Annotated in this window: 119 protein-coding genes, 1 tRNA gene and 4 pseudogenes (2 of these 124 cut by a window edge); 63 read left to right on the top strand and 61 right to left on the bottom strand. The window is 62.1% G+C overall.

Features of this window, described 5'->3' with window-relative positions; genetic code table 11:
• The 10 genes in view from FQ668_RS18445 to FQ668_RS18400 are tightly spaced (at most 59 nt apart) and all read left to right on the top strand, a layout consistent with a single transcriptional unit that may run on beyond the window.
• On the top strand, nt 1-206 hold the end of the coding sequence (locus tag FQ668_RS18445; RefSeq protein WP_144180470.1) for a transposase. It extends 265 nt beyond the left edge of the window; 206 of the gene's 471 nt are visible here — the last part of the coding sequence; its start codon lies off the left edge, out of view; it ends in the stop codon at nt 204-206.
• Entirely contained in the window at nt 203-682 is a 480-nt protein-coding gene (locus tag FQ668_RS18440; RefSeq protein WP_144180468.1) for a DUF1833 family protein, read from the top strand. Before FQ668_RS18445 ends, FQ668_RS18440 begins: the two co-directional genes overlap by 4 nt.
• Before the next feature lie 2 nt (nt 683-684).
• Nucleotides 685-1,089 carry a hypothetical protein gene (locus FQ668_RS18435; RefSeq protein WP_144180466.1) on the top strand — a complete coding sequence of 135 codons (405 nt, stop codon included), beginning with the start codon at nt 685-687 and terminating at the stop codon, nt 1,087-1,089.
• On the top strand, nt 1,058-4,111 hold the full coding sequence (locus tag FQ668_RS18430; protein WP_144180464.1) for a host specificity factor TipJ family phage tail protein: 3,054 nt from the start codon (nt 1,058-1,060) through the stop codon (nt 4,109-4,111). Before FQ668_RS18435 ends, FQ668_RS18430 begins: the two co-directional genes overlap by 32 nt.
• Nucleotides 4,112-4,166: 55 nt before the next feature.
• Complete coding sequence (locus tag FQ668_RS28585; RefSeq protein WP_178095710.1) at nt 4,167-5,867, top strand: SGNH/GDSL hydrolase family protein; 1,701 nt, start codon at nt 4,167-4,169, stop codon at nt 5,865-5,867.
• 12 nt (nt 5,868-5,879) lie between these two features.
• Nucleotides 5,880-6,644 (top strand): hypothetical protein, encoded by a 765-nt coding sequence (locus FQ668_RS18420; RefSeq protein ID WP_144180462.1) that lies wholly within the window; start codon nt 5,880-5,882, stop codon nt 6,642-6,644.
• A gap of 15 nt (nt 6,645-6,659) precedes the next feature.
• Nucleotides 6,660-7,019, top strand: a complete 360-nt coding sequence (locus tag FQ668_RS18415) for a hypothetical protein (protein ID WP_144180461.1) — start codon at nt 6,660-6,662, stop codon at nt 7,017-7,019.
• On the top strand, nt 7,012-7,275 hold the full coding sequence (locus FQ668_RS18410; protein WP_144180459.1) for a hypothetical protein: 264 nt from the start codon (nt 7,012-7,014) through the stop codon (nt 7,273-7,275). Before FQ668_RS18415 ends, FQ668_RS18410 begins: the two co-directional genes overlap by 8 nt.
• Nucleotides 7,276-7,334: 59 nt before the next feature.
• Nucleotides 7,335-7,823 (top strand): glycoside hydrolase family protein, encoded by a 489-nt coding sequence (locus FQ668_RS18405; protein WP_144180457.1) that lies wholly within the window; start codon nt 7,335-7,337, stop codon nt 7,821-7,823.
• Entirely contained in the window at nt 7,820-8,359 is a 540-nt protein-coding gene (locus FQ668_RS18400; protein ID WP_144180456.1) for a DUF2514 family protein, read from the top strand. Before FQ668_RS18405 ends, FQ668_RS18400 begins: the two co-directional genes overlap by 4 nt.
• Before the next feature lie 36 nt (nt 8,360-8,395).
• Here FQ668_RS18400 and FQ668_RS18395 read toward each other — a convergent pair whose 3' ends face one another.
• Nucleotides 8,396-8,920, bottom strand: a complete 525-nt coding sequence (locus tag FQ668_RS18395) for a hypothetical protein (RefSeq protein ID WP_144180454.1) — start codon at nt 8,918-8,920, stop codon at nt 8,396-8,398.
• Between the two features lie 46 nt (nt 8,921-8,966).
• Here FQ668_RS18395 and FQ668_RS18390 point away from each other — a divergent pair, with 46 nt between their 5' ends.
• From FQ668_RS18390 to FQ668_RS18380, 3 genes are all read left to right on the top strand, one after another.
• Nucleotides 8,967-9,191 (top strand): hypothetical protein, encoded by a 225-nt coding sequence (locus tag FQ668_RS18390; RefSeq protein WP_144180452.1) that lies wholly within the window; start codon nt 8,967-8,969, stop codon nt 9,189-9,191.
• Between the two features lie 73 nt (nt 9,192-9,264).
• The gene (locus FQ668_RS18385; RefSeq protein ID WP_060495488.1) at nt 9,265-9,558 is read left to right on the top strand and encodes a hypothetical protein; all 294 of its coding nucleotides are present in this window, start codon (nt 9,265-9,267) and stop codon (nt 9,556-9,558) included.
• Entirely contained in the window at nt 9,555-9,761 is a 207-nt protein-coding gene (locus tag FQ668_RS18380; RefSeq protein WP_144180450.1) for a hypothetical protein, read from the top strand. The genes FQ668_RS18385 and FQ668_RS18380 overlap by 4 nt, the downstream gene beginning before the upstream one ends.
• A 306-nt stretch (nt 9,762-10,067) precedes the next feature.
• On the opposite strand, the pseudogene FQ668_RS18375 reads toward FQ668_RS18380, so the two are convergent.
• Nucleotides 10,068-10,220 (bottom strand): annotated as a pseudogene (locus tag FQ668_RS18375) (integrase); the annotation flags it as partial.
• A gap of 141 nt (nt 10,221-10,361) precedes the next feature.
• On the opposite strand from FQ668_RS18375, the gene FQ668_RS18370 reads away from it, so the two are divergent.
• The 3 genes and pseudogenes from FQ668_RS18370 to FQ668_RS18360 all read left to right on the top strand — a co-directional run bounded on the left by FQ668_RS18370 (nt 10,362) and on the right by FQ668_RS18360 (nt 12,849).
• Entirely contained in the window at nt 10,362-10,790 is a 429-nt protein-coding gene (locus FQ668_RS18370; RefSeq protein ID WP_026031923.1) for a LexA family transcriptional regulator, read from the top strand.
• Nucleotides 10,780-11,549, top strand: a pseudogene (locus tag FQ668_RS18365) (Y-family DNA polymerase); the annotation flags it as partial. The gene FQ668_RS18370 and the pseudogene FQ668_RS18365, both read left to right, overlap by 11 nt.
• Before the next feature lie 43 nt (nt 11,550-11,592).
• A complete protein-coding gene (locus tag FQ668_RS18360; RefSeq protein WP_230678111.1) occupies nt 11,593-12,849 on the top strand; it encodes an outer membrane protein transport protein in 1,257 nt (418 codons plus the stop codon).
• A 227-nt stretch (nt 12,850-13,076) separates the two neighbouring features.
• Here the strand turns inward: FQ668_RS18360 and FQ668_RS18355 are convergent, their stop codons facing one another.
• Nucleotides 13,077-13,550, bottom strand: coding sequence for an isoprenylcysteine carboxylmethyltransferase family protein (locus FQ668_RS18355; protein ID WP_014590431.1), 474 nt, complete (start codon nt 13,548-13,550; stop codon nt 13,077-13,079).
• 21 nt (nt 13,551-13,571) lie between these two features.
• Nucleotides 13,572-14,465, bottom strand: a complete 894-nt coding sequence (locus FQ668_RS18350; RefSeq protein ID WP_019438752.1) for an NAD(P)/FAD-dependent oxidoreductase — start codon at nt 14,463-14,465, stop codon at nt 13,572-13,574.
• A gap of 111 nt (nt 14,466-14,576) precedes the next feature.
• On the opposite strand from FQ668_RS18350, the gene FQ668_RS18345 reads away from it, so the two are divergent.
• Complete coding sequence (locus FQ668_RS18345) at nt 14,577-15,227, top strand: TetR/AcrR family transcriptional regulator (RefSeq protein WP_019438753.1); 651 nt, start codon at nt 14,577-14,579, stop codon at nt 15,225-15,227.
• Between the two features lie 30 nt (nt 15,228-15,257).
• Here FQ668_RS18345 and FQ668_RS18340 read toward each other — a convergent pair.
• Nucleotides 15,258-15,349 (bottom strand): annotated as a pseudogene (locus tag FQ668_RS18340) (IS5/IS1182 family transposase); the annotation flags it as partial.
• Nucleotides 15,350-16,089: 740 nt separating this feature from the next.
• On the opposite strand from FQ668_RS18340, the gene FQ668_RS29045 reads away from it, so the two are divergent.
• Nucleotides 16,090-16,389: a hypothetical protein gene (locus FQ668_RS29045; RefSeq protein WP_019438755.1), complete on the top strand. Its 300-nt coding sequence runs from the start codon at nt 16,090-16,092 to the stop codon at nt 16,387-16,389.
• A 125-nt stretch (nt 16,390-16,514) separates the two neighbouring features.
• Here FQ668_RS29045 and FQ668_RS18325 read toward each other — a convergent pair whose 3' ends face one another.
• The gene (locus tag FQ668_RS18325; RefSeq protein ID WP_144180448.1) at nt 16,515-17,612 is read right to left on the bottom strand and encodes an SDR family oxidoreductase; all 1,098 of its coding nucleotides are present in this window, start codon (nt 17,610-17,612) and stop codon (nt 16,515-16,517) included.
• A gap of 72 nt (nt 17,613-17,684) precedes the next feature.
• Between FQ668_RS18325 and FQ668_RS18320 the strand changes: the two genes are divergently transcribed.
• The gene (locus FQ668_RS18320) at nt 17,685-18,056 is read left to right on the top strand and encodes a MerR family transcriptional regulator (protein ID WP_019438756.1); all 372 of its coding nucleotides are present in this window, start codon (nt 17,685-17,687) and stop codon (nt 18,054-18,056) included.
• A 31-nt stretch (nt 18,057-18,087) separates the two neighbouring features.
• Here FQ668_RS18320 and FQ668_RS18315 read toward each other — a convergent pair whose 3' ends face one another.
• From FQ668_RS18315 to FQ668_RS18300, 4 genes are all read right to left on the bottom strand, one after another.
• Complete coding sequence (locus tag FQ668_RS18315) at nt 18,088-18,324, bottom strand: hypothetical protein (protein ID WP_019438757.1); 237 nt, start codon at nt 18,322-18,324, stop codon at nt 18,088-18,090.
• Nucleotides 18,325-18,601: 277 nt separating this feature from the next.
• Nucleotides 18,602-18,808 carry a DUF6434 domain-containing protein gene (locus tag FQ668_RS18310; protein ID WP_019438758.1) on the bottom strand — a complete coding sequence of 69 codons (207 nt, stop codon included), beginning with the start codon at nt 18,806-18,808 and terminating at the stop codon, nt 18,602-18,604.
• Between the two features lie 91 nt (nt 18,809-18,899).
• Nucleotides 18,900-19,910: an alcohol dehydrogenase AdhP gene (adhP, locus tag FQ668_RS18305; RefSeq protein WP_019438759.1), complete on the bottom strand. Its 1,011-nt coding sequence runs from the start codon at nt 19,908-19,910 to the stop codon at nt 18,900-18,902.
• Nucleotides 19,911-20,322: 412 nt separating this feature from the next.
• A complete protein-coding gene (locus FQ668_RS18300) occupies nt 20,323-21,192 on the bottom strand; it encodes a LysR family transcriptional regulator (protein WP_019438760.1) in 870 nt (289 codons plus the stop codon).
• Between the two features lie 148 nt (nt 21,193-21,340).
• Between FQ668_RS18300 and FQ668_RS18295 the strand changes: the two genes are divergently transcribed.
• Nucleotides 21,341-22,513 (top strand): multidrug effflux MFS transporter, encoded by a 1,173-nt coding sequence (locus tag FQ668_RS18295; protein ID WP_014590439.1) that lies wholly within the window; start codon nt 21,341-21,343, stop codon nt 22,511-22,513.
• 371 nt (nt 22,514-22,884) lie between these two features.
• On the opposite strand, the pseudogene FQ668_RS29040 reads toward FQ668_RS18295, so the two are convergent.
• A pseudogene (locus FQ668_RS29040) lies at nt 22,885-23,074 on the bottom strand (hypothetical protein); the annotation flags it as partial.
• A 260-nt stretch (nt 23,075-23,334) separates the two neighbouring features.
• Here FQ668_RS29040 and FQ668_RS18285 point away from each other — a divergent pair.
• On the top strand, nt 23,335-23,529 hold the full coding sequence (locus tag FQ668_RS18285) for a hypothetical protein (RefSeq protein ID WP_019438762.1): 195 nt from the start codon (nt 23,335-23,337) through the stop codon (nt 23,527-23,529).
• 1 nt (nt 23,530) lies between these two features.
• Here the strand turns inward: FQ668_RS18285 and FQ668_RS18280 are convergent, their stop codons facing one another.
• Both FQ668_RS18280 and FQ668_RS18275 read right to left on the bottom strand, forming a co-directional pair.
• Complete coding sequence (locus FQ668_RS18280) at nt 23,531-23,944, bottom strand: DoxX family protein (protein WP_019438763.1); 414 nt, start codon at nt 23,942-23,944, stop codon at nt 23,531-23,533.
• A 104-nt stretch (nt 23,945-24,048) separates the two neighbouring features.
• A tRNA-Leu gene (locus FQ668_RS18275) sits at nt 24,049-24,133 on the bottom strand.
• A gap of 199 nt (nt 24,134-24,332) precedes the next feature.
• Here FQ668_RS18275 and FQ668_RS18270 point away from each other — a divergent pair.
• The 4 genes from FQ668_RS18270 to FQ668_RS18255 all read left to right on the top strand — a co-directional run bounded on the left by FQ668_RS18270 (nt 24,333) and on the right by FQ668_RS18255 (nt 27,669).
• Complete coding sequence (locus FQ668_RS18270) at nt 24,333-24,608, top strand: hypothetical protein (protein WP_014590473.1); 276 nt, start codon at nt 24,333-24,335, stop codon at nt 24,606-24,608.
• Nucleotides 24,609-24,692: 84 nt separating this feature from the next.
• Nucleotides 24,693-25,853 (top strand): nitrogen regulation protein NR(II), encoded by a 1,161-nt coding sequence (locus tag FQ668_RS18265; RefSeq protein ID WP_019438764.1) that lies wholly within the window; start codon nt 24,693-24,695, stop codon nt 25,851-25,853.
• A 5-nt stretch (nt 25,854-25,858) separates the two neighbouring features.
• Entirely contained in the window at nt 25,859-27,304 is a 1,446-nt protein-coding gene (locus tag FQ668_RS18260; RefSeq protein ID WP_019438765.1) for an ATPase domain-containing protein, read from the top strand.
• Nucleotides 27,305-27,315: 11 nt separating this feature from the next.
• Nucleotides 27,316-27,669, top strand: coding sequence for a response regulator (locus FQ668_RS18255; RefSeq protein WP_010954660.1), 354 nt, complete (start codon nt 27,316-27,318; stop codon nt 27,667-27,669).
• A gap of 39 nt (nt 27,670-27,708) precedes the next feature.
• Here the strand turns inward: FQ668_RS18255 and csrA are convergent, their stop codons facing one another.
• From csrA to FQ668_RS18220, 8 genes are all read right to left on the bottom strand, one after another.
• Nucleotides 27,709-27,906, bottom strand: coding sequence for a carbon storage regulator CsrA (gene csrA, locus FQ668_RS18250; protein ID WP_012051904.1), 198 nt, complete (start codon nt 27,904-27,906; stop codon nt 27,709-27,711).
• A 253-nt stretch (nt 27,907-28,159) separates the two neighbouring features.
• Nucleotides 28,160-29,182 carry a DNA topoisomerase IB gene (locus FQ668_RS18245; protein ID WP_019438767.1) on the bottom strand — a complete coding sequence of 341 codons (1,023 nt, stop codon included), beginning with the start codon at nt 29,180-29,182 and terminating at the stop codon, nt 28,160-28,162.
• Nucleotides 29,183-29,239: 57 nt separating this feature from the next.
• Entirely contained in the window at nt 29,240-30,331 is a 1,092-nt protein-coding gene (gene modC / locus FQ668_RS18240; protein WP_014590477.1) for a molybdenum ABC transporter ATP-binding protein, read from the bottom strand.
• A 1-nt stretch (nt 30,332) separates the two neighbouring features.
• Entirely contained in the window at nt 30,333-31,013 is a 681-nt protein-coding gene (modB, locus tag FQ668_RS18235) for a molybdate ABC transporter permease subunit (RefSeq protein WP_019438768.1), read from the bottom strand.
• Entirely contained in the window at nt 31,013-31,771 is a 759-nt protein-coding gene (gene modA / locus FQ668_RS18230) for a molybdate ABC transporter substrate-binding protein (RefSeq protein WP_019438769.1), read from the bottom strand. Before modA ends, modB begins: the two co-directional genes overlap by 1 nt.
• An 82-nt stretch (nt 31,772-31,853) precedes the next feature.
• Entirely contained in the window at nt 31,854-32,939 is a 1,086-nt protein-coding gene (locus FQ668_RS18225; protein WP_019438770.1) for a nitronate monooxygenase family protein, read from the bottom strand.
• 51 nt (nt 32,940-32,990) lie between these two features.
• Complete coding sequence (locus tag FQ668_RS28580) at nt 32,991-33,161, bottom strand: hypothetical protein (RefSeq protein WP_012051910.1); 171 nt, start codon at nt 33,159-33,161, stop codon at nt 32,991-32,993.
• A gap of 7 nt (nt 33,162-33,168) precedes the next feature.
• Entirely contained in the window at nt 33,169-33,471 is a 303-nt protein-coding gene (locus FQ668_RS18220; RefSeq protein WP_003250918.1) for a DUF1883 domain-containing protein, read from the bottom strand.
• 159 nt (nt 33,472-33,630) lie between these two features.
• Here FQ668_RS18220 and FQ668_RS18215 point away from each other — a divergent pair, with 159 nt between their 5' ends.
• The 5 genes from FQ668_RS18215 to gorA all read left to right on the top strand — a co-directional run bounded on the left by FQ668_RS18215 (nt 33,631) and on the right by gorA (nt 38,158).
• Nucleotides 33,631-33,990: a hypothetical protein gene (locus FQ668_RS18215; RefSeq protein WP_019438771.1), complete on the top strand. Its 360-nt coding sequence runs from the start codon at nt 33,631-33,633 to the stop codon at nt 33,988-33,990.
• 77 nt (nt 33,991-34,067) lie between these two features.
• Entirely contained in the window at nt 34,068-34,718 is a 651-nt protein-coding gene (locus FQ668_RS18210; protein WP_019438772.1) for a cytochrome c, read from the top strand.
• The gene (locus tag FQ668_RS18205; protein ID WP_014590483.1) at nt 34,715-35,629 is read left to right on the top strand and encodes a c-type cytochrome; all 915 of its coding nucleotides are present in this window, start codon (nt 34,715-34,717) and stop codon (nt 35,627-35,629) included. Before FQ668_RS18210 ends, FQ668_RS18205 begins: the two co-directional genes overlap by 4 nt.
• Nucleotides 35,630-35,865: 236 nt before the next feature.
• Entirely contained in the window at nt 35,866-36,705 is an 840-nt protein-coding gene (galU, locus tag FQ668_RS18200) for a UTP--glucose-1-phosphate uridylyltransferase GalU (protein ID WP_014590484.1), read from the top strand.
• 97 nt (nt 36,706-36,802) lie between these two features.
• Complete coding sequence (gene gorA / locus FQ668_RS18195; protein ID WP_014590485.1) at nt 36,803-38,158, top strand: glutathione-disulfide reductase; 1,356 nt, start codon at nt 36,803-36,805, stop codon at nt 38,156-38,158.
• Nucleotides 38,159-38,291: 133 nt separating this feature from the next.
• Here gorA and FQ668_RS18190 read toward each other — a convergent pair whose 3' ends face one another.
• The 6 genes from FQ668_RS18190 to ribBA form a co-directional block, all read right to left on the bottom strand.
• Nucleotides 38,292-39,599, bottom strand: a complete 1,308-nt coding sequence (locus FQ668_RS18190; RefSeq protein WP_019438773.1) for a substrate-binding domain-containing protein — start codon at nt 39,597-39,599, stop codon at nt 38,292-38,294.
• A gap of 155 nt (nt 39,600-39,754) precedes the next feature.
• Nucleotides 39,755-40,903: an ABC transporter ATP-binding protein gene (locus FQ668_RS18185; protein WP_014590487.1), complete on the bottom strand. Its 1,149-nt coding sequence runs from the start codon at nt 40,901-40,903 to the stop codon at nt 39,755-39,757.
• A gap of 17 nt (nt 40,904-40,920) precedes the next feature.
• Nucleotides 40,921-41,727, bottom strand: a complete 807-nt coding sequence (locus FQ668_RS18180; RefSeq protein ID WP_003256236.1) for an ABC transporter permease — start codon at nt 41,725-41,727, stop codon at nt 40,921-40,923.
• Between the two features lie 6 nt (nt 41,728-41,733).
• On the bottom strand, nt 41,734-42,651 hold the full coding sequence (locus FQ668_RS18175; protein ID WP_014590488.1) for an ABC transporter permease: 918 nt from the start codon (nt 42,649-42,651) through the stop codon (nt 41,734-41,736).
• Nucleotides 42,648-43,673, bottom strand: a complete 1,026-nt coding sequence (locus FQ668_RS18170) for an ABC transporter substrate-binding protein (RefSeq protein WP_004576593.1) — start codon at nt 43,671-43,673, stop codon at nt 42,648-42,650. Before FQ668_RS18170 ends, FQ668_RS18175 begins: the two co-directional genes overlap by 4 nt.
• 329 nt (nt 43,674-44,002) lie before the next feature.
• On the bottom strand, nt 44,003-45,124 hold the full coding sequence (ribBA, locus tag FQ668_RS18165) for a bifunctional 3,4-dihydroxy-2-butanone-4-phosphate synthase/GTP cyclohydrolase II (RefSeq protein WP_014590489.1): 1,122 nt from the start codon (nt 45,122-45,124) through the stop codon (nt 44,003-44,005).
• A gap of 78 nt (nt 45,125-45,202) precedes the next feature.
• On the opposite strand from ribBA, the gene FQ668_RS18160 reads away from it, so the two are divergent.
• On the top strand, nt 45,203-45,496 hold the full coding sequence (locus tag FQ668_RS18160; RefSeq protein WP_014590490.1) for a DUF1330 domain-containing protein: 294 nt from the start codon (nt 45,203-45,205) through the stop codon (nt 45,494-45,496).
• A 109-nt stretch (nt 45,497-45,605) separates the two neighbouring features.
• On the opposite strand, the gene FQ668_RS18155 is transcribed toward FQ668_RS18160, so the two are convergent.
• Nucleotides 45,606-46,625, bottom strand: coding sequence for an alpha/beta hydrolase (locus FQ668_RS18155; protein WP_019436714.1), 1,020 nt, complete (start codon nt 46,623-46,625; stop codon nt 45,606-45,608).
• A gap of 146 nt (nt 46,626-46,771) precedes the next feature.
• Here FQ668_RS18155 and FQ668_RS18150 point away from each other — a divergent pair, with 146 nt between their 5' ends.
• The 6 genes from FQ668_RS18150 (at nt 46,772) to FQ668_RS18125 (ending at nt 50,844) form a co-directional block, all read left to right on the top strand.
• Complete coding sequence (locus FQ668_RS18150; protein WP_010954640.1) at nt 46,772-47,656, top strand: LysR family transcriptional regulator; 885 nt, start codon at nt 46,772-46,774, stop codon at nt 47,654-47,656.
• 26 nt (nt 47,657-47,682) lie between these two features.
• Nucleotides 47,683-48,084, top strand: a complete 402-nt coding sequence (locus FQ668_RS18145) for a hypothetical protein (protein ID WP_010954639.1) — start codon at nt 47,683-47,685, stop codon at nt 48,082-48,084.
• A 134-nt stretch (nt 48,085-48,218) separates the two neighbouring features.
• Nucleotides 48,219-48,440 carry an MbtH family protein gene (locus FQ668_RS18140; RefSeq protein ID WP_003256222.1) on the top strand — a complete coding sequence of 74 codons (222 nt, stop codon included), beginning with the start codon at nt 48,219-48,221 and terminating at the stop codon, nt 48,438-48,440.
• Nucleotides 48,437-49,156, top strand: a complete 720-nt coding sequence (locus FQ668_RS18135) for a thioesterase II family protein (RefSeq protein ID WP_019436716.1) — start codon at nt 48,437-48,439, stop codon at nt 49,154-49,156. The genes FQ668_RS18140 and FQ668_RS18135 overlap by 4 nt, the downstream gene beginning before the upstream one ends.
• Nucleotides 49,157-49,213: 57 nt before the next feature.
• Nucleotides 49,214-49,765 carry a hydrolase gene (locus FQ668_RS18130; protein ID WP_019436717.1) on the top strand — a complete coding sequence of 184 codons (552 nt, stop codon included), beginning with the start codon at nt 49,214-49,216 and terminating at the stop codon, nt 49,763-49,765.
• 26 nt (nt 49,766-49,791) lie between these two features.
• Entirely contained in the window at nt 49,792-50,844 is a 1,053-nt protein-coding gene (locus tag FQ668_RS18125; protein WP_014590496.1) for a DUF1615 domain-containing protein, read from the top strand.
• A 166-nt stretch (nt 50,845-51,010) separates the two neighbouring features.
• Here FQ668_RS18125 and FQ668_RS18120 read toward each other — a convergent pair whose 3' ends face one another.
• The 9 genes from FQ668_RS18120 to FQ668_RS18080 form a co-directional block, all read right to left on the bottom strand.
• Nucleotides 51,011-51,874: a metal ABC transporter solute-binding protein, Zn/Mn family gene (locus FQ668_RS18120; protein WP_014590498.1), complete on the bottom strand. Its 864-nt coding sequence runs from the start codon at nt 51,872-51,874 to the stop codon at nt 51,011-51,013.
• A complete protein-coding gene (locus tag FQ668_RS18115; protein WP_019436718.1) occupies nt 51,871-52,770 on the bottom strand; it encodes a metal ABC transporter permease in 900 nt (299 codons plus the stop codon). The genes FQ668_RS18120 and FQ668_RS18115 overlap by 4 nt, the downstream gene beginning before the upstream one ends.
• Nucleotides 52,770-53,516, bottom strand: a complete 747-nt coding sequence (locus tag FQ668_RS18110; protein WP_014590500.1) for a metal ABC transporter ATP-binding protein — start codon at nt 53,514-53,516, stop codon at nt 52,770-52,772. Before FQ668_RS18110 ends, FQ668_RS18115 begins: the two co-directional genes overlap by 1 nt.
• Nucleotides 53,513-54,415: a metal ABC transporter substrate-binding protein gene (locus tag FQ668_RS18105; protein WP_019436719.1), complete on the bottom strand. Its 903-nt coding sequence runs from the start codon at nt 54,413-54,415 to the stop codon at nt 53,513-53,515. The genes FQ668_RS18110 and FQ668_RS18105 overlap by 4 nt, the downstream gene beginning before the upstream one ends.
• Before the next feature lie 16 nt (nt 54,416-54,431).
• Entirely contained in the window at nt 54,432-55,001 is a 570-nt protein-coding gene (locus tag FQ668_RS18100) for a DUF6162 family protein (RefSeq protein WP_014590502.1), read from the bottom strand.
• Nucleotides 54,998-55,318 (bottom strand): hypothetical protein, encoded by a 321-nt coding sequence (locus FQ668_RS18095; RefSeq protein ID WP_014590503.1) that lies wholly within the window; start codon nt 55,316-55,318, stop codon nt 54,998-55,000. The genes FQ668_RS18100 and FQ668_RS18095 overlap by 4 nt, the downstream gene beginning before the upstream one ends.
• Complete coding sequence (locus tag FQ668_RS18090; protein ID WP_019436720.1) at nt 55,315-55,848, bottom strand: hypothetical protein; 534 nt, start codon at nt 55,846-55,848, stop codon at nt 55,315-55,317. The genes FQ668_RS18095 and FQ668_RS18090 overlap by 4 nt, the downstream gene beginning before the upstream one ends.
• Nucleotides 55,845-57,038, bottom strand: coding sequence for a PepSY domain-containing protein (locus FQ668_RS18085; RefSeq protein WP_014590505.1), 1,194 nt, complete (start codon nt 57,036-57,038; stop codon nt 55,845-55,847). Before FQ668_RS18085 ends, FQ668_RS18090 begins: the two co-directional genes overlap by 4 nt.
• Nucleotides 57,039-57,213: 175 nt before the next feature.
• Nucleotides 57,214-58,548, bottom strand: a complete 1,335-nt coding sequence (locus tag FQ668_RS18080) for a lysine N(6)-hydroxylase/L-ornithine N(5)-oxygenase family protein (RefSeq protein WP_014590506.1) — start codon at nt 58,546-58,548, stop codon at nt 57,214-57,216.
• Nucleotides 58,549-58,722: 174 nt separating this feature from the next.
• Here FQ668_RS18080 and FQ668_RS18075 point away from each other — a divergent pair, with 174 nt between their 5' ends.
• Nucleotides 58,723-59,169: a hypothetical protein gene (locus tag FQ668_RS18075; protein WP_019436721.1), complete on the top strand. Its 447-nt coding sequence runs from the start codon at nt 58,723-58,725 to the stop codon at nt 59,167-59,169.
• Between the two features lie 332 nt (nt 59,170-59,501).
• Here the strand turns inward: FQ668_RS18075 and pbpG are convergent, their stop codons facing one another.
• Both pbpG and FQ668_RS18065 read right to left on the bottom strand, forming a co-directional pair.
• The gene (gene pbpG, locus FQ668_RS18070) at nt 59,502-60,428 is read right to left on the bottom strand and encodes a D-alanyl-D-alanine endopeptidase (protein WP_019438360.1); all 927 of its coding nucleotides are present in this window, start codon (nt 60,426-60,428) and stop codon (nt 59,502-59,504) included.
• Between the two features lie 265 nt (nt 60,429-60,693).
• A complete protein-coding gene (locus FQ668_RS18065; protein WP_014590509.1) occupies nt 60,694-61,368 on the bottom strand; it encodes a polysaccharide lyase family 7 protein in 675 nt (224 codons plus the stop codon).
• Nucleotides 61,369-61,604: 236 nt separating this feature from the next.
• Between FQ668_RS18065 and FQ668_RS18060 the strand changes: the two genes are divergently transcribed.
• Nucleotides 61,605-61,928: a DUF1654 domain-containing protein gene (locus FQ668_RS18060; protein ID WP_019438359.1), complete on the top strand. Its 324-nt coding sequence runs from the start codon at nt 61,605-61,607 to the stop codon at nt 61,926-61,928.
• Nucleotides 61,929-61,966: 38 nt separating this feature from the next.
• Here the strand turns inward: FQ668_RS18060 and FQ668_RS18055 are convergent, their stop codons facing one another.
• Complete coding sequence (locus FQ668_RS18055; protein ID WP_019438358.1) at nt 61,967-62,791, bottom strand: S24 family peptidase; 825 nt, start codon at nt 62,789-62,791, stop codon at nt 61,967-61,969.
• 164 nt (nt 62,792-62,955) lie between these two features.
• Between FQ668_RS18055 and FQ668_RS18050 the strand changes: the two genes are divergently transcribed.
• Nucleotides 62,956-63,270 (top strand): hypothetical protein, encoded by a 315-nt coding sequence (locus FQ668_RS18050; protein WP_019438357.1) that lies wholly within the window; start codon nt 62,956-62,958, stop codon nt 63,268-63,270.
• An 89-nt stretch (nt 63,271-63,359) separates the two neighbouring features.
• Here FQ668_RS18050 and FQ668_RS18045 read toward each other — a convergent pair whose 3' ends face one another.
• Both FQ668_RS18045 and FQ668_RS18040 read right to left on the bottom strand, forming a co-directional pair.
• Complete coding sequence (locus tag FQ668_RS18045; RefSeq protein ID WP_014590513.1) at nt 63,360-63,542, bottom strand: hypothetical protein; 183 nt, start codon at nt 63,540-63,542, stop codon at nt 63,360-63,362.
• A 94-nt stretch (nt 63,543-63,636) separates the two neighbouring features.
• Nucleotides 63,637-63,987: a hypothetical protein gene (locus FQ668_RS18040; RefSeq protein ID WP_014590514.1), complete on the bottom strand. Its 351-nt coding sequence runs from the start codon at nt 63,985-63,987 to the stop codon at nt 63,637-63,639.
• Between the two features lie 161 nt (nt 63,988-64,148).
• Here FQ668_RS18040 and FQ668_RS18035 point away from each other — a divergent pair, with 161 nt between their 5' ends.
• Nucleotides 64,149-64,970, top strand: coding sequence for a shikimate 5-dehydrogenase (locus FQ668_RS18035; protein ID WP_014590515.1), 822 nt, complete (start codon nt 64,149-64,151; stop codon nt 64,968-64,970).
• A 56-nt stretch (nt 64,971-65,026) separates the two neighbouring features.
• Here the strand turns inward: FQ668_RS18035 and FQ668_RS18030 are convergent, their stop codons facing one another.
• From FQ668_RS18030 to FQ668_RS18020, 3 genes are all read right to left on the bottom strand, one after another.
• Complete coding sequence (locus FQ668_RS18030) at nt 65,027-65,269, bottom strand: hypothetical protein (protein WP_019438356.1); 243 nt, start codon at nt 65,267-65,269, stop codon at nt 65,027-65,029.
• Nucleotides 65,270-65,366: 97 nt separating this feature from the next.
• Nucleotides 65,367-65,894, bottom strand: coding sequence for a lactoylglutathione lyase (gloA, locus tag FQ668_RS18025; protein ID WP_014590517.1), 528 nt, complete (start codon nt 65,892-65,894; stop codon nt 65,367-65,369).
• Nucleotides 65,895-66,118: 224 nt separating this feature from the next.
• Nucleotides 66,119-66,478: a histone-like nucleoid-structuring protein, MvaT/MvaU family gene (locus FQ668_RS18020; protein ID WP_014590518.1), complete on the bottom strand. Its 360-nt coding sequence runs from the start codon at nt 66,476-66,478 to the stop codon at nt 66,119-66,121.
• A 361-nt stretch (nt 66,479-66,839) separates the two neighbouring features.
• Here FQ668_RS18020 and FQ668_RS18015 point away from each other — a divergent pair, with 361 nt between their 5' ends.
• Together FQ668_RS18015 and cobF are read left to right on the top strand one after the other, a co-directional pair.
• Nucleotides 66,840-68,129 (top strand): OprD family porin, encoded by a 1,290-nt coding sequence (locus FQ668_RS18015; RefSeq protein WP_019438355.1) that lies wholly within the window; start codon nt 66,840-66,842, stop codon nt 68,127-68,129.
• 67 nt (nt 68,130-68,196) lie between these two features.
• Nucleotides 68,197-68,946 (top strand): precorrin-6A synthase (deacetylating), encoded by a 750-nt coding sequence (gene cobF, locus FQ668_RS18010; RefSeq protein ID WP_019438354.1) that lies wholly within the window; start codon nt 68,197-68,199, stop codon nt 68,944-68,946.
• A 69-nt stretch (nt 68,947-69,015) separates the two neighbouring features.
• Here cobF and FQ668_RS18005 read toward each other — a convergent pair whose 3' ends face one another.
• The gene (locus FQ668_RS18005) at nt 69,016-69,366 is read right to left on the bottom strand and encodes a response regulator (protein WP_019438353.1); all 351 of its coding nucleotides are present in this window, start codon (nt 69,364-69,366) and stop codon (nt 69,016-69,018) included.
• Between the two features lie 248 nt (nt 69,367-69,614).
• Between FQ668_RS18005 and FQ668_RS18000 the strand changes: the two genes are divergently transcribed.
• The 5 genes from FQ668_RS18000 to FQ668_RS17980 are packed head-to-tail and all read left to right on the top strand — an operon-like array spanning nt 69,615 to nt 76,114.
• Nucleotides 69,615-73,082, top strand: a complete 3,468-nt coding sequence (locus tag FQ668_RS18000) for a response regulator (RefSeq protein ID WP_023389376.1) — start codon at nt 69,615-69,617, stop codon at nt 73,080-73,082.
• Nucleotides 73,079-73,900, top strand: a complete 822-nt coding sequence (locus tag FQ668_RS17995) for a protein-glutamate O-methyltransferase CheR (protein ID WP_010954591.1) — start codon at nt 73,079-73,081, stop codon at nt 73,898-73,900. Before FQ668_RS18000 ends, FQ668_RS17995 begins: the two co-directional genes overlap by 4 nt.
• Complete coding sequence (locus FQ668_RS17990; RefSeq protein WP_014590523.1) at nt 73,897-74,472, top strand: chemotaxis protein CheB; 576 nt, start codon at nt 73,897-73,899, stop codon at nt 74,470-74,472. The genes FQ668_RS17995 and FQ668_RS17990 overlap by 4 nt, the downstream gene beginning before the upstream one ends.
• A complete protein-coding gene (locus tag FQ668_RS17985; RefSeq protein ID WP_010954589.1) occupies nt 74,466-75,692 on the top strand; it encodes a hybrid sensor histidine kinase/response regulator in 1,227 nt (408 codons plus the stop codon). Before FQ668_RS17990 ends, FQ668_RS17985 begins: the two co-directional genes overlap by 7 nt.
• A gap of 44 nt (nt 75,693-75,736) precedes the next feature.
• Nucleotides 75,737-76,114, top strand: coding sequence for a response regulator (locus FQ668_RS17980; RefSeq protein ID WP_003256176.1), 378 nt, complete (start codon nt 75,737-75,739; stop codon nt 76,112-76,114).
• Nucleotides 76,115-76,162: 48 nt separating this feature from the next.
• On the opposite strand, the gene FQ668_RS17975 is transcribed toward FQ668_RS17980, so the two are convergent.
• Genes FQ668_RS17975 through FQ668_RS17965 form a run of 3 tightly spaced genes read right to left on the bottom strand, consistent with a single transcriptional unit; the run spans nt 76,163 to nt 78,803 of the window.
• A complete protein-coding gene (locus tag FQ668_RS17975; RefSeq protein ID WP_010954588.1) occupies nt 76,163-76,744 on the bottom strand; it encodes a TetR/AcrR family transcriptional regulator in 582 nt (193 codons plus the stop codon).
• A 12-nt stretch (nt 76,745-76,756) separates the two neighbouring features.
• The gene (locus FQ668_RS17970; protein WP_014590524.1) at nt 76,757-77,605 is read right to left on the bottom strand and encodes a 3-hydroxybutyryl-CoA dehydrogenase; all 849 of its coding nucleotides are present in this window, start codon (nt 77,603-77,605) and stop codon (nt 76,757-76,759) included.
• Between the two features lie 13 nt (nt 77,606-77,618).
• A complete protein-coding gene (locus FQ668_RS17965; RefSeq protein WP_003256172.1) occupies nt 77,619-78,803 on the bottom strand; it encodes an acetyl-CoA C-acyltransferase family protein in 1,185 nt (394 codons plus the stop codon).
• A 168-nt stretch (nt 78,804-78,971) separates the two neighbouring features.
• On the opposite strand from FQ668_RS17965, the gene FQ668_RS17960 reads away from it, so the two are divergent.
• Nucleotides 78,972-80,060 (top strand): AraC family transcriptional regulator, encoded by a 1,089-nt coding sequence (locus tag FQ668_RS17960; protein WP_144180446.1) that lies wholly within the window; start codon nt 78,972-78,974, stop codon nt 80,058-80,060.
• Nucleotides 80,061-80,139: 79 nt separating this feature from the next.
• On the opposite strand, the gene FQ668_RS17955 is transcribed toward FQ668_RS17960, so the two are convergent.
• On the bottom strand, nt 80,140-80,577 hold the full coding sequence (locus FQ668_RS17955; protein ID WP_144180444.1) for a carboxymuconolactone decarboxylase family protein: 438 nt from the start codon (nt 80,575-80,577) through the stop codon (nt 80,140-80,142).
• A 200-nt stretch (nt 80,578-80,777) separates the two neighbouring features.
• On the opposite strand from FQ668_RS17955, the gene FQ668_RS17950 reads away from it, so the two are divergent.
• On the top strand, nt 80,778-81,974 hold the full coding sequence (locus tag FQ668_RS17950) for a CynX/NimT family MFS transporter (RefSeq protein WP_144180442.1): 1,197 nt from the start codon (nt 80,778-80,780) through the stop codon (nt 81,972-81,974).
• On the opposite strand, the gene FQ668_RS17945 is transcribed toward FQ668_RS17950, so the two are convergent.
• The 6 genes from FQ668_RS17945 to glcD form a co-directional block, all read right to left on the bottom strand.
• Entirely contained in the window at nt 81,967-83,400 is a 1,434-nt protein-coding gene (locus FQ668_RS17945; protein WP_076402907.1) for a PLP-dependent aminotransferase family protein, read from the bottom strand. The genes FQ668_RS17950 and FQ668_RS17945 overlap by 8 nt on opposite strands.
• Before the next feature lie 91 nt (nt 83,401-83,491).
• Nucleotides 83,492-83,830 (bottom strand): hypothetical protein, encoded by a 339-nt coding sequence (locus FQ668_RS17940; protein ID WP_012051955.1) that lies wholly within the window; start codon nt 83,828-83,830, stop codon nt 83,492-83,494.
• A 139-nt stretch (nt 83,831-83,969) separates the two neighbouring features.
• Nucleotides 83,970-84,368 (bottom strand): heme-binding protein, encoded by a 399-nt coding sequence (locus tag FQ668_RS17935; RefSeq protein ID WP_014590529.1) that lies wholly within the window; start codon nt 84,366-84,368, stop codon nt 83,970-83,972.
• On the bottom strand, nt 84,361-85,596 hold the full coding sequence (gene glcF, locus FQ668_RS17930; RefSeq protein WP_014590530.1) for a glycolate oxidase subunit GlcF: 1,236 nt from the start codon (nt 85,594-85,596) through the stop codon (nt 84,361-84,363). The genes FQ668_RS17935 and glcF overlap by 8 nt, the downstream gene beginning before the upstream one ends.
• Nucleotides 85,597-85,605: 9 nt before the next feature.
• Nucleotides 85,606-86,658 (bottom strand): glycolate oxidase subunit GlcE, encoded by a 1,053-nt coding sequence (gene glcE, locus FQ668_RS17925; RefSeq protein ID WP_014590531.1) that lies wholly within the window; start codon nt 86,656-86,658, stop codon nt 85,606-85,608.
• Nucleotides 86,658-88,157 (bottom strand): glycolate oxidase subunit GlcD, encoded by a 1,500-nt coding sequence (gene glcD / locus FQ668_RS17920; RefSeq protein WP_019438348.1) that lies wholly within the window; start codon nt 88,155-88,157, stop codon nt 86,658-86,660. Before glcD ends, glcE begins: the two co-directional genes overlap by 1 nt.
• Nucleotides 88,158-88,352: 195 nt before the next feature.
• Here glcD and glcC point away from each other — a divergent pair, with 195 nt between their 5' ends.
• Entirely contained in the window at nt 88,353-89,117 is a 765-nt protein-coding gene (gene glcC / locus FQ668_RS17915) for a transcriptional regulator GlcC (protein ID WP_144180440.1), read from the top strand.
• A 60-nt stretch (nt 89,118-89,177) separates the two neighbouring features.
• Here the strand turns inward: glcC and FQ668_RS17910 are convergent, their stop codons facing one another.
• Nucleotides 89,178-89,495, bottom strand: coding sequence for a DUF2388 domain-containing protein (locus tag FQ668_RS17910; RefSeq protein ID WP_014590534.1), 318 nt, complete (start codon nt 89,493-89,495; stop codon nt 89,178-89,180).
• 281 nt (nt 89,496-89,776) lie between these two features.
• Here FQ668_RS17910 and FQ668_RS17905 point away from each other — a divergent pair, with 281 nt between their 5' ends.
• Nucleotides 89,777-90,403: a glutathione S-transferase family protein gene (locus FQ668_RS17905; RefSeq protein ID WP_019438347.1), complete on the top strand. Its 627-nt coding sequence runs from the start codon at nt 89,777-89,779 to the stop codon at nt 90,401-90,403.
• A gap of 42 nt (nt 90,404-90,445) precedes the next feature.
• Here FQ668_RS17905 and mrdA read toward each other — a convergent pair whose 3' ends face one another.
• Complete coding sequence (gene mrdA, locus FQ668_RS17900) at nt 90,446-92,341, bottom strand: penicillin-binding protein 2 (RefSeq protein WP_014590536.1); 1,896 nt, start codon at nt 92,339-92,341, stop codon at nt 90,446-90,448.
• A gap of 560 nt (nt 92,342-92,901) precedes the next feature.
• Between mrdA and FQ668_RS17895 the strand changes: the two genes are divergently transcribed.
• The 3 genes from FQ668_RS17895 (at nt 92,902) to FQ668_RS17880 (ending at nt 96,588) form a co-directional block, all read left to right on the top strand.
• Nucleotides 92,902-94,242: an MFS transporter gene (locus FQ668_RS17895; protein WP_144180438.1), complete on the top strand. Its 1,341-nt coding sequence runs from the start codon at nt 92,902-92,904 to the stop codon at nt 94,240-94,242.
• 102 nt (nt 94,243-94,344) lie between these two features.
• A complete protein-coding gene (locus FQ668_RS17890) occupies nt 94,345-95,598 on the top strand; it encodes an OprD family porin (RefSeq protein ID WP_144180436.1) in 1,254 nt (417 codons plus the stop codon).
• 276 nt (nt 95,599-95,874) lie between these two features.
• Nucleotides 95,875-96,588, top strand: a complete 714-nt coding sequence (locus FQ668_RS17880; RefSeq protein WP_003256147.1) for a GntR family transcriptional regulator — start codon at nt 95,875-95,877, stop codon at nt 96,586-96,588.
• Nucleotides 96,589-96,594: 6 nt separating this feature from the next.
• Here the strand turns inward: FQ668_RS17880 and FQ668_RS17875 are convergent, their stop codons facing one another.
• Both FQ668_RS17875 and FQ668_RS17870 read right to left on the bottom strand, forming a co-directional pair.
• Nucleotides 96,595-97,545, bottom strand: a complete 951-nt coding sequence (locus FQ668_RS17875; protein WP_014590539.1) for a PDR/VanB family oxidoreductase — start codon at nt 97,543-97,545, stop codon at nt 96,595-96,597.
• 12 nt (nt 97,546-97,557) lie between these two features.
• Complete coding sequence (locus tag FQ668_RS17870; protein WP_019438345.1) at nt 97,558-98,625, bottom strand: aromatic ring-hydroxylating dioxygenase subunit alpha; 1,068 nt, start codon at nt 98,623-98,625, stop codon at nt 97,558-97,560.
• A gap of 280 nt (nt 98,626-98,905) precedes the next feature.
• Here FQ668_RS17870 and FQ668_RS17865 point away from each other — a divergent pair, with 280 nt between their 5' ends.
• The 3 genes from FQ668_RS17865 to FQ668_RS17855 are packed head-to-tail and all read left to right on the top strand — an operon-like array spanning nt 98,906 to nt 103,075.
• Nucleotides 98,906-99,571 carry an ABC transporter ATP-binding protein gene (locus FQ668_RS17865; RefSeq protein ID WP_041166917.1) on the top strand — a complete coding sequence of 222 codons (666 nt, stop codon included), beginning with the start codon at nt 98,906-98,908 and terminating at the stop codon, nt 99,569-99,571.
• A complete protein-coding gene (locus FQ668_RS17860) occupies nt 99,571-102,030 on the top strand; it encodes an ABC transporter permease (protein WP_144180432.1) in 2,460 nt (819 codons plus the stop codon). The genes FQ668_RS17865 and FQ668_RS17860 overlap by 1 nt, the downstream gene beginning before the upstream one ends.
• Nucleotides 102,020-103,075, top strand: coding sequence for a lipocalin-like domain-containing protein (locus FQ668_RS17855; RefSeq protein ID WP_076402913.1), 1,056 nt, complete (start codon nt 102,020-102,022; stop codon nt 103,073-103,075). The genes FQ668_RS17860 and FQ668_RS17855 overlap by 11 nt, the downstream gene beginning before the upstream one ends.
• 53 nt (nt 103,076-103,128) lie before the next feature.
• Here FQ668_RS17855 and FQ668_RS17850 read toward each other — a convergent pair whose 3' ends face one another.
• A complete protein-coding gene (locus FQ668_RS17850) occupies nt 103,129-103,875 on the bottom strand; it encodes an enoyl-CoA hydratase-related protein (protein ID WP_019438342.1) in 747 nt (248 codons plus the stop codon).
• 116 nt (nt 103,876-103,991) lie between these two features.
• Here FQ668_RS17850 and FQ668_RS17845 point away from each other — a divergent pair, with 116 nt between their 5' ends.
• From FQ668_RS17845 to FQ668_RS17825, 5 genes are all read left to right on the top strand, one after another.
• Nucleotides 103,992-104,636: a TetR family transcriptional regulator C-terminal domain-containing protein gene (locus FQ668_RS17845; protein WP_014590545.1), complete on the top strand. Its 645-nt coding sequence runs from the start codon at nt 103,992-103,994 to the stop codon at nt 104,634-104,636.
• 74 nt (nt 104,637-104,710) lie between these two features.
• The gene (locus FQ668_RS17840) at nt 104,711-105,427 is read left to right on the top strand and encodes a response regulator (RefSeq protein WP_014590546.1); all 717 of its coding nucleotides are present in this window, start codon (nt 104,711-104,713) and stop codon (nt 105,425-105,427) included.
• Complete coding sequence (locus FQ668_RS17835; RefSeq protein ID WP_014590547.1) at nt 105,424-106,206, top strand: ABC transporter substrate-binding protein; 783 nt, start codon at nt 105,424-105,426, stop codon at nt 106,204-106,206. The genes FQ668_RS17840 and FQ668_RS17835 overlap by 4 nt, the downstream gene beginning before the upstream one ends.
• On the top strand, nt 106,203-108,455 hold the full coding sequence (locus tag FQ668_RS17830; RefSeq protein WP_019438341.1) for a hybrid sensor histidine kinase/response regulator: 2,253 nt from the start codon (nt 106,203-106,205) through the stop codon (nt 108,453-108,455). The genes FQ668_RS17835 and FQ668_RS17830 overlap by 4 nt, the downstream gene beginning before the upstream one ends.
• A 196-nt stretch (nt 108,456-108,651) precedes the next feature.
• Nucleotides 108,652-109,099, top strand: the start of a protein-coding gene (locus FQ668_RS17825; RefSeq protein ID WP_014590549.1) for an amino acid permease. The gene runs 959 nt beyond the window's last position; the window shows 448 of its 1,407 coding nt (coding positions 1-448); the start codon lies at nt 108,652-108,654; the stop codon falls past the right edge of the window.

The raw sequence follows: 109,099 nt of genomic DNA, 5'->3' as shown, positions 1-109,099 counted from the left end.
ACCTGGTGCACTTCAAAGGTATGTATACCGGCGGTGAACTTGCTCAGATCAAGCGCTGGCGGTTCTCTGCTCGCTTGGAGTTCAAGAAACGGCCGGTCTACACCGAGGACCAGTACCTCGGCGCCTACCTGGGCATGCCGCTCGACCAGTTCAACGACGGCCTGCAATCCATCCTTGAGAAGTGGCACACGGAGTACTTCGGATGAGTCTGATCGAAGAGTGTTACGCCTCGGGGCGCGGTGAGCTTGTCGACACGATCGAGGCGCGGAAGGAGGGCGGTACAGTCTCGCACTGCTACTGCTCTGGCTGGGAAGACCGGGTGTGCACCACCGAGGATGGCCGGACGCTGACCTTCGTCGCAATGGCCATGGACCTGGCCCTGCCCAAGAACGACAACAGCGCGTTCCAGAACCTGGTGCTGGGCCTGGACAACGTCACGGGCGAGGTGCAGGAGGTCGTTGAGGAAGCCAAGGCTGCCGATGACCGCTTCATCATCACCTTTCGGCGCTACCTGGCCGAAGACCTGACGTTCCCGCAAGAGCGGTACCGCATGACGCTGCTCAGCCGGGAATATGAAGACGACGTGGCCAAGCTCACCGCCGGCTTCTTCGACCTGCTCAACACCAACGGTCTGCGCACCGTGCTGACCACTACCCTGGCACCTGGCCTGAAGTACCTCTGACCATGATCGAAAAATTCATGCGCGCCCCGTATCGCGAGGGTGCACGGGGGCCTATTGCCTTTGATTGCTGGGGGATGTGCATCGCGGTGCGCCACGAGGTATTCGGCCTGCCGCTGCTGCCCAGCCTCGGCGCCGTGGGCAAGAACAAGCTCAGGGCCAACACCGAGGCCTATCACGATCTGCGCCAGGGTATGGAGGAATGCGCCCCAGAGCCTGGCGCCATTGCCGCGGTGTTCCGCGGCGCGCTGTGCTTGCACGTCGGCGTGGTCGTGGAAAGCGAAGGCCGGCTGAAGGTGCTGGACACAAATCCCGGCGGCGCATGCCTCCGGACAACTGGCGAGTTTGAAGCCGCTCACCCCAAGGTGGTCTATTACCGTGATCGAGTTCTATCCGAACAAGCTGAGTGACACGGCGCCGCTCGGTACCTGGAAGACTGACCGCCGCATGTCGATTGAGGAGTGGCTGAAGTCCCTGGCCCCGTCCTATGAGCGCCGGGAAAGTCCGCCAATCAGCGTTGCCCTCAATGATGAGGTGATCGAGCAGCACCTGTGGCACAAGGTGAAGTTCAAGCCTTCGGACCTTCTGCAGATCTACCGCGAGCCGAAGGGCACCGACCCGTTTTCCATCACCTTCGCGCTGTTCAAAGGCGCCAAGGCGGTGCTGAAGTCGATCATGCCCAAGATGCCCGGCATGCCATCCAGCGCCGGCACCCAGCAGGGCGATCCACTCACCGAGGCCAGCGCCAAGGGCAACAAGGTCAAGTTGGGTGACCCGGTGCGCCAGATCGCCGGGCACCAGCGGGTCTATCCGTCGTACCTGACCCAGCCTCGCCGGGCGCATATCGCACCGCGTGACCAGCGCGTGGAAATGCTGCTGTACATCGGCGAAGGCGAGTACGAGGTACCGCTGGCCAAGGTCAAGGTTGGCGAAACCCCGCTGATCTCCCTGGGATCCGATGCGACGTTCACGATTTACCCGCCAGGCGCCGATCTGTCGGGCGACCCGGCCCACATCAACTGGTTCAACGTGCCCGAGGTAGGGGCAAGCTCCAGCGGCTCGGCCGGCCTGGAACTGACCATGGCTACCGACCTCACCAGATCGGCCACGGCTTCGGCGTACCAGTTCGTGAGCGATACGATCAGCGTGCCGTCCGGCTCTGGCCAGTTCCCGGCCGACTGGTCGAACGGCATCATCGTCCGTGTACTTGCGCCTTACACCTACACGGTGATCGACGGTGGCGCAGGCCGCGACATCATCCGTGGCCCGCTGGAGATGCTGAATCCCACGGCTGGGATGCTCATCGAGGTGGCCGGGGCGAACGCTGGCCTATACGTGGTCAACAGCTACACGCCATACAGCCCTGGCGTACCGGCCAACCCCGGCACCGCGTCGACGCTGACCGGCTCGGCCGCGCCCAGCAGGTACGACTTCGACGTCACGCCGCTGAACTTTAGCTTGGCACGGGGCGCGTCCACCTATCCGGTGACACTGAACACAGCCGCGACCGACCTCACCGGTCTGGTATCTGCGCTGAATACCATGCTCAGCGGGACGCCATTCCAGGCCCAGCAGAGCAGCGGACTTCTGCGCTTCGTTGAGCTGACCCCGTTTGCGGGCCAGGCCATCACGACCACCGGCGCATCGACCATTCTGGGGTCGTCTCCTGTCGGCGTTACCGGCACAGCAACGACCAGCGCTATTCCCGAGCAGCCAGCGGAAATGACTCTGGACTACGACGGCGGGTCGCCTGTGGTAGGTCTGGCACTGGGCCAGGGCCTGGCCACCATAGGCCCGCGCGGGCTGCGGTACCGGATCACGGCCTTCAGCACGAGCCTGCTCGAGGTGGAGCGTCTGACCTCTTCCGGCTCGACCGATGCGGGATGGCCGGGCTTCAACAGCATGCAGACGGTGAACGGCCTGATCACGCTTGACGCCTCGAACCTGCAAGGCGGCTACCGCGGGCCGTTTGCACTGTGCCCAGAGGGAGAACTGGTAACCGATATCGAATGGACAGTTACCTATGCGAACGGTCTGTGTGGAATCGGGCGAGAAGGGCAAATCTATGAGATCCCTGCTTACCATGCCTTCGAGTACAGGGACATGAATACAGCTGGTGAATGGACGGTAATCGAGAAGGAGCATTGGGGCGGATCGCTTGACGCTCAGGGATTCACGAACAGGACGACGGCCCCGTACCCTATGCGTCCAGAAGGGAGGATCAGGAAGCTTTACGTAGACAGGCCAGGACGGATCAACGATGAGGCGCGAGATGACGCCACATGGACGGACCTGCGTGGTCGCCTCCAGAACTCGCCCACCAGCTATCCAGGCCTCACTGTGATGACCTGCAATATCCGGGGTGGTGACCGGCTATCAGCGCAGTCGGAAAGCCAGGTCAGCGTCGAGGCCACCCGAATCCTGCCACTGATGGAGGGTGGTACCGGGCCCAGCCGCGACATCGTGCCTTGGTGCATCTACCAGCTGAAGCAGCGCGGGTACACGGATGATGACCTGGATCTGCCCGAGTGGCAGGCCTTCCACAATACCTGCGTAGCCCGCGGTGATACCTACGACGAGACGCTGGAGTCGACTATCACCGTCAAGGACATGATCAACAACGCACTGGCGTGCGGCTTTGGCGAGCTGGTGACCTTCCGGGGCCTGTTACGCCCGGTTCGAGACAGTGCCCGGGCCGCGTTCGACGTGACCTACGGCCCGAAAACGCAGACCTACTCGCCACAGAACATGACCAAGATGCTCAAGATCAGCGGCGCCATGCCGTCGATCAACGACTTCGACGGCGTGGATGTGGAGTACTTCTCCCGAGAGACGTGGGCCTGGGAAACGGTCGAGTGCCGGTGGCCAGGTGACCTCGGCACTAAGGTCGAGAAGATCAAGATGCCGGGTGTCAGCGATAAGACCAGAGCCTGGCGCATCGGCATGCGCCGGCGCGGACACCAGAAGTTCAGGACCGACATCTACACCTGGGAAACCGAGATGGACGGCAGCAACAGCGGCTACTTGAGCTTCGCAGCTGTTGCTGATGACGCGCCCAAGCGGTGCCAGAGCGCAATCCTGCTGGCCTTCGAGGTAACCGGATCTGGAACGCTCCTGACCTCATCGGAACCACTGGACTTTAGCGCCGGCGGCGAGCACCGAATCGGTGTGCGCAAGCTGGACGGCACGCTGTCCGGGCCATGGACTGCCACGCAGGTGGATCAGTACACGGTGCGGGTAGACGCGCTCGACTTCACGCCGGAGGTTGATGGCCCGTTGGAGCCACCTCACATCCTGTTCGGTCCCGCCTCGCGCTGGGCCTACCCGGTGCTGGTCACCAGTTCCGACCCAGCCAACGGCAACACGGCGATGAAGGGCATGCCCTACGACGCCCGTGTTTATACCTACGACGACCAGTTCCCGCCGGCATGACGCCGCAGCAGTTACCGAGCCCGCCCAGTGCGGGCTTTTTATTGAGGAAGATTTGATGAGCGGCCAAGAGACTCTTCAAGAGCTGGACCGGATTGTCGGGACGACGAACGAGCTACTGCTTTCGCCCGAAGTGAAGATGATGGACGTTGGCGGGGGCGTGATGCGACCGACCAATGCAATGGTGATGACGAACCTGGCAACCCTGCTGGGCGGCGCGATGCCATATGCATCGGTCGCGCTCGGTATTGCGGGAACAACTGACGGGACCAACTTCAGCGTAGTTTCCAGCGCGCAGGATGAGTACGTCCAGGTGTACAGAAACGTCGCAGGGGAAGCTGTTCTGGTCGACACATACCCGAACTCAGACGCAATAAGGGCCGTCACCGCACTGATTTCCTCTGTCCCTGTTTCGGCCCCCGAAACCGTGATTGAGGTTACTTCCGACAAGGAAGGAAACGTCGGCTCAATGCTGACCACCAAGCGCCTTCGGACAGTGCCATTCGATATTTACAATGATGGTCCGGGCAGATTTTGGGTAGGCGACGGCGAAGGGAACGCGTCGATTTACATCGACGACAATATGGTGGTCCTGGGGCAGTTCGTATTTTTTAATGGGCAAGACTCGGTAGCTGACCCATTTGCACTGCCGCCGCTGTTCGCGCCACTTGTTGTCACTGCCGAGGGTTATGGGCAAAGCCTCTACCTCAAAAACATGCTCTACAAAAGAGAGTTGGAGCCTCAAGTCGTAGCATCCATCGCCAGCAAGGACACGGCTGCTATGGATACAGGCCCGGTGCTGACCATGAATCCAGGTGAATACGGGGATTCTGCCGTTCTCAATCTGAGGGATGTGTCCGCCCCTGACGCGAGGCGGCTGATGTCGGTGAACGTGAAGAACGTTCCAGCTCAATCAGTCCCCAGTAGCCCCAAAATCCTGATCATCGGCGACAGCATCAGCAATCGTCAGGGCGGGTTGTTCATCAAGCAAATTCTGGAGGATCTCGGGTTCACCCCAGTCTTCATCGGAACCATTAACGGATCAGCGGTACCGGACAATTCCAACAACGCTGCCGGGGTTCTTGGCGAGGCGCGCGAGGGTTGGGAGTCCGGAGATTTCACTTACGCCGTTACCGACCGCGCGCTAGTCGTCGCTGCAGGCGATGAGTCAACCTATGAGGAGATGACAAAAACCGACAAGTGGCCTCGCAACCCATTTTTGCGAGCGGCTACCGGCGCCGACCCGGCGTCGATCATTCGCAACGGCTATGTGTTTGACCCTGCCTTCTACCAGTCTCGATTCGGACTTCAAACCCCCGACATCGTGCTCAATTTGCTTGGCACCAACGACGCCAGGGATCGAACTGACGCGACTGTCTATGACGAGGTGCTGAGTAACGACACCCTGATGCACAACCAGATCCGTGCCGCCTGGCCCAATGCCAAGATCATCCGGTCGATCCCAGGCACGGCTTACAACACCGAGCGCAACGGCGTATGGACCAATCGCTATGTTCCGATCATCCGGGCCATGCAGCAGGCGGCCGTGAACCGCGCTGACGCCAAATTCATTCTCGCGCCGATCTGGGCCCTGACCAATCCGGAGGCGGGTTATGTCTACGCGCCAGGCTCTATCGGTCTTGACGGATTCTCCGTCGCGGACTGGTCCGACTCAATCCATCCGGCCCAGGCAGCGCGCCTGGCGCTGTTTGAAGCTATCGCCCCGTATGTGGCAGCCGCAGCTACGAACATAATTTAAAAGGAATAACTCATGACCCTGGCGCTCCGCTCAAACGACATCGTCCTGCCTTGGAACAGCATCGTGGTCCCTCCGGCTCCGCGCGGGCTTGAGGGCTGGTTCACATTCGACACAGATGTCACTCGCTTCAATCAAAACCATGTGGCGGGCAAGGCTGCTGCTGCAATTATCGGAACCCCAGAGGCCTTTCCTGGCTACGGCCGCTTCAAGGGCTTGAGCAATTACATCCAGACCGATATTGCCGAAACGGACGAGCAAACCCTCATCGTGGTTGGTCGCGCAGTATCCCCCATCCCTGCGGGAGCCTCTGCAGGCGGCGATGCGAACACGCCGTTCTATGTGGGCAACTACCAGGGCCAGTCAGTTACGCCGGGCGTATCCGGCGGCGCCTTCGGCACGTCCATGTACCACGTCGCGCCCGCCGGGCTGACCGGCATTGCCAGTCGGAACAACGGATCGAACGTAGCCACCTCAGCTGCCGTATCGCTGACCGGCGAAGTGCCCACCGACTGGTCGATCCGCGTACTGAGAACAAAATCTGGCGTCCCGACCGAGCTTCGCAACGTAACCAAAGGCATCGTGCAACTTGGCACAAGTAGCAACGCAAGGGTGCTCACCGGGACAAAGTTCCGGATTGGTAGTGGTACGACTGGATTCGCCGGACTTGTCGACATCAGTTTCGTTGGAATTTTCTCGGCCTACCATACGGATGCCGAGCTGGCCAGCAACTTGGTACCAGTCCGAAATCGGATGACCAGGTTCGGGATCATGGTCTAGTGAAGCGGGTTGCCTATGGCGAAAGACTCTGCTGATATGGTTTGGAATCCTCCTTCACCACAGAGCGAGATCGGTATGCCGGCAGTGTTTTTAGATAACCCAGGGATGGTTCTATCCCTAGAGAACTCGACAATTGCCTGCTCTGGGGTAGGCATCGAAGTGAAAAGCGCCGCTGGATTGAATGTGTCATCTTCAAAATTTTACGGCCAGGACCAGCCTGTAGTTTTCGATGGCGGCGGTGACATCTCGCTTGAAAAAAACCAGTGGAATCGCTCTACAGTAGAGCTGGAGCGCTGCGGTTCTCCAGTGTACATCTACAGCCCAAGGGCTATCCAATGGATGATTTGGCGAATCGTGGAGCGGCACTTTGACTGATAAACCATTTGTCACCATAAAGCACGCTGGTAGCGCCAAGATCAACGACAACGATACTGGTGGTCAAAGGCTTGCAGATATTGAGAGGGTTGATGGGGATCTGGAGGTTCTGAGAAACACAGCAGGCAAAAATCCGGTTCCACCAATAAGTCCTGGAAAAAAAATCGCAAAAGGCATTTGGGTCCTGCTGGTGATTCCGATAGTTGCTGGAATCGCCGTGATTTACTTTGCCGAAGCCCTAGGTATCGGAAAATAGTTACCGAACGATGAACACAAGAACCCGCATAAGCGGGTTTTTTTATGCCTGGAGAAACCATGGCCAGACTCACCGAAGCCCAGACCGGAGGCGCGAACGTGCTCCGCTTTCTGGATCTGATCGCCTTTTCCGAAGGCACCTCGACTATCACGATCAGCGACGATGGTTACAACGTGCTGTACGGCGGCGGACTGTTCCAAGGCTATGCCGACCACCCACGGCGCAAGCTGACATTCCCCATCAACGGCAAGCCGGTTACCAGCACCGCCGCTGGCCGGTACCAGTTGCTCGAGCGTTACTGGGACGCATACCGGACCAGCCTGCGCCTGGCGGGCGGATTTACGCCAGAGAATCAGGACCGCATCGCGCTGCAGCAGATCCGGGAACGTAAGGCCCTGGACGACATAAAGGCTGGCCGCATTCAGCAGGCAATCGCCAAGTGCTCGAACATCTGGGCCAGCTTCCCCGGGAATACCTACGGTCAGAACCCGCATCGCCTGGACAAGCTGCTAGGGCGGTGGGTGGAGCTCGGCGGGGCGCTGGCATGACCTGGCTCGGCCCGGTCCCGGCCTGGTGCTGGTGGCTGATCGCCCTGGTGCTGGTGGCTGGAGGCCAGGAAATTCGCGTAGGAGCGGGAAAGTCTGAGGCTGCGGTCGCCCGCGGCGAAACCGCAAAGGCCCGCACCGAACTGGCCGACTACCGCCTGCTGGTTGCCGAGCGTGACCGCCGTGCTGCCGCCCAGGCCAGAGCCGAAGAACAACGCCGCCAATCCGTGGCGGACGAGGAGGGTGAGAGTGCACGACAGAAACTGGAACTGGCCCAAGGCCGCGCCGCTACTGCTGAGTCTGCTGCTAGTGGGCTGCGCGGGGAAATCGCCCGACTGCGCGCCGGCCACCGAGCCACCTGCGATACCATCTCTACCCAGCAGCGCCAGGCAGGAACCTCTGCCGTCGTGGTGCTCGGGGGATTGCTTGAAGAGGCTGACCGAATGGCGGGCAGCTGCGCAGCAGCGCTTGAGCGAAGTCGAATAGCTGGGCTGGCGTGCGAGGCCGTGGTTGATCGGTTTAAAGCCCGTAGCGATTGACTATTTGCTGCACTAAAGGCATGCCTATGGCTGGTTCTATTTAGGTCGCTCGGAATCAAAGGTGAATTTCTCGCCATAGGCAGATTTGTAGGTGATGTTCAGCTCCAGATGACCAGACAGATAAGCATTGAAGTCACTAATTATTGGGTTGTGTTCGATTGTGGCGATCGCAATTTCTTTTCCCGCCGGGAGCACAAAATCAGGCTTGAAAAATTCGGTCTGGACGAGCTTGCATTCCGGCACAAGCGCCACGGCATTTGCGATCAATGCCAGGCCGTCACCCGGGACCACTGCTCCTCGATTCATCAACGAAGCGGAAGTGATAATGGCAGGCCCTATGCCATCGTTTCGAAGCTCGATCTTGTATATTCCAGGTCTCTGCTCGAAATGCAGAGCCAGGTGTGGCTTCACCGAGAGACGATTGTGCAGCCTGGACAGGTAGGCCTGATACAGCGATGCGCCAAGAGCGCATAGCGCGACTATGCCGGAAGCAACTGCGAGAACGGGCTCCCACCAATCGGTAGACGTGGCCGCTTCAACGTAGATGTATTGGAATTCCATTCTGATCCGCTATTGTTCTCAGGTAGCCACTATATGGGATAGGTTCGTGGAGCGGAGAACTCTAGCAGGGTTGATTGAAGCAGGGGAGCCGCTAATTCAGCAGGCCATCGACGCCATGCTGGAGTATCACCAGGCCCAGGATCGCGGTGCGCCGGCGGAGGAGATCGAGCGCCTGCGTCTGCTGGCTGAGTCACTGTTCCAGGTGGTGTCCGATTACCAGCTCCGCGTCATCGCCAAGGCCCGAGGCAAGGACTTGCCGCCTCTTCACTGATCCGCTGATCGGCAATTGCCCGCGACCGATCCCGCCTATACGATACTGTTTATCCATACAGTATTGGTGCCCTATGTACTTCCTCCTCGTTCGCCGCCGCGTGAATGGCGTGGCCATCCCTACGAATCAGCTCGGCAAGATCACACCCATTCGGGCCGACATCCACATCGGCGACCACCACAGCGAGCCGCTGGGCCGGGTATCGACCCAGGCTTGGGTGTTCAACCCGTCGCCTGGGCCGGACATCATCCCGCGGCTGCACGATGCCAAGGTCAACGGCATGGCCCAGCTCGGCATCAACATCAACGGGGTGGAGGAGATCGACGGCGTGCTCTACGCGCAGTCCTGGTGGTGCAGGGCAGAATGATGGCCGGGATCCCGAAAGCATGGCTGGATGAGCTGAACGACCAGACGGCCCTGATAACTGATCCTGATGGGCGAGCGACTGTGCTCAGTGAAATGGCCTATGCCGCTCACCGGAGACAGGAAGTCGATGAGGGCGACCTTGTCGAGATGCTGGAGATCGTCGATTCGGCCAGGCTGTGGGCGCTGGATGGGGCCGCCCTATGAGTAGCTATATAAAGGAAGGGAAACGGTCAGCAGAACGCCGGTAGAGGGGGCAGGAGGCGTGGGACAAAACTGGGACATTGAATGTCCCAAATGATGATGAATCAAGATGCAGGAAAATGACGCTAAAGCTAATAAATACAGGGGCTTGAGCGATTGCACCTAGCAAAATAGCAGGTTCGTACCGGATTGCAAATCCGTCTACGCCGGTTCGATTCCGACCTCGGCCTCCACCATTCGAAAGCCCCGCAGATTAACGTCTGCGGGGTTTTTCTTTATGGGTCGAAAAAAGGCAAGAGTTCCGAAACTTCAGCCTTTCGAGGGCTTTGCGATCGCGCCGACGCGCCGGTAAACATGCTTGGTAATACCCTCTTTCGAATGACCCAGCAGCACGCTTGTCTCGTTCAGGTCGTTGATCTCCGGTGCGGCCTTCGGCCGAATATCGCGGAACTGAAATAGCGAGTGATCCATCGACTCGTAGATCGGGTACCGTCCGCACATATCCCACCTCTCGCCCGTCAGAATTTTCGCCACTCAGGATTGACCGGGCTCCCGATGCCGGATTTGCTGTATATGCATACAGTTCGCATTGGGCCTTCCATCATGACCATCACATTTCTAGGTACGCCCACCGGTGTTACCGAACCGCTACCGCTGTATTCGTTCCATGTCCCGGCCGGTTTCCCTTCGCCTGCTGCGGACCATTTGGAAGGCCACATTTCCCTAGATGAGCTATTCGACCTCCGGGCGCCCCATGTGTACCTGGTAAAAGTTGAAGGCGACAGCATGCAAGGCGCAGGCATCTACTCGGGTGATCTCGTGATCGTAGACCGAGGCCTTGAGGCTGAGCACGGCGACATCGTGATTGCTGCCGTTAACAGCGAACCTGTGTGCAAGCGTTTGCACCGACGCGATGGCGTTGTGGTCCTCAAGTCGGAGAATCCGACCTACCCACCGCGGTACATCATGGAGGGCGACGAGCTCGTCATCTGGGGTGTCGTGCGTTACAGCGTTCGCGACCATGCGCAGTGATCCAGTTTTCGCACTCATTGACTGCAACTCGTTTTGCGCAAGTTGCGAGCGTGTATTCCGGCCCGACTTGGCCAAGACGCCGATCATCGTACTGAGCAACAACGATGGCTGCGTGATTGCCAGGTCATACGACGCCAAGCCTTTCGTGAAGATGGGCGAACCGTACTTCCAGGCGAAGGACAAGTTACGTCGGCACGGCATCATAGCCTTTACAGTAATTACGCGCTTTACGGCGACATGAGCGAGCGTGTCATGTCGTTGATCGAGTCGATGGTGCCTGCCACCGAGATCTACAGCATCGACGAGTGCTTCGCTGATCTGTCCGGTATTCAGGAAAACTTGACCCAGTTCGGGCGAAAGCTGAGGTCCAGGATCTTCCAGTGCACTGGCATACCTGTGGGGGTTGGGATCGCCGGCACAAAGACCTTGGCCAAGCTGGCCAATCACATGGCCAAGCGCCTGCAGGCCCAGACCGGCGGCGTGGTCGACATCACCGATCCGTTCAAGCGAGATTGGGTGCTGCGCAATACCGAGGTGAAAGAGGTGTGGGGAGTTGGCCGCCGTATGACTGCCCACCTTCAAGCGATGGGCATTCATACGGCGATGGATCTGGCCAAGGCTGATGCCAGGACGCTGCGACAGAAATTTAGTGTGGTGGTAGAGAAGACTGCCCGCGAACTGGCAGGAACGCCTTGCCTGGAGCTGGACGAGACCGAGCCCCCGAAGCAGGAAATCTGCTGCAGCCGGATGTTCGGCAAACCGTTCAATCTTTGTCGTTGGTCATGTGCTACTGAGTCCGTCGATAAAACTCCTCGGTTCGTTGCTGGTACTGGGTGCCTCTGGCGTTGCTAGCGCCAATGGCATTGCTCTTAACGAGCAAAGTTCCAGTAGTGCCGGAACAGCGTACGCAGGCAGGTCATCTTCCGCACTGGATGCAAGCACTCTTTACGGTAACCCTGCCGGGTTGACCAAGCTGAAGCGCAGTGAACTGTCCGGCGGATTCGCCTCACTCGCAGTGAGCGACGATATCAGCCATGCCAGGAGCAGTGTTTCAGGGACGAATAAAGGCGACTCGGTACCTCTGGCGGCCATACCCTTCGGCTATGCATCCACACCCATTGACGAGCAGTTATCGATTGGCCTGGGTTTTTATGCGCCGAGTGGGCTGGTCAATGATTATGAACGTTCATTTCAGGGGCGTTACCACGGCTCCTACAGCACGACCAAGGAAATGACCCTGCAACCGACCATCGCCTATCGCGTCAATGACGTATTGTCGATTGGTGGAGGACCGACGATCAATCGGTTCAATGCGAAACTTGAGAACGCTCTGGCTACAGGCCCCTTGAATGGCCAGGACACGCTGGTAACCATCAAGGGCGATGATGTGGCGATTGGCTACAACGTCGGCGTGCTTGTCGATGTCAGCGAGTCGACACGCTGGGGGGTGACTTATCATTCAAAAGTCAGCTACCACCTCGAAGGGCATACCGAGGTATCCGGGGCGCCCAGCGCACTGTCACTGGACGGAAAGTATGCCGCGTCGATGGATCTCACAATGCCAGAGTCTCTGGATACCTCTATTACTCACAAGTTCAACAGCCGTTGGACCGGATATCTGGGAACCACCTGGACCCGTTGGAGCCGGCTTCAAAAGTTTGAGGCGGTCAACAGTGGTGTTTCATCCACCGGCCAACTACTCGGTTTCGGGAAAGTGGGGGAGTCGTTGAACTGGCATGATACATGGTCCGCGGCGATAGGGGTGTCCACCCAATTGACATCACGGTGGCTGTTGAGGGCTGGTTACGCTTATGACCCTGCACCGGTAGGAAACACCGACCGCAGCGTGCGCATTCCGGTGGGCGATCGCCAAGCTGTGACCGTGGGCGGTGCCTACTCACCTGATGTGGACCTCACCATTGATTTCGCCTACGGTTACCTCTGGGATGCCAGGGTTTCAGTGAAGCATGAAAACAAAACCGGACTCCAGCCGCAGTACTCGGCTGAATATCAGAATCACGCACATGGAGTATCAGTCCAGGCAACCTATCGTTTTTGATCGTGGTGCAGCGTCTCGAAACCAAGGGGACACTTCACATACATGAAAAGGTCTTGTCCGCCCTAGCTACCCTCAATAAACCACGCTGAGGCGATTTAATCTGGGCTAGGGGGAATAAATCTGTCCCCTTTTCAGTCATTCTACGAAATCAGGGCCCATTCAGTAGCCGTGGCGAGAAAGTCGGTGTTGGTTATCAGGATATCCCGCATGCAGCAGTTGCGGAATAGTCAGAGCCAGCGGCGAACCTTGGCCTTGTAACGGCGGTAGTCGTCGCCGAACTTGGATTCGAGATAGCGCTCCTCGCGGGCGATTACCTGTTTCTGGATCACAATCAGCACCAATGGAAGCAAAGCCAAGGCGATTGCTCCGTCGAAGCCGACCGCAATGCCGGCATAGACAAGCGCCATGCCGAGATACATGGGATTGCGGGTCCTCCGATAAGGGCCGGTCGTTGCGATGAGGGTCGTTGGTCGCGACGGCGGAATGTTGGTGCCCAGACGCCGGAACAGCCCCGCCGCCGCAAGCATCATCACCGCGCCGGCAGCGAACAGCAGCGCGCCCGTCGCGACCAGCAACCACCGGTCGATGCCGAAGTAGCTCAGGGCGACGAACCGATCCGCCGCCAGCCCCAACAGCAACGCTCCTAGATAGATGAAGGGCGGAGGTAAGCGCACCCCCGCGCTGTCCGGTTCGACGGCCATGTTCATTTCCTCTCTAAGCGCTCAAGCCAGCATCGACTGCTGGGCAAAAATACCCGCCATCGCGCCCTGCGATGATGCCTGGGTGACCGAGGGCAATATGGGCGTGGTGAGATCGCCGGCGGCGTAGATGCCGGGTGTGCTGGTTTGGCGGCGTTCGTCGACCTTGAGGACGACGCCGGTTGGCGTATCCATCGTGGCGAGGTCCAGCGATTCATGCAGGTTTGCGGATGGCTTGTTGCGCGGATGAGCAAACAGGATGTCGACCGCAACAGTGGAGCCAGTGTCGAGATTGACAGTAGCGATATGCCCTTGGTGATGGGCGATCTCGACGATCCGCCCGTCGATGACAGATATGTTGCGGTGAGCCAGATCGGCCTGGATATCAGGCGCAATGTCGTGACCATCGGCAAAGACAGTCAACCTGTCGGTCCAATCGAGGAACAGCCTGACCTGGTTGTGAGATTGCGGGCCGGACCACACGAGGCCCCAATGTTGCCCGGCGACTTCAAAGCCGTCGCAATAGGGGCAGGGGACGATGGACGTCCCCCAGCTATCGGCAAAGCCCGGAACATCAGGCATCTGATCTGCGACGCCATAGCTTAGGATTACGCGGCGGGCCTTGAGGCTTTCGTGCTCGTCAGTGACAACGCAGAAATCGTCGATTACGCCAGAAATTTTCTTCGCCCGGGCATTGACCAGCCTGATCGTTGGATAGCGCGCCAACTGCTGCCGCGCCGCGGCCAGGATGTCCAGCGGCGGTGTGTGATCGTGACCAAGCAGACCATGTGAATGGCCGGCAAAACGGTTACGCGGGCAGCCGGTATCAAGAACGATGACCTTGCGACGGGCACGGCCGAGCTGTAAAGCGGCGGCGAGACCGGCAAAACTTCCGCCGATGATGATGACGTCATTCATGGTGATGGGCTCCGCTGGAGGGCAGGTTGAAACCTAGCCTTTGGATTGCAAATTTAAGATACCGAGTGGTATCGTATACCTTAAATTAAGATACTGCAAAGTACCAATATCATGACTGAGACCATACAGGTCCGGCGCGGCCGGCCCACCAATGAGGCGCTTGCCCAAACGATACTCAACGCCGCGAGCGAACTTTTTGTGGAATTGGGTTTTCAAGCGACGACGTTGGACAAGGTCGCCCAGCGGGCGAAGATATCCAAGCTCAGCATCTATAAGCGCTTCGAGAACAAGGAGGCGCTGTTCAGCGCAGCCATCACGGCTGGTTGCCAGGAGTCGTTTGCACCACAGGCCCTGCTTGAAGGTGCCGAAGGTTCGGTCGAAGACCAACTTATGGCGGTGGGAACATCACTGCTGCGCACGCTGTTGAGACCAGACGTGAGCAGTATCGAAGCCATGGTCATGGCCGATAAAACGAGTCAAAACGCCTTGAGCAAGCGCCACTACGAAGCCGGCGCCGCCCATGTCATCGCCGACATCGAGACCCTGTTGCGCCAACTTCACGCGAAGGCGCTTCTCAACGTGCCCGATTCCCTCCAAGCCGCCCGCTTGTTTGCCGCGCTCTTCAAAGGGTCCGATCTACTGATGATCGCCCGCTTCGATCAGGCGAGAGCAGAGGACGAAAACGAAATTGAATCCTACTGCCGGTCGGCCGTCGCTATGTTCATAGCCGCGCACGGTCGCAGCGACCGCGCAAGTGGATAAGCATTTAATTGCTCCAGGGCAGCTTGGCCTAGGCTTGGGTTTGCGCTTCAGGGTTCGCAGGGGAATCACAGGCTGCGTCCGATAACTGCGCAGTACTGACGCAAGTGCTCAGCATCGCAGCCTGAATCGACCATAGACTCGGAGACTCCTTCAAGCTGCTGGCTGCTATTGACCGATTGCTGTCCTTAGCGAGAGGCCGCTTTGGGTCCAGGCTGTGTGAAAACGTTCAGCGCGATCCGACTGGTTAGAAAACGACCATAAATTCGCGCTCCTGCGCTAAATCTGGGTTAGCTGAATAACCAAGCCGTTACAGATTTCACGTACGCTCGCACGCTTCAGAGATAAATTTGGGTTTTCACACAGTCTGAGTCGAGCGGACAGTGGGACGAGGGTGTAAGTGACGATAGAGGACTGCTTGAGCTCATAGATGTTGGCGGATGACCCGGTCCGGCGCCGCCCTTGCCGGGGACGCGTTATCGTTGAACTAGAGGTGATATGCTTCGCCGCTTACCAAACAGGGAGGGTGGTAATGACACTGCGGGAGAGGCATAAGGCGTTTCAGGAATGGTTCACGCCGAGGCGGCGTAGGCGAGCGGGCGGAACCTTACTCGCCATCTGGGCTGTCGGCATCTTCATCTACCCTGGTCAGCACTGGATCTATGTATTGACGCCAGGAGTCATGTGGTTCTTGAGCGCTTGGCCGCCCGAGCTTCACGACAAGCGTTGAGTCTCTGGCGGGGCTGCTGAATAGCCGATTGTCCGATTCAGCTCACAGATGAGTCAGACGAATTTGCGTAAAACTGCACGTTCGCTATGGTGGCAATAAACCACCTGACTACAACTAAAGTCGTAGGAGCGTCTCATGAGAATACGCGGTGATGTTTTCTGGGCCTGGGCTGACCCGACGCTTCATCACCGAACTCAAGACGAGACGCTCGACGATGGGACATACATTGATGTTCAGACGCGGCTGTCGCGGACAGGCAAAACGCAGATGTTCATCGGGGTGTACGCCCCTGGTGGCATGGCTATCCTTGAAGAGGCCTTCGATTCTCGCCCTGGCGAGTCGATGACCAGGGCGCTGGCGTGGGGCGTTGGCCGAGCCCGACGTGTCGCTGCTGAAGGTGCGCCTGCGGCAGGCTTTCTGGCTGGCTCGAAATAGCGGAGGCGCGCAGCGCCGGAGGTCGAGCGGCGACTTACTGTCATCAGCGAAGACGCAGTGCGTGAAATGCCTGCGTCGCCACACTTTCAGCTATCCGACAGAGTGGGCATCATCAGCCTGGCCCGTCATCCTCGCTGGCCAGCGCCCTCACTTTTGGATTTTTTCATCAAGGAGCCGTTGACATAGCGCACCGTGTTTTCCAGGGCTCGTGTCATGTCGGGATGCGTAAACTGGTACTTTCGCTCCAATTGCCTGCTGTTTCCCATGTCGAAGCGCTGCGTCTGAATAAAGTTCAATGACTCGGCGCTGATCGCCAAGCGGGTCGCCAGTCCCGGAATCGTCAATATCGACCTGAGCAACCCTATGGGTATATGGCGGCGGGGTGCCTTGACCTTTAGCGTGTCTGCGATCTGCCCAAGCATTACCTGCAAGTTCGGTGTTCGCTCATACAGCGCCAGAACTTGCCGGTTGGCCATGGAGGGGTCGAACGCCACGCAAGTTATCATTTTCACCAGATAATCGACGCTGACCAATGGCAACCAGTGACTGGCGGAACCGGGAATAGCTTTGAATCGGCCTTGTGCCAGATTGCGAATGAGTTCGGCAAGCGGTTGTCCGTCCAGGATATGCCCGTTCTCGCTGTGGCCGCACACCGTAGCAGGGTGAACAATCGTGTAATCCGCATCCGCGTCTTGCATATAGCGGATGACTGCAAAATGGGACTCGAGTTTGCTGCCTTCGTAGCCGCCTACACGGGCGTAGACCGCGGGCCAGTTTGTGTTTTCAGGGCACTGAATATCAACCCCGATACGGGCAAGGTGGTTGAGGTTTTGCAGCATGAAGCCGCCTACCATGAGCAGTCGGATGCGCTGGCTGGCCGCAAGCCTGGCCACGCTCAGAGCACCTTGGACATTGACTGTGCGGGCGCGCTCCGGTGTCAGCCCCCAGGAAAATTCAGCCGCGAGATGGAAAAACACAGCGGTCGCAGTGACGCGTTCTTTGTCTGCTTCGCTGAGGCCAAGCCCCTCCTGGCTGATATCGCCTTCAACGGCATGGAGATACTCCGGGTTACCCCCCAGTTGGCCTACCTGCTCCTTGAGGCGTTCGATGTTACCGGGGCTGCGCATCAGTACCCAGGTCTTGTGCCCTTGCGCAGTAAGACTGGCCAGCAAATGTTGCCCCACAAAGCCGCTGCCGCCGGTGACAAAGCATTCCACACTCATGTTTGAACCCTTGTTTGGATGATGGGCGCAGGCTAAGGTGTAGAGCCTGCTCTACAGTCAAGGATTTTTAACGTGAATATTGGAGAGTTGGAGCGCCGGAGTGGGCTCAGCCGCCATACATTGCGCTATTACGAACAGCTCGGGCTTATTGAGCCACAGCGACAAGCCAACAACTATCGTAGTTACAGTGAACAGACCGTTGCTGACTTGGCTTTTATACAGAGTGCCCAGGGCGGGGGCTTTTCACTTGCTGAGATTGGGGACATTCTTGTGGCCAGGCGGGGTAACACGATCGACTGCGCGCAAGGTGCCGTCTTGGTCGCCGCCAAGATGGCCGAGATTCAAACGAAGATCACCACGCTACAAGCCGCTTATGTTTTTCTGGACGCGGAGCGTGCCAAGCTCGAAGCCAGTGCTATTGCCAATGGGCAGATAATTCCCTGAGGTCCTGTCCATGACCTTTTTCGATCGAGCGTCAGCCTTCAGGTAAGGTTACACCGCAGATAAACTCATGCGTCCCCAAGCGGTGCGAGCCGAACTCCACCACGTAGCCGTCTCCTCTGCGTTCCGCCTCTGCCTTGGCCGTCTTCTGGTCGGCATAAACGTCGACAAAATGCCATGGATGTCGGTCTCTCAGGACTCCCCATCCGATGACCCAGCCTTCCCGCGAAGGGTCCGGCGGCAGGTGCTTCGCCAAGCTTCGAATGGACATACCGATCTCCTCATATGCACAGGCTCGCCCTTGCAGGTTGAGCACTTTTCTTGAACCACACCTCGCGGGCGTCGGTCTTCAGCATGAAGGATGAGTGATATTTCCAGGTTTCCTCATCAAATATTGAAATGTTCGCAGTCTATGGTTGGGCTCAAAGCCAATTCCACCATCGAGGGAGTCAGGAAATGGATTATTCCAGCATGGTTGAATCGTTGGACAAGATGCTGAACGCAACGGCTGCAGCCAAGGCCTGCCTGCAGCCGTCAGATACAGAACGTCACCCATACCTCCGTAGCCATTCGTCCGCGACGTCACCCATGGTTGATGGGGTGCCACTCTTGATCCAAAGCATAAATCCACGGTCGAACTTGAATGCTGCCCCGCACTCGCTGAGCAGAAACTGACGAACCTTCTGCGTGTTGCGGTAATGCTTGTCCAGTGGAGTTGTACGGGTGATCGGCCCGGCGTGCCAGTCGACGGTCATGGTCTGTTCCTTTGACAATTGAGAAGGCAAAAAGCCCGTAGAGGGTCATCTACGGGCTTTGCTGTGGTTTCACATGACCTGGCTCGGCCTGTCAGCCTTCGAACTGTATCACCATCCGGCCTTTGATCTTGCCCTCCAGCATCTCGTCAAAGATCTGGTTGATATCCTCGATCGGTCGCAGCGTTACCTTGGGCACCACTTTGCCTTCAGCGGCAAACTGGAAGGCTTCCTGCAGGTCCTGGCGTGTACCTACCAGCGAGCCCACCACTTCGATCCCATCAAGCACCAGGCGAGGAATATTCAGGTCCATGGACTCCGACGGAAGCCCGACGGCCACCAGTCGCCCGCCAGCGCGCAAGGCATCGACGGCAGAATTGAACGCGCCTTTGGCCACGGCAGTAACGACGGCAGCATGTGCGCCACCGGTCTTGGCCTGGATGACCTTCGCGGCATCTTCGTTGAGCGGATTGACGACCAGGTCCGCGCCCATCTCGCTGGCGAAGCGCAGTTGCTCTTCGTTGACGTCGATGGCGATCACTTTGGCGTTGAACACATTCTTGGCATATTGCAGGGCCAGGTTGCCCAGGCCGCCGAGCCCGTAGATGGCGATCCATTGGCCGGGGCGGATGTTGGAGATTTTCACTGCTTTGTAGGTCGTGACGCCGGCGCAGGTGATGCTGCTGGCGGCAGCGGAGTCGAGGCCGTCGGGTACTTTGACCGAGTAGTCGGCCTTGACGATGCAGGCCTCGGCCATGCCGCCGTCCACGGTGTAGCCGGAATTCTTCACGTCGCGGCACAGGGTCTCGTTGCCGCTGTTGCAATATTCGCAATGTCCGCAACCCTGGTAGAACCAGGCAACGCTGGCACGGTCGCCTGGCTTGAGCGAGGTGACGCCCGGGCCAACTTCCTGGACCACGCCAATACCTTCGTGGCCCAGTACTACACCGGTCTTGTCACCAAAGTCGCCATTTTTCACGTGCAGGTCGGTGTGGCACACACCGCAGCACTGCATCTTCAGCAACGCTTCGCCGTGTTCGAGAGGGCGCAAGGTTTTCTCTATCACGTCCACGCGACGGCCTGGTGCAACGACAGCAGCTTTCATGAGAGCCTCCGTGTCTATCCGATGTGAGCTTGGGTTATCGTCGGGACAGCATAGACCTTGCCGGGCCAGGCAAAATTGCTTCAGGTCATGGTCATGGTGGGCGCTTCCACAAAATACCTGCGTATACCTGACTGGCCTTTGCAGAAAAAAGAAAAGCCCGCGGCAAGGATGCGGCGGGCTGCAAGAACATACGGAGCAGGGCCAGTGTGCCCATCCGGATGTCGACATTTCGTGAAGGTCAGGTGATGAGGCTGTCATCATCTGCACCGAAGTGCGCAGGCTCACAAAAAAACGGCCGACGTCAAGTAATTTGCGAGGGTTTTCTGAAGGCCAGAAACTTATATCGGGCGCCGGGTTAGCTGAACTTCGCGCCACTTTGCGGTGCTGCGGCGTTGTGAGCCATGCCTGACGTTCAATCGGAGAAAGCCGATGTGATCGCCTCCACAACGACACGCACTCTGGCCGTGCGCGCCAAGTCTTGGTGCAACACCAGCCACGCCTCGTAGGACTTGGCCCGCCGGCACCCCGGCCATAGCCGCACCAGCGCGGGATCGCGCTGGGCCAGGTACTCGGGTAACTCGCCTATGGCTAGGCCGGCGCGCACGAAGGTCGCGAGCATCAGGCTCGAATCCAGTTCGGCAACCACGCGCCCCTGTGCTCTGGATTCACCCGCCAGCGTGTTGTCCTGCCGGCTGGTCACACCCTGCTGGTAAAGTGCAATATCGTGATTCGCAAGGCCTTGTCCGGGCTGTGGTTCGCCATGTTTTTCCAGATAGCTTCGGGTAGCGTACAGGCCGACTTCCCAGCAGCCGAGTTGGCGAACGATCAAGTCAGGTTGCTCTGGCCGCAGGGTACGTACAGCAATGTCGGCCTCCCGCCGTGCCAAGTCGAGCAACCGCGTCGTAGTACTCAGGATCACCCGCACTTCAGGATGGCTGGCGCGCAGGTGTTCAATGGCAGGAAGCACGAAGTCCACCGCCAGGGCGTCGGTGGTGGTCACGCGCACCTCACCGGCCACGCGCGCATCGGCACCTTCGCCGCGGCGCTCGAAGGAGACTGCCATGCGTTCCATGTCCTCGGCCATACGCAGCACTTCCTGGCCGGTGTCCGTTAGCACCAAGCCGCCCGTGGTGCGCAGGAACAGCCGACTGCCCAGCGCTCGCTCCAATCCGGTCAGACGCCGGCTCACCGTGGTCTGGTCGATGACAAGTTGCTGCGCTGCCCCGCGCAAGGTGCTGGCGCGCTGAATTGCCAGGAATATCCGCACGTCGTCCCAGTTCACTCCTACCCCCATTGTTGGGGCTGCAAATATGCAGCCATATGCTGCTATTTTATGCATTTTCACATGAAAGGCGTCTCCGTAGCATTGCGTCAATCCCTTTTGAACCCTTTGACGCGCAGCCGGCCCGCCTGGCTGCCGGGGAGCTACCATGCCTCGCTTACCCTTCATCCTGACAGTCGCCATGCTGAGTGCCTTCGGGCTGATTGCTTCGGACGTTTATCTACCCGCAATGCCAAGCATGGCCACCGAGTTCGGCATCGCCGACTGGCAGATGCCGCAGACCATCTCGTTCTACCTGCTGGCACTGGCATTTGCCCAGTTGGCCTACGGGCCACTGTCGGATCGCAATGGCCGCAAGCCCATACTGCTGGGAGGCATCGCCCTCTACATCGTCGGCTCGGTGGGCTGTGCCACCTCCACCACCTACAACGGGTTTCTGGCGTGGCGCATGCTGGAAGCAGTCGGCGCGGCTGCGGGCCTGGTCGTGGGTCGCGCCCTGATCGCCGACACCTGCGACAAGCGCACCTCTGCCAAGGTCTATGCGGTGATCTACCCGCTGGTGTCGCTGTCGCCAGCCTTGGCACCGGCCATAGGCGGGCACTTGGCAGCGGCCTTCGGCTGGCGAGCTGATTTCCTGTTCGTCGCTGCGTTCGGTGGCATGGCACTGCTGATGGCAATGACGCTGCTACCGGAAACGCTACCCATCGCGGCCCGTACCCGTACCTCCCCCTTTGCCGGCTTCAGTCATGTCCTGCACGACCGAACTTTTCGCCGCTATACATTGGTGGTCTGCGCGATCTATTGCGCTTGGTTCGTCTACTTGACCCAATCGCCGTTTCTTTTTGCGCGCCAAGGCTTGAGTGAGGAGCAAAGCGGCTGGCTGTACCTGCCGCTGACGGCCGGCATCATCGCTGCCAACCTGCTGACCAAGCGGCTGCTTGATCGCTGGCACTACGACCGTATCCTCGCTGTCGGCATCATGTGCTTCGTACTTGGCGGGGCGGCATTCCTGGCCGTGCTGGCTCTGGGGCTACATGGCGCGGCCGCTGTGGTGCTGCCGATGTGCCTGGTCAGTCTCGCCAATGGTTCGTCGCTGTCGCTGGCGGTATCTGGGGCCATTGCGAGTGAGCACGGGCATGCGGCCACCGCGTCAGGACTGGTAGGGTTCTGTCAGATCGGCAGCGCCGCGCTGGTGGCAATGGGGGTCAGCGCGGCCTTCGGCACCGGCCTTGGCGTGCTTTGCGGCGCGGTAACGGTGCTCGGCCTGATCGCGCTGTCCACCTGCCTGCCATGGCCTAGAAACCGGACGAGCGTGGTCTGATTATCCTCAATGACGCTGGAACCCCAGCGCCCGGGCCGTGAATGCTTCCAGCATGTGGGATTGGTTTGGTCGCAGCATTCGTTTCGTTATAGGTCTGTCGCAGCCGACTGCCAGCAGCTGAATTGAATTCGTTCGGGCAAAGAGGACATCGTGAAAATTTTGGCTATCTCAGGCAGCTCACGTGAAGCGTCAACGAATACGGCGTTGTTGCAAACTTGAGCATCTGTTGTTACGCATCCCTCTCATTGGAAAATCCCCGGAGGAAGTCGTGAGCTTTTTATGCCTGCCAGATAATGAGTCGCAAATCAGGTCGTTACTACTCAAATTTGCTGCAGCAGTTCATCAAAGCAGCAGGGCGAGCCTGGCAGCCACTAATACAGTTCGTTAGAAATCCGAATTAAGCATTCGATGAAGCGGGCGAGCACTTCCGAAGGCTCGCCTTCCGGACGCAGCAAGTAGGTCGTCAGCAACGGCGAACGGCCTGTCAGTGGCCGTGCCACTACGCCAGGTTCCTGGCTGGCCAAAAATTTGCGCGCAGCCCGTCAGCCCCAGGGCGATGCCTTCCTGCGTGCTTGGCTTACTGCATATGATGAATCCGCCTAACTTATTGATAAACCTGCTGTATCTGGCTATGGCGTAGTCAAGCAAAGTTCGGTGCTGGAGTCATGGTGAAAAAAGCCCGCCATGGAAGGCGGGCAAAAGACGTTTGAAGGGAGAGCCTGCAGGTTGCGCCGGTCCGGTTAACCCAGGATTAAGCGACCACGCATTGACCCGGCACCCTGATCAGCCTATACAGGCCTGTCATTATCCCAGGAGCCAGCATGCGCGACGAAGACGACCTGCACGAACCCGAGCATGATCACCTGCTTGACCACGAATTTCTCTATGACGACGTGGAGCCCGAGGCAGATGCCCAAGGCGCCGAGGATGAAGTGGAGGAAGACGAAGAAACGCTGAATGACCTCGATGACGAAGAGCGCGATCACCCAGCTTGGTTCGACGATTGCGACGACTGACTCAGCGACCATCCACCGAGAACCGCCCGGGCCCGCTTACCGCGAGCAACAGCAGGCCGCCCATGATGCTGAGGTTTTTCAGAAACTGGGTCGTGTTGGCGCTGCGCTCAGGGTCGACCATGTTCCAGAATGGGTGGCCCAGCAGCGCCGTGCCCAGCACGAACAGCGCGAACAGAAAGGCTAACGGCCGTGTGTAGAAACCGAGGATCAACAGGATTGCGACGAGAAACTCCATGATGACGGCAATCCCTGCTGCCAGCATCGGGGCAGGGGCGCCGAGCGAGGTCATGTAGCCTACCGTGCCATCGAAGCCGGTCAGCTTGGCCCAGCCAGACAAGACGAACAGGATCATCAGCAGTACGCGGGCGATCAGGATAATGATGTCGCGTTGACCATCGAACAGGGAGTAGCGCATGGCGGCGTTCCAGTGGACGGGGACAAGCTCCACTTTAGCAGCTACGCCAGACATTGCTTTCAGGCAGCAAAAAGGCGCCGCAGGGGCGCCTTTTCAACGAAGTTTGGTGCGAGTGGCGGGACTCGAACCCGCAAGGCTCACGCCGACAGATTTTAAGTCTGCTGTGTATACCAATTCCACCACACTCGCACGCTTGAAGGGGTCGCAACGACCAGCTCGCTTCTAAGCAGAAGGGCTTCGCAATCAAGCGCGCTTTATAACCCATTGTTATAGTTGAGTCAACTGCAGCGCCTATGATCAACAGATAGAAGGGTGATCGAACCGGCAATTGACACCGTGCTGTCGTTACGCCACTGTCGCCCATCATTGGATCCAAGAGTGTTGCGTAATGACTCAGGGCCGGGTTGGTGAAGGTGTGGTGCGTCCCCGGTTATTCTGGCGGCTGTTGTTCGCGCAAGTGCTCGTGCTGGGTGCATTTCTTTACATCAGCCTGATCAGCCTGGGCGTTTATCTGTTGTTGCTGGGCTTTGATGCGGAGCACTCACAGCAGCAGCGTATGTTGGCGCTGGCCGGCGGTGGTATGATCATGCTGCTCAGCCTGTGGTTGCTGAAAGTGGCCATGCCGCGATGCATCAGTCCGACGCTGGCCGAGCCGGAACGCTGACTGCCTGTAGTCGTTCAGCTGTCTACTGGCAGACACTCCGGGCTACGCTCATTTCCTTCCTCCTGCTGTGCCAGTGGAGTTTGCATGGTTTCAGCTGACTGCCTCGATGCTTCCGTCATGCCTGCCCATCGTTACGAACAGCTGGTTCAGTCGGTGGTGGATTATGCCATCTACATGCTCGACCCTTCTGGCCATGTGGTGTCGTGGAACGCAGGTGCGCAACGGATCAAGGGTTACCGTAGAGATGAAGTGATCGGCAAGCACTTTTCGTTGTTTTTCACGGCGCAGGATTGTGCGGAGGGCCGCCCTGAGCGTCTGCTATGCCAGGCGCTGGAGCAGGGTGTGGCGCAGGACGAAGGCTGGCGGGTGCGCAAGGACGGCACGCAGTTCTGGGCCTTGGCGGCACTGGATGTGATCCGTGATGAAAATGGCCAGATCATTGGCCTGGCCAAGGTGACACGCGATATCACTGACCGTCGCGAGACGGCGCAGCAGCTCGACGCAGTGCGCGCCCAGCTGTTCCAGGCGCAGAAGCTTGAAGCCCTCGGCCAGTTGACCGGTGGTCTGGCGCACGACTTCAACAACATGTTGACCATCATCATCAGCTCGGCGCGCCTGGCGCTGGCCACCCAGGACCCGGCACGCACCCAGCGTATGTTGCAGCACATCCTCGATGCCAGCCAGCGTGGCACCGAACTGACCCAGCAACTGCTCAGTTTTGCCCGTCACCGCAAGTTCGATGTGGCCAGCGTTGCCCCGGCAGAGCTGGTTAATGCTACGCGTGGCCTGCTTGAACATGCATTGCCAAGCTCGATTGACTTGAAGGTGTTGCTGCAACCGGACCTGCCGTTGATCGAGGTGGATGCCGGGCAACTGCAGATGGTGTTGCTCAACCTGTTGTTCAATGCTCGTGATGCCATCGACGGGCATGGCCGCATCAGCCTGACAGTCGATGTGGTCGAGCTGTTCGGCGAAGTTGAAGGGCTGAAGGGCAGCTTCGTGCGCTTCGAGGTGGAAGACAGCGGCGAAGGCATACCCACAGAGATACTGCCGCGTATCTTCGAGCCGTTTTTCACCACCAAGCCTTTCGGCAAGGGTACCGGCCTGGGGCTCAGCCAGGTCTATGGTTTCGCCCGGCAAAGTGGCGGTGCCATTTGTGTCGACAGCGAGCCTGGCCGGGGAACTTGCATGCGACTGTACTTGCCAATGTATCAGGACCAGACGGATAGCCCACTCGACAGGTAGATAACATGGCGCAGGCACTGAAGCGACTGGTAACGGGGATCGACGGGCTCGACGCGTTGCTCAAGGGTGGCCTGATAGCTGGCGCCTCCTACATTATCCAGGGGCCGCCGGGGGCCGGTAAGACCATCCTCGCCAATCAGCTGGCCTGCGGCCACGTGCGTGGCGGTGGTCGGGTGCTGGTGGCCACCTTGCTGAGCGAGTCGCATGAACGCTTGTTCCAGTACCTGTCCACACTGGACTTCTTCGACCCGGCGCTGGTCGGTGACAAAATCCAGTTCGTCAGCGCCTTTGATACCCTTGAGCAGGACGGGCTGGATGCGGTGGTGCGCTTGCTGCGCCAGGAAATTGCCCGGCAACAGGCCAGCCTGCTGATCGTCGACGGTGTGCTCAATGCCCGGGTACGTGCGGAAACCGCGCTGGACACCAAGAAGTTCGTCTCTGAGCTGCAGGGGCATGCGGCCTTCGCCGGGTGCACCGTACTGTTGCTGACCAGTGCCCGGCTCGACGAGGGTAGCCCGGAACACACCATGGTCGATGGCGTGATCGAACTGGGTGAGCAACTGGTCGGCAGCCGCGCCGTGCGCCATGTCCAATTGCGCAAGACCCGCGGCAGTGGTGCGTTGTCGGGGCGTCACGAATGCCTTATCGATGAGTCCGGCATGCAGGTCTATCCTCGCCTGGAAGCGTTGTTCAGCCACCCCAGCCAATTGGGCAGTGGCACCTTGGCGCGTATCAGCAGCGGCGTACCAACCTTCGATGAAATGCTTGGCGGAGGCTTGGCCACCGGGTCAGTCAGCCTGCTGATGGGGCCTTCGGGGATTGGCAAGACATCATTGGGCCTGGCCTTTCTGGGTGCCAGCACCCCGCAGGCGCCGGGGTTGCATTTCGGTTTTTACGAAACACCCGAACGCCTGCGCAGCAAGGCCGCTTCGCTCGGTTACGATTTTGCCGCGATGGAGCAGGGCGGTAGCTTGCAGCTGTGCTGGCAGCCGACCACCGAGGGCTTGCTGGACCAGGTTGGCGCGCGACTACTGGAGCGTGTAGCGGCGCAGGGCAGCAAGCGCGTGGTGATCGACAGCCTTGGCGCATTCAGCCGCCTGGCTATTGACCCGACGCGGCTAAATGCGTTTTTCCGCGCGCTGGCGGGTGAGTTGCGCGCGCGCGATATCAGCGTGATGCTGACCTGGGAGATGCGCGACATCTTCGGCGCGGAAATCAGCGCCCCCGCGCCGGACCTGTCGAGTATCGTCGACAACCTTATGCTGATGCGCTTTGTCGAACTGGACTCGCAACTACGGCGCATGCTGTCGGTCCTCAAGGTGCGTGACAGTCACCATGACCCGGCCTTGCACGAGCTGCTGATCGGGCCGCAAGGCATTACCTTGCGCAAGGCGTTCGAAGGTGCCTGCGGTGTGCTTTCGGGAACGCCGACGCCGCAGGAGAGCGGGTGACGGACGAGCCGATGAACACCATCCTGATTGTCGATGACGAATACCTGATCGCCGATATCCTCGGGTTTGCCCTGGAGGACGAAGGTTTCCTGGTGGAAAAGGCGAGCAATGGCTGCAAAGCACTGGAGGCGTTGAAGGAAAAACGCGTGCAGCTGGTGATTACCGACTACATGATGCCGCTACTCAACGGTGAGGAGTTGGCGCGTGCCATCCGCGAGGACCCTGCGTTAAGCGAGTTGCCGGTCATCCTCATGAGCGGCGCACAGGCCAGCCAAGGATGCCCGGCCCTGTTTGCCGCAATATTCGACAAACCGTTCGACATGGATGAGATGATCGCCACGGTGCATCAGTTAATAGGCACCTGAGGCTGGCGGTCGAGCGCATCCATGCCCCTCGGGTGACGCTCAGTGTGAGTCTTCGTGTTTCTCCGGAGCCGGGCTGCCGGCCTGGATGCGTTTGAAGATTTCTTCTCGATGGACCTGAACATCTTTCGGTGCATCGATACCGATCCTCACCTGCATCCCTTTGACGCCCAGAATGGTGACTTTGATGTCATCGTTGATGACGATGCTTTCGCCAACCTTACGGGTGAGTATCAGCATGTAGTTCTCCTTGGTGATGTAAAAGTCCGCCGGGCTAGTTGCCGTGGCGGCGGGAGCTTGTCCCTCTTCCTTCTCATTAAAGACGCTTTCGGCGGATAGTAATTCCCCGACAGACAAATTCTGTTGCGTGTCTTCAGTTGCAGGTGCCAAAGCAAACCGTCAACGGTTTGTCGGCCAAGGTGCTCGCTGGCAAGAATAGGGGGGTTGGCGGCTAATGGGAAATTTCTTCGCATCATGGGCTGAATAGACAAGCTCAATGGGCCTCCTGTTCCTCGAGTGCCTGAAGAAACAACAGCAAGGCCACTTCCTCCGGGTCCAGGCCTTTGCGCACACGGTTTTTCGGCAAATTGGCAAGGCGCCCCAAGGCATAGTGCTCCAGGACTGCCGGGTGGATGTAGCAGCGCCGGCACACTGCCGGCGTATTGCCCAGGCGCGTGGCTACCTGGCGGACTATTGCGGCGACCTGACGTTTGGCTTCACTCTCCGGCTCCCAGGCCAAGGGCTTCAGCAGGTTCAATGCCAGGCTGCTGCCGGCCCAGGTGCGATAGTCCTTGGCAGTGAAGTCGGCGCCGGTCAACTGCTGCAGAAACTGATTGACCTCGGTGGAGCCGACACTATGGCGCTGGCCGTCTTCATCCAGGTACTGAAACAGTGCCTGCCCAGGCAGTTCCATGCAGCGTTTGAGCAGGTTGGCCAAGCGCCGGTCGTTGAGGGTGACGTTGTGTTCGACGCCGCGCTTGCCGCGGAATTGAAAGCGAATGCTGCTGCCTTTGATCTGTACATGGCGATTGCGCAGGGTGGTCAATCCGTACGACCGGTTATCGCGCAGGTAGCGCTGGTTGCCAATGCGGATCAGGGTGTGGTCCAGCAGGCTCACCACCAGCGCCATGACCTTTTCCCGGTCCAGCCCTGGCCGCGCCAAGTGGGCTTCCAGCTGTGTGCGCAGCTTTGGCAAGGCTTGGGCGAACGCAAGCATGCGCCCGTATTTGTGCTGGTCGCGCAGTTCGCGCCACTGCGCGTGGTAGCGGTACTGCTTGCGGCCACGGGCATCACGGCCGGTGGCTTGCAGGTGGCCTTGCGGATCGGCGCAGATCCACACATCCGTGTAGGCCGGGGGGATCACCAGTGCGGCGATGCGTGCGAGGGTTTCGCTGTCGCGTACTCGTTGGCCATCGGCATTCAGGTAGATGAAACGGTCGCGCCAGCGCCGACGGGTCAGGCCCGGCTGACTGTCGTCAACGTAGTGCAGGGTGCGCGGCAGGGGGCAGTCAAGCATGGGCGGTGGGCCTCGATCAGGTCACTGATCAATGGACAATACGCGCGCTAAGGATGCTCAACCCAAAAGGGCCACCGACTTGATCTGGGCGAACAGTATCTGCCCCGTGTGCAAACCGAGCTGGTCTGCCGAGAAGCGGGTGATGCGTGCAAGCAGGGCATTGCCGCCAGCATCCAGGCTGACCAGCACATGCGCCGGGTTGGCCGCCGGGCAGCTCTCGCGCACACGCACCGGCAGGCGGTTGAGGATGCTCGATGCGCTGTCCGCCGCCAGTGCCAGGCTGACATCCCGGGCCTGCACCTTGACGCGCAGGGTGCTGCCCATCACCTGCGCCGCGTGGGTGATGCGCAGCAGCGGCCCGCTGCTGCCGGGCAGGCGCAGGTCCAGCAGGCCGTAGTGTGGGTCGTGCCCAACCACCCTACCTTCGAACACGACGCCGGCGTCGTCGCCCTGGGCCAGCGACAGGTCAAGGCGAGCCAGGGTTTCGCCGATCGGGCCGCTGGCGATCGCCCGGCCTTGTTCCAGCAACACTAGGTGGTCGGCCAGCCGCGCGACTTCATCCTGGGCGTGGCTGACATATATGAGGGGGATGTCCAGTTCGTCGTGCAGGCGCTCCAGGAAGGGCAATATCTCGCGCTTGCGCGGGCCGTCGAGGGCTGCCAGCGGCTCGTCCATCAACAACAGCCGTGGGCTGCTGAGCAGGGCGCGGGCAATACCCACCCGCTGCGCCTCGCCACCCGACAGGGTTGCCGGGCGGCGGTCCAGCAAGTGGCCGATACCCAGCAGTTGGCACGCCTGGTCGAGGCTGACCTTGCGTGCAGCGGGCGCTACCCGGCGCCAGCCGAACGTCAGGTTGCCGCGCACCGACAGGTGCGGGAACAGGCTGGCTTCCTGGAACACGTAGCCCACCGGGCGCAGGTGCGGTGCCTGGAAGTAGCCACGGGTGCTGTCTTCCCAGACTTCGCCGTTGACTTCGATATAGGCGCTGGCGGCCCGTTCCAGCCCGGCCAGGCAGCGCAGGCAGCTGGTCTTGCCGGAGCCAGAGTGGCCGAACAGCGCGCTGATGCCGCGCCCGGGCAGGTGCAGGTTGACGTCCAGGGTAAAATCGTCGCGTGCCAGTTTCAGGTGCGCCACAATCGATGCGGTCATTTCAGCTCCAGCCAGCTTTGCCACGGCGTCCAGCGTACAGCAGGAGCAGCACCAGGAATGAGAACACCAGCATGGCCCCGGCCAGCCAGTGGGCTTGCGAATACTCCATGGCTTCGACGTGATCGAAAATCTGCACCGAAACCACGCGAGTCTTGTCGGGGATGTTGCCACCGATCATCAGTACGACGCCAAACTCGCCCACCGTGTGGGCAAAGCCGAGGATGCTGGCAGTGACGAAGCCAGGGCGGGCTAGCGGCAGCACCACGTGAACGAAGGTATCCCGTGGGCTGGCGCGCAGGGTGGCGGCGACTTCCAGGGGGCGCTGGCCGATCGCGCCAAAGGCATTCTGCAAGGGTTGCACCACGAACGGCAGGGAGTACACCGTCGAGCCAATCACCAGGCCTGTGAAGCTGAACACCACACTGCCCAGGCCTAGCGCCTGGGTGGCCTGCCCGAGCCAGCCGTGCGGGCCAAGGGCGATCAACAGGTAAAAGCCGATCACCGTCGGTGGCAGTACCAGCGGCAGTGCCACCACCGCACCCACCGGCCCGCGCAGCCAAGAGCGCGTGCGCGCGAGCCACCAGGCGACCGGTGTGCCGATGATCAGCAGGATCAGGGTGGTCAGGCTGGCCAGTTTTACGGTCAGCCAGATGGCGCCCAGGTCACTGGCATCGAGTGGCATCAACGGTCATAACCATAGGATTTGATCACCGCTGCGGCTTTCGGGCCTTTGAGGTATTCGACCAGTGCCTTGGCGGCCGCATTGTCCTTGCCTTTGTTGAGGATGACGGCGTCCTGGCGGATCGGGTCGTGCAGGTTGGACGGCACGATCCATGCCGAGCCATGGGTTACTTTGCCGTCCTTGTAGATCTGCGAAAGGGCGACGAAGCCCAACTCGGCGTTGCCGGTGGAGACGAACTGGAAGGCCTGGGTGATGTTCTGGCCTTCGACGATCTTGCCTTTGGTGGCTTCGGTGAGCTTCAGCCTGTCCAGCAGCTGGGTGGCGGCCAGGCCGTAAGGTGCCGCTTTCGGGTTGGCGATGGACAGGTGTTTGTATTCGTTCTTTTTCAGTACTTCACCCTTGGCATCTACGTAGCCTTCCTTCGCAGACCACAAGGCCAGGGTGCCGATGGCGTAGGTAAAGCGTGAGCCAGGTACGGTTTCCTTTTCTGCTTCCAGCTTCTTGGGGGTGGTGTCGTCAGCGGCGAGGAACACTTCGAACGGTGCACCGTTCTTGATCTGCGCGTAGAACTGCCCGGTGGCGCCGTAGGCCGCGACCAGTTTGTGGCCGGTGTCTTTTTCGAATTCCTTGGCGATGGCCTGGACAGGGGCTGTGAAATTGGCTGCGACCGCGACCTGGACTTCGTCGGCCCAGGCAGTGTTGAAGGCCAGCAGGCTGGCCAGGGCAGTGAAGGTCAACTGGGGCGAGCGGATACGCATGAAGACAGCTCCTTGAGATTATCGTTATAGCCTTAACTATATAGCGATAAGCCATTGGCCGTGAAGAGGCCAGGCCTGCCTGTCAGAATGCCTGGTGACCGATTACTGCCAGTGCCTTGCCGGCAATCTCCCGGGTCAGCTCACCCGCCGGCATGTGCCGGCCCAGCCGTAACGCCTGCCCCGACCACAGATTGCTGAAATCACTATTACCCTGCGGATCGGTGATTGCCCGTAAAGGCATCAATGCCCCGCCCGCCAGCGGGAAGCGCGGTGCAAGCTCGCTCATCGGCCCCAGCTCGCGCATGAGGCGATTGTTGATGCCTCGCGCCGGGCGGCCGGTGAACAGGTTGGTCAGGGCGGTGTCGCTGGCAGGCGCGCTGTCCAGCGCCTGGCGATGCGCTGGCGACACCTTGGCCTCGGGGCAGAACAGGTAAGCCGTGCCGATCTGCACTGCCGAGGCCCCCAGGGCCAGTGCCGCCAACAGCCCGCGGTGGTCGCCGATACCACCGGCGGCAATCACTGGCACGCCGACGGCATCGGCCACCTGCGGTACCAGAGCGAAGGTGCCTATCTGGCTGGTGATGTCATCGCTGAGGAACATGCCGCGATGGCCACCGGCTTCATAACCCATGGCGATGATCGCATCGCAGCCATTGCGCTCCAGCCAGACCGCTTCTTCCACGGTCGTGGCGCTGGACAGTACTTTGGCACCGCTGGCCTTTACCCGCTGCAGCAGTTCGGCCTGCGGCAGGCCGAAGTGGAAGCTCACCACCTCCGGGCGCAACGCTTCGACCAGCAGGCAGCTCTGCTCGTCGAAAGGCGCACGGTTGGACACCGGCGTGGGCGCCGTGAAATCGGCGCCCACTTCGCTGTAATAAGGCTCAAGCGCCTGCTTCCAGCGCGCATCGCGCTCGGCATCGGGCGCTGGCGGCTGGTGGCAGAAGAAGTTCAGGTTCAGCGGGCGCCCCGGGCAGCCGGCGCGGAATGCAGCGATCTCGGCGCGCACCTGTTCGCCGCTGAGCATGGCGCAGGGCAGGGCGCCCAAGCCACCTGCCAGGCCCACGGCAATGGCCATGGCCGAGCCGGTCGCCCCCGCCATGGGTGCCTGCAGAATGGGCAGCTCGATGCCCAGCAGGTCGAGGATACGGCGGTCGGGCCAGTGGCTCATGCGATTCTCCTTGCGTGGGGCGAGCGATGCGGCGGGGGCTTGCGGCGAGTCTTACAGGGCCTTGCTGACCTGGATGTCGCTGATTTTCTCGGCGTCTTCGCCGTGGATCTTGCGCAGGGCCTCAAGGGCTTGCTCCTGCGAGGCATCGGGCATCAGCGCGAAATCCCAGCGACGCTGGCCGTCGAGCTTGTATTTGATGACGTACTTGATGGTCTGGGTCATGGTGGCCTTATCTGAGTTTCGACGACGAGCGACGGATGATCTTGATCTTGTGGGTCAGCGTTGGCTTGCGGGTGACCGAGATCGGGCGAGTGGTGACGGTATCGATGGTGATGTTCCAGAAGCCGGTGCTGGGTACGGTGATCTTCGCCGGAAACTTCTCGAAATGGCCGCCGTGGTAAGTATGACGGCCGCCGTTCTTGAAGCTGCGGAAGTTGGCGTCGTTCATCAGGCGGATATTGCAGCGCTGGGAGCACTCGATGACGACAATATCGTCCTCGTTGAGGTGCTCGCGCTGGTGTACGAATTTCATGTGATGCTCCGCAAGGTTTGGATCTGCAAAAGCAAAAGATACCACGATGTGCCGTTACACTGCCGCGTTGATCGCCGGGCGTAGATAATTCTGCCAAAGCAGGGAGCAAAACCGCCTGGATGTGGTCGAAGCGAATTCTTGAAGGCAGAGGTGCAGCAAATGAAGTGGATGGTGGCGGCGTTGTCGGTGACGCTCGGTGGCTGCGTGAGCGTCGCGGAGCTGGAGCAATCGCGTGAAACGATGGATGTGATCTCTGGCAAGAGCCCACGCGCCTATGCCGATTGCGTAAAGGAGAAGCTTGCCGATACGCGTGACCCGCTGACCGAAGAGCAGCGTGGCGATGGCCTGCGGCTGATCGTACCGCAGAAAATCACCTCAGGTGCCGGCCCGGCCGCGCTGGTGGATATCGACAAGCGCGGCAGCGGCAGCAGCATCAAACTGCACGAGCGGCTGAATAACTTCCCGCTGCGCCTTGGCGATGTGCGCACTGCCGCAACGCAGTGCATCTCCGGAAGTTGATCTGAAGCAACGGGTCCTCCTTTCTCTGCTTATATGTTTTAAGCCTAAACATATAACAAAAGAAAAGGAGATTCGTGATGACACCGTTGAGACGCGTGATGATCGGCAGCTTGCTGATCCTGATCTGGCCCACGGCACATGCCGCTGATGGTCAGAAGGTCTTCACCCAGGGTGGGGCCAACCCCGCCGCCATGGCCTGTCTGGGATGCCATGGCCCGGACGGCAATGGCATTGCGGCTGCCGGCTTTCCACGTTTGGCCGGGCTACCGGCCGGGTACCTTGCCAAGCAGTTGCAGGACTGGCGCAACGGCAGCCGCAAGCAGCCAGTGATGGAACCTTTGGCCAAGGCCCTGAGCGACGACGAAATCAAGGCCGTCAGTACCTACCTGGCCAGCCTGCCGGCAGCGCCCGCTGGCGACCTGCACCGCCAGCAGATTGCCGATGACCCGACTATCCGCATAGCCCTGTACGGCGACTGGAGCCGGCAGATTCCTGGCTGCGTGCAATGCCACGGGCCGGGTGGCGGCGGGGTGGGCGAACACTTCCCGCCCTTGGCCGGCCAGCCCGCCAGTTACCTGGTGGCACAGCTCAATGCCTGGCGCGACGGCAGCCGCAGCAATGACCCCAACCAGCTGATGGTCGGCGTGGCCAAGGCCATGACCGATGAGGAGATCAAGGCCGTTGCCGAGTTCTTCGCCCGCCCCGCCAGTCAGGAGGTCACGCCATGAATAACCTGATTCCCGTCTTGTTGCTGCTGGCCGTGGGCAGCGCCCAGGCCACGCCGATCGCCATGGAAGACCAGTCGCAGTTGAAGGTTCCCGGTGTGCAGGCGACACCGCAGTTCGTGCCGCCTGCTGAGCGTGAGTTGCCCGATAATGCCTTTGGCAAAATGGTGCGTGAAGGCCACGCCTTGTTCGTCGACACCCGCCGACTGATGCCCGAGGCGGTGGGCAACGGCATGAACTGCAGTAACTGCCACCTCGATCAGGGGCGGTTGGCGCACTCGGCGCCGCTGTGGGGGGCCTACCCGATGTACCCGGCCTATCGTAAGAAGAATGACAAGGTCAACACCTTCGCCGAGCGTATCCAAGGGTGTTTTCAGTTCAGCATGAACGGCAAGCCGCCGGCCGCTGACAGCCCGCAGATGACGGCATTGGCGGTGTATTCATACTGGCTGTCGACCAAGGCGCCGACCGGTGTGGAGATTGCCGGACGTGGTTATCCGGAGGTGGCACAACCCAAGGGCGGTTATGACTTCAAGCGCGGCCAGCAGGTTTACCGTGAACAATGCGCGATTTGCCATGGCGATAACGGTGAAGGGCAAAAGGTCGCAGGCGAGTACGTAATGCCGCCGCTTTGGGGCAAGGACTCCTACAACTGGGGGGCCGGCATGCACCGCATCAATACCGCGGCGTCGTTCATCAAGTACAACATGCCGCTGGGCAAGCCGGGCAGCCTCAGCGATCAACAGGCCTGGGACGTGGCGGCGTGGATCAACCGCCACGAGCGGCCACAGGACCCGCGGTTGGTAGAGGGATCCATCGAGAAGACGCGGGTGAAGTTTCATGCCAATGATGGGGTTAACCTGTATGGTCAGCAGGTTGATGGGGTGCTGATCGGGCAAGGGACAGGTAGCTGAGGTAAGCCGGTGGCGGCCTCTTGGCGCGTGAGCCCGTCGAAGAGGCCGCCACCGGCACGCTGATTTTCCTGTCATCCAACGGTCATGTATGACAGCAATATTTACGATCCCTCGGAACTATCTACACTGGGATATCTCTATGATGGCAACGGTCGTTGTCGGGGGCATTGTAAGGTGACTGCCGCCTGATTAGACTGCGCCGAATTCCACAGGCCTAGCCTTTTGTAAGGACGTATATGATCAAAAAATGCTTGTTCCCGGCAGCCGGCTACGGCACGCGCTTCTTGCCTGCTACCAAAGCCATGCCCAAGGAAATGCTGCCGGTGGTCAACAAGCCACTGATCCAGTATGGCGTTGAAGAAGCATTGGATGCGGGTCTGAACGAGATCTCCATCGTTACCGGGCGCGGCAAGCGTGCCCTGGAAGACCACTTCGACATCAGCTACGAGCTGGAAAACCAGATCAAGGGCACCGACAAGGAAAAATACCTGGTCGGTATTCGTCGTCTGCTCGACGAGTGCTCCTTCTCGTACACGCGCCAGACCGAAATGAAGGGCCTTGGCCACGCGATTCTTACTGGCCGCCCACTGATCGGCGACGAGCCGTTCGCGGTGGTGCTGGCGGACGACCTGTGCGTCAACCCGGAAGGTGACGGCGTACTGACTCAGATGGTCAAGCTGTACAAACAGTACCGCTGCTCGATCGTCGCCATCCAGGAAGTCGACCCGCAGGAAACCAACAAGTATGGTGTGATCGCCGGTGAGATGATCCGCGACGACATCTTCCGTGTGACCAACATGGTCGAAAAACCGGCCCCGGAAGACGCGCCTTCGAACCTGGCGATCATCGGCCGTTACATCCTGACCCCGGATATCTTCGACATCATCGCCAATACCAAGCCAGGCAAAGGCGGTGAAATCCAGATCACCGATGCCCTGCTGCAGCAGGCGAAGGATGGGTGCGTGATTGCCTATAAGTTCAAGGGCAAGCGTTTCGACTGCGGTGGCGCCGAAGGCTACATCGACGCGACCAACTTCTGCTTCGAGAACTACTACAAGACTGGCAAGGCTTACTGATAAGCCCTGCTGGCCTCAAAGCCATCCTTCGGGGTGGCTTTTTTGTTTGCGGCGGCCAACGGCGGTATGCTGGACGCCTGCCTGGGAGAGTGAATACATGGCCTTCGATTTTGATCTGTTCGTGATTGGCGCCGGGTCCGGTGGTGTGCGCGCAGCGCGTTTTGCTGCCGGTTTTGGCGCAAAAGTGGCAGTGGCTGAAAGCCGCTACCTGGGGGGCACCTGCGTCAACGTCGGTTGTGTGCCGAAAAAACTGCTGGTGTACGGCGCGCACGTTGCTGATGAGCTGGAGCAAGCCGCAGGTTTCGGCTGGACGTTGGAAGAGGGGCATTTCGACTGGGGCACCCTGATTGCCAACAAGAATCGGGAAATCGAGCGCCTCAACGGCATCTACCGTAACTTGCTGGTCAACAGCGGGGTGACCCTGTTGCAAGGCCACGCGCGTCTGACGGGCGCCAACGAAGTGGAAGTGGACGGTCAACGCTACACCGCCGAGCATATCCTTATCGCTACCGGTGGCTGGCCGCAGGTACCGGACATCCCTGGCAAGGAACTGGCCATCACCTCCAACGAAGCTTTCTACCTCAAGGACTTGCCGCGCCGCGTGCTGGTGGTGGGTGGGGGCTATATCGCCGTCGAATTCGCCGGCATCTTCCAGGGCCTGGGGGCCGACACCACACTGCTGTACCGTGGCGACCTGTTCCTGCGCGGCTTCGATGGCTCGGTGCGCACCCACCTGAAGGAAGAACTGGAAAAACGCGGCCTCGACCTGCAGTTCAACGCCGACATCCAGCGCATCGACAAGCTTGAGGATGGTCGCCTCAAAGCCACGCTCAAGGACGGCCGCGAGCTGGTAGCCGACTGTGTGTTCTATGCCACCGGCCGGCGCCCGATGCTGGACAATCTGGGCCTGGAGAACACCGGCGTCGAGCTGGATGCGCGCGGCTACATCCGGGTCGATGAGCAGTACCAGACCACCGCGCCCTCGATTCTCGCCATTGGCGATGTGATCGGCCGTGTACAGTTGACCCCAGTGGCCTTGGCTGAAGGCATGGCCGTGGCGCGGCGCTTGTTCAAACCCGAGCAATACCGCCCGGTGGATTACCAGAACATCCCCACTGCGGTATTCAGCCAGCCACCCATCGGTACCGTAGGCTTGACCGAAGAGCAGGCGCTGGAGGCCGGGCACAAGGTGCAGGTATTCGAAAGCCGCTTCCGGGCCATGAAGCTGACCCTGACCGACATTCAGGAAAAGACTCTGATGAAGTTGGTTGTCGATGCCCAAACCGACAAGGTGCTGGGTTGCCACATGGTCGGTCCTGACGCTGGCGAAATCATTCAGGGCCTGGGCATTGCACTTAAAGCCGGTGCGACCAAGCAGCAGTTCGACGAAACCATCGGCGTGCACCCGACGGCGGCTGAAGAGTTCGTGACCATGCGCACCGTCACCCGCTGATGACGCGGAGCCTGCTGTACAGCCTGTAGACGCAGCCTTGTGCTGCGACGAGGCCCTTGCAGACAGAGAAACGCTTCTGTCATTCGGGCCTCGTTGCAGCACAAGGCTGCTTCAGGGGGTGTGCAAGGCCGGATCAATACACCCACACCTCGACCCGCCGGTTGCGCAGCCGGCCTTGCTCCAGTTCATTCCCGGCCACTGGCAGTTCATCGCCCATCCCGGTCACCTGCAGCACCTCCACGCCACCGCGCGCCAGTTCGCGGCGCACCGCTTGCGCACGCAGGCGGGAGAGCAGGGCTGCGCGCCCAGGGGTTTCCTTGGGATCGCCGAACCCCACCAGCACCGCCTTGCCCTGCAGCTTCCCGGCCTGGCGTAGGTACTCTGTCACCCGCTGTACGTCGCGCAGGGCCTTGTTATCCAGGCTGGCGCTTCCTTCCTGGAAGCGGAAGTTCACACTCAGCCGCTGCGCCTGCCGGGCCAGGGTACGATAGGGCGGTGGCATGTCGCCTTGGGGGGCGACAGAAAGGGCCTTGATCTGCTGCGAAACGAAACCCTGCTGGGCGATGATCGCCTGGCCGGCCGGGCTCTGGGCAAAATCGACCAGGGCCTTGGCCTGGGGCTTGGGGTTGGCCGGCAGGTAAAAGTACAGGCGCCGTGAGAGCGGGTAGTCCTCGCTGGCCACCCGTGCGCGCTCCGGCAGCATGGCCGGCGCGTCGCCTTCGGCCACCGCCAGCACCTTGGCCCCGTGTGCGGTGGCCAGGCTGCTGAAACCGATGGCCTGGCGGTCGGTACCCACGCGTGCCGCCAATTCGTCACTGGACTCGAAGCGCCTGGCCTTGGCCGAAAGCTCGCCATGCTGAGGTTCCAGCACCAGCGCCTTGAAGGTCTCGAAAGTGCCGGAACGGTCGTCACGGGCATACAGATGAATGGCCCCGCCAGGTATGCCCAGTTGTTCCCAGCGCTGGATCTGCCCAGAGAAAATGTACGCCAGTTGCCGGATGTTCAGTTGGGGTATTGGGTTGTCGGGGTGGACGATGACCGCGACGCCGTCGAGGCCGATCACCTGTTCGGCGCCGGCTGCGCGAAGGTCGCCCAGCGCCTGCAACTGGCGCACTTCACTGTCGTTGATCGGCCGCGAGGCGGCGGCCAGGTCCGCGTCGCCACGGCCCAGCGCGACAAAGCCGGTGCTCGAGCCGTGGGCGGCAATGTCGATGCGCAAGGGCTGGCCGTGCCCGTCGCGGGCGGTAATCACCCACTCGTTGGCGACCTTGCCCGGCTGTTGCTCGATGGCGGTGGCCTGCTGTGCGCGCAATTGCCCCTGTACCAGCGCCGGCAGCAAGGCCGCGCCGATGGTGTTGGAGCCTTGCACGCGCAGGTGCAGGGGCTCAGCCAGGGTCGCGAGTGGTAGCAGGGTGAGCAGCAAGACAAGCAGGCGGAGCATGCCGGGTGACCTGTGGCATAGAGTTGGCCGGCAGATTACGACAGTGGCGTGATGATAATGTGACGGGGCGTACGCCTCCAATAGTGCAGCGCCTGCCAGATCGTGTGCCGCGCGGGCGGCGCTCGATCTGGCAGGCGCTGCAACGCACAAGAGCGTTAATGCGCCCCGGCCGACTTGCTCAGGTCGCTCTCGGCCCATTCGGTATAAATGCAAGCGTCTGCCACTGCCCAACGCACCTTCACGCTGTCGCCCGGCTGCATCGGCATGCCCGCCGCCGACAGTGCCTTCACGGTCAGCTCGGTACCCCCTGCAGTCACCACATGGCAGGTCTGGCTTTCACCCAGGAACAGCACTTCGCCAACCTTGGCAGTGACCTCGTTCCAACCCGCCGGCAGCGGGTCACGCGTGGCCTGTTCGGCGGTCAGGGCCACGGCCTTTTCCGGGCGCACCATGATCAGTGCATCCTGCGAGGCGGCCAGCCCCGGGGTCAAGCGAATGGCCACTGGCTGGCCCTCGAAGCTGCCCGCGCCGTTGCTGCTGGCCTTGATCCGCAGGAAGTTGGAATTGCCCAGGAACGATGCGACAAAGGCATTCGGTGGGTTCTGGTACAGGTCGTAACCGGTGCCCAGGCCGACGATCTTGCCGTGGCTGAAAATGGCGATGCGCTGGGACAGGCGCATGGCTTCTTCCTGGTCGTGGGTGACGTAGACGATGGTGATGCCCAGGCGGCGGTGCAATTGGCGCAGTTCGTCCTGCAGGTCTTCACGCAGCTTCTTGTCCAGCGCGCCGAGCGGCTCGTCCATCAGCAGGATGCGCGGCTCGTACACCAGCGCCCGGGCGATCGCCACGCGCTGCTGCTGGCCGCCCGACATTTGCGAGGGTTTGCGGTGGGCGAACTGTTCCAGTTGCACCAGCTTGAGCATGGCGTCGACGCGTTTGGCGGTTTCGGCAGCACCGAGTTTGCGAATGGCCAGTGGGAAAGCGATGTTGTCACGCACATTCAGGTGCGGAAACAGCGAATACCGCTGGAACACCATGCCGATGTCACGCTTGTGCGGCGGCACGTTGACCAGCGACTGGCCGTCGACCAGGATCTCGCCGCTGCTCGGTGTTTCGAAGCCGGCCAGCATCGACAGGGTGGTGGACTTGCCCGAGCCGCTGGAACCGAGGAAGGTCAGGAACTCGCCGTCCTGGATCTCCAGGTCGAGGTTGTCCACGGCGGTGAAGTCGCCGTAGTGCTTGTTCAGGCCGCGCAGGCTGACGAGGGTTTTGCCGTGCGCGTTGTCTTTGATCACTGCACTCATTGTTGTTTTCTCCGCGCTCAGGCGTTTTCGGTGCGCCGGCGCAAGGCGGCGGCAATGAACATGACCAGCAACGACAGGCCGATCAGCAAGGTCGAAGCCACGGCGATGACCGGGCTCAGGTCCTGGCGCAAGGTGGTCCACATCTTCACTGGCAGGGTCTGCAGGTCGGGGCTGGCCATCATCACGCTCAGCACCACTTCATCCCAGGACACCAGGAAAGCGAACAGGCCACCGGCGATCATGCCGGGGCGGATGGCCGGGAAAGTGACCTTGAAAATGGCCTGCAGGCGTGAGGCACCGCAGATCACCGCAGCATCTTCGATCGACTGGTCGAACAGCTTCAGCGAGTTGATGATCGAGATGATGGTGAACGGCAGGGCGACGATCACGTGGCTGACCACGAAGGCGAACAGCGTGCCGGTGTAACCTAGCTTGAGGAACAGTGCGTATACCGCCACGGCAATGATCACCAGCGGCACGATCATCGGCATGGTAAACAGCCCGTACAGCAGCTCGCGGCCCGGGAAGCGGCCACGCACCAGGGCGAATGCGCTGGGCAGGCCCAGCAGCACGGCGGCGATGGTGGTCAGCACGGCCACCTTAAGGCTGGCCAGTGCGGCGTCCATCCACTCCGGGTTGGAGAAGAACTGGCCGTACCACTTGAAGGTCCAGCCCGGTGGCGGGAACACCAGCCACTGTGACGAGCCGAATGACAGCAACACGATGAACACCACCGGCAGCAGCAGGAAGGCCGCGATGACCCCGGTGGTCAGGTACAGGCCCGTACGCAGCGGGCGGCCCATGGCATTGGGAGACAGGAGCATGGCGGTTTACCTCGCGTTGCCAACCGGGGATTCCGGCTGCAGCTTCAGGTACAGGTAGAAGAGCACCAGAGTGATCGCCACCAGCAGTGCGGCAGCGGCGCTGGCCAGGCCCCAGTTGAGGAACGACTGCACCTGCTGGATGATGAATTCGGGCAGCATCATGTTCTGTGCGCCCCCCAGCAGCGCCGGGGTGACGTAGTAACCGAGCGACATCACGAACACCATCAGCGCCCCGGAGAACAGCCCCGAGCGGCACAGCGGCAGGAACACCTTCCAGAAGTTGGTCCACGGGCTGGCGCCACAGATCGAACCTGCCTGCAGCACCATCGGGTCGATGGCGTGCATGGTCGCCTGCAGTGGCAGCACGATGAACGGGATCATGATGTAGCTCATGCCGATTACCACGCCGGTGAGGTTGTGTACCATTTCCAGCGGGGCATCGATGATGCCCATGGCCATCAACGCCTTGTTGATCACGCCCGAGCTCTGCAGCAGCACCAGCCACGAGTAGGTGCGCGCCAGCAGGCTGGTCCACATCGACAGCAGCACGATGTTCAGCAGCCAACGGCCCCAGCCCTTGGGCACCAGGGTGATCGCCCAAGCCAGCGGGAAGCCCAGCAGCACGCTGATCAGGGTCACCACGCCGGCCACCGAAAAGGTGTTGAACAGCACACGTGCGTAGGCCGAGTTGGCAAACAGCTGCTCGTAATTACCCAGCCCCGGGGTGGGTTCCAGCACCCCGCGCAGCAGCAGGCCGACCAGCGGGGCGAAGAAGAACACGCCAAGGAACAGCAGGGCAGGCAGCAGATTGCGGCTGCCTTTCCAGCGCTGGCTCAGGCTTGCGCGGCGCGGGGCGGTGCCCGGGGCGCCGGCACCCGTGGGGGTGCCTTGCGCATTATGCAGGGCGTTGATGGCGACTTTCATTTGACCAACCACTCATTCCAGCGGGCCGCGATGGCTTGACCGTTCTTGGCCCAGTAAGCGAAGTCGAGTGTGACCTGGTCCTGGGCGTAGGCAGTTGGCAGGTTTGGCGCGAGGTCTTTGTCCAGTTTGGCCACGCTGTCGACGTTGACCGGCGCGTAGGCGGTCTTGTTGGCGAATTCGGCCTGGCCCTCGGCGCTGCTGGCGTTGGCCAGGAATTTCATGGCCGCTTCCTTGTTCTTGGCGCCTTTGGGGATGACCAGGAAGTCGGCCATGACCAGGTTCTGCTTCCAGCTCACGCCCACTGGTGCACCATCTTGCTGCAGGGCGTAGACACGGCCATTCCAGAACTGGCCGAGCGAGGCTTCACCCGAGGCCAGCAACTGCTGCGACTGGGCACCACCGCCCCACCAGACGATGTCTTTCTTGATGGTGTCGAGCTTCTTGAAGGCGCGGTCCAGGTCCAGCGGGTACAGTTTGTCGGGGGCTACGCCGTCGGCCAGCAGGGCCAGTTCAAGCACGCCGGGGCTGGGCCATTTGTACAGGGCTCGCTTGCCGGGGTAGGCCTTGGTGTCGAACAGCGCGGTCCAGTCCACCGGCTTGTTGGCCCCGAGCTTGCCTTCGTTGTAGCCGAGCACGAAGGAGAAGAAGAATGACCCGACGCCATGGTCAGAGACGAAGCGTGGGTCGATCTTGTCGCGCTTGATCTGGTTGAAGTCGAGGGGTTCAAGCAGGCCTTCGCTGGCAGCGCGCAGGGCAAAGTCCGCTTCGACGTCGACCACGTCCCATTGCACGTTGCCACTCTCGACCATGGCCTTGAGCTTGCCGTAGTCGGTGGGACCGTCCTGCACGACCTTGATGTTCGTGGCTTTGGTGAACGGTACGGCCCACGCTTCTTTCTGGGCGTCCTGGGTCGTACCGCCCCAGCTGACGAAGTTGAGGCTGTCGGCGGCCTGGGCGGCCTGACATGCCAGGGTCAGCAGGCTGGCGGACAGCACTGCGGTTACACGTTTGCTCAACAGCATGGTTACGCCCTCGTTGCTTTTTGTTATTCGAGGCGGGGCTTGTGGTGCGCCCGCCAACTGTGTTCGGGGAGCAGCTAAAACAAAGTGTCTGGTGGCCGTGGGTGAGTGTAGGTGCGGCCTGCAGATTCAAGGTCTACGGGATATCATATTATGGTATTCCAAGATTTTGGCAAGAGGTATGAGGCGACCGGCCATCACTCCGCCCTGTCAAAAGCACCAAGGGCCCTGTAGGAGCGGGTTTACCCGCGAATGCGTCGGTGGTGTCACCCTCGCATTCGCGGGTAAACCCGCTCCTACAGGGCCCCGCTAAATCAATTGCTTGTGTGTTCTCAGCCATCCATCCCCGGGTCGAACGGGATGCTCTGCACCACCTCCAGCTCATACCCCGCCAGCCCCGCGTATTTCAGCGGTGGCCCCAGGTGACGCAGCTTGCCCACGCCAAGGTCCTGGAGGATCTGCGCCCCGGTGCCCACTTCGGAATACACCTTGGACTGGCCACGTTGATAGGGCCGCACAGGGTGGGTCAGGTGTGGCACGCGCTCAAGCAAGGCCTGGGAGGATTCGTGATTGGCCAGGATCACCACCACGCCAGTACCTTCATCGGCGACCTTCTGCAGCGCCGCCCACAGCGTCCAGTTGGCGGGACCTGCGTATTCGGCACCCACCAGGTCGCGCAGCGGGTCGATCACATGCACCCGCACCAGGGTCGGCTGTTCGCGACGAATGTCGCCCATGACCATGGCCATGTGCACACCACCTTCGATGCGGTCTTCATAGGTGACCAGGCGGAAGGTGCCATGCACCGTCGGCAGTTCGCGCTCGCCGATGCGCTTGATGGTCTGCTCGGTGCTCAGGCGGTAGTGGATCAGGTCGGCGATGGTGCCAATCTTGATGCCATGCCGTGAGGCGAACACTTCCAGGTCGGGGCGACGTGCCATGGTGCCGTCGTCGTTCAGCACTTCAACGATGACCGAGGCCGGGCTGAAGCCGGCCAGGCGTGCCAGGTCGCAGCCAGCTTCGGTGTGGCCGGCACGGGTCAGCACGCCGCCTTCGCGTGCCCGCAGGGGGAAAATGTGGCCAGGTTGCACCAAGTCTTCGGGGCGGGCGTTGGGGGCCATGGCCGCTGCCACGGTGCGTGCCCGGTCAGCGGCGGAAATGCCGGTGGTGACCCCGGTGGCCGCCTCGATCGACACGGTGAACGCGGTGCTGAACACGCTACCGTTGGCCGGAACCATCTGCTCCAGGCCCAGGCGCTGGCAGTGATCGTCGGTCAAGGTCAGGCAGATCAGCCCGCGTGCCTCGCGGGCCATGAAGTTGATGGCCTGGGCGTCGCAGCGCTCGGCGGCGATCAACAGGTCGCCTTCGTTTTCCCGGTCCTCGTCATCCACCAGCAGGACCATCTTGCCTTGCCGGTAGTCCTCGAGAAGTTCCTCGATGGTGTTGAAAGCCATGGTGCACGCTCACTGTGGTGGGGTGAATTTTATGGTATACCATCATACACAAATATCGCCGTAACAGGAGAGCTGCACATGAAGGCCTACTGGATCGCCCATGTGGACGTGACCGACCCCGAGCAATACCAGCAGTACACCCAGCGCGCCCCGGCAGCCTTCAAGGCATTCGGCGGTCGCTTCCTGGCCCGTGGCGGGCGTAGCGAGGCGATGGAAGGGAGGGTTACGCCTCAGCGTAGTGTGGTGATCGAGTTCGATTCGTACGAACAAGCGGTGGCTTGTTATCGGTCCGAGCTGTATCAGGAGGCTTGCAGCCATCGGCAAGGTGTGGCGAAGGCTGAGGTGATCATTGTGGAAGGGTTTGAGCCCTGAGCAGGATTTGCCGGCCCTTTCGCATCGATGGCAGATACATTGAAGCCTGCGGGGCGTTTCCGCAAATAGAAGCAAAAGACCCGCCCAGGCGGGTCTATTGCTCATCGCCTCACTGCAGATGCACTTTAAGTTCGTTGCCCGCCTGCCGCAGCGCCGCCTTTACTGCCGGCACTTGGCTCAACGGGTTGAGCAGCCCATAGTCATGAATCATTCCGTTGTAGCGCACCGAGGTTACTGTCACGCCCGCCGCATTCAACTTGCGGGCATACGCCTCACCTTCATCCCGAAGCACATCGAACTCAGCCGTTTGCACCAGGGCCGGTGGCAAGCCCTTCAGCTGTTCGGCGGACGCCCGCAGCGGCGAGGCGTAGATCTGCGCCCGCGCCTTTGCATCAACGGTGTAGTTGTTCCAGAACCACTTCATCATCCCGGTGGTCAGGAAGTGTCCTTCGGCAAACTGCTTGTACGATGCTGTCTCGAAGCTGGCATCGGTCACCGGCCACAGCAGCAGCTGGAAGCGCAGGGCAGGGGTGCCGGCCTCTTTGGCCTTGAGTGCAACAACCGCCGCCATGTTGCCACCAACGCTGTTGCCGGCTACCGCCAGGCGCTTGCCATCCACGCCGATCTCCTTGCCATGCTCGGCCACCCAGCGAGTCGCGGCGTAGGCCTGGTTGATCGCCGTCGGGTAGTGCGCTTCCGGTGACGGGGTGTAGTCCACATAGACCGCCACCGCACCCGAGCCGACCACCAGGTCGCGGATCAGTCGCTGGTGGGTCGGGAAGTCGCCCAGCACCCAGCCGCCGCCGTGGAAGAACATGAACACCGGCAGATCACCTTTGACATTCGTCGGGCGTACCACTTGCAGCTTGATCGACTGGCCATTGGCCTGAATCGTGCGTTCCTTCACCTCGACCCCCGAGAGGTCGACCTTTACCGAGGCCTGGGCGCCGGTCAGTACCGCACGGGCGTCGTTTGGTGTGAGCTGTTCCAGCGGCTTGCCCCCCCCTTTCTCCAGGGCTTCGAGGAAGGCCTGGGTGTGTTGTTCGACACCAGGGCTGCCTGCGGCGAAGGCACTGGAAACAGACAGGGCCAGGAGGGAGGCGGTGAGGGCTTTGTGGACAATGTTCATGGGCGAATCCTTTTCTTTGCAAATGTTGGTAGTGGGCGTCTTGCCTGGCCTGAGGGGCCATCGCTGCGACTTGTGCGTAGATTAGGCAGATGCACTCGTGGGAAAAAGCCGCTATAAAGTGTTTGACTGTCAGCAAGAGTGAGACAATGAACCCTTACGAAGACATGCGGATCTTTGCCCAGGTGATGGAGGCTGGCAGTTTCACCGCTGCCGCCGACCGTCTGGGCATGTCCAAGCAATCGGTCAGCCGGCGTCTGATGCAGCTTGAAGAGCGCCTGGGCGTGCGCCTGCTCAACCGCTCCACCCGGCGCCTCGATGCCACGCCACTGGGGCAGCACTACTACCAGTCGGCCCTGCGCCTGCTGGGTGAAGTGCAGCAGGTCGAACACGACATCAGCGGCCAGGCCCAGGTCTTGCGCGGCACCTTGCGCCTCAGCGCGCCGCTGTCGTTTGCCATGGCGCACCTGGGCTGCCTGCTGACCGAGTTTCTGCAGTTGCACCCCCAGGTTGATGTGGAGGTAGACCTGAGCGACCGCGCCGTGGACCTGATTGGCGAAGGTTATGACCTGGCGCTGCGGATTGGTGCACTGGAGGACTCCAGCCTGATCGCCCGGCGTATCGCCAGTGTCGAGCGGGTCTACTGTGCGAGCCCGGCGTATTTGCAAGCACGGGGAGTGCCGGGAAAACCGGATGAGCTCGCCGCGCATGATTGCCTGCCCTATGGGCATTCGCGGCAGGTGCAGTGGCAATTTCACAAAGGTGGCAAAACCCAGGCAATTCAGGTGACTGGACGCATGAGGGCGAACAATGGCGAGTTGCTGCGGGGGGCTGCGATTGCCGGGATGGGGGTCACTTACCTGCCGACCTTTATCGTTGGGCAGGCGTTGGCGGAGGGGCAACTGGTGACGGTTCTGGATGAGTGGCGCCCGCCCGCGCTGCAGCTGTCGGCGGTGTATCCGCAGCACCGGCAGGTGGCGCGGCCGGTGCAGGGTTTTGTCAGCTTCCTGCGCGCGCGGCTGGCGCAGCTCTGACCGTTGCTACAGGCTATGCTTGCCCTATGAGTACACCCGTTCCTTTACGCCAACCTTGCCCCCCTGGCGCCTGCGTCTGCGGCCGCGAGCAACTGGCCGACCATCCGCAGGCCGCCCAGCGCATCCTCTTGCTGACCCGGCAGGAAGAAAAACGCCTGCTCGAACGGCTGGAAAACCTGAAGGACCTGGAAGACCTTCAACGTCTGCAGCAGCGCCTGTACGAAAACCTCGGCATCCGCGTGCACATCGCCCCCGGTTACAACGAGGTACGGACCATGCGCGGCATCGTCATCGAACTGGACGATCAGCCCGGGCTGTGCCGCAAGACCCGGCAGTCTATCCCGGCGGCGATCCGGCGCGGGCTGGAGCGTAATCCGCAGGTTGCGTTCCGGTTGCTCGATACGCATGACCTGTTGCGTGATACCTGAGCGTTGATACCGGCATCGGCCGCGCCCACATGGGGGCGCGTCAATTCCGTTAATTTTTACACCGCTTGCTACGTCTACTTGAAAGCCACCCTGCGCCAGGCGCGCAGCGGCATCATCATTTAAGGAGACAGGCAATGACTTCCGTTTTCGACCGCGACGATATCCAGTTCCAGGTAGTGGTCAACCACGAAGAGCAATACTCGATCTGGCCCGACTACAAAGCCATCCCCAATGGCTGGCGAGCTGTGGGCAAAAGCGGCCTGAAGAAGGACTGCCTGGCCTACATCGATGAAGTCTGGACCGACATGCGCCCGCTGAGCCTGCGCCAGAAAATGGCTGAAGCTGCCGCCCAGTGACCGTGTTGAACCTGCTGTGCCTGCCGTACTCCGGGGCCAGCGCCATGGTTTACAGCCGCTGGCGGCGCAAGCTGCCGGCATGGTTGCAGGTGCGCCCGGTGGAATTGCCTGGGCGGGGGGCGCGCATGACCGAGTCGCTGCACACCGACATGCAAGTGCTGGCTCGGCAACTGGCCAGCGAGCAGCGACTGGCGGCAAGCGCTCCTTACGCGTTGCTCGGCCACAGCCTGGGTGCACTGCTGGCCTTCGAGCTGGCCCATGAGCTGCAGGCATTGGGCTGCCCGGCGCCGCTGGCCTTGTTCGCCTGCGGCACCGCGGCACCTACCCGGCGTGAGGACTACGACGGCAACAACTGGCGCGAGCCCAAGAGCGACGCCGAGCTGATCAGCGAGTTGCGCGCGCTGCAGGGCACGCCTGAAGAAGTGCTGGCCAACGCTGAGCTGATGAGCCTGACCTTGCCGACCTTGCGCGCCGATTTTCTTTTGTGCGGCACTTACACATACCGGCAGCGACCGGCGTTGCAGTGCCCACTGCATGTGCTGGGTGGCGTGGAAGACCGGGCCAGCGATGAGCAACTGCGGGCATGGCGCAGTGAAACCCAAGGCGCGTTCTCGCTGCAGATGTTCCCGGGTGGCCATTTCTTCATCCATGAGCAGGAAGACCGTGTGCTCGCTGCGCTGACCGCGTCGCTGCAACCGCTTCGGCTGTCTGCCTGATTGACGTCACCGCTTGCCTGGGGGAGGCTAGGGTTTTTCCCAGGCAAGAGGCAGACAATGCTGATCGATCCACTTAAGGCCACGCTACTGGTCGTCGACATCCAGGAGAAACTGATCGGTGCCATGAGCGACCCCGAAGGCACTCGGGCACGGGCCCGTTGGTTGCTGGCGGCGACTGCCGAGCTGGCGCTGCCGACGGTGATTTCCGAGCAGTACCCCAAAGGCCTGGGTCATACCCTGGCCGAACTGCTGGCCGCAGCGCCGACAGCCGAAGTGGTGGAAAAAAGTCACTTTTCCTGCGTGGCTGCCGAGTGCCTGCCAGCCAGTTTGATGGCCCGCGAGCAGGTGATCGTCTGCGGCATGGAAACCCATGTTTGCGTGCTGCAGACCGTGCTCGGCCTGTTGGCGCTGGGCAAGCAAGTGTTCGTGGTCGAGGATGCCTGCGACAGCCGCACCCCGGCCAGCAAGGCCGCAGGCCTGGCGCGCATGCGTGCTGCCGGCGCGCAGGTAGTGACCCGCGAGATGGTGTTGTTCGAATTGATGGGCAGTGCCGGGCACCCGCAGTTCCGCCACATCAGCAAAACCTATCTGGTCGGTGAACAGCCCTGAACGGCCGGTTACTTGCCATTTCGCTGATGGCCCTGGCGCTGTTGCAAGGCTGTGCCGGGCGCCGCGAAGAAGCGCCCGAAGCGGACCCGGCCAAAATCCGTGCGCAGCTGTTGCGGCTGTTACCCGCCCAGGTCAAGGACCGCGAGGGTTGGGCCAACGATATTCAGGCAGCCTTCGAAGCCCAGCGCATAGCGCCCAGTAAAAGCAACCTGTGCGCAGTGCTGGCGGTGACCGAACAGGAGTCGACCTTCACTGCGGACCCGCAGGTGCCCAACCTTGGGCGTATCGCCCGCCAGGAGATCGACCGCCGCGCTGCGCGCCTGCATATTCCCAAGCTGCTGGTCGACGGTGCGCTGAAAACGCCGTCGGGCAACGGCCAGAGCTACCAGCAGCGTTTGCAGACGGTGCGCAGCGAAAAACAGTTGAGTGAACTGTACGACGAAGTCGTTGCACGCGTGCCGCTGGGCAATACCTTGCTGGACGGGCTGAATCCGGTGCACACCGGTGGGCCGATGCAGGTCAGCATCGACTTCGCCGAAAAGCATGCAAGGGATTACCCCTACAGCCATGAAGGCACGATTCGGCAGGAAGTGTTCAGCCGGCGCGGCGGCATGTACTTCGGTATTGCCCACCTGTTGGGCTACCCGGCCAATTACGAGCGCCAGCTTTACCGTTTCGCCGATTTCAACGCGGGCTGGTACGCCAGCCGCAATGCGGCATTCCAGGCGGCATTGAGCAAGGTCACGGGGGTGAAGTTGGCACTGGACGGCGACCTGGTGGCGCCGGGGGCGATCATGCCGGGGACGACTGAACTGGCCGCGCGCAAGCTGGGGGTGAAGCTGGGGCTGCGTAACCCGCAGATCCGAAGCCAGCTGGAGGAGGCCGACAGCCTGGCGTTCGAGGACAGCAAGCTGTATAGCGGGGTGTTCGCCCTGGCGGATGCCAAAGCCGGCAAACCGGTGCCCCGCGCAGTGTTACCGGGCATCGAGCTGAAGAGCCCGAAGATTACCCGCAAGCTGACCACGGCCTGGTTTGCCGGGCGGGTGGATGAGCGCTATCAGCGGTGCATGAAGCGTTAGCCTGGCAGCAACCGCGATCCTTGAGCGGGTTTACCCGCGAATACGGTGGTGGCGGCAACGGTGATCGGCGGGTGGAAATTGGCCAGCAGGCCCGGCCCTTTCGCGGGTGAACCCGCTCCTACGAACCACCGGTGCGTGTCCACCGCAGCCGCGCGAGCCTGTCCGATCAGCGCCCGCCCAATGCCCCCACCACCTGGTCAACGCTGGCCTCGAGCCCCGCAATCGCATCTTCAGGGTCACTCTCCACCACCACCAGCTTGGCCCCGGCCGCCTTGATCACCTCGGCCACTGCCGCGTCCGGCTGACGATGGTCCAGCACCAGTGCCACGTCCTGCGCCTTCAGGTTGTCCCCTAGCGCCTTTAGGGCGGCTGCATCCCATTCGGCCGGCAGTGGCTGCTCGACCGCATCCAGGTTCAACCCGTTGACCAGATACCCCAGCCGCTCCGACAGGCTCACCACCGTCAGGTTGTCGACTTTGGCCAACCGCGTCTGGCTGCTGGCCGAAAGCTCCAGCAATTGGCGCTTGAGCCCTGCCAGGTTGCCCTGGATCTTTGCCTTGTCGTCAGGCGCCAGGCGCTCCAGGTCATTGGCCACCACGTCGGCCATGCGCCCGAGGTTGGTCGGGTTGAGCCAGGGGTAAGCGTCATAGGCATCGTCACCGCTCACCGCAATGCCCGGCAGGGCACCATCCACCGGTCGTGCGGCATCGATCTCGACAATGCGGATATTGCTGCGCCGAGCCACCGGGTACAGCGGGTCGTCGCGCCAGATCGAACGCACGGCGATCACCGCATCTGCCTGCTGGGCGGCCTTGTGCAGGCCTGCGCCGCCACGCCCGCTGAAATACGACGGTTGGCGGCTGGCAGGCAGGTTGGCCGGTGCCGCCCGCTGGAGTTGCACCGCAGTGCCTTCGAGCAAGGCGCTGGCCAGGCTATGGGTGACGGGCAGGGTCGTCAGCACTTGCGTGGCGAAAGACAGGGACGGCAGGCCGGCCAGTGCCAGCGCCAGGGTCAGGTGTTTGAAGTTCATGCCGGGTTTCCTTGCAGGCGGGGAACGAGCGCGCGGGCCAGGGCGGCCAGGGCAAAGCAGATGCCGGCGACCAGGATGATCGCGGCCCCTGACGGCACCGGCAGGTCGAAAACGATCGGTAGCAGGATGCCGAACAGGGTACTGATGGTGGCAATCAGCACTGACAGGAAGAAAAAGCCCTTGAGCGACTGGCTGACCAGGCGAGCGGCGGCGGCCGGGATGACCAGCAGTGCACCGACCAGGATGGCCCCGATCACCTTTACCGCAGCCACGGTCACCAACGTCACCAGCACGACGAACAGATAGTCCAGGGTCTTCACCGCCACCCCGCGCACAGCCGCCAGCTGCGGATTGAAACTGGCCAGCATGATGCGGTTGTACAGCGGCAGCGCCAAGGCCAGCACCAGCACTGCGACGATGCCCAGCACGAGCAAGTCCTGGGCGCTGACGGTCAGCACCGAGCCGAACAGCACGTTCTCGAGGATGTGTACGTTGATCTTGCCCGCCAGCATCAGCAGCAGGCTGGCGCCCAGCGCCAGCGACACCGACAGGAACACGCCAATCAGTGTGTCCGGCGACAGCCCGGTACGGTTGCGCAGGAAGTTGAGCAGGATGCCGAACAGCAGGCAGTAGCCGAACAGGCTGCCGTAAGGGCCGGTATAGGGCTCACCCAGCAGGATACCGATGGCCACGCCGGTCAGCGCCGCATGGCCGACCGCCTCAGAGAAGAACGCAAAGCGCTTGACTACCACCAAGGTGCCCAAGCCGCCCAGCACCGGGCCGATCATCAGGCCGGCCAGCAAGGCATTGACCACGAAACCGTAGGCCAGCGCCTCGGGCAGATAACCGGCAGTGGCCCAGCCCTGGACCGTTTGGCGAAAGATTTCAAAACTCATCAGGCAAGGCTCTCGCTACGCGGGTGAACGGAGAACAGGCCGAGCAGGCGCTCCGGGGTCAGGGCCTGGGCAGGCGGCGCATCGAACAGCACCTGGCGGTTCAGGCCTGTTACCCGGTCCGCCAGACGCAACACGGCTTCCAGGTCATGCTCGATCCACAGAACGGTAGTGCCGGCCTGGCGCCAGCCCTGCAATAACTGTTCGAACACCTGGATTCCGGCTTCATCGAGGGCCGACATCGGTTCGTCAAGCACCAGCAACTGCGGCTCGGGGATCAGGCCCTGGGCCAGCAGCACGCGCTGGCGCTCACCGCCGGACAGTGCCCCCATGCGCCGCGTGCGCTTGTCGAGCATGCCAACCTTTACCAGGGCTGCATCAATGGCCGGCTTCACGCGCCGCGACAGGCCGAGGAAGGCCGGGCGGCGCTGGCACATGGCGGCCATGAAATCGTCCACGGTCATGGGCAGGCCGCGGTCGAACTCCAGTGCCTGCGGCACGTAACCAATCACTTCGTGCTCACCTGGCCAATGCAAGGTCAGCTGGCCCTGGTGTGGCATCTGCCCGAGCAGGGTTTTGATCAACGAGCTCTTGCCACCGCCGTTGGGGCCGACGATGGCGTGCACGCTGCCTGCTGCCACGCTGAAACTGACCTGTTCGAGGATACGCGTGCGCCCCAGGGTCAGGTCGATGCCAGTGAACTCGATGCGCGGCCCGCAGGCTGTCGCCAGCTTGGCGGCAGCGGTCATGCGCGGTTCTCCTGAATGGCGCGGACCACCGTGTCGAGGTTGCGCTTCATTTCCACCTCGTACTTGTCCTTGGTGTACTCGCCGTAGGAGATATGCGTCAACGGATACAGGCGCACACCGGACTCACGCTGAATGGTTTCGACATAGGCCGACGGGAAGTCCATTTCCGAGAAGATCACCCGCACGTCCAGCGCCTTGAGCTGGTCGATGGTCTTTTTCAGCTGCGCCGGGCTGGGCTCGATGCCATGGGCCGGCTCGACGACAGCGGTCACCTCCAGGCCGAAATCGCGCACCAGGTAGTCATAGGCGGCATGGATGGTAGCGACCCGGAACGTTGCGCCAGGGGCTTCGGTGACCTTGGCCAGGGCCTCGGCACGCAGGGCGCGCAGGCGTTTGGCGTAGGCACGGGCGTTTTGCGTGTACAACTTGGCGTTGTCCGGGTCGAGTTTGCCCAGTTCACGGGCGATGTTGTTCACCTGGGCGATGGTGGTGCTGATCGACAGAAAGGTGTGCGGGTTGACCACCTTGCCGGCACCGCGCGCGGCAATGCCGGTGGCCGCCAGCAGCGGCACGTTCTGATTGGCTTCGATTGTGGCGATGTCGGGTTTTTCGCTGGTGGCGATCATGCGGTCTGCGAAATCGTCATGGCCAACACCGTTGAGCACCACCACGTCCAGTGTGCCGATGCGCTTGATGTCCTCGGCCCGCGGCTCGTAGGCGTGCGGGTTGAAGCCCGCCGGAATCAGGGGAACCACCTCGGCCTTGTCGCCGACAATATTGCTCACGTAGCTGTAGTAGGGGTGCAGGGTGATGCCGATTCGCAGCGGCTTGCTGTTATCGGCCAGGGCCAGTGCCGGCAGGGCAAGGGTCAGGAGCAGGGCGAGGGCGGAGCGAAACATGGGCGGGTCCTTGGGTTCAGTGACGGTGTTCGCGGGTAACACCGGCGTCGTAGTGGCTGACCACCTGCTGCCAGCCAGCGGCGATCAGGGCGGCCTGGCCGAGGTCGTCCGGGATAACGGCGGCGCTGTCGCGGCGCAGCCAGACATCGGCTTGGCCTGTGCTGTCGGGTGGCAGGATCAGCAGCAGGCTGCCGGCAACTTCCGGGGCCTGGCTGCGACCCAGGTAGGCGCCGGGTTCCAGCCATGACCATTGGTGGGCGCCACGGCTCTGGCTGCCGGCATCGACCACGAACGGCGGCAGGCCTTCTTCGGCCAGGGCCTTTACGCTGGGTGTGACGGCGTTTTCTTCGCGCAGTAGCTGGATCTCGTCGAAGGCTACCCGCAGGTCGGTGTACAGGCCTTGTTCGGCGGCGGTGAGGTCGCGGCGGGCGTCGATCTGGTAGCTGGCGATGGCCTGTTCGTCCTCGCGCTCACCGCGCAGCAGCACCACGCTGGCGGCGAGTACCACGATCAGCAGGCTTGCCAGCAGCACGTACAGGGTTTCGTGCCCGGCACCGGCCGGGCGAATGACTTGGGCGCGGCTCATGGTTGGGCGATATCGGCGTAGTCCACTTCCACCACGTGCCCGGGGCCGGCATCGAACAGCACATAGAATTCACCGTCCGGGCGCTTGAAGGTCAGCGTCGAGTCGTCGCCAAGCTTGCCGCCGACCAACACCTGTTCGTCATAACCGATCACGTCCAGGGTCACCCCGGGGGCACCGCTGCCGTCCGAGAAACCGCCGGTGCACTTGACCTGGCCGTTGGCCAGTTCCTCGCATTCGCACATCGGGTTGTGCGCCAGCGCCGGGCTGGCGGCCAGTACCAGGAAGGGCAGCGTCAGGGTGCGCATCAGGTGTTTCATTTGTTGCCTCCTTGTTTCTCGAGCCATGCAACGGTGGCTGGCGATGCCTTGGCCAGGGGGATCGACGCCTGGTGCATGCTGCCGTCCCAGCCTTCCAGGGTGATCCAGATGTGCGCATCGGGTTTGGTGCGCGGCGGGATCGGCAACGAGGTGCCCATGTTGTACGGTGCACCGAAGAAGATGGTGCCGGCGGCGCGCAGGCTGCGTGGCTTGCCGATGCGCAGGTAGGAGGCCTTGACGTCCTTTATGCAGGCCTTGCACAACGCTGCATTGAACGATTTGAAGTAGCCGGCCGGGCCGTCGGCGCGTGGCGCCTCGTCACGCAGTTCGGCTAGGTCGAGGCTGTAGGGGCCGACCTGGATGTCACTGATCACGTTGGCGCCAAGGCCCGCCTCGCCGCGGAACAGCCTGGCGTCGGCGAAGTACTTGGGCATGAAGCCCAGCGGGATCAGGATCAGCAGGATGTTCAGGTGAAAACGCCACTTCAGCCAAAGCTGCTTCAGCGGGCTGGCGGGCAGGGCCTGGCTCATGAGTGGATCTCCACGGTGGTTTCACTGTGTGCCGCACGTGGAGCGCGCTCGCTGCGCTTGAGGGCCGCGGCGGTGGCCTGGGCGGTGCGTTTGGTCCAGATCAGCAGGCCGCTAAGCACCATCAGGGTGAGGATCAGGCCGAAGAAGAACCACACCAGCTTGATCGGCAAACCGCCAAAGTCGCCGGTGTGCAGCGGGCGCATGGACTCGGTGACGAACTCCAGGGCCGAACGGTCGCTGATCAGGAACTGGCTGTCGACATTGCGTGTGTACGGATTCACCGAAGCACTCTGGAACATCAACGGGTACCAGCCCGGGCCAGACAGCGTGACGTGGCTGTAGGCAGTGGCGGGGAGCGAGATGGAGGTCACTTCCAGCCCCGGGATCGCCAGGCCGGCAAGGCGCGCCGCTTCGTCCAGGTCGATGCGCGAGGCGGGGCTGCCATCTGGCGTTTGCGGTACCTCCTCACGGGCGATCACCGGCACGATGGGTCGGCTGGAAATGGTGATGTGGTTGTCGAACAGGATCGCCTGGATCAGGAACCAGGTGCCGGTGATGGAAATGACCGCAATGAACCATATTGACCACACCCCGGACAGACGGTGCAGGTCACCCCAGAAGATTCGCGAACCATGGCCGGTACGCACGGGTTTGAAAAAGCCTTTCCAGAACTTCTTGTAAACCACCAGGCCGGTGACCAGCGAGGCCAGCATCGGCAGGCCGAGCAGCGATACCAGGTACCAGCCCCAACTGAAACCGTTGGTGAACGGCACCAGCCACCAGCCGTGCAGGGCGCGGGTGAAGGCTTCGAAGTTGAAGTCTGGGGTCTTGCCCTGAATGGTTCCGGTGTAGGGGTTTACATACAGCGTCGGGCTGGTGCCATCAGGCAGGGTTACATTAGCTTTTACCGCGAAGTGCGAACCATCCGGCTGGCTCAGGCGCTCCACCACCATGTCCGGCTCGGCCTTGTTCAAGGCCTCCAGTACCTGCTGAAAGCTCATGCGCTCGGTGTTCGCGTCTGGCTTGTTGGCGCGCACGGCCGGATCGGCGAGCCAGACGATTTCCTGACTGACCACGGCGAGCATGCCGGTGAAACAGACGATCAGGACAAAGAACCAGATCGGCAAGGCGAGCCAGCTGTGGACCAGGAACCACAGCCTGGATTTGGATTTTTTCGGTGATTTGGCCATCAGACGGTCTTCTGCTATTGGTGGTCGAGCGTGTGCCAACCAAAGAGTGCTGTACTGATAAGGACGAATGAGAATTGAAAACCTGCAGGTTAAAATGAAACTAAATGTTTCAAAGCACAAAAACCGGACTGCGCACGAGGCGTCAGTCCGGCCTTGATGGCGGGTTGCAGAGGGGTCAGGCGCGGGTCAGCGCCACTGCTGCTTGGGGTTTTTCGTGCAGCTGCTCCAGATCCTGGTACAGCGCTCGGCCAATTTCCGCAGCGCGGGTTGGCAGGACCGAAAGCAGGGTGTCACTCAGGCCGTGGCTGTTTTCGCAGAAGCCCTGCAGGTACACCGAGGCTTGCAGGTCGGGGCTGGCCAGTACGCGGTAGTTGCGGTCGACGCTGAAGTCCTCCAGGTAATCGGCCAGCGGCGCCAGCAATTCACGGTGCGAGCGGCGCTCGTAGCCGGTGGCGAGGATAACGGCATCGTAGCGGTGGGTTTGCTGCTGGCCGGTGGCGAGGTCGCGCAGGGTCAGTTCCAGGCCTTCGCGGGTGGCCACCACAGCTTCCACCTGGCGCCGGCACAGCACGTTGTGGCGGTGCTGATGGGCAACCTTCTGCCGGTAGAGGATGCCGTAGATGCGCTCGATCAGGTTGAGGTCGACCACCGAGTAGTTGGTGTTGTGGTATTCGCCTAGCAGTTTGCTGCGCTGGTCGGCCGGTTCGTTGTAGACCAGGTCGGTGTAGTCGGGCGAGAAGATCTCATTGACGAAGGGGCTGTCGTCGGCGGGCTTGAGAGCCGAGCCGCGCAGAATCATGTCGACCTTGACTGACGGATAGCTGTCGTTGAGGTCGATGAACGCCTCGGCGGCGCTCTGGCCTGAGCCGATCACGGCAATGCGCATGGGTTTGCCAGCCGTGCACGGCAGTTTGGTCAGGCTGCTCAGGTACTGCGAGTGGTGGAAGACCCTCGGGTCGTCCTTGAAGGCGCCGAAGTTTTCCGGAATTTTCGGTGTGCCACCGCTGCCCACCACCACCGAGCGGGTGGGGCGGCTGTATTCGCGGCCTTGTCTGTCACGCGTGATCACGCACAGGTGTTGGACCCGGCCTGCATGCAGGTGCGGTTCGATGCGCAACACTTCCTGCCCATACACCGCCTGAGAGGTGAAATGCTCGGCGGCCCAGCGCAGGTAGTCGTTGTACTCCAGGCGGCAGGGGTAGAAGGTGCCGAGGTTGATGAAGTCGGCCAGGCGCTGCTTCTGGTGCAGGTAGTTGACGAAGCTGTACGGGCTGGTCGGGGTGCGCAGCGACACCAGGTCCTTGAGGAACGAGATCTGCAACTCGCTCTGGGTAGCCAAGGTCTCGCCGTGCCAGTGGTAGTCTTGCTGCTTGTCGATGAACAGTGCGTCGAGCGCATGGCCCCGGGATTCGGCGAGCTCTTCCAGGGCGATGGCCAAGGCCAGGTTGGAGGGGCCGAAGCCCACGCCGATCATGTCTTTGATGGTTTCCTGCTGTGAGGACTGGCTCATGGCTGCGATTCCCTGAATGGTCGAATATGGACGCCCGCCGGGGCTCCGGCTCCTGCGCAAGTACATGAGTTGGAACGAGCCAGCCGAGGGGGAATTTAAGCGGGCTAAAGAACAGCGTGAGGCGGCCGATGTGTTGGTTACGGCAAGGACCAATCCTTCAGGCAGGGAATCGACATGAGCGGCATCACGGCAAGCAACCTGATGATCAATGGTGTTTCAGCACAGACGCTGAGCGCGAATGCAGCAACCGAGCGTGAACAGGCGAAACAGGCCGGTGAGGCGGTGGGGCCGTTGAGCATCAGCAGTGACAGCATGAGGGTGTCGGCGGGTAGCCAGGCGCAATCCACCGACACTGAAGGCAGTGGCGAATCGGGGGCTGTGAGCGAGCTGCGTCAATTGATCAAGGATCTGCAGAAGCAGCTGGCAGAAGAGCAGAAACAGTTGGTGGCATTGCAGAATAGCAAGATGGACGAGACTGCCAAGGCGGCAGCGATAGGTGCCAAGCAGGCGAGCATTGCCACCCTCAACGGGCAGATCATGGCGGCCACGGCGCAGTTGCTGGAGCTGTTGCAGCAAGAGGGCGGCAGCAGTGCGGGAGGCATGGTCAGCGCTACGGCCTGACAGCGGTCTTGCTCAAAATTTAAAAGCCTGCGCAGTCGCCTGTAGGCGCGGGGGTGGACATACAGGGGGATTGGGCGCAGGCCGTCGTGTAGGAGCGGGTTCACCCGCGAAAGGGCCGGGCCTGCTGGCCAATTTCACCCGCCGTTCACCGTTGCCGCCGCTACCGTATTCGCGGGTAAACCCGCTCCTACACCTATTGAGGGTGGACATACATTGGTGATTGGGCGCAGGTCGTCGTAGGAGCGGGTTTACCCGCGAACACGGGCGAAGCCCGTGCTATCCGCCGCGTTGTCTGTTTCGCGAACAAGCCCGCTCGTTCCAGGATATGGCGGTCATTCGGCCGCCAACCGCCCCTTGTTCTGCCGGTCGGCCTTGTACTGCATGGCCACCGCCGGTGCCGGCTTGGCGGTACCGGTTTCCAGCCATTGACGCATGCGGCTGGCATCGGCGAAGTGGGTGTACTTGCCGAAGGCATCGAGAATGACCATGGCCACCGGGCGGTTATCCATGCGGGTCAGCAGTACCAGGCAGTGCCCGGCCTCGTTGGTGAAGCCGGTCTTGGTCAGCTTGATATCCCAGTTGCTTTTGTTCACCAGGTGGTCGGTGTTACGGAAACCCAGCGTGTAGTTGGGCTTGCGGAAGGCGACGGTCTTTTCGCGGGTGGTCGACAGCTCGCTCAGCATGGGGTACTTGCGCGAGGCCATCAGCAGCTTGGCCAGGTCGCGGGCAGTGGATACGTTCTGCGTCGACAGGCCGGTCGGCTCAACATAGCGGGTATGGGCCATTCCCAGGCTGCGGGCTTTGGCATTCATTGCCTTGATGAACGCCGGATAACCGCCGGGATAGGCGTTGGCCAAGCTATTGGCCGCACGGTTTTCCGACGACATCAAGGTAATCAGCAGGGTTTCGCGACGGTCCAACTGGCTGCCCAGGCGCACGCGCGAGTACACGCCTTTCATTTCCGGGTTGTTGGCAATGGTCATGGTGAGCATTTCATCCATGGGCAGCTTGGCATCCAGCACCACCATCGCCGTCATCAGTTTGGTTACCGAAGCGATCGGCACCACGCGGTCGGCATGGCTCGAATACAGCTCCTTGTTGCTGTTCAGGTCGATCAGCAGAGCGCTGCCTGAAGCCAGATGCAGTTTGGATGGGTCACGTTGAACCTGGGCCGGGGGTTGTGCAGCAGCAGTCGACGGAAGGGTCGCGGTACCTGTGAGCAACAGCAGCAGGCTGAGGATGGACAGGGAAGTTTTCACGTTGAGGCTCACTAAAAGTTGGTATGTCGTTGGCTGTGCAAGGGTTTTCCCCCTAAAAACCGATGCATTCTGGAGTATGGCTGAATTACTGTCGAATGCCTTATGACTAAAGGGCGCAAAGTGAACGATATTTAATCCTGTACCCATTCTTCACCCATCAGATAGGGATGGGATGGACCCCGTGTTGGGTTTTTGCATACCTGCAACAGCATCAGGGCTTTCGATATCAGGGCAGGGCATCGGGATGCCCTGCCGGCCTTCGCGTTCAGCGATGGATGAGCGAGAGTTCGCTGATGATGCAGATCGAGCCATCCTCGGCGGGCGTTGCGTCGGTGTAGTCGACCTGGTTGTAGACCCCGCCGTGGAACTCGAACAGGCGTGAAGCCCAGGTACTGTCGAGCTGCAAATCGCCCGACGAAGCGGATACCCCGTTGCATTCGGCCGTCACGGTTACCACACCTTCAGACGTGGTGTGAATGCTGATGTGGAAGGTCGCACCCAGTGGCACCCCCTTCAGGATTGGGGAATTCACCGGGTCGGTCTGGTTGAAGGTGCGCCGAAACCCCAGGGTGATGTTGCCCTTGTTCCAGAACACCTTTACCGGCGGGCCGTCGTCCCCGCGTACGTGCATCTGGGCGATGACCACCTTCTGCGCCGAGTTGACCTTGGTCAGCGTCATTGTCTGGCGATTCCAGTGATCCTGGGCGCTGGCCAGCGTCCAGTCTTGCGTTTCTGTCCATTCGCAGCGTGTCCTGTGGGTGCTTTTGCTCGAAGCACCTTTGGTTGGGGCTGAGAACTGGATCGAGCCATCGCTGAGCACCGTCACGATGCTGGGAAAGCGGGCAATCGCTTCAGCACCGTTCAGCTCCAGAGCAACGGGGTTGGTTGAGGAGACGGCTACCGGCGTGGCGATGGTGAGGTGGCTGATATCTACGGCCATGGGGGAACTCCTGGCGAAAAGGTTTGAGTGGCATAGCAGCCGTACAAGCGACGGCTGAACACAAAGTTAGCCTCAAGCTAAATAACGGTCAATAGCTTATGGCTAAATTATTTTCGCTCCACGGGAAATTACCTACTGGCGAAATTTTTCCGCAATGGGGGGCTTTACGCAGGATTTGGCAGTGAGCTAAGCTTTCGCTGAGTACTGTACGAATATACAGCTATCAGGATGAGAATATGGCAAGCCACATGAAGTCGGAACCCCAACAGCGCCAGGAGATGACCGGAATAGAGCGGCTTAGTCTGCGGGTATCGTCAATGATCAACCACCCGCTCGCACAGACGCAGCGCTGGGTAGTGGTGCATCGTCTGGATACCGACGGTGAAGCGGAATGGGAGGAGGTGATGGGCCAGCTGCTGGAAATGCCCGAGTTGCAGCTGACGTTCAATGATGACGCTAGCGTGACGGTGCGATGGGCGCGCAGTAGCGTGGAAGAGCGTGATGATTTTATCGTCGAACGCGACTGCGAGGCGCAGGTCGGGGAGGCTGCACCGTTCTGAGCTTCAGCAAAAGCCCGCCGGTCAGGGCGGGCTTCGGTTTATACAAGGTGGGCATTCCACACCAGCAGGACCCTGGCCTGTATGTAGGTCTCTTCCCGACGAATCATACGGTCTTTGTGCCGCGAGTTGTCGGAGATCATCTCGAAGTGGTCCTCGTCCGCGATCTGTAGCCGCTTGATGTAGATGTGATCGCCCCAGGAAAAGAAGTAGATGCCATCGCCGACGAATTCGCGGATGCTGACGTCGACGATCAGCGGGTCGCGGTGCCTGATGGTCGGCTCCATCGACTGGCCCCAGCCGGTCACCATCTTCAGGTGATGGTGCTCGCTGAACGTCACGCCCAGTTCGCGCAGGTGACTGGGGCTGACGCGAACGTCCTTGAACATCTCGGGGTAGTCGTGGGGGATCTGGCCACCGCCCATGGCTGCCCGTACGTCATAGTGGGCGATCCACACTTCGTCACCGACCAGGCCGGGGCGAAGCGGCTCGGCTTCCAGCAGCGTGGCATCTGCAGGCTCTTGCGCCGCTGCCAGCAGCCTTTGCCGGGTCTCTTCGGAGATGCCTTTGCCGCTTCGGGCAAGCATCTGTCTGACCAGGTCGGCTGCAGAGAGCTTGTTGTCACCTGGCTCGACAGCCGCTTGCATGTGTTCGCCTGGCGACAGCGCGTCGAACCAGCCCCGTGGCAAGCCTTCGATGCCCTCGATGCGACGGGCCACGTCATCGCCCAGATTTTTTACAGTCTTGTCGGAAAGGATCTGGCTCAGGTGTGCAGGCGCCATCCCCCAGCGCTCTGCGCAGGTCCCCTTTCTCTGGCTGCCGATCAGTTTCACCAGGTTGTGCTTGCGAATTTGGTAGATGTCCATGGGGTGAAGCATGCCAGTGTTTAGCTTGCTGCTAAATGTGCGCATGGCTAAATCTGCTCTTGTCGTGTTGTTAGCTGTAGGCTAAATTAAGCGCACGAACAAGGAAAGCTAGCGAGACATTTTTCTCCACGGCTGATCACATCATCATCTGTAATGAGGTTCACATGGATCCGACCGACCTCGGCCCGGGCACCGTCACTTGGCTGGGCGGTACGGGGACTGTATTGCTGGGTGCGTTTTTGTGGCTGCGCAAATGGTTGTCGAGGGATGCAGTCGACCGCGCAATGGACACTGCAGAAATTGCCGTCATCCGCCACCTGACAGAGCTGCTGGACATCGAACGGGATGCGAGAAGGGAGGCGCAGGCAAAAGCTGATCTGCTCACCAGGGAGCGAAACGAGCTGGTGATGACCGTAGGCCGGCTGCAAGGCAAGGTCATGGTGCTGACCAGTAAGCTGGGCAGTAGCGGCCAAACATGAGCTGGCAGCCCGGTCAAACCGTGAAGAAAAAAAGCCCGCCAAATTGGCGGGCGACAAGGGCGCAGGGAGCAACGCACAACAAATTTGGTTCAGGCAACCAAGGTGCCTGGTTGCAACTGTTCGACCAGTGCCTGGGCTGAGGCGCGGGTCGGCATCGGGCCGCTCACGGCTTCGCCGTTGCGAACCAGGTACCAGCACGCCAGCAGGCCCTGCTCACGCAGTGAGGCGGGAACGGCGCTACCGACAACGGACATGATCTGGATAGTGGCCATTGGGACCTCCTTTAAAACATGGCTCTACCATACGCAGCAGCCGGATATGTTTGAAATCAACTTCCTCAATAGTGATCATTGGTCCTGTCAACCATTACCAGCGCGGTGGCCCGTAATACACCGGTGGCGGCCCATAATAGGTGCGGTAGCCCGGTGGCGGCGGAGGAGGCGCGTAGTAGGGCTGGTAGTACACCGGCTGTGGAGGCGGTTGTACGTACACCGGCGGGGCGTAGTAGACCGGCTGGCGCTCAACATACACAGTACGGTCATGGCCGCCATAAACCGTCGCCCCAACCACCGCGCCGGCCACTGCCGCACCCAGCAGGGGCCCCGGCCCATACCAACCACCGTGCCCATGGCTGCCATAGCCACCGTGAGCTGCTGCAGGCCCGCTGATGGCCAGGGCACCGACCAGCAGGACGATTCCGGGAATGAGACGGTTCATAAAACAACCCCGCAGGAAAACCCCACGTCCGGGGCCCTGTTACTATGACTCCGGTGTCTGTCAGCTGAGCACAGGGGAACGGTAAAGGTTGTGTAAGGGACGACCAGTGGCTGACTCTGTTACGCTGAATAAACGTTTCAGTCATGACCAAGGAGCCTCTTATGCCGACAACTCCCAGCCGGGACACCGTGCTTTGCATCTCTCTGGCCGGTCGCCCTGGCACCTTCGGCGTGCGCTTTCACAACCACCTGTACCAGCAGTTGGGCCTGGACTTCTACTACAAGGCCATGCGCACCGATGACCTGCCGGCGGCCGTGGCAGGGATCCGCGCCTTGGGTATTCGCGGCTGCGGGGTGTCGATGCCGTACAAGGAGGCCTGCATGGCCTTGGTCGACGAAATCGATCCCTCGGCGGCGGCCATCGAGTCGGTCAATACCCTTGTCAACTGCAATGGGCACCTGAAGGCTTACAACACCGATTACCTGGCCGTGCGCCAATTGCTGGTGCAGCATCAGGTCGATCCGGGCACGGCCTTTGCCCTGCGAGGCAGCGGTGGCATGGCCAAGGCCGTGGCCAGCGCCTTGCGCGATGCCGGGTTTGCCGAAGGCATCATCGTTGCACGCAACGAGCAGGCCGGGCGTCAGTTGGCGGATGTCTGTGGTTATCGCTGGGTGCCTGAGCCAGGTGACCTCTGCCCGCCGATGCTGGTGAACGTGACGCCGATCGGTATGGCAGGCGGGCAGGAGGCAGAAGAGCTGGCGTTTCCCGAGAACGCCATCTCGGCGGCGGAGCGGGTGTTCGATGTAGTGGCGATGCCGGCGCAGACGCCGTTGATTCGCCGGGCTCAGGCGTTGGGCAAGCCGGTGATCACTGGGCTGGAGGTCATTGCGCTGCAGGCGCTGGAACAGTTCGTGTTGTACACCGGGGTCAGGCCGTCGCAGGAGCAGGTGGATGCGGCGGTGGCATACGCGCGGGCGACCTGATGACGCCTACCCCCTTCGCGGCATCAGCCGCGAAGGGGGTACAGGTGAAACCCGGATCAGAACACGTCGTGCCCGTTATCCAGCTGTTTGTCGACCAGTGCCCGGCCATGGGCCAGCGACACACGCTGTGCATTCTCAAGGTCGGAGAAGAACTGCATTGGCATCGACATGCGCTTGCTGGTGTGCCCGTCCGGTGCCGTGATCAGGCAGCCGGCGGCATAGGGCAGGGGGGAGTCGGGATGGGGCATTACGCTGGCGGTGATAGTGTGCTCGCGGTATTCACAGTGAAGAGATTGCATCGTCCTTACCTCGCTGTGGTTTGTGAAGCAGTTACCTTCATATACCACAGCAAGAGGCCGGGAGTTCCCGGCCTGACGAGCGCGCCGCGACGAGCACTTAGCCTTCGAGCTCGGTTGGCTGGATCACTTCGATCCAGTAACCGTCCGGGTCCTTGACGAAGGCCAGATGGTTCATGCGGCCGTCCTGCAGGCGTTTCTGGAACGGCACTTCCAGTTCCTCGAAACGCGCGCAAGCGGCGCGGACATCGGGTACCGAAATGCAGATGTGGCCAAAACCGCGTGGGTCGGTGTTGCCATTGTGGTAGGCGAACTCGGCATCGTTTTCGGTGCCATGGTTGTGGGTCAGCTCCAGCACGCCGGGGATCGCCTTCATCCACTGGTGGCGGGCGGTGTCGTCAGCGGGGATCTGGGCAGGGTCGACCAGGGCCAGGAAGTACAGGCTGAAAGCGGCTTCAGGGAAGTCACGCTTGTCCACCAGGCGGAAGCCCAGCACGCGGGTGTAGAAGTCCAGCGACTTCTCGATGTCCTTGACCCGCAGCATGGTGTGGTTGAAGACGAACTGGGCGGTGGCGGCGTCAGGTTGCGCGGTGACGCCAGGCAGGGTTTGCAGATCGTGCAGGCTCATGGGAACTCCTGAGACGGGGCCGGGCACAGGGCGCCGGCAAAACAGACAGGCTGGCCATGATACGGCAGTGCGCCGATTGCGCAAATGAAAGCGCCCTGCGAAGGCAGGGCGCTGAAATTAGAGGCCCGCATGTGCGGGCGCGTGATGGGGTCGCTAGTCCTTTAGCTGTTTCGATACTGAGCCAGCCCTTGTGAAAAAAGTGTGAAGCCTGTGTGGGCATTTCATCAGCGTACCCAGCTTTCTACCGTGGCGGCCCCATACTGTTCTTTCCAGGCCTTGAGGCCGCGGTGGTTGCCGCCTTTGGTCTCGATTCGCTCGCCGGTGTGCGGGTTCTGATAGACCTTGACCACCCGCGGGCGGCGTTGTTGCTTGGGCGATGTGCTGGAAGCGCGGGCCACAGCCTTCGGGTCGAGGATGGCGATGATATCGCGCAGGCTCTTGTCATAGCTTTTCATCAGGCCGACTAGTTTCTGCTCGAATTCGATTTCGCGTTTGAGGCCGGCATCCTTTTTCAACGCTTCCAGTTGTGCCATCTGTTCCTGGAGCGCTTTTTCGGCAGCACGAAACTCTGCAAGTCTGGACACTGTAATCACTCCTGTACGTCGGTCGTGGCAGGGCGTGACGAACATTGAAGACGCGTAAAAACGCCGGCCACGCAGTTGGGTTCCACTGTTCGCTGATATCGAGTGTAGTCATTCATCGCTACTGGGTAAACTGCTAACTTTTTGCAAGTAAGGCGGGAACTTTCCTAGTTTTGCGCGCGGTATTTGCCGGTTTTTCTGCGGTTGCACGACAGGGGGCCTAGACCATGGTCCAATGGCCCGCGCCAGAGCCTTTGCGCGATCATTTCAGATGATGGCTGACTCATGTTCGGACCTGCCGCAGTACCGTGGCCAACACGTGCCACAGGTTGTTAAATCGTCTTCATTCTGGATGTTTCCTCGCATGTTTTCCCCTTTCCCCCTCGCCCCTGGGCGCCGTGTTACCGGCCTGTTTCTGTTGTGTGCCGGTGTCAACGTCCAGGCTGCCGGGTTTCTTGAAGACGGCAGTGCAAAGGTCGAAGCACGCAATGTCTATTTCAACCGCGACTTCCGGGACGGTTACAGCAGTTCCAGCCAGGGCGCATCCAAGCGCGAAGAGTGGGCGCAAGGCTTTATCCTCAATGTGCAATCGGGTTATACGCAAGGTCCGGTAGGTGTTGGTGTGGATGCGCTGGGCATGTTCGGCTTCAAACTGGATTCCAGCCCGGCCGACAGCAACAGTGGATTGCTGCCCTCGTCTGGCCACGACCCCCGGCACTCGGCCGACCAGTATGCGAAGATGGGCCTGGCGGCCAAGATCAAGGTGTCCAATACCGTGCTCAAGTACGGTTCGATGATGCCGGATGTCCCGTTGCTCAAGTACAACGATGGCCGTCTGCTGCCGACCCTGTTCCAGGGTGCCATGCTCACCTCTGAAGAACTGCACGACCTGAAGTTCACCCTGGCTCGCCTGGACAAATACACCGCTCGGGATTCCACCGATCGCCAGGACATCCGCGTGCACTGCAAGAACAAGCGTTATGCCTGCGATACCGACGCCGACCACTTCGACCTGGCCGGTGTCGACTACCGTTTTAACGAGCGTTTCAGCGCCCAGTACCAAGTGGCCAAACTGGAGAATATCTACCGTCAGCACTTCCTCGGCCTGGTGGCCAGCCAGCCGCTGCCGGTGGGCAGCCTGTCGGCTGACGTGCGCCTGATCAAGAGTGATGACATCGGCAATGCCCATGCGGGTGAAATCGACCATCGCGCCTTCAGCGGCATGCTTGGCTACAGCCTCGGTGGCCACAAGCTCAGCGCCGGCTGGCAGCGCATGTATGGCAACAGTGCCATGCCGTACCTGGATGGTAGCAACCCGTACTTGGTCAACTACGCCCAGGTCAATGATTTCGCCGCTGCACAGGAGCGCTCCTGGCAAGTTCGCTATGACTACGACTTCAAGGCGCTGGGTGTACCCGGCCTGACCTTCTTCACCCGTTATATCAACGGCGACAATATCAAGGTGCCGGGCAGCAGTGCCGAAGGCAAGGAGTGGGAACGCGACACCGAGTTCAAATACCAGGTGCAAAGTGGCACCTTCAAGGATGTCAGCGTACGTCTGCGTAATTCCACTTACCGCAGTAACTATGAAAGGTGGGCGCGTGACATGGATGAGACGCGGGTCATTGTCAGCTACAACTTCTCGATCTTCTAAGCGGCTGCTTTGCCAAATACCGGTAGCCGCCTGACAATGGTGGCGGGTTCCCGCAAAGGGCAGGGCAATGAAAGACCTGTTGTTGATCGGCATCGGCGCGGGTGACCCGCGCCAGGTCACCTATGAAGCGGTCGATGCGCTGCGCAGTGCCAGCGTGTTCTTCGTGCTCGACAAGGGCGACGACAAAGATGAACTGGTGCGCCTGCGCAAGGCCATTCTGCAGCGCTATCGCCCCGAAGGTGGTTATCGCCTGGTGCCGGTGGTCGACCCGTTGCGCGATGTGCAGGCGGATGACTACCTTGGCGCGGTGCAGAACTGGCACCGGCAGCGTGCTGCGCTGTATGCGCGCCTGATCGAGGAGGAAATTGGCGACGGTGAAACAGGTGCCTTCCTGCTGTGGGGCGAGCCCACCCTCTACGACAGCACCCTGCGCATACTCGACCTGGTCCGCGAACAGGGCGTGACGCTGCGCTTGCAGGTCATCCCTGGCATCAGCAGTGTGCAGGCGCTGGCGGCGCGGCACCAGGTGCCGCTCAACCGCATCGGCGAGCCCCTGACCGTGCTGCCGGGGCGACGCCTGGCCGAGCAGGGGCCTGTGGACAATGTGGTGGTGATGCTCGACGGGCAGTGCGCCTTTGCCGGGCTCGATGACCCGGCGTTGACCATCTACTGGGGCGCGTACCTGGGGACCGAGGATGAAGTGCTGATTGCCGGGCCGCTGCAGGCGGTGAAGGTGCAGATACTGGAAGTGCGCGAGCGGGAGCGGGCGCGCAAGGGGTGGATCATGGATACCTATCTGCTGCGCAGAGAGCTGTGAGGTGGGTTGCATGTGCCTGCCTCTTCGCGGGCAAGCCCGCGCCTACGAGCGAAACAGGCGACGCGGTGCTCAAGGGGTACCCAGAATACCCACCACCGTGTTCCGCAACTGGTCGATGCTGAACGGCTTGCCGATCAGGTGCATGCCCTCCGGCACATTGAGACTGTCGGCGTAGCCGCTGGCGAACAGCACCGGTAATAACGGCCGCAGTTCGCGCGCTTTACCCGCCAGCACCTCACCTCGCATGTCCGGCAGCCCCACATCGGTCATCATCAGTGCCAGCGCCTGGCTGGGGTCTTCAAGTACACGCAGGGCGGCTGTGGCGTCTTCTGCCTCGATGACCTTGTAGCCCAAGTCGTCGAGCACTTCGACCATCAGCATACGTACGATGTCGTCGTCTTCGACTACCAGAAGGTGCATGGTTCAAATCCTGTACAAATCAGTGTCTTTAATCTGTGCACCGCGCGGCATCAGAAGTTCCCGAGGATACCGCTCCATGCAAATAGATGGAACGATTGCCGAAAGCAACCTTCAAATACTGGCTAAATGCCCTGCCAGAGCTGTCAAAGCTGGTTAGACTCGCTTATCAGGACAGCGCAGTGGCAGATAACAATAACGACTGATCGGCCACTCTTTTCAATGGACTTTTCTAGCTCGGGCGTCTTCTCATGATTCAAGCAGCCACGATGGACCAGCGAAGCTTTCGCAAGCTGTTGAGCCGTAACATCGGCCTCCCCCTGGGGGTTGGCCTGCTGGGGGCAGTGGCCTTCGTCGCGGTGATCAACTACCTGCTTTCGGCCATGCAGTGGGTCGAGCACACCGACCGGGTGATCGGCAATGCCAACGAAACGGTCAAGCTGTCGATCGACATGGAAACGGGCATGCGCGGTTTCCTGATCACGGGCGACGAGCGCTTCCTTGACCCTTACGAGGTGGCCAAGCCACGCATTCTCGGCAGCCTGCAAAGCCTGCGCAGCATGGTCGAGGACAACCCGCAGCAGGTTGACCGTATTGACCGGCTGATGGCCTTGCAGCAGGCCTGGAACGACTTCGGTAACGAGATGATCAGCCTGCGCCGCAGCCAGGGCGATTACCAGGCCTCGATCGGCAATGGCCGGGGCAAGCGCATCACCGATGAAATCCGCAAGGAGTTCGATGACCTGATCATTACCGAACAACAACTGCGCATGGCCCGTAACGAAAAAGTCAGTGCCGTCACTGTGACGGCGATTTCGGCTTTCGTGCTGTTCATTGTCGGCCTCAGTGCATTGCTGGCCTACCTGGGCCGTCGTGACCTGCTGGCACTTTCGGCCAACTACGCTGAAAACCTGCAAGCCCAGCAACGCTCGGCGCAGCGCCTGGAGCACCAGGCCTGGTTGCGCACCGGCCAGACCCAGCTGACGCAGCAGGTGCTCGGGCAGCTGACCTTGCCCATGCTTGGCGAGAACATCCTGCGCTTCTTTGCCTCTTATCTGGGCAGCGTGGTGGGCGCCGTGTACGTGCGCGACGAGCATGGCCGGCTGGTGCGCGTGGCCTGTTATGGCCTGAGTACCGAAGAGCAGGCCCGCGAGCAGATCGAGTCGGATCACCATGGCCTGTTGGCCCAGGCGGTCCGCGAAGGCCGCTTGCTGCGCCTGGAGGAACTGCCCGAAGATTTCTATCGCCTCAGTTCCGGCCTGGGCAGTGGCTTGCCGCGCAGTGCATTGCTGATGCCGGCGACCGAAGACGGGCAGATCAACGGGGTGATCGAGCTGGGTTTCCTGCGCCCCTTGCAAGAACGGGATGAAGAGCTGCTGGAGCGGGTCGGCGGCAACCTGGGCATGTCGATCGAGAGTGCCCGTTATCGTCAGCGCTTGCAGGAAGTGCTGGCTGAAACCCAGCAACTCAATGAAGAGCTGCAGGTGCAGCAGGAAGAACTCAAGACTGCCAACGAAGAGCTCGAAGAGCAGTCACGGGTGCTCAAGGAGTCTCAAGCCCATCTGGAAACCCAACAGGCCGAACTCGAGCAGACCAACGAGCAGTTGTCGGAACGCACCGATGCGCTGGACCGCAAGAACGATGAGCTGAGCCAGGCGCAGCTGGAGCTGCAGGCCCGTGCCGACGACCTGCAGCGATCGAGCAAGTACAAGTCCGAATTCCTCGCCAACATGTCCCATGAGCTGCGCACGCCGCTCAACAGCTCGCTGATCCTGGCCAAGTTGTTGGCTGAGAACGGTGAAGGCAACCTCAGTGAGGAGCAGGTCAAGTTCGCCGAATCCATCTACTCGGCCGGTAACGATCTGCTCAACCTTATCAACGACATTCTCGATATCGCCAAGGTCGAGGCCGGCAAGCTCGAAGTACGGCCCGAAACCACCCAGGTCGAGCGCCTGGTCGAGGGCTTGCGCGGCATGTTCCAGCCGCTTGCCGGTCACAAGGGCCTGGCCTTCGAGGTCAAGGTCGAGCCGCAGGTACCGGTCACGCTGTTCACCGACCGTCAGCGCCTGGAGCAAATCCTCAAGAACCTGCTGTCCAACGCCCTCAAGTTCACCGAGCGTGGCCAGGTCAGCATGAACGTCAGCTTCCAGGCTGGCAGCGGTATCGTGTTCGCAGTCCGTGACACCGGCATCGGCATTGCGGCCGATCAACAGCAGGCGATCTTCGGCGCCTTCCACCAGGTCGATGGCACCAGCAATCGCCGTTATGGTGGCACTGGCCTGGGTCTGTCGATCTCCCGTGACCTGGCGCATTTGCTCGGTGGCCAGATCAATGTCGACAGCAGCCCCGGGCAAGGCAGCGTGTTCAGCCTGATTCTGCCGGAGCGCTATGCCGCCGAGGCCGAAGACATCGAGCCGCAAAGCCTGCGCCCGGCCGTCGATGCGTTGCCGCCTGCACCGCAAGTGCCGCTGGCCGCCACTGTCATGCGCCCGGCGCCGGCCTTTGCCGACGACCGCGAGCGGGCCCCTTTCGATACCCGATGCATTCTGGTGATCGAAGACGAGCCCAACTTTGCCCGCATCCTCTTCGACCTGGCCCATGAGCTGGGCTATAGCTGCCTGGTGGCCCATGGCGCCGACGAAGGCTTCGAGCTGGCAGCCCAGTACATTCCGGATGCGATCCTGCTGGACATGCGCCTGCCCGACCACTCAGGCCTGACCGTCCTGCAGCGCCTCAAGGAGCAGGCCAGCACCCGCCATATCCCGGTGCACATCATTTCGGTGGAAGACCGCGTCGAGGCGGCCATGCACATGGGGGCGGTGGGGTATGCGGTCAAACCCACCAGCCGCGAGGAGCTCAAGGAGGTGTTCGCTCGCCTGGAAGCCAAGCTCACGCAAAAGCTCAAGCACATCCTGCTGGTGGAAGACGACGACCTGCAGCGCGAGAGCATCGCCCGGCTGATCGGCGATGACGATGTCGAGATCACGGCCGTCGCCATGGCCCAGGATGCACTGGCGCTGTTACGCCAGAACATCTACGACTGCATGATCATCGACCTCAAGCTGCCAGACATGCTCGGCAACGAGCTGCTCAAGCGCATGACCGCCGAGGATATCCGCGCCTTCCCGCCGGTGATCGTGTATACCGGCCGCAACCTCACCCGCGAGGAAGAAGCCGACCTGCTCAAGTATTCACGCTCGATCATCATCAAGGGCGCACGTTCGCCGGAGCGCCTGCTCGACGAGGTAACGCTGTTCCTGCACAAGGTCGAATCGCAGCTGTCCAACGAGCGTCAGCGCATGCTCAAGACCGCGCGCAGCCGCGACAAGGTGTTCGAGGGCCGCAAGGTGCTGCTGGTGGACGACGATGTGCGTAATATCTTCGCCCTGACCAGCGCCCTGGAGCACAAGGGCGCCATTGTCGAAATCGGCCGCAACGGGCGCGAAGCCATCGAGCGCCTGGAGCAGCACGACGACATCGACCTGGTGCTGATGGACGTGATGATGCCGGAGATGGACGGCTTCGAGGCCACCCGCCTGATCCGTCAGCAACCGCGCTGGCGCAAACTGCCGATCATCGCCGTGACCGCCAAGGCCATGAAAGATGACCAGCAGCGTTGCCTGCAAGCCGGTGCCAATGATTACCTGGCCAAGCCGATCGACCTGGACCGCCTGTTCTCGTTGATCCGTGTCTGGCTGCCGCAACTGGAGCGAATTTGACTAGCGAACGCAACACCGACATTGAGATCCGACTGCTGATCGAGGCGATCTACCTCAAGTACAGCTACGATTTCCGCAATTATTCCGGCGCTTCGATCAAGCGCCGGATTCTCCACGCGCTGCGTCAGTTCGATTGCCTGACGGTGTCTGCGTTGCAGGAACGTGTGCTGCACGACCCGGGCATGTTCATGCAACTGCTGCAATACCTGACGATCCCGGTCAGCGAGATGTTCCGTGACCCTGACCACTTCCTTGCCGTGCGCAACGAAGTGGTGCCGCTGCTGCGCACCTGGCCGTCGATCAAAGTCTGGATCGCGGGCTGCAGCACGGGGGAGGAGGTGTATTCCATGGCCATCCTGTTGCGTGAGGAAGGGCTGCTTGAACGCACCATCATCTACGCCACCGACATCAACCCGCATTCGCTGGACAGGGCCAAGCAGGGCATCTACTCGATGCAGAGCATGCGCGAGTACGAGGAAAACTACCGCCTGGCCGGTGGCCGGCGTGACTTCGCCGAGTACTACACCGCCGCCTATGGCAACGCCATCATGGACAGCAGCCTGCGCGACAATGTGACCTTCGCCGACCACAGCCTGGCCACCGACAGCGTGTTCTCCGAGACCCAACTGGTGTCGTGCCGCAATGTGCTGATCTACTTCAACAAGGACCTGCAGGATCGGGCGCTGGGCCTGTTCCATGAGTCGCTCTGCCACCGCGGTTTCCTGGTGCTGGGTAGCAAGGAATCGGTGGACTTTTCGGCCTACAGCGATCGTTTCGAGCCGCTGGTCAAGCCCCAACGGATCTTCCGTAAATCATGAGCGGCGTACGCGCAGTGGTGATCGGCGCCTCGGCGGGAGGCGTGGCGGCATTGTTCCAGGTGCTCGGCACGCTGCCATCGGCGTTCGCCATACCGGTGCTCTGCGTGCTGCACCTGCCGGACGACCGCCACAGCCAACTGGCTGGCGTGCTGCAGCGGCGGCTGCATCGGCCGGTATGTGAGGCACGTGACAAGGAGAGCATCAGCAGCGGGCAGATCTATGTGGCGGGGCCGGGTTACCACTTGTCGGTGGAGCGCGACCTGACGCTGTCGCTGAGCCAGGAAGAACCCGTGCACTTCTCGCGCCCGGCGATCGATTTCCTGTTCATCTCGGCGGCCGATGCCTATGGCGATGGCCTGCTGGGTGTGCTGCTCACCGGGGCCAACGAAGACGGCGCCAGGGGCCTTGCCTACATCAAGAACAATGGGGGGCGCACGATCGTCCAGGACCCTCGTGACGCACAGGTTGCCCTGATGCCGGAGGCCGCCCTGGCCCAGCACCAGCCCGACCATATCCTTACTCTGAGCGGTATCGGGCAGTTGCTCGCGACCCTGGAATACAGCGCATGCTAAGCCACACCACCGCCAAACTGCTGATTGTCGACGACTTGCCGGAAAACCTGCTGGCGCTCGATGCCCTGATCCAGGGCGAGGACCGTGAGGTGCACCAGGCACAGTCTGCCGAGGCAGCCTTGTCGTTGCTGCTTGAGCACGAGTTCGCACTGGCCATTCTCGATGTGCAGATGCCGGGCATGAACGGTTTCGAACTGGCCGAGCTGATGCGCGGTACCGACAAGACCAAGCACATCCCGATCGTCTTCGTCAGTGCGGCGGGACGCGAGATGAATTATGCCTTCAAGGGCTACGAGAGCGGGGCCGTGGACTTTCTACACAAGCCGCTCGACACCCTGGCGGTAAAAAGCAAGGTCTCGGTGTTCGTCGACCTGTTCCGCCAACGCAAGGTGCTTGGCCGTCAACTAGAGGCCCTTGAGCAGAGCCGCCAGGAACAGGAGCTGCTGCTCAGCCAGCTGCAGGTGGCAAGGTGTGAGCTGGAGCACGCCGTGCGCATGCGTGACGACTTCATGTCGATCGTCTCCCACGAGGTGCGTACGCCGCTCAATGGCCTGATCCTGGAAACCCAGTTGCGCAAGATGCACCTGGCACGGGGCAACCTGGACGCGTTCAGTGTCGACAAGCTGCAGGCCATGGTCGAGCGCGACGAACGGCAGATCAACAGCCTGATCCGGTTGGTAGAGGACATGCTCGATGTTTCGCGCATCCGTACCGGTAAACTGTCGCTGCGGCCCAAACTGTTTGATCTGGGCCAACTGGTGCGTGGGCTGGTGGAAAACTTCACGGCGCAGGCCATGGCCCTGGAAACACACATCGAATTGCAGCGTTGCGAAGCGCTGAAGGGGGAGTGGGACGAATTCCGGATTGAACAAGTAGTGGCCAACCTGTTGTCCAATGCAATGCGTTACGGCGAGCGCAATCCGGTGCAGGTACGGGTGTTCGAGCAGGGCGGCATGGCCTGGGTGCAGGTGCAGGATCACGGCATCGGTATCAGCGCCGCCAACCAGCAGCGGATCTTCCAGCAGTTCGAGCGGGTCGCGGCCCAGCAGGCCAGCGGAGGTCTGGGCTTGGGGCTGTACATCTCCGAGCAGATCGTCCAGGCGCACGGTGGTCGGATACAGGTTGAAAGCGAGGAGGGCAAGGGTGCCACATTCACCCTGCAATTGCCGCTGGCAACATTCAAAGAACAAAACGACCAGGCGCGGGCAACCTCTGTGTAAGCCTGGGGTCTGATGGCCAACTGTAAGTATTTCAAGGCGTTAACATGAGTGAAGATGCACAAGATGTGGTTCTGGTCGTCGAGGATGAGCCGGCGATTCGCATGATTTTGCGCGATTACCTGGCGGGTGAGGGGTACCACGTCCTGGTGGCCGAAGATGGCGAGCAGGCGTTTGCCATCCTGGCCAGCAAACCGCACCTGGACCTGATGGTGACAGACTTCCGTTTGCCGGGGGGGATCTCGGGCGTGGACATTGCCGAGCCTGCGGTGAAGTTGCGGCCCGACCTGAAGGTGATTTTCATCAGCGGCTACCCGGCGGAGATTCTCGAATCTGGCAGCCCGATCACCCGCAAGGCCCCTATCCTGGCCAAGCCGTTTGACCTGGACACCTTGCACGAGCAGATCCAGTCGCTGTTGCGCTGAGGCATCCGGTCTTTTCGCGGGGCAAACCCGCGAAAAGACCGTTGCAGGCTATCGCAGCGTCCGCTCAATCCCCCCGACCAGCAAGTTTTCCATCAGCTCCAACCCCTGCTCTTCAGGCATTGCTTTGAGCAATCCCGGCAACTGGTTGAGAAGCGTCGCCAGTACATGCGCTGTGGCGTCCAACGCTTGCCCCGGCAGTTTCGCTTGCGGTGCGATCAGGCGCAACAAACCTGCCTCATAGCGCTTGCGCAACGACGCCAGGTGCGCCTGTTGCGCCTCACTCAAACAACACAAATCCCGTTCGGCCAGCCGGAACTGCAGAGGCCGCTCGGCATGCAGCTGCCAGTGCGCAGCAATCAGGCAGCTCAACGCCGATGCCCCACGGGCCATGGCCCGGCGGGCCTGGTCCAGGGTGGCCTGCAGCTCTTCGTACAACTCTTCGATCAAGTCGTACAGCAGGTCCTGCTTGCTGGGAAAGTGATGGTACAGCGAGCCGGCGGTCAGCCCCACATGGGCCGCCAGCTCGCGCATGCTGACCTGGCCAAAGCCCTTTTCGGCAAACAATGCCATGGCCCGGTCACGTCGCTCCTCAAAGTTGGCACAGCGCATTGCGGCATTGACCGGGGGCATGGCGCTTGGTCCTCAGTAGGTGAAGAAACCGCGACCGCTCTTGCGCCCCAGCCAGCCGGCCGCGACCATTTCCTTGAGCAGTGGAGCAGGGCGGTACTTGCTGTCGTTGAAGCCTTCATGGAAGGCCTCCATGATCGCCAGCAGGGTGTCCAGACCGATCAGGTCAGCCAAGGCCAGCGGGCCGATCGGCTGGTTGCAGCCCAGGCGCATGCCGGTGTCGATGTCCTCGGCACTGGCCAGGCCTTCCTGGCGCACGAAGATCGCCTCGTTGATCATTGGCACCAGGATGCGGTTGACCACGAAGCCCGGGCGGTTGCCGGCGGTGATCGGGGTCTTGCCGACTTTTTCGGTCACCACCAGCGCTTGGGCGTAGGTGTGGTCGCTGGTCTGCAGGCCACGAATGATCTCCACCAGCGCCATCATCGGTACCGGGTTGAAGAAGTGCACACCAATGAAGCGCTCGGGGTGCTCGATGCTGGCGGCCAGTTGGGTCACCGACAGCGACGAGGTGTTGGTGGCGATCAGGCAGTCGGCGGCAACGTTGGCTGCCACCTGCTGCAGGATGCGCTGCTTGAGCTGCAGGTTCTCGGTCGCCGCTTCGATCACCAGGTGTGCAGCGCTGAGCTGGGTGTAGTCGGTACTGGTGCGAATGCGTGCTTTGGCGGCTGCGGCCTTGTCGGCGTCGAGGGTGCCTTTGCTGACCTGGCGCTCGAGGTTCTTGCTCAAGGTGGCCACGCCGCGCTCGAGCGCAGCGTCGGAAACATCCACCAGCAGCACCTGGTAGCCGGCAATGGCGCACACCTGGGCAATGCCGTTGCCCATGGTGCCCGCGCCGATCACGGCGATCTGTTCAATGCTCATGTGTCAGCCTCCCTCAGACGCGCTCGAACACGACGGCGATGCCTTGGCCACCGCCGATACACATCGTGGCCAGGGCGTAGCGACCCTGGATACGCTGCAGTTCATGGATGGCCTTGGTGGCAATGATCGCACCGGTGGCACCCACCGGGTGGCCCAGTGAGATGCCCGAACCGTTGGGGTTGACCTTTTCCGGGTCGAAGCCCAGCTCGCGGGCGACGGCGCAGGCCTGGGCAGCGAAGGCTTCGTTGGACTCGATCACATCCAGGTCTTGCAGGTTCAGGCCGGTTTTTTCCAGCACTTTGCGGGTGGCCGGGATCGGCCCAAGGCCCATCAGTTCGGGTTCCACCCCGGCGTGGGCATAGCCCACCAGGCGTGCCAGTGGCTTAAGGCCCAGGCGGCGCACCGCGTCACCGGTGGCCAACACCAGGCCGGCGGCGCCATCGTTGATACCGCTGGCGTTGCCGGCGGTGACGGTGCCGTCTTTCTTGAACACCGGCTTCATGCCGGCCAGTTGTTCGGCGGTCACATCAGCACGCACATGCTCGTCGACACTGAACTGCACGCTGCCCTTGCGGGTTTTCAGTTCCAGCGCAACGATCTGGCTGGCGAAGCGGCCCTCGGCAATCGCACGAGCGGCGCGGCGCTGGCTGGTCAGGGCCAGTTCGTCCTGCATTTCGCGGGTAATGCCGTGCTTGGCCGAAACGTTCTCGGCAGTGATGCCCATGTGGAAGTGCTGGAACGGGTCCTGCAGCACGCCGACGGTATAGTCGATGCCTTGCAGGTCACCCATGCGTGCACCCCAGCGCGCCTGTGGCAGCAGGTAAGGGCCACGGCTCATGGATTCGGCGCCGGCCGCGACGGCCACATCGGTGTCGCCCAGCAACAGGCCCTGGGCCGCAGAGACAATAGCCTGCAGGCCAGACCCGCACAGGCGGTTGACGTTGAATGCCGGCGTTTCCTTGGGGATGCCAGCGTTCATTGCCGCAACCCGTGCCAGGTAGGCGTCACGCGGTTCGGTGGGGATTACCGTGCCCATCACCAGGTGGCCGACTTGCTCGGCGGCCAGGCCCGAACGCTCGATGGCGGCGCGGGTCACGGCGCTGGCCAGGTCGGCCAGCGGCAGGTCCTTGAGGGAACCGCCAAAGCCACCAATGGCTGAACGGACGGCACTGACGACGTAGATTTCTGCGCTGCTCATAAGGGCTCCGATTGCGAAGGCGTGGCGGGACCGGGCCAGGCTCTGCGAGAATGGTTGGCGGCCCCGAAGTGGGTTCGAGTCTAGGCAAAGGCTCTGTTGCAGCCTATGCCGAATCTGTTCAAACAACCTGGCACTTTTTGCCACTCAGCATAGACAGCGAAAACCGCCATGCGCGAAAGCGATTCAGTCGCCGTGTACTTCCTCAACGCCATGCTCCACGCCCTGCGCGACACCCCCGCCGAGCGTGATGCCCAGCTGCGTGCGGTGGGCATCGCCCCGCAGCTGCTCGATCAGCCTCAGGCGCGAGTGCCGGCCAGGGCGTTCGCCCAGCTGTGGCTGGCGTTGATCCAGCGCCTGGACGATGAGTTCTTTGGCCTCGACAGCCACGGCATGCCGCTGGGCAGTTTTGCCCTGATCTGCCGGGGTTTGATCCTCGAGCCGAACCTTGAAAAGGCCTTGCGCCAGTGCATGGGGGGCTTCGGCCTGTTCCTGCGTGACCTGCGTGGCAGCCTGACGATACGTGGCGGCCGGGCGTTGATCAGCGTGCAGTCGAACATTGCCGACCCCTTGACCCAGGTCTATGCCGAAGAAACCTACCTGGTGCTGATGATCGGCATGCTGTGCTGGCTGGCCGGGCGGCGGATTGCCATCGACCGCACGGAGCTCGCGGTGTCGCGCCCGGCCCAGGAGGACGACTTGCTGCTGTGGGGGCCGGACCTGCGCCTGGGCAGCGGACGCACCGAGGTGGAGTTCGACAGCGCCTACCTGCGCCTGCCGGTGGTGCAGGACCGGGCAGCCCTGAAGACCTTTCTGCGCAGTGCACCTCAGGGGCTGGTGATCCGCTTTCGCAATCAGAACGGGCTGGTGGCTGAGGTGTATCGGCACCTGCGGGCATTGCGCTATGGACAGTGGCCGACATTGGCCGCACTGGCGCAGCAACAAGGGATCAGTGCCAGTACCTTTCGCCGACAGTTGGAGCGGGAGGGGCGTTCGTACCAGCAAATCAAGGATGAAGTGCGCCGGGCCATGGCCTTCGAACGGCTGCGCGACGGCGCGTTGAGCATTGCCGAAATTGCCGAGCAGGCGGGGTTTCAGGAACCAAGTGCGTTCCACCGGGCGTTCAAGAAATGGACCGGGCAGAGCCCAGGGAGCTACCGGGCGCGGCTGGCCGGCCTGCGTTCTACCTGTGGGAGCGGGCATGCCCGCGAAGAAACCAACGCGGTGGATGGCACCGGCTCTGCCGGTGTTCGCGGGTAAACCCGCTCCTACAGGGCACGCACAGAATTGTAGGAGCGGGCTTGCCCGCGAATAGGCCAGCACAGGCCACCCGAAAGGATCAGGCCGGCAGCATGGCAAAGCCGACGCCGAACCGGTTCCAGGCATTGATGGTGGCAATTGCCAAGGTCAGGTTGGCCACCTCGGCCGGCTCGAAGTGTTCCTGCAGGGCTTCATATTGCTCCTGCGGCGCACCCCGTTCAGGCAAGCGGGTCAGGCTCTCGACCCAGGCCAGGGCAGCACGTTCACGCGGCGTGAAGTAGCTGGTGTCCTGCCACACGCACAAGGCCTGCAGGCGTGCTTCGGTCTCACCGGCCTTGCGCGCATCGTTGGCGTGCAGGTTGACGCAGTAGGCGCAGCCGTTGATCTGCGAAGCGCGCAGGCGTATCAGCTCCAGCAGCGAGTGTTCAAGGCCGCTGTTAGCCAGCGCCTGCTCCAGGCCGACCATGGCTTTGTAGGCTTGCGGCGCTTGTTTGGCCCATTCGATACGGTTGTGCATGGCAGTCTCCAAAAGTGTGGTATGGACATGGCGCTACTGTAGCGCCGCTCTTTGGCCACCCCGATAGCCAATTTTGCGCATAAGCGGGAGGCCAACCGTCCATTCAGGTGGCCACTGACCTGCATCCAATCTCTTCATTTCTGCCAAGCCAGCCGAGCCGGGATAATGGCCAGTTCCTGCTACAAGAGAACCGACTCACAATGAGAGCTGTACTGAACCTGCTGCTGGTGATCCTGCTGGCGTTGAACCTGCGGCCGATCCTGACCAGTATCGGCCCCTTACTCGAACCCATGCGCGCCAGCACCGGCCTGGGTTACCAGCAGGCCGCCTTGCTGGCGGCGCTACCGGTGCTGTGCATGGGCCTGGTGCCCTTGTTGCAACCGTGGCTGCGACGCTGGGTCAGCGAGCACGGCGGCATGCTTGCGGGTCTGGCCGCGATTGCCCTGGCCTGCCTGTGGCGCCTGCAGCTGGACAGTGCCTGGGCGCTGATCGCCAGTGCGCTGGTCGCCGGCCTGGGCGTGGCGGTGGTGCAGGGCATGATGCCGGGGCTGGTCAACCGCTGGTTCCCCGGGCGTCTGGCCGGGGCGATGGGGCTGTACTCGGCGGCGCTGATGAGCGGCGGCGGCCTGGCTGCAGTACTCGGGCCGCACATCAGCGGCCATTTCGGTTACTGGCAGGCGGGCCTGGGCGTTTGGGCGATCCCGGCCGTGCTGGCGGTGCTGGCCTGGGCCGTGCTGCGGCCAAGGCAGGAGGCGCCAAAACTGGCTGGGGTCGCAGGCGGGCACTGGTTCGGCACCCGCCGGGCGTGGTTGCTGGCCCTGTACTTCGGGCTGATCAACGGCGGCTATACCAGCATGGTGGCCTGGTTGCCGGCTTACCACATCGAGCATGGCGGCAGCGCTCAGGGCGGTGCCGACCTGGTGGGCCTGATGACCGTCTTCCAGGTGCTCGGTGCGCTTGGCCTGCCGCTGCTTCTGCGACGTTGGGCCGATAGACGCCCGGGTTTGTGGCTGGCGTTGGCGATTCAGCTGGCGGGCTTCCTGGGGCTTTTGCTGGTGCCTGCGGCGGCTTCCGGGCTTTGGGTCGCCATGATCGGCTTTGGCTTGGGCGCCTGCTTCAGCCAGTGCCTGACGTTGACCCTGGAACACCTGAAAACGCCTGCCGAAGCCGGCAGCCTGGCGGCGTTCGTACAGGGGATCGGCTTCATCATCACCGGCATCGTGCCGTATATCACGGGTTGGCTGCGGGATGTCAGTGGCGACTTCCAGGCTTCGTGGACGCTGTTGACCGTGACCGTGATGGCAATGCTGCTGGTGACCGCGTGCTTCAACCCGCGCGGCTATGCGGCGGCTATCGCCCGGCCGGCCGCAACCGGCAAGGCCGCACCGGTCAACTGAGGCGTTGCAGGGTATCGCGCACCCGGTCCAGCGCCGGGTCGATGTCCAGCAGTTCGATGGCGCCGAAGCCCATCAATAGCCCCGGGCGTAACGGCGCCTCGTTGAAGAAGGGAGCCAGTGAATACAGGCCGACCTCTACCTTGCGCGCGAGATTGGCCAACAGCTCCACATCCACCCCGGGTGTGGCCAAGGCACTGAGGTGGAAGCCTGCGCTGGCGGGGATGGCGCTGAACCACGGTGCCAGATCGCCGCCCAGGCGCGCCAGGATGCGCTCGCGGCGTGCGCTGTAGACCTCGTGGCAGCGGCGGATGTGCTTGTTCAGGTGGCCTTCGCCAAGGAAGCGCGCCAGCGCCCACTGCAGCAGGGTAGGGCTGTGCCAGTCGCTAAGGTGCTTGGCCACGCAAGCCGCCTGCAGTACGGCAGGCGGTAACACGGCATAGCCCAGGCGCAGCTCGGGCAGCAAGGTCTTGGAAAAGGTCCCGACATAGGCGACCAGTCCATGCCGGTCCAGACGCTGCAGCGGGTCCGAGGCTGGCCCGTGGTAGCGGAACTCACAGTCGTAGTCGTCTTCGATGATCAGTGCACCCAGCTCGGCGGCCCGCGCAAGCAGGGCATGCCGGCGTGGCTCGCTCATCGGCATGCCCAGCGGGAACTGGTGCGAGGGTGTGACGTAGATCAGCCGGGTGCCGTCGGCGATCTGTTCCACGCACAGGCCCTCATCATCCACCGGCACCGATTGCAGGCGTGCACCCAGGGCCAGGAACAACTGCCGTGCCGGCGGGTAGCCAGGATCTTCCATGGCCACCTGGCAGCCCGGTTCGACCAGCACCCGGGCGATCAGGTCCAGCGCCTGCTGGGCGCCGTTGCACACCAGCAGGTCGGCTGCGCTGCAGTGCACCCCGCGCGAGTAGGCGATGTGGTGAGCAATGGCTTCGCGCAGTTCCGGCAAGCCCTGGGCCGGGAATTGCCGCTCATGGTGGCGCTGGCTACGGCGCAGGGCGTAGTTCAGGCAACTACGCCACTGGTCGAACGGGAACTGTGCCTTGCTCGAAGCACCACCGACGAAGTCATAGCGCGATGGCGCCTGCAACTGGCGTTGGCTGAGCACGGTGGCGCGCTGCTGCCAGCGCTCGAGGGAGGCGGCGCCGGCCAAGGGGAGGGTGGCTGATTCATTACTGCGCAGCGGATGGCGTGGGGTGACGAATGTGCCACGGCCGACCACGCCGCTGAGCAGGTTATCGTAGGTCAGCCGCGAATAGGCCTCGGCCACGGTCTTGCGCGATACGCCCAGTTGTTCAGCCAGCAGACGGGTAGGCGGCAGTTGGGTGCCGGCGGCCAGGTGGCCGCTGTCGATACCATCGCGCAGTTGCTGGTAGAGCTGATCGGCCAGGCCTTTGCGGCCATCCAGGCGAATGTGCAGTTCCATGGGCGGGTCCGGAGCGGAGGATTGCTCAGGATAGCGGATTGGCTGCGACTCAGGTGCTTGTCACAGGCTACGAAGAGGCCGAGCCAACCGCTCAGAGCCGAGCGGTGCTGACGGTGATATAGCCTTTTTCTGCCAGGGCAATGCGTATCACGGTTTCGTCTTCCGGCGCGTTGCGGTTGCGCTTGATGCGCACGCCTTCAACCGTCGAAGCTTTCATATGCTCTGAAATGGCCCGCCCGTTCGCGTCGAAGAACACCTCGCTGGCCAGCAACTCGATGCGTTCGATCAATTGACGGGAATGTTCATCGGTGGCGCAGAAGAACATGACCCCCGACAAGTGCGGGTCGTTGTCGGGGTTGGTCATGTCATGGGCCAGCATTTCGCGCAGGCTGCTGCGCAGTTCGGCGATGGGGCGGGCGTACGGGTGCATGCGGAGCCTCCTCTGGGTCGCGACCTTGCGTCCTCCAGTGCCGATCATGTTTTCTGTGGGCAGGGGCGGCAAGTAGGGCGCTTCTGAGGGAGGCGTAGGAAACTTCTTAAGATGCTGGGCGGTGGTCGAACCCCAGGGTCTACAAGGCAGCAGCCCCCGCCTTGGCCACCTGGGCATCCTGTTCGGATTTGACGCCGGATACACCAATGGCGCCCACCACCTGGCCTTTCACCCGCAGCGGCACGCCACCTTCAAGGCTGGTCAGCAGGGGGGCGGTCACAAATGCAGTACGGCCACCATTGACCATCTCTTCATAATCCCGCGTCTCTTTGCGCCCCAGTGCGGCGCTGCGGGCCTTTTCCAGCGCGATGTAGGCACTGGCCGGTGCGCAGCCGTCCAGGCGTTCCAGGGCCAGCGGGTGGCCACCGTCGTCGACCACGGCGATGGTCACGCTCCACTGTCGGGCCTGGGCTTCCTGGCGGGCGGCGGTCAATACACGGGCGATTTCGGTCTGACCGATAACGAACTTGCTAAGCATGGTCGGGCTCCGGGTTCAAGGCTGCTTCGACGATTTCGATCCAGTGGCGCACGGGCGTGCGACCAGCTCCGTCGAGGTGGGCCTGGCAGCCTATGTTGGCTGTGGCAATGAGGTGCGGTTTACCGCTTTCCAGCGCATTCAGACGATTGTCGCGAAGTTGCAGTGACAGTTCAGGCTGGGTCAGCGAATAGGTCCCCGCCGAGCCGCAGCACAGGTGGCCATCGGGCACCGAGGTCAGGGTAAAGCCAAGCCGCGTCAGCAACGCTTCTACCGCGCCGCCCAGTTTCAGGGCGTGCTGCAGGGTGCATGGACAGTGGAAGGCCAGCCGCTGTTCAGCGCACAGGGCCAATTGTTCGATCGGCTCATCGCGCAGGATCTCCACCAGATCGCGGGAAAGGGCGCTGACCCGTGCCGCCTTGGCAGCGTAATGGGGGTCTTTCTCCAGTAGGTGGCCATAGTCGCGGACAAACGCGCCGCAGCCGCTGGCGGTCTGCACGATAGCCTCGGCACCCGCTTCGATGGCGGGCCACCAGGCATCGATATTGCGCCGTGCCCGCTGCAGGCCTTGCTCCTGAGCATTCAGGTGGTAGTCCACCGCGCCACAGCATCCGGCCTGCCGGACCGGTTGCACACTGATACCCAGGCGGTCGAGCAGGCGCGCAGCAGCGGCATTGGTGTTGGGTGACAGGGCCGGCTGCACGCAGCCTTCCAGCATCAGTATCCGGCGCGCATGGCGCACTGCCGGACGCTGGCCGGGTGTGGTGACCTGCGCCGGCAACTTGCGTTTGACTGAGGCCGGTAGCAGCGGGCGCAGCACCTGGCCGCTGCGGGTCAGGGCCTTGAACAGTGCCGGGCGCGGTACCACCGCAAGTAGGCCCTGGCGCAACAGGCGCTGGCCGAGCGGGCGTGGCACCTGCTGCTCGACCACTGCGCGGCCGATGTCCAGCAGATCGTGGTACTTCACCCCGGATGGACAGGTGGTTTCGCAGTTGCGGCAGGTCAGGCAGCGGTCCAGGTGCAATTGCGTGCTGGCGGTGACCGGCTCGCCTTCGAGCATCTGCTTGATCAGGTAGATGCGCCCGCGCGGGCCGTCCAGTTCGTCGCCCAGCAACTGGTAAGTGGGGCAGGTGGCAGTGCAGAAACCGCAATGTACGCAGGTGCGCAAGATGCGCTCGGCTTCGTCGGCGCGGGCCAGACGGCGCGATGTTTCGCTAAGGTTGGTTTGCATGGGCTGGCCTCACAGGTCCGGGTACAGGCGACCAGGGTTGAACACCCCCTGGGGATCGAGCTGCTGCTTGAGGGCGCGGTGATAGCGCATCAGTGCAACCGGCAGCGGCGGGCTGCTGGCTGCACCGGGGGCGTAGCAGGTGGCGTGGCCGCCCACCTTGGCGACCTGGTCGCGAATGGCCTGCGCCGGTGCACAGGTCTTGAGCCAGCGCTGAGCACCCCCCCAGTCGATCAGTTGCTGGCCGGGTAGGTCCAGCTCGCCGGTAACGGTGGGTACGGACAGGCGCCACAGAGGGGCGTCGTCGGCAAAGAACGTCAGGCGCTGTTCGCGCAGGTCGGTCCAGAAGCGGTTATCGAGCGTTTCGCCCCCCAGCCGCTGGCGTGCCGACTGCACTGACCCTTCGCCGCCTTCCAGGCGCAGGTACAGCGTTTCGCCGTCATGGCAGGCGGCGCTGATCGGCAGTGGTTGCTGGCCCCATTCGGCCAGCTCGACCAGCGCTTCATTGCGGCCCATCGCCAGGCGCAGGCTCAGGCACAGGCGCGGCCGTGGCAGCACTTTCAGCGAAACCTCCGTCAGCAGCCCCAGGCATCCGAAGCTGCCCGCCATCAGGCGTGACACATCGTAGCCGGCGACGTTCTTCATCACCTCGCCACCAAAGCGCAGCAGCTTGCCGTGGCCGGTGATCACCCGTGTACCCAGTACAAAGTCGCGCACCGACCCGGCCCACGGCCGTCGCGGGCCAGACAACCCGGCCGCGACCATGCCGCCCAAGGTGGCCTCGGGGCCCAGGTGGGGTGGTTCGCAGGGCAGCATCTGGCCGGCCTCGTGCAGGGCTGCCTCGATCTCGCGCAGGGGAGTACCAGCGCGGGCCGTGAGTACCAGCTCGGTGGGGTCGTAGCTGACGATGCCGCGGTGGTTGCGGGTGTCGAGGACTTCGCCAGCCACCGGGTTACCCAACATCGCTTTGCTGTTGCTGCCCTGGATACGCAGCGGCGTACCTTCGTTCAGCGCCTGGTTGACCTGCTCCAACAGCGTCTGGCTCATGTCGCGGTCCATGCTCATCAGAAGCGCTCCAGCTCGGGGAAGGGCAGTTGCCCCTGGTGCACGTGCAGGGCGCCGAATTCGGCGCAGCGGTGCAGGGTGGGAATGTTCTTGCCGGGGTTGAGCAGGCCCTGGGGGTCGAAGGCGGCCTTCACCGCGTGGAACAGGGTAATTTCGTCGCTGTTGAACTGCGCGCACATCTGGTTGATCTTCTCGCGCCCCACGCCGTGTTCACCGGTGATGCTGCCGCCCACTTTCACACACAGCTCCAGAATCTTGCCGCCGATCGCTTCGGCACGCTCCAGCTCGCCGGGCAGGTTGGCATCGAACAGGATCAAAGGGTGCATGTTGCCGTCGCCAGCATGGAACACGTTGGCCACCCGCAGGCCGTACTCCGCGGACAGGTCGCTGATGCCCTTGAGTACCCGTGGTAACTCGCGGCGCGGGATGGTGCCGTCCATGCAGTAGTAGTCGGGGGAGATGCGCCCTACGGCCGGGAAGGCGTTCTTGCGCCCGGCCCAGAAGCGAACGCGCTCGGCTTCGTCGCAGGCCAGGCGCACCTCGCGGGCCCCGGCTTGCGTCAGCACGGCGGCGACGCGCTCGCAGTCGTCGTGAACATCGGCTTCCACGCCATCCAGTTCGCACAGCAGGATCGCCGCCGCGTCCACCGGGTAGCCGGCATGGATGAAGTCTTCAGCGGCGCGGATCGCCAGGTTGTCCATCATCTCCAGGCCACCAGGGATGATGCCGGCAGCGATAATGTCGGCGACTGCCCGGCCAGCGTCCTCGACGCTTTCGAAACTGGCCAGTATCACCCGCGCCACCTGGGGCTTGGGCAGCAGCTTGACGGTGACTTCGGTGACGATACCGAGCATGCCTTCGGAGCCGGTGAACAATGCCAGCAGGTCGAAGCCGGGGCTGTCCAAGGCATCGCTGCCCAGGCTCAGGCGTTCGCCCTCGACCGTGAGGATGTCCACCTTGAGCACATTGTGTACGGTCAGGCCGTACTTGAGGCAGTGCACGCCACCGGCGTTTTCGGCGACGTTACCCCCGATTGAGCAGGCAATTTGCGAGGAAGGGTCTGGTGCGTAGTACATGCCATGGGGTGCGGCGGCCTGGGAAATGGCCAGGTTGCGTACGCCCGGTTGCACGCGGGCGTAGCGCCCCTGCGGGTTGACCTCGAGGATGCGGTTGAAGCGCGCCATCACCAGCAGGATGCCCTTGGCCAGCGGCAGGGCACCACCGGACAGGCCGGTACCGGCGCCACGCGCAACCACCGGTACGCCGCGCTGGTGGCAAAGCTTCAGCAGCGTTTGCACCTGCTCCAGGTGCTCGGGCAGCACCACCAGCAATGGCACTGTGCGGTAGGCCGACAGGCCGTCGCATTCGTACGGTTTGAGGTCTTCATCGCGGTGCAGGATTTCAAGGTCCGGCAGGGCATCGCGCAGCGCCTGCAACAGGGCGGCCCGGTCCACGTCAGGCAGCACGCCATCGACGCGTTCGTCGTACAAGATATTCATCGGCTCACTCGGCAACGGTTTTTATTGTTGTTGGCAAAGCGGTCACTGATGCAGCGTGCGCCTGCTAGCGGCCGGGGTCGAGTGAGATGTTGACTGGTCCTACCAGTTTCTTCGAACAGTGCTGTTTACTCACGGCTCTGTCCGGCTAGATTGGCGCTATAAGTCAAAGTGGTCCTACCAGCAGGAGTGTGTGCAGTGGGTACTGAAGGCAAGGTCAAGGTCGCCGACCAGGTGGCCGAACGGGTCGAGCGGCTTATCGTCGAAGGCGTGCTCAAGGTGGGCCAGGCGCTGCCGTCGGAGCGGCGGCTGGTGGAAAAGCTTGGCTGTTCACGTTCGGCCTTGCGCGAGGGCCTGCGCGTTTTGCGTGGGCGCGGCATCATCGACACCGAACAGGGGCGGCGTTCGTTCGTCGCCGATCTCACCGGGCAGGCGGGTGCTACGCCTTTGATGCACCTGTTCAGTTCGCAACCGCGCACGCTGTTCGACCTGCTGGAGGTCCGGGCGTTGCTGGAGGCTGAGTCGGCGCGGCTGGCGGCGTTGCGGGCTACCGACGTCGACCGCCTGCTGATCCGCCGGCGCTACGAAGAAATGCTGGCTGCGCACGAGGCTGCGCAGGCGCTCGATGCCCGTGAGCATGCCCGCCGTGACCATGCCTTTCACCGGGCGATCAGTGAGGCGTCGCATAACCCGGTGCTGGTGCATACCCTGCAATCGCTCAGTGACCTGACGTTGAGCACTGTGTTTGCGTCGGTCAACAACTTGTACTGCCGGCCAGCGCAGAAACGCCAGATTGATCGGCAGCATGCGCGGTTGTATCACGCGGTCATGGAGCAACTGCCCGAACAGGCGCAGCGGGCGGCGCGAGAGCATATCAACGGCATACGCGACAGTTTGCGGGAGATCGAGCAGGAAGAGCAGCGCCTGGTCAGGGCGACCATGCGTATGGATGGCTGGGGGTGAAGCGGCCTTGTATCGGCCCTCTCGCGTCGAACCGCCGCGAAAGGGCCGGTACAGGTTTACTCAATGGTCAGCCACAGGGTCATCTTGCGACAGGATGGCCCGGGCCAGCTCTTCATCGTTGGCCTGCAGCCCAGGATGGTCCTTGCGGGCCTGTTCAAGCGCCGACTCCACATAGGCGCCGCGGATGGCACCGCCGCTGGCGACGAACGCTGAAAGTTCGTCACGGGCCGGGATGATCCGTTTGTCATCCTTGAAGGTCGAATACAGCGAAGCGGAAACACCGGCCGAGGTGGCGACGTCGCCCGCATCGACGCGGGCCAGGGCAGCACCGGCAGGCATCAGGAGCAGCAGCGCAGGGGCGAGCAGTAGGTGGCGCATGTCGTGTTCTCCAATAACGTGAAGTACAGGGAATTAAACCACTCAGTGTCTAAGACGGTTGAGGCGTTCGGGTAGTTCCGTTCTGCTGGCAGGAGCGTGTCGGGGATGAAGGTGCACCTGCCGCTGACGATATGGCTGAACGCACGGTTTTCAAGGTGTCGACGGAGCGCGTCATGGATTGACCGCGTCGGGACGCGCGTGATTTGCTTGAGTGGATGGGCTTCGCGGGCAAACCCGCAGAGCGCCCTGCCGATCATTCAAAGGAAACTGAAGGTTCGCCCATGTCCGAGTACAAGCTGCACTGCTTCGCCGAATCCGGTAACGCCTACAAGGCTGCGCTCATGCTTGAACTCACCGGCCAGAACTGGCAGCCGGTGTTCGTCGACTTCTTCCATGGCCAGACGCGTGAGCAAACCTGGCGCGATGAGGTGAACGAGCAGGGCGAGGTGCCGGTGATGGAGCATGCTGGCAAGCGCTTCACCCAGTCTGCGCTGATTCTGCAATACCTTGCCGAACAGACCGGCCAGTTCGGGCCCCGCGATGAAGATGAAAAGCGTGAGATCTGGCGCTGGATGCTGTTCGACAACCATAAGTTCACCAGCTATTACGCTGCGCTGCGCTTTCTGTTCTGCCTGAAGAACACCGGCGAAACCGATGTCACGCGGTTCCTGCGCGAGCGTGCCACGGCGGCTTACCGTATTGTCGACGCACACCTGGCGAAGACGCCATTCATGGTCGGTGGCCGGTTGACCATCGCCGACCTGTCGTTGGCGGGGTATGTGTTCATGCCAGAAGACACCGGTATCCCGTTGGCAGAGTTCACGCACATCGAGGCCTGGAAAGCCCGGATCCAGGCGCTGCCGGGGTGGAAACACCCGTATGAGCTGATGCCGCGCACGGCATCCTGACTCATTCGCGACTAAAGCCGCCTCCACAGCGGCCACGCCAAATCATGTGTGTGGCACACCCCGAGTGGGTGCGCCGCCCGCATACTCCGGCTTCAGGTGCCCTTGCTCATCCAGCAGATAAGCATCCATCACCTCCCGCACCACCGGCCCTGCGACCCGGCCTCCAGCCTCGCCGTTCTCGATCATGACCGCCACCACCACACTGGGGTGCTCAGCCGGAGCGAAGCCGACAAACAGGGCGTTGTCGCGGTGGCGCTCCAGGGTCTTGTTGCGGTTGTAACGCTCACCCTGCTTGATCGCCACCACCTGCGCTGTACCGCTTTTGCCGGCAATTCGGTACTGGGCACCGGCGGCCGCAGCGCGGGCAATGCCGCGCGGGTCGTGCATGACCATCTGCATGCCCTGGCTGACCTGGTCCCAGGCATGCTTGTCGTGCAGCACGATGTCGGGCATGGGGTTTGGGTCGATCGGCGTATCGCCGCCCACGGTCATGGCCAGGTGCGGGCGGTGCCACACGCCCTTGCTTGCCAGCAGGCTGGTGGCCTGGGCCAGTTGCAGGGGGGTGACCTGCATGTAACCCTGGCCAATGCCAAGGATCAGCGTCTCGCCCGGGAACCAGGCCTGGCGTCGCGTGGCGCGCTTCCACTCGGCCGAGGGCATCAGCCCGGAGGCTTCCTCGAACATGTCCAGTGACACCTTCTGGCCCAAGCCGAACTCGGCCATGTAGTCGTGCAGCCGGTCGATGCCCAGCTTGTGCGCCAGGTCGTAGAAGTAGGTGTCGTTGGAACGCATGATGGCGGTGTACATGTCCACCCAGCCGTCGCCGCTGCGGTTCCAGTTACGGTACTTGTGGTCATAGTTGGGCAGTTCGTAGTAGCCCGGGTCGAATACCCGGCTGCCAGGGGTGATCACCCCGCTGTCGAGGCCAGCGATGGCCACTTCAGGCTTCACGGTCGAGCCAGGCGCATACAGGCCGCGCAGGACGCGGTTGAACAGTGGGCGGTCGATGGAGTCGCGCAGCGCGGCATACTGCTTGAAGCTGATGCCCTTGACGAACAGGTTGGGGTCGAAGCTGGGGTTGCTGACCATCGCCAGTACGTCACCATTGGCCGGATCCAATACCACCACCGAGCCACGGCGGTCACCCAGCGCTTTTTCTGCGGCTATCTGCAAATGGGCGTCCAGGGTGAGGACTATATCCTGCCCAGGGGTCGGGTCCTTGTGGTTGAGCACGCGCATCACCCGCCCCTGAGCGTTGGTCTCGACCTCTTCGTAGCCCACGTGGCCATGCAGCTGGCTTTCGTAAAAGCGCTCGATGCCGGTCTTGCCAATCGATTGGGTGCCGCGGTACTCAGTGCTGTCGAGCGTCTTGGCTTCTTTCTCGTTGATGCGCCCCACATAGCCCACTGAATGCGCGAAATGCCCGGCCAGTGGGTACTCGCGGATGAACTGCGGCTCCACCTCCAGGCCCGGCAGGCGGAACTGGTTCACCGCTACCAGGGCGATCTGCTCCTCGCTCAGACCCACCATAAGGGTCACGGGCTCGAACGGTTTGCGGCCACGGCGCAGGTCCTTGTCGAACTGCTTACGGTCGTCTTCGGTCAGGCCCAGCACCTGCGTCAGGGTGTCGAGCACCTTGGCCGAGTCGCTGCCTGCTCGCTCGCGGGTCATCGTCAGGTCGAAGCTGGGCTTGTTGTCGGCCAGTACCACGCCGTTGCGGTCGTAGATCAGCCCGCGTTCGGGGGCGATGGGCAGCACGTGCACGCGGTTGTTTTCCGACACGGCCGTTTGTTGGTCGTGCTGCAGCACTTGCAGCACATAGAGCCGGCCCACCAGGACGGCACACAGGCTGAACACCATGGCAGCGCAGGCCAGAAGCCGACGGTTGACCAGGTGCTTTTCCTTTTCGTGGTCCTTTAGCGGGATGGGTTGCGGCATCTGTGAATCGATCCAGAGGGGTGGCAATACGCGCGCGATCGGGCCGCGGATGCTACGCAACCCGTACCGCACCCTCAAGACGAGTCCCGGCTGCCCGCTGGCTGGCATCGGCTGTGCCCCCCATGATCAGGGCGCTGAGGTGGAATATGAAGATTTGTTCATTGCGGAGTCATGATGGCGAGTCAGGGGGGGGGTTTTATGATTTGTGGATCCACAAATCGATTCTGTTCGGTAACCGAACATCAAGTTTCGGTGGTTGCGAATTTTTAACCTATTGAATTTATTAACAATAACTATGATTTTTGCTGGCGATGAACTGGAATTGGTCACGCCTGATTGATTGATAGTGCTTTCGTCACGTTGTCTGTGGATCCATTATCTGGTTGATTAGCGCCTGACAACGGCCGGAGCCCTCCTGCCGTATGCGATAACAATTACAAAAAGGGTCCAGTCATGAATGGCTATCCAGCGGCACTGAACCGTCAGGGTTCCTCCCGTTGCGCCTGCGCGTGCGCATCGTTCCTCTCGCCTGTGGCCAAGCCTGGCCGGCAGGTGACCCCATGAATACCGATCTCAAGCAACGTCTGGACAACGACCCGATGGGTCGCTTTCAGTGCCTGGCCATTGGTATTTGCATCATCCTCAACATGATCGATGGCTTCGACGTGCTGGTCATGGCCTTCACCGCCGCCTCGGTGTCTGCCGAGTGGAACCTGAACGGGGCGCAGGTGGGGCTTCTGCTCAGTGCCGGCTTGTTCGGTATGGCGGCCGGGTCATTGTTCATCGCGCCGTGGGCTGATCGCTTTGGCCGACGACCGCTGATCCTGCTGTGCCTGGCGCTGTCCGGTATCGGCATGCTGCTCTCGGCACTGAGCCAGAGCCCGTTGCAACTGGCGCTGCTGCGTGGCCTGACCGGGCTGGGCATCGGTGGCATCCTGGCGAGCAGCAATGTGATTGCCAGTGAATACGCCAGCAAACGCTGGCGCGGCTTGGCGGTGAGCCTGCAGTCCACTGGCTATGCGCTGGGTGCGACCCTGGGCGGTTTGCTGGCGGTATGGCTACTGGGGCATTGGGGCTGGCGCTCGGTATTTCTGTTTGGCGGCATCGTCACCGTACTGGTGATCCCGCTGGTACTGCTGTGGTTGCCAGAGTCGCTGGACTTTCTGCTGGCACGCCGGCCGGCCAATGCTCTGGTCCGGGTCAACCGGCTGGCTGTGCGCCTCGGCCAGCCGGCATTGGCGCAACTGCCGGCTGTTGCCGCAAGGGCAGAAGGTGTCAGCAGCGGTTTCAAGCAGCTGCTGACACCGGACATGCGCCGCACCACGCTGGTGATCTGGTTGCTGTTCTTCCTGGTCATGTTCGGCTTCTATTTCGTCATGAGCTGGACGCCGAAACTGTTGGTGGCCGCCGGCTTGTCGGCCCAGCAAGGCATCACCGGCGGGGTGCTGTTGAGCGTGGGCGGCATCCTTGGCGCGGCGCTGATCGGCGGCCTGGCTTCGCGCTGGCCACTGACCCGCGTGCTGGCGTTGTTCATGCTCATCACTGCGGCGCTGCTGGTGCTGTTCGTGGCCAATGGTGCCTCGGTCACTGCGGCGCTGGCGTTGGGCCTGCTGATCGGGCTGTTTTCCAACGGCTGCGTGGCTGGGCTGTATGCCTTGTCGCCGGTGGTCTATGACGCGTCGGTACGCGCCACCGGCGTGGGTTGGGGGATCGGCATCGGCCGCATGGGCGCGATCCTGTCGCCGACCGTGGCTGGCGTGCTGCTCGATGGTGGCTGGCAACCCCTGCATCTGTACGGCGTGTTCGCCAGCGTGTTCGTGCTTGCCGCGGGTTGCCTGCTGCTGTTGCGCCCAACGACCAAGCCTGCGTCCGCCTTGCCTGCTGATGCACTGAGTCACTGAGTGCAACCCGGCCTTGCCGGGTATCTGAATGCAACTTACTGCTCCGGGTCATGCTGGCCTGGGGCGGTCTGCTGCGCCTATTGAACGTGGAGAACAATAATAATGATGGACACAACTTGCACGCTGGCCCGTTCGGTCCTGGCAGTTTCGCTGGCGTTTGGCCTTGGTTTGCCGGCCTGGGCGCAAGAGGGGGGCTTCTTTGAAGATGCCAAGGGTGGGCTGACACTGCGCAACTACTACTTCAACCGTGATTTCCGTGACCCAGGGGCGGCCAAGGGCAAGGTTGAAGAATGGGCCCAGGGTTTCATCTTCAAGTTCAGCTCTGGCTACACGCCGGGGCTGATCGGTTTTGGCCTGGACGGTATCGCCATGTTCGGCGTGAAGCTGGACAGCGGCCGCGGTACCAGCGGCTCTGAACTGCTGCCGGTGCACGATGACGGGCGTGCGGCCGACGACTACGGCAGGGCGGGGCTGGCGGCGAAGCTGCGTATTTCCTCGACCGAGCTGAAGGTGGGGGAGTTGTTGCCGGATATTCCACTACTGCGTTACGACGATGGCCGCCTGCTGCCGCAGACCTTCCGTGGCGCCATGCTCGACTCGCGCGAAATCGAAGGCCTGAGCCTGCAGGCCGGCCAGTACCGCGAGGTGAGCTTGCGCAACTCTTCGGACATGCAGGACCTATCTGCCTGGGCCGCGCCCGGGGTCACTTCGGACGGCTTCAACTACGCCGGCGCCGAGTACCGCTTCAACCAGCAGCGCACACTGATCGGCGCCTGGCACTCGCAGTTGGAGGACATCTACCAGCAAAGCTACTTCAACCTGCTGCACAGTCAGCGGGTAGGGGAGTGGACGTTGGGGGCCAACCTTGGCTACTTCATCGACCGGGATGACGGGCAGGCGCGCATCGGCGACATCCAGAGCCGCACCGGCTACGCCTTGTTGTCAGCTTCGCACAGTGGCCACACGCTGTACCTGGGGTTGCAGAAGGTCAGTGGCGACAGTCAGTGGATGTCGGTCTACGGCAGCAGTGGGCGAACCCTGGGCAACGACATGTTCAACGGCAACTTCAGCAATGCTGACGAGCGTTCGTGGCAAGTGCGTTATGACTACAACTTTGCCGCGCTTGGTGTGCCAGGGCTGCTGGCCATGGTGCGGTACGGGCATGGCGAGAACGCCACCACGGCGGCGGGCAGCAATGGCAAGGAGTGGGAGCGCGATACCGAGGTGAACTACACCTTCCAGAGTGGGTTATTGAAGAACCTCAACATCCGGCTGAACAACGCGACCAACCGGCGCAGCTTCAACAGCGACTTCGACCAGACGCGACTGATCGTCAGCTACCCGCTGACCCTGTAGGAGCGGGTTCACCCGCGGACACCGGCAAAGCCGGTGCCATGCCCCGCGTTGCCTGCTTCGCGGGTAAACCCGCTCCTACATTTACAGCGCATGTCTTGCGCCAGGTTGGCTTCTTGGCGCGCCCCCCCGTAGGAGCGGGTTCACCCGCGAACACCGGCGTAGCCGGTGCCATGTTCCGCGTCGCCTGCTTCGCGGGTAAACCCGCTCCTACACAGGCCTGCTGCAACCCCTCGGCTTGCGCTAAGATGCCCGTTCATGTCTTTGGAAGTCGCCTGGATGAGCAAACCCGGTCAGATGGTGCTGGTTGCGTTGCGCAAGATGATCGCTTCGGGCGAGCTGGCGGCCGGCGAGCGCTTGATGGAAGTCCCAACCGCCGAACTGTTCGGCGTTTCACGCATGCCGGTGCGCATGGCATTTCGCACCCTCGAACAGGAAGGCCTGCTGGTGCGCTTTGGTGGCCGGGGGTTTCAGGTGCGCTCGGTCAGCGCCGATGACATCGCGGGTGCGGTCGAGGTGCGCGGTGTGCTGGAGGGGTTGGCGGCGCGTCAGGCTGCAGAACGTGGCTTGTCGGTGCAAGCACGCGCTGCGCTGCAACAGTGCCTGGTCGACGGCGATCAGCTGTTCGACAAGGGCTTTGTGAGCGAAGACGACTTGCAGGTCTATCATGACCTGAACATGCGCTTTCATCAGGTGATCATCGACGCCAGCCACAACCCGGCCATTGCCGTTGCCCTGGCGCGCAACGACCACCTGCCATTCGCCTCGGTCACCGCACTGGCGGTGGACCGCCATGATCTGGCTCGCGAGTACCGGCGCTTCAACTTCGCCCACATGCAGCACCACGCCGTGTTCGACGCCCTGGTCAACCGCCAGGGTGCCCGCGCCGAAGCGATCATGCGCGAGCACGCCAATGCCACCTTGCGCTATGCCGAAACCTTTGGCGGGGCTGCGGCGGACGCGGGCATGAAAGTCATCCTGCCCTCGTCGTAAGCCGGGTCAGATGTCCAGCACCAGCAGCGGCGTCTTCGAGCGCGAGCAGCAGGGCGTGAACTGATCATTCAGGGCCTGTTCCTCTTCGGTGAGAAACAGGTCGCGATGGTCCGGTGTACCCTGCAGCACGCGTGTCAGGCAGGTGCCGCAAATACCCTGCTCGCACGACATGGCGATCTCGATACCGTTCTCTTCCAGCACCTGCACCACGGTCCGGTCGGCTGGCACCTCGAACACCTGTCCCGTGCTGCCCACCTGCACCGAGAAACTGCCATCGTTGCTGGCATCCACCGGTGCTGCGGCGAAGTACTCGCGATGGAGGTTGGCCTCCTGCCAGCCCAACCCCTTCGCGCTGTCCAGCACATGCTGCATGAACCCGGCCGGTCCGCATACATACAGGTGCACATCATCTTGCGGGTTGCCCAGCACCTGGGCGATGTCCAGCGCCGTTTCCGGCTGCTCGTCAAAATGCACGAACAGCCGATCAGCGAACGGCGCGCTGCGAATCCGCTCGACAAACGCCGCACGCTCGCTGGAGCGGGCACAGTAGTGCAGCTCGAAGGCCTGGCCGCTGTGGGACAGCTGCTCGGCCATGCACAGGATCGGGGTAATGCCGATGCCGCCGGCAAACAGCACACTGCGCTGCGCCCCCTCGGCCAGCGGGAACAGGTTGCGCGGCGCACTGATACGCAACCGGGCACCGGCCTGCACCTGCTCGTGCAGGCTACGTGAGCCGCCCCGCGAAGCCGGGTCGTTGAGCACGCCTATCAGATAGCGATGGCGTTCTTCGGGGTGGTTGCACAGCGAATACTGGCGCACCAGCCCGTCGGGCAGGTGCACGTCGATATGGGCGCCGGCGCTGAACGCCGGCAGCAGGCTGCCATCTGCCGCTGCCAGCTCGAAGCTGCAGATACCCTGGGCTTCATCGTTACGGGAGACCACTACGGCATCGATCATGTCGGCTGTTCCTCAGGCAGGGGTGGCGCTGGTGGCGATCAGTTGCGGCTGCGGCGCACGCTCTCTGGCGATGATCCGCTCCAGCACTTTGCGTGACTGCACGCCGCCGGCATCGATGTTCAGCTTCAGCAAGTTGCGCTCGGGGTAGGCCAGCAGGTTCTGCTGCTGGCGTTCGAGCATTTCCAGGTCTTCGCTGAAAATCTTGCCCTGGCCCTCACGAATGTTGTCGGTCAGAGTCTGGTCGTGCGCAGCGAAATTGCGCGCCATGCCCCAGAAGTACCAGATAGAGGTATCGCTCTCAGGGGTGATGAAGTCGACCACAATGCTCGACGCCTTGTGCTGTGCCTCGGCGTGGTAGCCGCCCTTGCCGGCATGCGCTACACCCACTTCGATCAGCACATGGCTAGGTGGGGTGAAACGGCAGATCTGCCAGCGGTCCACCGGCACATCGTCGGCCAGGCCGTTGCCACGCAAGGCCATGCGCCAGAACGGCGGTGCCATGATGTTTTCCATGTGCCGGGCGGTGACCACTTCGTCGCCGGTGACGGTGGTGACCGGCGGTGCCTCGTCGATCTCCTTCTGGCCGATGCTGGAGGCGTGCACATAGGTTTCATGGGTGAGGTCCATGAGGTTGTCGATCATCAGGCGGTAGTCGCAACCAATGTGGAACAGCCCGCCGCCGTAGGCCCACTCATCATTCACCGCCCATTCCAGATGCGGAATCAGCGCCGGGTCGGCCAGCGCCTGGTCGCCGGGCCAGACCCAGATGAAGCCATAGCGCTCGACCGCCGCAAAGGTCTTGTTGCAGGGGAAGCCACGCACCCGTTGGCCCGGCATCGACACGGTCTTGCCGTCGCAACCCATCACCAGGCCGTGGTAGCCGCACACCAGGTTGCCGTCCTCGACATAGCCCAACGACAACGGTGCGCCGCGGTGCGGGCAGAAGTCCTCGACGGCGGCTACTTGGTTCTCTCGGGCGCGGTAGAAAACGATTTTTTCCCCGCAGATCTGCCGGCCCAGGGGTTTGGTGGCGATTTCGTCGGGGGTGCAGGCGACGTACCAGGTGTTTTTAGGGTACATGGGAGGCTCTCCGGGTTTTGTTTTTATTTAATGGATCCATTAAGGCTGCGATGGGCGTGCTAGGTCAACGAATTTTGCTTGGGTAATGCGAATTCTGTGCGATTATCGGTTCTTAGTGGATCCATTATTGGAGGGACCCTGCGATCAGAGGGGGCGGCTGCAGCAGCACGTCGTTTGAACAGGAGGGCACCGGCGAGATCGATCAATGCGGCCGGTGCAGGAGCAGCCTTGGCCGAACCTGCTATGCCTAAAGGGACACCCAACCCATCAAGGCCACTCGATGCTAGCCATCGAACATCTCTACAAATCATTCCCCACCCCCCAAGGCCCGCTCCCCATTTTGCAGGGGGTGGACATGCGCCTGGCGCGGGGCAGCAGCCTGGCGCTGATGGGCGAGTCGGGCAGCGGCAAGAGTACTTTGCTGCACCTGGTGGCTGGCCTGGACCGAGCGGACAGTGGCCGTATTCTGATCGACGACGTTCCGCTCGATGGCCGTTCGGAAGCGTCGCTGGCGCAGTGGCGGCGGGAGGGGATCGGCCTGGTGTTTCAGCAGTACAACCTGATCAGCAGCCTGGACGTGGGCCTGAACCTCACTTTCCAGGCCCGCCTCGCCGGGCGGCATGACCCGCATTGGGCGGCTTACCTGGCGCAGCGTCTTGGCCTGGCGGACCTGCTCGGGCGTTACCCGGAACAACTGTCTGGCGGCCAGCAGCAGCGCGTCGCCATCGGCCGTGCGCTTGCCGGGCGCCCGGCCTGGCTGTTGGCTGACGAACCGACCGGCAGCCTCGATGAAGCCAGCAGTGACGAGGTGCTGAGTTTGTTGCTGCAGTTGGTCGCCGAAGCCGGCAGCGGCGTACTGATGGTGACCCACAGCCCGCGGCTGGCGGCGCGTTTGCAGCACCGGTGCTACCTGCAGGCCGGCCGTGTTCGGCCCGAGCAGGGTTGATGAAGCTTTTGTCGCTGGCCCTGTTGGCGCTGCTCAGCCACTGGCGGCGCCATCGTGTGCAGTGCTTCAGCATCTTCACTGGCCTGTGGCTGGCCACGGCGTTGTGGACCGGCGTGCAGGCGTTGAACAGCCAGGCACGCAGCGACTATGCCCGGGCCAGCGCGGTATTGACCGGGCCGTTGCAGGCGCAACTGATCGCGCGCAATGGCGAGCGCTTTGATCAGGCGTTGTACGTGCAACTGCGCAGGCTGGGCTGGGCTGTTTCGCCGGTGCTGGAAGGGCGCTTGCGCTTGCCGGGCGAGCCCGCACGCAGTGTGCGCCTGATCGGCATCGAGCCGTTGAGCCTGCCGCCTGCCAGCAGCGTTGCCGGAGTGCAGGTGCAGGCATTCGACCTGCAAGCGTTCGTCGGCTCGCCCGGGCAAGCCTGGGTTGGGCCAGACACCTTGCGTCAACTGAACACAAGCCCCGGGTCGCCGACCCGCGACAGTGAAGGGCAGTTGCTGCCGCCTATGGTTTTGCAGCCTGCGTTGGCACCCGGGGTCATCGTGGTGGACATCGGCCACGCGCAGACGTTGCTGAACGCACCGGGGCAGTTGTCTCGTCTGCTGCTGGCCGATACGCCCGGGCCGTTGCCTGCAGATATCGCCCGCTACCTTGAACTGCAGCCGCGGCAGGACGATGGTGGCTTGCAGCGCCTGACCGACAGTTTCCACCTCAACCTGACCGCGCTCGGCCTGCTGGCGTTCGTCGTCGGCCTGTTCATTGCCCACGCCGCAATCGGTCTGGCGCTGGAGCAGCGCCGTGGGCTGATCCGCAACCTGCGCGCGTGCGGCGTCAGCCTGAAGACCCTGCTGGGTGCCCTGGTGCTGGAGCTGGGCCTGTTCGCGGCACTGGGTGGGCTGGCCGGGGTGGCCAGTGGTTACGCATTGGCCGCGTGGCTGCTGCCCGACGTGGCCGCCAGCCTGCGTGGCCTGTATGGCGCCCAGGTCGCCGGCACGTTGAGCCTGCCGGCGGGCTGGTGGCTGCTGGGTGTGCTGGTGAGTGTCCTCGGGGCATTGCTGGCCGGCATGGAGAGTGTAATGCGCGCTGCCCGGTTGCCTTTGCTGGCGCTGGCGCAACCCCAGGCCTGGCGACTGGCGCAGGGGCCATGGTTGCAACGGCAGGCTTTGCTAGCGGGCCTGCTGCTGTTGCTGGCCTTGGGCTGTGGTGTCTTCGGGGCTGGCTTGCTTAGCGCGTTCGGTATGCTGGCAGGGTTGCTGCTGGCGGCGGCACTGCTGTTGCCGGCGTTGCTCGATCGGGTACTGGCCTGGCTGGCGCGTCGTTGCCACCGGCCATTGGCGCAATGGTTCGTGGCTGACAGCCGCCAGCAGTTGCCAGCGCTGAGCCTGGCGTTGGTCGCCCTTTTGCTGGCCCTGGCTGCCAGTGTTGGCGTGGGCAGCATGACCGAGGGTTTTCGCAAGACGTTTGTCGGTTGGCTTGACCTGCGTCTCTCCGCCGACCTGTATGTCACCCCGCGGGACACGGCCCAAGGCTTGCAGATAGTCGAGTGGCTCAAGCAGCAGCCCGGGGCCAGCGTGGTCCTGCCCGGCTGGCGCGCAGACATGCATCTGCAAGGTTGGCCGGTGCAAGTGCAGGGCATTGTCGATCACCCTGCCTATCGTACGCGCTGGCCATTGCTGGAACAGCATTCGCGCGCCTGGCAGCAACTGGCCAGCGGACAAGCCGTAATGCTCAGTGAGCAGTTGGCCAGGCGATTGAACCTGCAACTGGGTGACAGCCTGAAGCTGCCCGCAGGCATGCCAGCCTTGCCCGTGGTGGGGATCTATGCCGATTACGGCAACCCCAAGGGGCATGTACTGGTCAATGCCGACTGGTTGCGCGCCCACTGGCCACAGGCAACCCTGGCCGGCTTGAGTGTCGACCTGAGCGCTGAAGGGGTGGCATCGCTCAAGGCCGCGCTGCAACGGCACTTTGCCCTGGATGACAGCCGGGTGGTCGAGCAGGCGCGCCTGAAACGCTGGTCGACCGACGTGTTCAACCGCACCTTTGCCGCCACCGCAGCCCTCAACAGCCTTACCCTTGGCGTGGCCGGTGTGGCGTTGTTCATCAACCTGCTGACCCTGGGTCAGGCGCGGCTGGGCCAGTTGGCACCGCTGTGGGCGCTGGGGGGGCGGCGCATGCAACTGGTCTGGTTGAGCCTGGGGCAGACACTCATGCTCAGCAGCTTCACCGTGCTGCTGGCAATTCCGCTTGGGCTGCTGCTGGCCTGGTGCCTGGTCGCGGTGGTGAACGTGCAGGCCTTCGGCTGGCGGTTACCGCTCTATGTGTTCCCCATGCAACTGCTGCAGTTGACCGTGCTGGGCATGCTCACCAGCCTGCTGGCCTGCGTCTGGCCGCTGTGGCAGCTGGCGCGCCGCCAGCCGCGTGAACTGTTGAGGCCGTTGTCCGATGAAGCTTAATGCGTGGCTGTTGCTGAGTGGTTTGTTGTGCGGCTGTGATCAGCCTGCACCGCAGAGCTATGCCGGGCTCGGGCAGCAGGCTGGCGAGTTCAGCCAGGTGACCCGCGATCATCGTCTGGTCTTCCCGCATGACCACGGCCCCCACGACGGCTTTCGTATCGAGTGGTGGTATGTCACCGCAAACCTCGAGGACGCCCAGGGCCGTGACTGGGGCGCCCAGTGGACACTGTTCCGCTCGGCCTTGCGCCCCGGTCCGGAGACCAGCGGCTGGAACAGCCCGAACCTGTGGATGGGGCATGCAGCACTGACCGGGCCGGGTGGCCATCAGGCTGCTGAAACCCTGGCGCGGGGGGGGATCGGCCAGGCCGGCGTGCAGGCCCAGCCGTTTCGCGCATGGATCAATGACTGGGTGTTGCAGGGCCAGGGCGGTATTGAACAGCTACAGATGGGCGCAAGTGGCGATGGTTTTCGCTATGACCTGCAGTTGCACAGCGATCTTCCCTTGGTGCTGCATGGTGAGCAGGGCTACAGCGAAAAATCAGGTAAGGGCCAGGCTTCGTACTATTACAGCCAGCCTTTCTACCGCGTACAGGGGCACGTCCAGCGTGGCAGCCTGTGCATCGCGGTGACCGGGCGGGCCTGGCTGGACCGGGAATGGAGCAGCCAGCCGTTGGCCCCCGGGCAGACCGGCTGGGACTGGTTCTCCCTGCACCTGGACAGTGGCGCCAAGCTGATGCTGTTCCAGGTACGGGAGGCCCACGGGGAACCTTATCGCGCCGGGACCTGGGTCGGGCCACAGGGTGAGGTGGTGGCGCTGGACGCAGCACAGATCCAGCTGCAGGCGCTGGCCTGGTCTGCGCAGAAAAACGGCAAGCAGGTGCCGACGCGCTGGCGGGTGCAAGTGCCGGAGCATGGGGTGGATGTGCAGGTCGATGCCGTGGAGCCGCAGGCATGGATGCAGACACGGTTCCCGTATTGGGAAGGGCCGGTACGCTTGAACGGGAGTGCGGGCGGGCGCGGGTATCTGGAGATGACCGGGTACTAGTGCAACAACATTTGAGCAAGACAGTTGTTCCCATAAAGACCGCGCCCGACCCTTCAATCCTTGATAAGCCCTCGCAGCACTGCCCGCGCTTCTTCAGTACGCAAGCACTCGATGAACAACTGGCTTTCCCGCGCCACCGTGGCCTCCAGCTCCGCCCGCTGGCTGTCCTTGAGCAGCCGCTTGCTGATCCGCAGCGCCGCTTGCGGGTAGCCTTGCAGCTGCCGCGCCAGCGTGCGGGCAGCTTCCAGGCACTGTTCGCCGTTTTCATGCAGCTCATTGGCCAGCCCCCAGGCCAGCATCTGTTCGCCATCGAGCAATGCGTTGGCCAGCAGCAAGCGTGCCGCGCGGGCCTGGCCAAGCACACGAGGCAGCAGCAGGCTGGAACCAAACTCCGGGCACACACCCAACGGCGCGAAAGGCATGCGCAGCCTGGTCGAGCGGCTGACCAGTACCTGGTCGCAATGCAGCAACAGGGTGGCCCCGATGCCGATCGCGGCACCGCTGACCGCTGCGATCAACGGCTTGTCCAGGCCCATGATCACCCGCATCAGGCGGAACACCGGGCTGTCCAGGTCGCTGGGCGGGTTGTCGAGGAAGTCGCGAAGGTCGTTGCCAGCGCTGAAGCAGTGCGGCCCACCGGTGATGATGATGGCATCGACAGCGGGGTCTTCATCTGCCGCCAGCAATAGGTCGCCCAGCAGCTGGTACATGGCAGTGTTCAGGGCATTGAGCTTGTCGGGGCGGTTGAAGGCCAGGGTCAGCAGGCCTTGGTCCAGCTCGCGTGTGATCAGGTCGTTCATGGCAGCCGCTTTTGTTGTTGTGAGGGGGCCCTGCCGGGCAGTGGCGCTTAGGGTTTATCACGCAGTCCGGCTTGTTGTACAGTCGTTCAGTCCAGCCCCTAACCAGAGACCCACCAATGACTCAGGAAGCCCGCTACCACCGCATGCTGCCGGAATTGCGCAAAGCCAACCTGGTCGAGGCGACCCTGGTGTGCCTCAAACGCCATGGTTTCCAGGGGGCTTCGATCCGCAAGATTTCGGCCGAGGCCGGGGTCTCGGTCGGGCTGATCAGCCACCATTACGCGGGCAAGGACGAACTGGTGGCAGAGGCTTACATGGCCGTCACCGGTCGGGTGATGAGCCTGTTGCGCGAGGCCATGGCCAAGGCTGCGCCCAATGCCCGCGAGCGGTTGTCGGCGTTCTTCCGTGCCTCGTTCTGCGCCGAGCTGCTCGACCCGCAATTGCTCGATGCCTGGCTGGCTTTCTGGGGGGCGGTGAAGACCGCCGACGCGATCAACCAGGTGCACGACCACTCCTACGGCGAGTACCGCAACGAACTTGGCCAGCTACTGGCCAGGCTGGCCGAGGAGGAGGGCTGGCAGGGCTTCGATGCCGACCTGGCGGCCATCAGCCTGAGCGCCTTGCTTGATGGCCTGTGGCTGGAGTCGGGCCTGAACCCCGGCACCTTCACCCCCGAGCAGGGCGTGATCATCTGCGAGGCCTGGGTCGACGGCCTGCAGGCCGGTGGCCGGAGGCGCTTCAGCCTGTCCGAGGGCTGTTGATCACCTGTTCAGTAACGAGTACGCTGCTGTCGCGAGTGTGTAGAACAACACCAATAAAAAAGAGACAACACGCAATGACGCCTCGGGTATTGATCGTCGATGACGATCCGCTTATTCGTGACTTGCTGCAGGCCTACCTGTCCCGGGAGGGCTACGACGTACACTGCGCCGACACCGCGGAAAGGGCCGAAGCCCTGCTCGCCAGCCAGGATGTCGACCTGGTGCTGCTGGACATCCGCCTGCCCGGCAAGGACGGCCTCACCCTGACCCGCGAACTGCGGGTGCGCTCGGAGGTTGGCATCATCCTCGTCACCGGGCGCAATGACGACATCGATCGCATCGTTGGCCTGGAATGCGGCGCAGATGACTACGTGATCAAACCGCTCAACCCCCGCGAGCTGGTGTCCCGGGCGAAAAACCTGATCCGCCGCGTGCGCCATGCCCGCGAGGCGCACCCCGCCCCGGCCTGCCCGCAGTCGCTGAAGCAGTTCGCCGACTGGGCACTGGATACCGACCGCCGGCGCCTGATCGACGCCTGTGGCGGGCAAACCCTGCTGACCCACGGTGAGTTCCAGTTGCTCAGCGTGTTCCTGCGCAACAGCGGCCACACCCTCAGCCGCGACCAGTTGATGGACCAGATTCGCAACCGCGAGTGGGTGCCCAACGACCGCTCCATCGACGTGCTGGTCGGCCGCCTGCGGCGCAAGCTGCATGACGACCCGGCCGAACCGCAGTTGATCATCACCATTCACGGCACCGGCTACCTGTTCACCGCCAGTGTGGCAGCATGATTCCTCGCGCCTGGCGGTTGGCGCTGGCCTTGACGTTGCCCACCCTGCACGCCAGTGCCAGTGAGCCGGTGCGCTACTGTGACTATCCGGTGTACCCGCCCATTTCCTGGAGCGACGGCCACCAGGTGCGCGGCCTGGCCCCCACCGTGGTGCGCGAACTGTTCGCGCGCATGGGCTACGAGGTGCAAACCGTGGTGCTGGGCAACTGGAAGCGCTGCCTGATGGACGCCGCCGCCGGGCGGGTGGACGTGGTCCTGGCCTACAACAGCGACCAGCGTGACCAGCGCATGCGTTTTTCCACGGAGCCGGTGTTGCGCGAGGAAGTGGCCGTGTTCTACAACCGCAAGCGACCGGTGCAGTTCCAGCAGCTGGAGGACCTGGCGGGTTACCGCGGCGGCCTGCTGTACGGTGAAAGCTATGGCGCCGAATTTGACCGCTTCGTCGCCCGCCACCAGAACATCGAGCGGGTGTCGTCCAGCCAACAGAACTTCGGCAAGCTGATCCGCGGGCGCATTGACTATGTGATTCAGGAGCGGCGCACCGGCCAACTGTTCATCGAGCACCTGCCCGGCGCGCAGGACATCCGCGTATTGCCCACGGCACTGAGCGTCGACTACCTGCGGGTGGCGGTATCGCGACAGTCACCCTTGAGCCAGCACATGGGTGAAATCGACGCGCAGTTGCAGCGGATGAACCAAGCGGGCGAGATCGCGCGTTGGCTGGAGCAAAGTGAAGTCACTTACCGCGACATGATCAACCTGCCGGCGGATGCACGATGATCCGCCTGCGCACAGATGGCCTGCTGCGCCGCCTGCTGCTGTTCATCCTGCTGTTCAGCTTGTGCTTCACGGTGCTGGCCAGCGGCGTGCAGCTTTACTTCGAGTACCGTCGCGAAATGCGGGATATAGAGGCACGCATGGCGTTGATCCGCGCCGGCTACCTGGCCAGCCTGGAGCGCAGCCTGTGGGACCTCGACGAGGCGCAGCTGGATGTTCAGTTGCGCGGCCTGGTGGACTTCTCCGATGTGGCGCGGGTGCGTCTGGTCAGTGAGGATTTCCCATTGTTACGCGGTGAGCCCGAGCCCCAAGGGCCGCTGCGCATCGAGCGCTTCCCCCTCGACTATCAGCCGCCCTCAGGGCCGGTCAGGCACCTGGGCGAACTGGAGGTCAGCATCGACCTTGGCGCGGTACACCGGCGGCTTTACGCCACGGGCCTTGCCAGCCTGTTGTGGATGGGCGTGTTTCTGTGCGGCCTGGCAGTGGCGCTGTCAGGGCTGTTCTACCGCCTGGTCACCCGCCACCTGCAAGTGATGGCCGAGTTCGCCCGCCGCATTGGCGCCGGCCAGTGGCAGGAGCCGTTGCGCCTTGGCCGCCGCCGATCATCGCGCCCCGACGAAATCGACACTGTGGCCAATGCCTTGGACGATATGCGTCGCGCCATCCTCAGCGATATCGAGCGCCGTGAGCGCGACCGCCTGGAACTGCAGGGTAAACGCGACGAATTGCAGGCCATGGTCGAGCGGCGTACGGCCAGCCTGGCTCGGGCCAAGGACGAGGCCGAGGCTGCCAACTTGGCCAAGTCGCGCTTTTTGGCGACCATGAGCCATGAATTGCGCACGCCGCTCAACGGTATTCTGGGCATGGCCGAACTGCTGCGCGGCGGGCGCCTGGAGGTCGCCGACCGCCAGCGTGTCGAGGCCTTGTACAAGGCTGGCGAAGGGCTGTTGGCGATTCTCAACGAAGTGCTGTATTTCGCCCGGCTCGAAGAAGGCGAGAGCCGCACCGAACGGGTGGTGTTTTCCTTGCGTCAGTTGTGCCAGGAGGTGCTGGCGTTGCTCGAACCCATGGCCATGGAGAATGCCGACACCCTGCAACTGCAGGTCGATGAGCAACTGGCCGCGTACCAGTACGGCGCAGAGCAGTACCTGCGACAGGTGCTGAGCAATCTGCTGGCCAACGCCATCAAGTTCACTGAGCACGGCCAGGTACAGCTGACGGTACAGGTGCTTGCCAATAACGAGTGCTCGCAGCGCTTGCGGCTGTCGGTCCGTGACAACGGTATCGGCATCGAACCCGCCGTTCAGGCGAAGATCTTCGACCGTTTCGTCCAGGCCAGCGAAGCTGTGACCCAGCGCTATGGCGGCACTGGCCTGGGCCTGGCGATCTGCAAGCACCTGGTGGAAAAACTGGGCGGTAGCATCGGCCTTGAGAGCGTTCAAGGGCAGGGCAGCTGCTTTTGGTTCGAGCTCGACATGGCTCGCGGGCAGCCTGTCTCAGCGGGGGCACCAGCTCCTTCGCCCTTGCCCAGCCTGGATATCCTGGTGGTCGAAGACGTTGCCCTGAACCGTGAGGTTGCCGGTGGCCTGCTGCTGCGCGACGGTCACCGGGTAAGCTTTGCCGAAGACGCCAGCCAAGCCCTGCAGGCATGCGCGCAGCGGCGCTTCGACCTGGTTCTGCTGGACGTGCACTTGCCGGGCATGAGCGGGGTGGCGTTGTGCCGACAGCTGCGTACCTCGCCTGGGCCGAACCGCCACAGTCGGATCCTGGCGCTGACGGCCGGCGTGCAACCGGGCCAGGTAGCGGGTTATCTGGACGCTGGCATGCAGGGCGTACTGGCCAAGCCTTTGCGGCTGGACAACCTGCGCAAAGCGTTGGCTGACGTAGCACCCGGTGAAGTGGCCAGCGCTGGCGCAGACATGGACTGGTCATTGCTCGACACCCACCGTTCACTGCTGGGGGAGCAGAAGTTGCAAGGCCTGCTGAAGGTCCTGCGCCAGTCACTGCAGCAGTACGCCACGGCGCTGGCCGAGGCGCTGCCAGCCCAGGACTTCACCGAAGTGCTGCACCTGGCCCACCGCCTGGCTGGCAGTTGCGATTCCCTGGGGTTTACCGGGCTGGCGACGGTGTTGCGTGGTCTGGAGGAGGCGGCCCGGCAGCATGACGTACAGGCCATGCAAGCCCTCGGTGAGCCGTTGGCTACCCAGCTAGGTCAGGCCAGTGCCACGCTGGAACAGTTGATTCAGAGCTGACGTACAAAAAGCTTACGACTTTTTACATCTTCGATCCGTTCGTACAACGGCGCCTTACATCCGTTTCCAATAATCCATGGCAACCGTGTTGCACACGGTCCATGAGGCTTATTGGAGACAAGAATAATGACATGCCGTAGCGCTCAGCCCCTCATTCGAACCCTCCCACGCACCGGCCGCAATGGCGAGGTGTGCCATGACTGACAGCGTTGAAAAAATCCAGCTCACCCGCGCCCTGAAAAGCCGGCACATCTTCATGCTGTCGCTGGGTGGGGTTATTGGAACCGGCCTGTTCATGGGCTCGGGCGTAACCATCAATCAGGGCGGGCCGGTGGGCGCGATCCTGGCTTACCTGGTCGCGGGCTTGCTGATGTACCTGGTGATGGTCTGCCTCGGCGAGCTGTCGGTGCAGATGCCAGTGTCCGGTTCGTTCCAGGCCCACGCCACCAAATACATTGGCCCGGCCACCGGGTTCATGATCGGCTGGGTGTACTGGATGAGCTGGGCCACCACCGTAGGCCTGGAGTTCACCGCTGCCGGCATGTTGATGACCCGCTGGTTCCCGGAGGTGCCGATCTGGTACTGGTCGGCGCTGTTCGTGGTGGTGCTGTTCGGGCTCAACGCCCTGGCCACGCGTGCCTTTG

The organism is Pseudomonas sp. Kh14 (genome assembly GCF_900291005.1).
Classification (GTDB): domain Bacteria; phylum Pseudomonadota; class Gammaproteobacteria; order Pseudomonadales; family Pseudomonadaceae; genus Aquipseudomonas; species Aquipseudomonas alloputida.
The sequence above is the reverse complement of the archived record's forward strand: the minus strand, read 5'-3'. Positions and strand labels throughout refer to the sequence as shown.

Bases quoted from the DNA above. Each gene is read 5' to 3' on its own strand.
- FQ668_RS18440 (WP_144180468.1), top strand. From the start codon at position 203: ATGAGTCTGATCGAAGAGTGTTACGCCTCGGGGCGCGGTGAGCTTGTC.
- FQ668_RS18435 (WP_144180466.1), top strand. From the start codon at position 685: ATGATCGAAAAATTCATGCGCGCCCCGTATCGCGAGGGTGCACGGGGG.
- FQ668_RS28585 (WP_178095710.1), top strand. From the start codon at position 4,167: ATGAGCGGCCAAGAGACTCTTCAAGAGCTGGACCGGATTGTCGGGACG.
- FQ668_RS18420 (WP_144180462.1), top strand. From the start codon at position 5,880: ATGACCCTGGCGCTCCGCTCAAACGACATCGTCCTGCCTTGGAACAGC.
- FQ668_RS18415 (WP_144180461.1), top strand. From the start codon at position 6,660: ATGGCGAAAGACTCTGCTGATATGGTTTGGAATCCTCCTTCACCACAG.
- FQ668_RS18405 (WP_144180457.1), top strand. From the start codon at position 7,335: ATGGCCAGACTCACCGAAGCCCAGACCGGAGGCGCGAACGTGCTCCGC.
- FQ668_RS18400 (WP_144180456.1), top strand. From the start codon at position 7,820: ATGACCTGGCTCGGCCCGGTCCCGGCCTGGTGCTGGTGGCTGATCGCC.
- FQ668_RS18395 (WP_144180454.1), bottom strand. From the start codon at position 8,920: ATGGAATTCCAATACATCTACGTTGAAGCGGCCACGTCTACCGATTGG.
- FQ668_RS18385 (WP_060495488.1), top strand. From the start codon at position 9,265: ATGTACTTCCTCCTCGTTCGCCGCCGCGTGAATGGCGTGGCCATCCCT.
- FQ668_RS18380 (WP_144180450.1), top strand. From the start codon at position 9,555: ATGATGGCCGGGATCCCGAAAGCATGGCTGGATGAGCTGAACGACCAG.
- FQ668_RS18370 (WP_026031923.1), top strand. From the start codon at position 10,362: ATGACCATCACATTTCTAGGTACGCCCACCGGTGTTACCGAACCGCTA.
- FQ668_RS18355 (WP_014590431.1), bottom strand. From the start codon at position 13,550: ATGGCCGTCGAACCGGACAGCGCGGGGGTGCGCTTACCTCCGCCCTTC.
- FQ668_RS18350 (WP_019438752.1), bottom strand. From the start codon at position 14,465: ATGAATGACGTCATCATCATCGGCGGAAGTTTTGCCGGTCTCGCCGCC.
- FQ668_RS18345 (WP_019438753.1), top strand. From the start codon at position 14,577: ATGACTGAGACCATACAGGTCCGGCGCGGCCGGCCCACCAATGAGGCG.
- FQ668_RS29045 (WP_019438755.1), top strand. From the start codon at position 16,090: ATGAGAATACGCGGTGATGTTTTCTGGGCCTGGGCTGACCCGACGCTT.
- FQ668_RS18325 (WP_144180448.1), bottom strand. From the start codon at position 17,612: ATGAGTGTGGAATGCTTTGTCACCGGCGGCAGCGGCTTTGTGGGGCAA.
- FQ668_RS18315 (WP_019438757.1), bottom strand. From the start codon at position 18,324: ATGTCCATTCGAAGCTTGGCGAAGCACCTGCCGCCGGACCCTTCGCGG.
- FQ668_RS18310 (WP_019438758.1), bottom strand. From the start codon at position 18,808: ATGACCGTCGACTGGCACGCCGGGCCGATCACCCGTACAACTCCACTG.
- adhP (WP_019438759.1), bottom strand. From the start codon at position 19,910: ATGAAAGCTGCTGTCGTTGCACCAGGCCGTCGCGTGGACGTGATAGAG.
- FQ668_RS18295 (WP_014590439.1), top strand. From the start codon at position 21,341: ATGCCTCGCTTACCCTTCATCCTGACAGTCGCCATGCTGAGTGCCTTC.
- FQ668_RS18285 (WP_019438762.1), top strand. From the start codon at position 23,335: ATGCGCGACGAAGACGACCTGCACGAACCCGAGCATGATCACCTGCTT.
- FQ668_RS18280 (WP_019438763.1), bottom strand. From the start codon at position 23,944: ATGCGCTACTCCCTGTTCGATGGTCAACGCGACATCATTATCCTGATC.
- FQ668_RS18270 (WP_014590473.1), top strand. From the start codon at position 24,333: ATGACTCAGGGCCGGGTTGGTGAAGGTGTGGTGCGTCCCCGGTTATTC.
- FQ668_RS18265 (WP_019438764.1), top strand. From the start codon at position 24,693: ATGGTTTCAGCTGACTGCCTCGATGCTTCCGTCATGCCTGCCCATCGT.
- FQ668_RS18260 (WP_019438765.1), top strand. From the start codon at position 25,859: ATGGCGCAGGCACTGAAGCGACTGGTAACGGGGATCGACGGGCTCGAC.
- FQ668_RS18255 (WP_010954660.1), top strand. From the start codon at position 27,316: ATGAACACCATCCTGATTGTCGATGACGAATACCTGATCGCCGATATC.
- csrA (WP_012051904.1), bottom strand. From the start codon at position 27,906: ATGCTGATACTCACCCGTAAGGTTGGCGAAAGCATCGTCATCAACGAT.
- FQ668_RS18245 (WP_019438767.1), bottom strand. From the start codon at position 29,182: ATGCTTGACTGCCCCCTGCCGCGCACCCTGCACTACGTTGACGACAGT.
- modC (WP_014590477.1), bottom strand. From the start codon at position 30,331: ATGACCGCATCGATTGTGGCGCACCTGAAACTGGCACGCGACGATTTT.
- modB (WP_019438768.1), bottom strand. From the start codon at position 31,013: ATGCCACTCGATGCCAGTGACCTGGGCGCCATCTGGCTGACCGTAAAA.
- modA (WP_019438769.1), bottom strand. From the start codon at position 31,771: ATGCGTATCCGCTCGCCCCAGTTGACCTTCACTGCCCTGGCCAGCCTG.
- FQ668_RS18225 (WP_019438770.1), bottom strand. From the start codon at position 32,939: ATGAGCCACTGGCCCGACCGCCGTATCCTCGACCTGCTGGGCATCGAG.
- FQ668_RS28580 (WP_012051910.1), bottom strand. From the start codon at position 33,161: ATGACCCAGACCATCAAGTACGTCATCAAATACAAGCTCGACGGCCAG.
- FQ668_RS18220 (WP_003250918.1), bottom strand. From the start codon at position 33,471: ATGAAATTCGTACACCAGCGCGAGCACCTCAACGAGGACGATATTGTC.
- FQ668_RS18215 (WP_019438771.1), top strand. From the start codon at position 33,631: ATGAAGTGGATGGTGGCGGCGTTGTCGGTGACGCTCGGTGGCTGCGTG.
- FQ668_RS18210 (WP_019438772.1), top strand. From the start codon at position 34,068: ATGACACCGTTGAGACGCGTGATGATCGGCAGCTTGCTGATCCTGATC.
- FQ668_RS18205 (WP_014590483.1), top strand. From the start codon at position 34,715: ATGAATAACCTGATTCCCGTCTTGTTGCTGCTGGCCGTGGGCAGCGCC.
- galU (WP_014590484.1), top strand. From the start codon at position 35,866: ATGATCAAAAAATGCTTGTTCCCGGCAGCCGGCTACGGCACGCGCTTC.
- gorA (WP_014590485.1), top strand. From the start codon at position 36,803: ATGGCCTTCGATTTTGATCTGTTCGTGATTGGCGCCGGGTCCGGTGGT.
- FQ668_RS18190 (WP_019438773.1), bottom strand. From the start codon at position 39,599: ATGCTCCGCCTGCTTGTCTTGCTGCTCACCCTGCTACCACTCGCGACC.
- FQ668_RS18185 (WP_014590487.1), bottom strand. From the start codon at position 40,903: ATGAGTGCAGTGATCAAAGACAACGCGCACGGCAAAACCCTCGTCAGC.
- FQ668_RS18180 (WP_003256236.1), bottom strand. From the start codon at position 41,727: ATGCTCCTGTCTCCCAATGCCATGGGCCGCCCGCTGCGTACGGGCCTG.
- FQ668_RS18175 (WP_014590488.1), bottom strand. From the start codon at position 42,651: ATGAAAGTCGCCATCAACGCCCTGCATAATGCGCAAGGCACCCCCACG.
- FQ668_RS18170 (WP_004576593.1), bottom strand. From the start codon at position 43,673: ATGCTGTTGAGCAAACGTGTAACCGCAGTGCTGTCCGCCAGCCTGCTG.
- ribBA (WP_014590489.1), bottom strand. From the start codon at position 45,124: ATGGCTTTCAACACCATCGAGGAACTTCTCGAGGACTACCGGCAAGGC.
- FQ668_RS18160 (WP_014590490.1), top strand. From the start codon at position 45,203: ATGAAGGCCTACTGGATCGCCCATGTGGACGTGACCGACCCCGAGCAA.
- FQ668_RS18155 (WP_019436714.1), bottom strand. From the start codon at position 46,625: ATGAACATTGTCCACAAAGCCCTCACCGCCTCCCTCCTGGCCCTGTCT.
- FQ668_RS18150 (WP_010954640.1), top strand. From the start codon at position 46,772: ATGAACCCTTACGAAGACATGCGGATCTTTGCCCAGGTGATGGAGGCT.
- FQ668_RS18145 (WP_010954639.1), top strand. From the start codon at position 47,683: ATGAGTACACCCGTTCCTTTACGCCAACCTTGCCCCCCTGGCGCCTGC.
- FQ668_RS18140 (WP_003256222.1), top strand. From the start codon at position 48,219: ATGACTTCCGTTTTCGACCGCGACGATATCCAGTTCCAGGTAGTGGTC.
- FQ668_RS18130 (WP_019436717.1), top strand. From the start codon at position 49,214: ATGCTGATCGATCCACTTAAGGCCACGCTACTGGTCGTCGACATCCAG.
- FQ668_RS18125 (WP_014590496.1), top strand. From the start codon at position 49,792: ATGGCCCTGGCGCTGTTGCAAGGCTGTGCCGGGCGCCGCGAAGAAGCG.
- FQ668_RS18120 (WP_014590498.1), bottom strand. From the start codon at position 51,874: ATGAACTTCAAACACCTGACCCTGGCGCTGGCACTGGCCGGCCTGCCG.
- FQ668_RS18115 (WP_019436718.1), bottom strand. From the start codon at position 52,770: ATGAGTTTTGAAATCTTTCGCCAAACGGTCCAGGGCTGGGCCACTGCC.
- FQ668_RS18110 (WP_014590500.1), bottom strand. From the start codon at position 53,516: ATGACCGCTGCCGCCAAGCTGGCGACAGCCTGCGGGCCGCGCATCGAG.
- FQ668_RS18105 (WP_019436719.1), bottom strand. From the start codon at position 54,415: ATGTTTCGCTCCGCCCTCGCCCTGCTCCTGACCCTTGCCCTGCCGGCA.
- FQ668_RS18100 (WP_014590502.1), bottom strand. From the start codon at position 55,001: ATGAGCCGCGCCCAAGTCATTCGCCCGGCCGGTGCCGGGCACGAAACC.
- FQ668_RS18095 (WP_014590503.1), bottom strand. From the start codon at position 55,318: ATGAAACACCTGATGCGCACCCTGACGCTGCCCTTCCTGGTACTGGCC.
- FQ668_RS18090 (WP_019436720.1), bottom strand. From the start codon at position 55,848: ATGAGCCAGGCCCTGCCCGCCAGCCCGCTGAAGCAGCTTTGGCTGAAG.
- FQ668_RS18085 (WP_014590505.1), bottom strand. From the start codon at position 57,038: ATGGCCAAATCACCGAAAAAATCCAAATCCAGGCTGTGGTTCCTGGTC.
- FQ668_RS18080 (WP_014590506.1), bottom strand. From the start codon at position 58,548: ATGAGCCAGTCCTCACAGCAGGAAACCATCAAAGACATGATCGGCGTG.
- FQ668_RS18075 (WP_019436721.1), top strand. From the start codon at position 58,723: ATGAGCGGCATCACGGCAAGCAACCTGATGATCAATGGTGTTTCAGCA.
- FQ668_RS18065 (WP_014590509.1), bottom strand. From the start codon at position 61,368: ATGGCCGTAGATATCAGCCACCTCACCATCGCCACGCCGGTAGCCGTC.
- FQ668_RS18060 (WP_019438359.1), top strand. From the start codon at position 61,605: ATGGCAAGCCACATGAAGTCGGAACCCCAACAGCGCCAGGAGATGACC.
- FQ668_RS18055 (WP_019438358.1), bottom strand. From the start codon at position 62,791: ATGGACATCTACCAAATTCGCAAGCACAACCTGGTGAAACTGATCGGC.
- FQ668_RS18050 (WP_019438357.1), top strand. From the start codon at position 62,956: ATGGATCCGACCGACCTCGGCCCGGGCACCGTCACTTGGCTGGGCGGT.
- FQ668_RS18045 (WP_014590513.1), bottom strand. From the start codon at position 63,542: ATGGCCACTATCCAGATCATGTCCGTTGTCGGTAGCGCCGTTCCCGCC.
- FQ668_RS18040 (WP_014590514.1), bottom strand. From the start codon at position 63,987: ATGAACCGTCTCATTCCCGGAATCGTCCTGCTGGTCGGTGCCCTGGCC.
- FQ668_RS18035 (WP_014590515.1), top strand. From the start codon at position 64,149: ATGCCGACAACTCCCAGCCGGGACACCGTGCTTTGCATCTCTCTGGCC.
- FQ668_RS18030 (WP_019438356.1), bottom strand. From the start codon at position 65,269: ATGCAATCTCTTCACTGTGAATACCGCGAGCACACTATCACCGCCAGC.
- gloA (WP_014590517.1), bottom strand. From the start codon at position 65,894: ATGAGCCTGCACGATCTGCAAACCCTGCCTGGCGTCACCGCGCAACCT.
- FQ668_RS18015 (WP_019438355.1), top strand. From the start codon at position 66,840: ATGTTTTCCCCTTTCCCCCTCGCCCCTGGGCGCCGTGTTACCGGCCTG.
- cobF (WP_019438354.1), top strand. From the start codon at position 68,197: ATGAAAGACCTGTTGTTGATCGGCATCGGCGCGGGTGACCCGCGCCAG.
- FQ668_RS18005 (WP_019438353.1), bottom strand. From the start codon at position 69,366: ATGCACCTTCTGGTAGTCGAAGACGACGACATCGTACGTATGCTGATG.
- FQ668_RS18000 (WP_023389376.1), top strand. From the start codon at position 69,615: ATGATTCAAGCAGCCACGATGGACCAGCGAAGCTTTCGCAAGCTGTTG.
- FQ668_RS17990 (WP_014590523.1), top strand. From the start codon at position 73,897: ATGAGCGGCGTACGCGCAGTGGTGATCGGCGCCTCGGCGGGAGGCGTG.
- FQ668_RS17985 (WP_010954589.1), top strand. From the start codon at position 74,466: ATGCTAAGCCACACCACCGCCAAACTGCTGATTGTCGACGACTTGCCG.
- FQ668_RS17980 (WP_003256176.1), top strand. From the start codon at position 75,737: ATGAGTGAAGATGCACAAGATGTGGTTCTGGTCGTCGAGGATGAGCCG.
- FQ668_RS17975 (WP_010954588.1), bottom strand. From the start codon at position 76,744: ATGCCCCCGGTCAATGCCGCAATGCGCTGTGCCAACTTTGAGGAGCGA.
- FQ668_RS17970 (WP_014590524.1), bottom strand. From the start codon at position 77,605: ATGAGCATTGAACAGATCGCCGTGATCGGCGCGGGCACCATGGGCAAC.
- FQ668_RS17965 (WP_003256172.1), bottom strand. From the start codon at position 78,803: ATGAGCAGCGCAGAAATCTACGTCGTCAGTGCCGTCCGTTCAGCCATT.
- FQ668_RS17960 (WP_144180446.1), top strand. From the start codon at position 78,972: ATGCGCGAAAGCGATTCAGTCGCCGTGTACTTCCTCAACGCCATGCTC.
- FQ668_RS17955 (WP_144180444.1), bottom strand. From the start codon at position 80,577: ATGCACAACCGTATCGAATGGGCCAAACAAGCGCCGCAAGCCTACAAA.
- FQ668_RS17950 (WP_144180442.1), top strand. From the start codon at position 80,778: ATGAGAGCTGTACTGAACCTGCTGCTGGTGATCCTGCTGGCGTTGAAC.
- FQ668_RS17945 (WP_076402907.1), bottom strand. From the start codon at position 83,400: ATGGAACTGCACATTCGCCTGGATGGCCGCAAAGGCCTGGCCGATCAG.
- FQ668_RS17940 (WP_012051955.1), bottom strand. From the start codon at position 83,830: ATGCACCCGTACGCCCGCCCCATCGCCGAACTGCGCAGCAGCCTGCGC.
- FQ668_RS17935 (WP_014590529.1), bottom strand. From the start codon at position 84,368: ATGCTTAGCAAGTTCGTTATCGGTCAGACCGAAATCGCCCGTGTATTG.
- glcF (WP_014590530.1), bottom strand. From the start codon at position 85,596: ATGCAAACCAACCTTAGCGAAACATCGCGCCGTCTGGCCCGCGCCGAC.
- glcE (WP_014590531.1), bottom strand. From the start codon at position 86,658: ATGAGCATGGACCGCGACATGAGCCAGACGCTGTTGGAGCAGGTCAAC.
- glcD (WP_019438348.1), bottom strand. From the start codon at position 88,157: ATGAATATCTTGTACGACGAACGCGTCGATGGCGTGCTGCCTGACGTG.
- FQ668_RS17910 (WP_014590534.1), bottom strand. From the start codon at position 89,495: ATGCGCCACCTACTGCTCGCCCCTGCGCTGCTGCTCCTGATGCCTGCC.
- FQ668_RS17905 (WP_019438347.1), top strand. From the start codon at position 89,777: ATGTCCGAGTACAAGCTGCACTGCTTCGCCGAATCCGGTAACGCCTAC.
- mrdA (WP_014590536.1), bottom strand. From the start codon at position 92,341: ATGCCGCAACCCATCCCGCTAAAGGACCACGAAAAGGAAAAGCACCTG.
- FQ668_RS17895 (WP_144180438.1), top strand. From the start codon at position 92,902: ATGAATACCGATCTCAAGCAACGTCTGGACAACGACCCGATGGGTCGC.
- FQ668_RS17890 (WP_144180436.1), top strand. From the start codon at position 94,345: ATGATGGACACAACTTGCACGCTGGCCCGTTCGGTCCTGGCAGTTTCG.
- FQ668_RS17880 (WP_003256147.1), top strand. From the start codon at position 95,875: ATGAGCAAACCCGGTCAGATGGTGCTGGTTGCGTTGCGCAAGATGATC.
- FQ668_RS17875 (WP_014590539.1), bottom strand. From the start codon at position 97,545: ATGATCGATGCCGTAGTGGTCTCCCGTAACGATGAAGCCCAGGGTATC.
- FQ668_RS17870 (WP_019438345.1), bottom strand. From the start codon at position 98,625: ATGTACCCTAAAAACACCTGGTACGTCGCCTGCACCCCCGACGAAATC.
- FQ668_RS17865 (WP_041166917.1), top strand. From the start codon at position 98,906: ATGCTAGCCATCGAACATCTCTACAAATCATTCCCCACCCCCCAAGGC.
- FQ668_RS17860 (WP_144180432.1), top strand. From the start codon at position 99,571: ATGAAGCTTTTGTCGCTGGCCCTGTTGGCGCTGCTCAGCCACTGGCGG.
- FQ668_RS17855 (WP_076402913.1), top strand. From the start codon at position 102,020: ATGAAGCTTAATGCGTGGCTGTTGCTGAGTGGTTTGTTGTGCGGCTGT.
- FQ668_RS17850 (WP_019438342.1), bottom strand. From the start codon at position 103,875: ATGAACGACCTGATCACACGCGAGCTGGACCAAGGCCTGCTGACCCTG.
- FQ668_RS17845 (WP_014590545.1), top strand. From the start codon at position 103,992: ATGACTCAGGAAGCCCGCTACCACCGCATGCTGCCGGAATTGCGCAAA.
- FQ668_RS17840 (WP_014590546.1), top strand. From the start codon at position 104,711: ATGACGCCTCGGGTATTGATCGTCGATGACGATCCGCTTATTCGTGAC.
- FQ668_RS17835 (WP_014590547.1), top strand. From the start codon at position 105,424: ATGATTCCTCGCGCCTGGCGGTTGGCGCTGGCCTTGACGTTGCCCACC.
- FQ668_RS17830 (WP_019438341.1), top strand. From the start codon at position 106,203: ATGATCCGCCTGCGCACAGATGGCCTGCTGCGCCGCCTGCTGCTGTTC.